The sequence below is a fragment of the Micromonospora sp. NPDC047738 genome, assembly GCF_040642675.1.
GTDB lineage: Bacteria > Actinomycetota > Actinomycetes > Mycobacteriales > Micromonosporaceae > Micromonospora.
On sequence record NZ_JBEYSO010000006.1, the window covers coordinates 224260 to 330295 of the forward strand.

At 70.0% G+C, this 106036-nt stretch carries 74 protein-coding genes and 2 pseudogenes (1 of these 76 cut by a window edge); 47 read left to right on the plus strand and 29 right to left on the minus strand.

All coding sequences use genetic code 11. The features are described from left to right. The 6 genes from ABZ783_RS13070 to ABZ783_RS13095 form a co-directional block, all read left to right on the plus strand. A protein-coding gene (locus ABZ783_RS13070) for an FAD-binding oxidoreductase (protein ID WP_357436973.1) crosses the window boundary here: on the plus strand, positions 1-1042 show its 3' portion. 161 nt of this gene lie to the left of the window's left edge; 1042 of the gene's 1203 nt are visible here — the last part of the coding sequence; its start codon lies off the left edge, out of view; the stop codon is at positions 1040-1042. Then, entirely contained in the window at positions 1039-1332 is a 294-nt protein-coding gene (locus ABZ783_RS13075) for a hypothetical protein (RefSeq protein WP_357436976.1), read from the plus strand. The genes ABZ783_RS13070 and ABZ783_RS13075 overlap by 4 nt, the downstream gene beginning before the upstream one ends. A 53-nt stretch (positions 1333-1385) precedes the next feature. Further along, a complete protein-coding gene (locus ABZ783_RS13080) occupies positions 1386-1703 on the plus strand; it encodes a trypco2 family protein (RefSeq protein ID WP_357436979.1) in 318 nt (105 codons plus the stop codon). 40 nt (positions 1704-1743) lie between these two features. Continuing rightward, positions 1744-5775, plus strand: coding sequence for a trypsin-like peptidase domain-containing protein (locus ABZ783_RS13085; RefSeq protein WP_357436981.1), 4032 nt, complete (start codon positions 1744-1746; stop codon positions 5773-5775). A gap of 208 nt (positions 5776-5983) precedes the next feature. Continuing rightward, positions 5984-10891, plus strand: a complete 4908-nt coding sequence (locus ABZ783_RS13090) for a phosphodiester glycosidase family protein (protein WP_357436983.1) — start codon at positions 5984-5986, stop codon at positions 10889-10891. Between the two features lie 277 nt (positions 10892-11168). Next, positions 11169-15569: a S8 family serine peptidase gene (locus ABZ783_RS13095; protein WP_357436985.1), complete on the plus strand. Its 4401-nt coding sequence runs from the start codon at positions 11169-11171 to the stop codon at positions 15567-15569. Positions 15570-15631: 62 nt separating this feature from the next. Here the strand turns inward: ABZ783_RS13095 and ABZ783_RS13100 are convergent, their stop codons facing one another. Continuing rightward, a complete protein-coding gene (locus ABZ783_RS13100) occupies positions 15632-16642 on the minus strand; it encodes a hypothetical protein (RefSeq protein WP_357436988.1) in 1011 nt (336 codons plus the stop codon). Between ABZ783_RS13100 and ABZ783_RS13105 the strand changes: the two genes are divergently transcribed. Continuing rightward, a complete protein-coding gene (locus ABZ783_RS13105; protein ID WP_357436991.1) occupies positions 16606-17028 on the plus strand; it encodes a Clp protease N-terminal domain-containing protein in 423 nt (140 codons plus the stop codon). The two genes, ABZ783_RS13100 and ABZ783_RS13105, sit on opposite strands and share 37 nt — an antisense overlap. Positions 17029-17090: 62 nt before the next feature. Here ABZ783_RS13105 and ABZ783_RS13110 read toward each other — a convergent pair whose 3' ends face one another. From ABZ783_RS13110 to ABZ783_RS13130, 5 genes are read right to left on the minus strand one after another with little or no spacing between them, the layout of a single operon-like run. Next, positions 17091-18263 carry an FAD-dependent monooxygenase gene (locus tag ABZ783_RS13110; RefSeq protein ID WP_357436994.1) on the minus strand — a complete coding sequence of 391 codons (1173 nt, stop codon included), beginning with the start codon at positions 18261-18263 and terminating at the stop codon, positions 17091-17093. A 14-nt stretch (positions 18264-18277) separates the two neighbouring features. After that, positions 18278-18865, minus strand: a complete 588-nt coding sequence (locus tag ABZ783_RS13115; RefSeq protein WP_357436997.1) for a maleylpyruvate isomerase family mycothiol-dependent enzyme — start codon at positions 18863-18865, stop codon at positions 18278-18280. Continuing rightward, positions 18862-19692 (minus strand): fumarylacetoacetate hydrolase family protein, encoded by an 831-nt coding sequence (locus ABZ783_RS13120; RefSeq protein WP_357437000.1) that lies wholly within the window; start codon positions 19690-19692, stop codon positions 18862-18864. The genes ABZ783_RS13115 and ABZ783_RS13120 overlap by 4 nt, the downstream gene beginning before the upstream one ends. Then, entirely contained in the window at positions 19689-20807 is a 1119-nt protein-coding gene (locus ABZ783_RS13125; protein WP_357437002.1) for a cupin domain-containing protein, read from the minus strand. The genes ABZ783_RS13120 and ABZ783_RS13125 overlap by 4 nt, the downstream gene beginning before the upstream one ends. Then, positions 20804-22123: an aromatic acid/H+ symport family MFS transporter gene (locus tag ABZ783_RS13130; protein WP_357437004.1), complete on the minus strand. Its 1320-nt coding sequence runs from the start codon at positions 22121-22123 to the stop codon at positions 20804-20806. Before ABZ783_RS13130 ends, ABZ783_RS13125 begins: the two co-directional genes overlap by 4 nt. A gap of 49 nt (positions 22124-22172) precedes the next feature. Here ABZ783_RS13130 and ABZ783_RS13135 point away from each other — a divergent pair, with 49 nt between their 5' ends. The 4 genes from ABZ783_RS13135 (at position 22173) to ABZ783_RS13150 (ending at position 24949) form a co-directional block, all read left to right on the plus strand. Next, on the plus strand, positions 22173-22916 hold the full coding sequence (locus ABZ783_RS13135) for an IclR family transcriptional regulator (RefSeq protein WP_357437006.1): 744 nt from the start codon (positions 22173-22175) through the stop codon (positions 22914-22916). 407 nt (positions 22917-23323) lie between these two features. Then, positions 23324-23986 carry a YceI family protein gene (locus ABZ783_RS13140; RefSeq protein WP_357437009.1) on the plus strand — a complete coding sequence of 221 codons (663 nt, stop codon included), beginning with the start codon at positions 23324-23326 and terminating at the stop codon, positions 23984-23986. 139 nt (positions 23987-24125) lie between these two features. Further along, entirely contained in the window at positions 24126-24281 is a 156-nt protein-coding gene (locus ABZ783_RS13145; protein ID WP_357437012.1) for a hypothetical protein, read from the plus strand. 164 nt (positions 24282-24445) lie between these two features. After that, entirely contained in the window at positions 24446-24949 is a 504-nt protein-coding gene (locus tag ABZ783_RS13150) for a hypothetical protein (RefSeq protein ID WP_357437015.1), read from the plus strand. Here the strand turns inward: ABZ783_RS13150 and ABZ783_RS13155 are convergent. Both ABZ783_RS13155 and ABZ783_RS13160 read right to left on the minus strand, forming a co-directional pair. Further along, the gene (locus ABZ783_RS13155; RefSeq protein ID WP_357437018.1) at positions 24859-25878 is read right to left on the minus strand and encodes a helix-turn-helix domain-containing protein; all 1020 of its coding nucleotides are present in this window, start codon (positions 25876-25878) and stop codon (positions 24859-24861) included. The genes ABZ783_RS13150 and ABZ783_RS13155 overlap by 91 nt on opposite strands. A gap of 692 nt (positions 25879-26570) precedes the next feature. Next, the gene (locus ABZ783_RS13160; RefSeq protein WP_357437020.1) at positions 26571-27506 is read right to left on the minus strand and encodes a replication-relaxation family protein; all 936 of its coding nucleotides are present in this window, start codon (positions 27504-27506) and stop codon (positions 26571-26573) included. A gap of 2401 nt (positions 27507-29907) precedes the next feature. On the opposite strand from ABZ783_RS13160, the gene pruA reads away from it, so the two are divergent. From pruA to ABZ783_RS13200, 8 genes are all read left to right on the plus strand, one after another. Further along, on the plus strand, positions 29908-31542 hold the full coding sequence (gene pruA, locus ABZ783_RS13165; RefSeq protein WP_357437022.1) for an L-glutamate gamma-semialdehyde dehydrogenase: 1635 nt from the start codon (positions 29908-29910) through the stop codon (positions 31540-31542). Between the two features lie 162 nt (positions 31543-31704). Continuing rightward, positions 31705-32574: an ABC transporter substrate-binding protein gene (locus ABZ783_RS13170; protein WP_357437024.1), complete on the plus strand. Its 870-nt coding sequence runs from the start codon at positions 31705-31707 to the stop codon at positions 32572-32574. A gap of 2 nt (positions 32575-32576) precedes the next feature. Then, positions 32577-33674 carry an amino acid ABC transporter permease gene (locus tag ABZ783_RS13175; protein ID WP_357437026.1) on the plus strand — a complete coding sequence of 366 codons (1098 nt, stop codon included), beginning with the start codon at positions 32577-32579 and terminating at the stop codon, positions 33672-33674. Between the two features lie 3 nt (positions 33675-33677). Continuing rightward, entirely contained in the window at positions 33678-34427 is a 750-nt protein-coding gene (locus ABZ783_RS13180) for an amino acid ABC transporter ATP-binding protein (protein WP_357437029.1), read from the plus strand. Positions 34428-34466: 39 nt separating this feature from the next. Beyond that, complete coding sequence (locus ABZ783_RS13185; protein WP_357437032.1) at positions 34467-35246, plus strand: acetoacetate decarboxylase family protein; 780 nt, start codon at positions 34467-34469, stop codon at positions 35244-35246. Positions 35247-35315: 69 nt separating this feature from the next. Continuing rightward, positions 35316-36005, plus strand: a complete 690-nt coding sequence (locus tag ABZ783_RS13190; protein ID WP_357437035.1) for a GntR family transcriptional regulator — start codon at positions 35316-35318, stop codon at positions 36003-36005. 44 nt (positions 36006-36049) lie between these two features. Next, entirely contained in the window at positions 36050-36835 is a 786-nt protein-coding gene (locus tag ABZ783_RS13195; protein ID WP_357437037.1) for a glucose 1-dehydrogenase, read from the plus strand. 284 nt (positions 36836-37119) lie between these two features. Then, positions 37120-37503, plus strand: a complete 384-nt coding sequence (locus tag ABZ783_RS13200; protein WP_357437040.1) for a GIY-YIG nuclease family protein — start codon at positions 37120-37122, stop codon at positions 37501-37503. A 185-nt stretch (positions 37504-37688) separates the two neighbouring features. Here the strand turns inward: ABZ783_RS13200 and ABZ783_RS13205 are convergent, their stop codons facing one another. Continuing rightward, entirely contained in the window at positions 37689-40178 is a 2490-nt protein-coding gene (locus ABZ783_RS13205) for a S8 family serine peptidase (RefSeq protein ID WP_357437043.1), read from the minus strand. Positions 40179-40532: 354 nt separating this feature from the next. Further along, on the minus strand, positions 40533-41207 hold the full coding sequence (locus ABZ783_RS13210) for a hypothetical protein (protein ID WP_357437046.1): 675 nt from the start codon (positions 41205-41207) through the stop codon (positions 40533-40535). A 173-nt stretch (positions 41208-41380) separates the two neighbouring features. Here ABZ783_RS13210 and ABZ783_RS13215 point away from each other — a divergent pair, with 173 nt between their 5' ends. From ABZ783_RS13215 to ABZ783_RS13235, 5 genes are all read left to right on the plus strand, one after another. Further along, entirely contained in the window at positions 41381-42592 is a 1212-nt protein-coding gene (locus ABZ783_RS13215) for a HupE/UreJ family protein (RefSeq protein ID WP_357437049.1), read from the plus strand. A 126-nt stretch (positions 42593-42718) separates the two neighbouring features. Further along, positions 42719-44293, plus strand: coding sequence for a metallophosphoesterase family protein (locus tag ABZ783_RS13220; protein WP_357437052.1), 1575 nt, complete (start codon positions 42719-42721; stop codon positions 44291-44293). Between the two features lie 97 nt (positions 44294-44390). Continuing rightward, entirely contained in the window at positions 44391-45449 is a 1059-nt protein-coding gene (locus ABZ783_RS13225; RefSeq protein WP_357437055.1) for a DUF916 domain-containing protein, read from the plus strand. A 133-nt stretch (positions 45450-45582) separates the two neighbouring features. After that, positions 45583-45852 (plus strand): hypothetical protein, encoded by a 270-nt coding sequence (locus ABZ783_RS13230; RefSeq protein ID WP_357437057.1) that lies wholly within the window; start codon positions 45583-45585, stop codon positions 45850-45852. 11 nt (positions 45853-45863) lie between these two features. Then, entirely contained in the window at positions 45864-46028 is a 165-nt protein-coding gene (locus tag ABZ783_RS13235) for a hypothetical protein (protein ID WP_357437058.1), read from the plus strand. A gap of 62 nt (positions 46029-46090) precedes the next feature. On the opposite strand, the gene ABZ783_RS13240 is transcribed toward ABZ783_RS13235, so the two are convergent. Beyond that, on the minus strand, positions 46091-48154 hold the full coding sequence (locus ABZ783_RS13240) for a S8 family peptidase (RefSeq protein WP_357437061.1): 2064 nt from the start codon (positions 48152-48154) through the stop codon (positions 46091-46093). A gap of 449 nt (positions 48155-48603) precedes the next feature. On the opposite strand from ABZ783_RS13240, the gene ABZ783_RS13245 reads away from it, so the two are divergent. Genes ABZ783_RS13245 through ABZ783_RS13255 form a run of 3 tightly spaced genes read left to right on the plus strand, consistent with a single transcriptional unit; the run spans position 48604 to position 60317 of the window. Beyond that, the gene (locus tag ABZ783_RS13245; RefSeq protein WP_357437064.1) at positions 48604-58326 is read left to right on the plus strand and encodes an RHS repeat-associated core domain-containing protein; all 9723 of its coding nucleotides are present in this window, start codon (positions 48604-48606) and stop codon (positions 58324-58326) included. Between the two features lie 56 nt (positions 58327-58382). Further along, positions 58383-58826, plus strand: coding sequence for a hypothetical protein (locus ABZ783_RS13250; RefSeq protein ID WP_357437067.1), 444 nt, complete (start codon positions 58383-58385; stop codon positions 58824-58826). A gap of 3 nt (positions 58827-58829) precedes the next feature. Continuing rightward, positions 58830-60317: a hypothetical protein gene (locus tag ABZ783_RS13255; protein WP_357437069.1), complete on the plus strand. Its 1488-nt coding sequence runs from the start codon at positions 58830-58832 to the stop codon at positions 60315-60317. Positions 60318-60715: 398 nt separating this feature from the next. Here the strand turns inward: ABZ783_RS13255 and ABZ783_RS13260 are convergent, their stop codons facing one another. Then, positions 60716-62107 (minus strand): erythromycin esterase family protein, encoded by a 1392-nt coding sequence (locus ABZ783_RS13260; RefSeq protein ID WP_357437071.1) that lies wholly within the window; start codon positions 62105-62107, stop codon positions 60716-60718. 133 nt (positions 62108-62240) lie between these two features. Beyond that, complete coding sequence (locus ABZ783_RS13265; protein WP_357437073.1) at positions 62241-62744, minus strand: hypothetical protein; 504 nt, start codon at positions 62742-62744, stop codon at positions 62241-62243. Positions 62745-63083: 339 nt separating this feature from the next. On the opposite strand from ABZ783_RS13265, the gene ABZ783_RS13270 reads away from it, so the two are divergent. Beyond that, entirely contained in the window at positions 63084-64151 is a 1068-nt protein-coding gene (locus ABZ783_RS13270) for a nucleoside hydrolase (RefSeq protein ID WP_357437076.1), read from the plus strand. A gap of 193 nt (positions 64152-64344) precedes the next feature. Here ABZ783_RS13270 and ABZ783_RS13275 read toward each other — a convergent pair whose 3' ends face one another. The 5 genes from ABZ783_RS13275 to ABZ783_RS13295 are packed head-to-tail and all read right to left on the minus strand — an operon-like array spanning position 64345 to position 71156. Next, a complete protein-coding gene (locus ABZ783_RS13275) occupies positions 64345-64965 on the minus strand; it encodes a response regulator transcription factor (protein ID WP_357437078.1) in 621 nt (206 codons plus the stop codon). Further along, positions 64962-66176: a sensor histidine kinase gene (locus ABZ783_RS13280; protein WP_357437081.1), complete on the minus strand. Its 1215-nt coding sequence runs from the start codon at positions 66174-66176 to the stop codon at positions 64962-64964. Before ABZ783_RS13280 ends, ABZ783_RS13275 begins: the two co-directional genes overlap by 4 nt. Then, complete coding sequence (locus ABZ783_RS13285; protein ID WP_357437084.1) at positions 66167-68068, minus strand: BTAD domain-containing putative transcriptional regulator; 1902 nt, start codon at positions 68066-68068, stop codon at positions 66167-66169. The genes ABZ783_RS13280 and ABZ783_RS13285 overlap by 10 nt, the downstream gene beginning before the upstream one ends. Next, positions 68065-69456, minus strand: coding sequence for an AfsR/SARP family transcriptional regulator (locus ABZ783_RS13290; protein ID WP_357437086.1), 1392 nt, complete (start codon positions 69454-69456; stop codon positions 68065-68067). The genes ABZ783_RS13285 and ABZ783_RS13290 overlap by 4 nt, the downstream gene beginning before the upstream one ends. Continuing rightward, complete coding sequence (locus ABZ783_RS13295; protein WP_357437088.1) at positions 69456-71156, minus strand: DJ-1/PfpI family protein; 1701 nt, start codon at positions 71154-71156, stop codon at positions 69456-69458. Before ABZ783_RS13295 ends, ABZ783_RS13290 begins: the two co-directional genes overlap by 1 nt. 125 nt (positions 71157-71281) lie before the next feature. Here ABZ783_RS13295 and ABZ783_RS13300 point away from each other — a divergent pair, with 125 nt between their 5' ends. Continuing rightward, positions 71282-71554 (plus strand): GAF domain-containing protein, encoded by a 273-nt coding sequence (locus ABZ783_RS13300; protein ID WP_338013313.1) that lies wholly within the window; start codon positions 71282-71284, stop codon positions 71552-71554. On the opposite strand, the gene ABZ783_RS13305 is transcribed toward ABZ783_RS13300, so the two are convergent. Together ABZ783_RS13305 and ABZ783_RS13310 are read right to left on the minus strand one after the other, a co-directional pair. Beyond that, positions 71555-72754 (minus strand): acyl-CoA dehydrogenase family protein, encoded by a 1200-nt coding sequence (locus tag ABZ783_RS13305; protein ID WP_357437091.1) that lies wholly within the window; start codon positions 72752-72754, stop codon positions 71555-71557. 107 nt (positions 72755-72861) lie between these two features. Continuing rightward, positions 72862-73113 carry a hypothetical protein gene (locus ABZ783_RS13310; RefSeq protein WP_357437093.1) on the minus strand — a complete coding sequence of 84 codons (252 nt, stop codon included), beginning with the start codon at positions 73111-73113 and terminating at the stop codon, positions 72862-72864. A 594-nt stretch (positions 73114-73707) separates the two neighbouring features. On the opposite strand from ABZ783_RS13310, the gene ABZ783_RS13315 reads away from it, so the two are divergent. From ABZ783_RS13315 to ABZ783_RS13330, 4 genes and pseudogenes are all read left to right on the plus strand, one after another. Then, positions 73708-74343, plus strand: coding sequence for an RNA polymerase sigma factor (locus ABZ783_RS13315; protein WP_357437175.1), 636 nt, complete (start codon positions 73708-73710; stop codon positions 74341-74343). 44 nt (positions 74344-74387) lie between these two features. Then, a complete protein-coding gene (locus ABZ783_RS13320) occupies positions 74388-75389 on the plus strand; it encodes a CU044_5270 family protein (RefSeq protein WP_357437095.1) in 1002 nt (333 codons plus the stop codon). A gap of 327 nt (positions 75390-75716) precedes the next feature. After that, positions 75717-76062: pseudogene (locus ABZ783_RS13325) on the plus strand (ISL3 family transposase); the annotation flags it as partial. A 379-nt stretch (positions 76063-76441) separates the two neighbouring features. Continuing rightward, on the plus strand, positions 76442-76996 hold the full coding sequence (locus tag ABZ783_RS13330) for a hypothetical protein (protein ID WP_357437097.1): 555 nt from the start codon (positions 76442-76444) through the stop codon (positions 76994-76996). A 48-nt stretch (positions 76997-77044) separates the two neighbouring features. Here ABZ783_RS13330 and ABZ783_RS13335 read toward each other — a convergent pair. After that, positions 77045-77252, minus strand: a pseudogene (locus ABZ783_RS13335) (transposase); the annotation flags it as partial. A 70-nt stretch (positions 77253-77322) separates the two neighbouring features. On the opposite strand from ABZ783_RS13335, the gene ABZ783_RS13340 reads away from it, so the two are divergent. Beyond that, the gene (locus ABZ783_RS13340; protein ID WP_357437099.1) at positions 77323-78135 is read left to right on the plus strand and encodes a hypothetical protein; all 813 of its coding nucleotides are present in this window, start codon (positions 77323-77325) and stop codon (positions 78133-78135) included. Here the strand turns inward: ABZ783_RS13340 and ABZ783_RS13345 are convergent. Further along, on the minus strand, positions 78039-78860 hold the full coding sequence (locus tag ABZ783_RS13345) for a hypothetical protein (RefSeq protein WP_357437102.1): 822 nt from the start codon (positions 78858-78860) through the stop codon (positions 78039-78041). The genes ABZ783_RS13340 and ABZ783_RS13345 overlap by 97 nt on opposite strands. 705 nt (positions 78861-79565) lie before the next feature. Between ABZ783_RS13345 and ABZ783_RS13350 the strand changes: the two genes are divergently transcribed. The 7 genes from ABZ783_RS13350 (at position 79566) to ABZ783_RS13380 (ending at position 86935) form a co-directional block, all read left to right on the plus strand. Further along, positions 79566-79868: a MerR family transcriptional regulator gene (locus ABZ783_RS13350; RefSeq protein WP_357437105.1), complete on the plus strand. Its 303-nt coding sequence runs from the start codon at positions 79566-79568 to the stop codon at positions 79866-79868. Positions 79869-80306: 438 nt separating this feature from the next. After that, positions 80307-80495: a hypothetical protein gene (locus ABZ783_RS13355; RefSeq protein WP_357437107.1), complete on the plus strand. Its 189-nt coding sequence runs from the start codon at positions 80307-80309 to the stop codon at positions 80493-80495. Between the two features lie 4 nt (positions 80496-80499). Continuing rightward, a complete protein-coding gene (locus tag ABZ783_RS13360; RefSeq protein ID WP_357437110.1) occupies positions 80500-83226 on the plus strand; it encodes a tetratricopeptide repeat protein in 2727 nt (908 codons plus the stop codon). A 127-nt stretch (positions 83227-83353) separates the two neighbouring features. Next, positions 83354-84049 (plus strand): hypothetical protein, encoded by a 696-nt coding sequence (locus ABZ783_RS13365; RefSeq protein WP_357437112.1) that lies wholly within the window; start codon positions 83354-83356, stop codon positions 84047-84049. A 29-nt stretch (positions 84050-84078) separates the two neighbouring features. Further along, on the plus strand, positions 84079-84714 hold the full coding sequence (locus ABZ783_RS13370) for a DUF2306 domain-containing protein (protein ID WP_357437178.1): 636 nt from the start codon (positions 84079-84081) through the stop codon (positions 84712-84714). After that, positions 84711-85511 carry a GNAT family protein gene (locus tag ABZ783_RS13375; protein ID WP_357437114.1) on the plus strand — a complete coding sequence of 267 codons (801 nt, stop codon included), beginning with the start codon at positions 84711-84713 and terminating at the stop codon, positions 85509-85511. The genes ABZ783_RS13370 and ABZ783_RS13375 overlap by 4 nt, the downstream gene beginning before the upstream one ends. 131 nt (positions 85512-85642) lie before the next feature. After that, a complete protein-coding gene (locus tag ABZ783_RS13380) occupies positions 85643-86935 on the plus strand; it encodes a phosphodiester glycosidase family protein (protein ID WP_357437117.1) in 1293 nt (430 codons plus the stop codon). Positions 86936-87037: 102 nt separating this feature from the next. On the opposite strand, the gene ABZ783_RS13385 is transcribed toward ABZ783_RS13380, so the two are convergent. From ABZ783_RS13385 to ABZ783_RS13405, 5 genes are all read right to left on the minus strand, one after another. Next, complete coding sequence (locus tag ABZ783_RS13385; protein ID WP_357437120.1) at positions 87038-88753, minus strand: amidohydrolase; 1716 nt, start codon at positions 88751-88753, stop codon at positions 87038-87040. A gap of 244 nt (positions 88754-88997) precedes the next feature. After that, a complete protein-coding gene (locus ABZ783_RS13390) occupies positions 88998-89813 on the minus strand; it encodes a GNAT family N-acetyltransferase (protein ID WP_357437123.1) in 816 nt (271 codons plus the stop codon). Positions 89814-89880: 67 nt separating this feature from the next. Next, positions 89881-92355, minus strand: coding sequence for an FtsX-like permease family protein (locus tag ABZ783_RS13395; protein WP_357437126.1), 2475 nt, complete (start codon positions 92353-92355; stop codon positions 89881-89883). Continuing rightward, positions 92352-93074 carry an ABC transporter ATP-binding protein gene (locus ABZ783_RS13400; protein ID WP_357437129.1) on the minus strand — a complete coding sequence of 241 codons (723 nt, stop codon included), beginning with the start codon at positions 93072-93074 and terminating at the stop codon, positions 92352-92354. The genes ABZ783_RS13395 and ABZ783_RS13400 overlap by 4 nt, the downstream gene beginning before the upstream one ends. Continuing rightward, a complete protein-coding gene (locus ABZ783_RS13405; protein ID WP_357437132.1) occupies positions 93071-93697 on the minus strand; it encodes a PadR family transcriptional regulator in 627 nt (208 codons plus the stop codon). The genes ABZ783_RS13400 and ABZ783_RS13405 overlap by 4 nt, the downstream gene beginning before the upstream one ends. Positions 93698-94052: 355 nt before the next feature. Between ABZ783_RS13405 and ABZ783_RS13410 the strand changes: the two genes are divergently transcribed. The 3 genes from ABZ783_RS13410 (at position 94053) to ABZ783_RS13420 (ending at position 99852) form a co-directional block, all read left to right on the plus strand. After that, positions 94053-94703, plus strand: coding sequence for a hypothetical protein (locus ABZ783_RS13410; protein ID WP_357437134.1), 651 nt, complete (start codon positions 94053-94055; stop codon positions 94701-94703). A 3-nt stretch (positions 94704-94706) separates the two neighbouring features. Beyond that, on the plus strand, positions 94707-95594 hold the full coding sequence (locus ABZ783_RS13415; RefSeq protein WP_357437137.1) for a cobalt transporter: 888 nt from the start codon (positions 94707-94709) through the stop codon (positions 95592-95594). Positions 95595-95664: 70 nt separating this feature from the next. Beyond that, on the plus strand, positions 95665-99852 hold the full coding sequence (locus tag ABZ783_RS13420) for a LamG-like jellyroll fold domain-containing protein (protein WP_357437140.1): 4188 nt from the start codon (positions 95665-95667) through the stop codon (positions 99850-99852). A 177-nt stretch (positions 99853-100029) separates the two neighbouring features. On the opposite strand, the gene ABZ783_RS13425 is transcribed toward ABZ783_RS13420, so the two are convergent. Next, entirely contained in the window at positions 100030-100395 is a 366-nt protein-coding gene (locus ABZ783_RS13425; protein WP_357437142.1) for a VOC family protein, read from the minus strand. Between the two features lie 264 nt (positions 100396-100659). On the opposite strand from ABZ783_RS13425, the gene ABZ783_RS13430 reads away from it, so the two are divergent. From ABZ783_RS13430 to ABZ783_RS13440, 3 genes are all read left to right on the plus strand, one after another. Continuing rightward, positions 100660-101154, plus strand: a complete 495-nt coding sequence (locus ABZ783_RS13430) for a hypothetical protein (protein ID WP_357437145.1) — start codon at positions 100660-100662, stop codon at positions 101152-101154. Positions 101155-101308: 154 nt separating this feature from the next. Then, complete coding sequence (locus tag ABZ783_RS13435; protein ID WP_357437147.1) at positions 101309-103675, plus strand: acylase; 2367 nt, start codon at positions 101309-101311, stop codon at positions 103673-103675. A gap of 104 nt (positions 103676-103779) precedes the next feature. Then, positions 103780-105102 carry an AAA domain-containing protein gene (locus ABZ783_RS13440; RefSeq protein ID WP_357437149.1) on the plus strand — a complete coding sequence of 441 codons (1323 nt, stop codon included), beginning with the start codon at positions 103780-103782 and terminating at the stop codon, positions 105100-105102. Between the two features lie 70 nt (positions 105103-105172). Here ABZ783_RS13440 and ABZ783_RS13445 read toward each other — a convergent pair whose 3' ends face one another. Next, positions 105173-105970 carry an endonuclease/exonuclease/phosphatase family protein gene (locus ABZ783_RS13445; protein WP_357437151.1) on the minus strand — a complete coding sequence of 266 codons (798 nt, stop codon included), beginning with the start codon at positions 105968-105970 and terminating at the stop codon, positions 105173-105175. Positions 105971-106036 lie beyond the last annotated feature (66 nt).

A 106036-nucleotide genomic window follows, 5' to 3' on the forward strand; every position in this document is an offset into this window, starting at 1 on the left:
GATCCCGCGTCTGGGCTGGTCGGAGGCGCAGCACCGGCGCGCGGTCGACTACCTGCTCGGGGTCCTGGAAAGGCACAACGAGCGGAGCGTCGCGAGCTTCTGGGAGGCGGTGGAGGACCGCTGCCCGGGCCTGCTGCCCGAACGGGAGGCCCCGCTGCTCCATGCCGCGCTGCACCAGCTCGTGAGCAGAGCTGACGACCGCCCCAACAGGTTGGCGCTGCTGGCGGTGCTCGGCCGCGCGTACCGTCGCTATGGCCTGCGCCCGGCGCACGCCGCCGTCATCGACCACGCGCTACACACCAAGGTGCCCTGGCAAAAGATCGAGCGGGCCGCCGGGCGGATGGGCGATGGCCCGGCCTGGTGGCCGGCCGAGGTCATCGGCCATGACCGGGCCTGCGATGGGGTCGCCATCCTGACGGTACGACCGTGGCGGCGGCTGTCGTTCCGGCCCGGCCAGGCGGTGTCGGTGTGCTCGCCGCGCCGGCCTGGCCGGTGGCGCTGGCTCTGCCCGGCGAACGCGCCGCGCCCGGACGGCACCGTCGAGCTGCACGTCCGTGCGGTCCCCGGCGGCGCCGTCTCCACCAGCCTGGTCCACGAGGTACGCCCCGGCGAGCTGCTCCACCTCGGCCCGCCCGTCGACACCGGGCTGAGCCTGGTCGACGGTGACCTGCTGCTGGTGGCCGGCGGCACCGGGCTGGCGCCGCTGCGTGCCCTGGTCGAGCAGGTCGCCGCCGTCCCGGGCGGTCGGCGGGTGGCTCTGGTCGTCGGGGCCCGCTCGGTGGAGAGCCTGTACGACGCGGTCACCCTCGACAAGCTGCGCCACGACTGGCTGACCATCGTGCCGGCGTTCTCCCACGATGATCTGGCCGAGCCGGGGGAGCGGGGCGACGCGCTCACCGTCGCCCTCGACCACCTGCGCCCCGACCAAGCGGTGTACGTGTGCGGGCCGCCGGCGATGCTGGCCGGGTCGCGGCTGCGGCTGCTCGCCGCCGGGGTGCCCGCCGAGCGGATCCACCTGCCGGAACGGATCCCGTGGCGATGACCGTCTATCGCAGCCGCCACGCGTTGGACGGGCCGCTCACCCCGGACCGGATCGTTGCCGTGCCGATCCCGCTGACCCGCCGGGGCCGGCGAGGCTACCGGGTCGACGAGGTCGACGCGCTGTTGCACCGACTCGCCTACGAGCTGAGAGTACGGTCCCGGGAGCGGGACGAGGCCCGCGCCGAGAATCGGCGCATCAAGGACGCCCTGCGGAGGTGGCAGTCGGCCGAGGCGACGCGGAGGCTCGAGGCGCCCTCCCCGTCCACAGCGCGGGCTGGACCAAGAGAATAAAAATACGACAGGATCGATGGTCCATAGTTGATACACCCGTGGGGAGTGTTCTAGTGGATCAGGGCGAAGAGATCGGCCTGGCAGCCGCGCTCGGTGCGATCAGGAGCGAGCTGTCCCGGGCGATGGCGGCGGCCAGGGCCGAGGACGGGCCGGTGCGACTGGAGGTCACCTCGCTCGAACTCGAACTGCAGACCACCCTGACCCGGTCCGGTGACCTCGACGGCGCGATCCGGGTCCATGTGATCTCGGCCGGAGCGAAGCGTTCGCACTCGCAGAGTGAAGTGCAGACGCTCAAGATCCAGCTCGACGCTCGGACCGCCGAGGGCCGCCCGGTGCAGACCAGCGACCAGCTGCGCCGGCTGCCCCGGTAAGAGCGTGGATCCCTCGCCCAGCGGGCTGAACCCGCGCCGGGTGGCACGGGTTCTGGGCCGCACCCCCGACACGGAGGATATCGAGCTAGCCACCGGCTACCGCATCTCCCATCACCTCGTGCTCACTGCCGCCCACGCCACCAACCGGCCCCAACTGAGCGTGGACCTCGCCGGTGACGGCCGCTACCGGGACGTCGTCCGCGTCTGGCACGACAGCGCCCTCGACCTCGCCCTCCTGCGCTTCACCAAGCCGCCACCCGATCCGGTGCCTCCGGTGCGGTTGGGCCGGGTAAACCGAAACGCCGTGACGGTCGTGAGCGGCGACGCCCTCGGCTACCCCAAGCATCTCGACATCAACGCGGGATCGGACGACTATCTGCGGGGCCGAGCCCACGAGCCGTGCGAGATCCGGACCGCGGAGACAGGCGAGCCGGGCACCCTGCGGGTCCGGTTGGCCAGCACCCCCACCCCGTCGCCGGACCCCGAGGACAGCCCCTGGAAGGGGATGTCCGGCGCCGCCTTGATCACCAGAGCGTCCGGACTGCTGGTCGGCGTGTTCGCGAGCCACCTGGCCGCGTCCGGCGTCAGCACGCACGAGGTCATCGAGCTGGCGGCGGTCAACGACCCGAGCTGGGAGCGCCTGCTCGCCGAGGAGGGCATCCGCCCCCAGCCCTGGCCGGTCCCACCCGACAACTGGAACCAGCTCCGCCGGGACCTGGAGCCGCACTGGATCCACGCGGACTCCCTGGCGGCCAAAGGTGAAGGGCCGGCCGGTCCGGTCACCTTTGTCGACCCGGGCGACCACCCGAGCAAGCCGGACCGGATCCTGGCCACCCTCGCCGCGTGTGCCGACGGACGCCAGCCCGCCAGCGGCGTACTGATCCACGGGCGGCCGGGCACCGGCAAGAGCCGCCTCTGCCTCGAGGTCGCGGCCCTCGCCGACCAGCGGGACTGGTTCGTGGTCCATCTGCTGCGCGGCAAACCGGTGGACCTGGCCTGGGAGAGTGTCCGGGGGATGACGCGACGGGTGCTGATCGTCGTGGACGACATCCGGTCCAGCACGGAGACGGCCGACGACAACCTGTATGAGATCCAGCAGGACGCACTGTCCAGGGGCCTCCAGCTGGCGGTGCTGACCACCGCGCCGACCCGGGAGACGGAGAGCTGGCCGCCCCAGCTCTGGGACAGCTTCGAGCGGGTCCCGATCCGCGACGACGACCAGTACCACCGGCTGATCCTCGACGAGGTGGTCCTTGCGCTCGCCCCCCACGCCGTCGAGCGAGCCGGGCTGTCGCATGTCACGCGGATCAGCGCCGGCGTGCCGGCGGTCGCCGCCCTGCTCGCCCGGTGGTACGACGCGCAGGCCAAAGCCGGCCGGGACATTCGTGCCGCGGTCCCGGTGGGCGCGGCCGGCATCAGTGGCTGGCTACGGCGGGTGCTGGACAGCGAGGAGTTGTCGATGCGCCGCTCGGGTCCGTCCCGCCCGCTGGGCGACCCCGACGGCCGGCTCTTCGCTGTCGCCTACGCGGCCGCCACCACCCCCCGGCCGCTGCCCGAGATGCTGACCTACCTCCAAGTCGAAGACGAGATCCGTACCGCGGACGGGTTCGTGTGGTCACCCCAGGAACTGATCGACACCCTGTGCCGGGCCGGAATCCTGACCCAGGGCCCGGACGGACTGCGGGTGACCCACCACCTCCTCGCCGACGAGATCCTGCATCAGGTGCTCTTCGAGCCCAACTCGTCGGCGCTGCGCCGCAAATGGCTGCCCAAGCTCCTGGACAGCGGGTTCGGTGGGCACCGGGCGCTGGCCAACCTCGTCCGTGCCGTGGACCGGCTGCGCGAGGCCGTCGACCGCGAAGCGGCGGAGGCACTCGCCGCCGGGGTGGACCGGTGGTGTGAGCAGACGGCCACGGGTCTCGGGCGGTACCTCGCCGACGAACCCGACGGCGACACGTTGCGGCTGCTGCTGCGACGCGCCACCTGGGTGCCGGCGGTGCGCCGGTTGGCGGACCGGATCGCCAGGCCCTGGCTCGAGCGGAACGACGACCAGCCGGGGGCCAGGGAGACGTACGTGGCAGCGGCGCTCGACCTGGCACCGGACGTGGTGTATCCGCCGCTGCTCGCCTGGCTCAGCCGACACGGCACGCTCCTCTCCGCCGGCGCCGTCTTCCATCGGATCAAGGTGCCCAGTGACGTCGATCCGGCCGTGCGCCTGCGCATGGCCGAGTACGGCGTCGACTGGCTCGCCCAGCACGCCGACGAACGCGAAGCCTCCCGGGTTCTGCAGCCCCTGCTCGAACTCGGCCGAGGAATCGGCCTGCCACCCGGCCACCCGGCCGCCCGCCCGCTGGCCGCGGCAGCGCTGCGCTGGCTACGACGTCATCCGGCCGACCCCTGGACTGGTTACGTGGCCAGTCGGCTGGTGCTGCGTCCCGAGCTCACCGGGGAGGCTCTCGCCCGCACGGCCCGGTACCTGCTGGACACGGTCGCCCAGCGCGCCCCGCACGAGGCGAGCTTCTCCTACGGGCCCGTGCTCCAGCGCCACCGCAGGCGCCGGGACCTGCCGCCATCCCTGTTCAGGGACGCCGTGAAGGATTCCCTGGAGTGGCTGGCGCACCCCGCCGGCCACGGCCTGCAGCCTGGGGCATCGTATGTCCTGAAGCGGCTGATCGCTCCCGACCTGCCCGGCCGTAACGACCTGCCCCGTGCGGTCCACCTGGCGCTGCGGTGGCTGGAGCACAACGACGACTCGCCGGAGGCGGGGCAGCTACTGGAACGCCTGCTCACCTTCGCGCGGGAGGAGACCCGCGCCGACATCCGCCTCACCGCCGAGGAACGCGACGCGCTCGCGCGGCGCACCACCGCCTGGTTGGCCGCCCCTGCCGCGTTGACGTACAAGCGCACGAGCGTGCTGGGCGCGCTGCTGCACTCCGGGCTGCTCACCGAGCCCGACCAGTTCGAGCGATACGCCAAGCAGGCGCTGGTGCTCTGCGACCGGCATCTCGACGACAGCGTCGCCCGCGATCTGCTGGTGCCGCTGCTGAACCACGAGGCGCTTGCCCCCGACACCCGGATGCTCGTCATGGGGCTGCTGGCCGAGTTGATCCGGCGCCACCCCATCGGCGAACACACGAGCTATCCGCTCACCTCTGTCTTGCGGCGGGCGGACCTCGCCGTCGAGGAGTACCGGTGGGCGCTCGACGCCACCCTCGGATGGCTGGAGGCGCACCCGAGGCAAGCCAGCGCCCATCGTCTCCTCGGCTCCGCTCTGGGGAATCGCTGGGCGGCCCCGGAAGACCGGCAGACGCTCGCCGAGCGCGCAGTGGGGGCGCTCTCCGGCGAACTGTTGGCGACGGAGCGGGAGCACCGGGTGGTCAAGCATCTGCTGGCACACCGCGTCGAGGTGCAAGCTGCCTGGAACCGGTTCGTCGCCAGGTCGTGCGTCGTCCTCGGGGATTCCGGAATGCCGGCGGGGGCGAAACGGGCGCTGCGCCTGATGCTCAAGGGCTGCGGGCCGATCAGCGAAACCATCGCCGAGGAGCTGCAATTGACGTGCGTCGCCTGGTGCGCTGCGAACAGCCGTACGCGGGACGCCACCGAACTGCTCGGCACCGTGCTCGGCAGCCGCATCCTGCCGGACTCCGTGCGACGGGAGGCATCACGGGTGGCGGTCGAATGGATCAGACGCGACAGTTTGGACGACCCGGGCCTCGGCAAGCTGCTCGCCGAACTCTTCCGTCAGGGCGAACTGCCGGATCCGGCGGTCGAGGACGCGGCGGTGAGCCTTGCCCTCGACATACTGGGTCGGGAAAGACCCAACACCTACTATCTCCCGCTGTTGCGCCAGGTCGCGGAGCGGCTGGCGGTGGAGGGAACAGGCACGCGTTTCGTCCCGGAGTACACCGAGCGGACGCTGCGATACCTGGACGCGTGGCTGAACGGGAACCCGGACGCCCATCCCCGTACCCGCGAGGCCGTGACTGCCCGCCGGCTCCGGTTGTCGCAGACGCCGCCGGTACCGCGCCAGCGCCAACGCGGCACCGAGCACCACCGACCGTCGGGGCGCTGAGGGCCTCCCCGGCGGCAGGGCAGCGACATCGAATCGCCTCCCGCGGCAGTCGTCGTCGGTCCTATTTCGCGCATGGTTGGACTTGATCTCCAGGACTGTTCATCCGATGCTCGCATTTCAGGCGTGGCATGTCGTGGAGGAACCGGCCGAAGGGTGAAAGAGGGCGATGAAGCTGTCGCGGAAGAGAAGTCAAGCGATCCTGACGGCTGTGGCGGCGTCTGCCCTGCTGTTGGGCAATGCGCAGTCGGCGTCCGCGATGGGAGGCTTCAGCCCCACCTCGCCGATCACTGCGACCCCGATCAACCAGAACACCCAGCAGATCGCGCCCGGCGTGGTGCAGAGCGACTACATCTTCAACGACCGGGACGGTCAGCGGATGGAGTCCCACGTCCTGGACATCGACATGCCGAAACGCCCTGAGCTGACCATCGAGGCGGGCCTGCCCAACGACGGGAAGGGCACTCTTTGGTACGGCATGCAGCCGATGAGCAAGCAGGCCGCGGCGGCCACGCGTCCCGGCCACCAGGTCATCGCCGCGATCAACGCCGACTACTACAACATGTCTGACGGCTACCCACTGGGTGTGGTCGTAAAGGACGGCACCGTCCTCAAGGGCGACATGGCCGCCAACTGGTTCTTCTTCGGCATGAAGAAGGACGGCAGCTACCTGATGGGTGACCGCGCCCTGTTCAACCAGGTCAAGAACGACCTGCAACAGGCACTGTCCGGTGACGCGCAGGTCATCAAGAACGGTGCCCGCGACGAGAACCAGATCGCCACCAAGGGCGCCCCCAACAACCTCGACCCGCGTATCGGCATCGGCGTCAGGCGCGACGGCACCATCTTCTTCGCCGAGATCGACGGCCGCCAGACCGGTTTCAGCCGCGGCCTGACCATGTCGGACTTCGCCGACTACATGCTGTCCCTGGGCGCCTACAACGCGATCCACCTCGACAGCGGCGGCAGCGCGACCTTCACCACCAGGACGCCGGGCACCGACACCGTCCAGGTGGTCAACCGCCCCTCCGACGGCGAGGAACGCCCGGTCGCCAACGGGTTCCTACTGGTCTCCTCCGCGCCGATGACCCACGAGTTCGCGACTGCCGCTGTCGCCCCCAACGGGATGACCGTCACGCCGAACTCGACCGTGCAGTTCTCGGCCAAGGGACAGGACGCCACCGGTGCCTCGGCGCCCGTGCCGGCATCCGGGCTGACCTGGAGCCTGGCGGATCCCACGTTCGGCACAATCGACGCCAACGGGCTGTTCACCTCGACCGGCAAGCAGGGCCAGACGCAGGCAATCCTGTCCCACAACGGAAAGCAGGTCGGCTCGGCCTGGGTCGAGGTCGCAGCGCCGGACACGCTCGCCTTCGAGCAGACAGAGATCAGCCTCGACTACGGCGCGGTCAAGCCGTTCGGGCTGACCGCCCGCTACCAGGGCCGTGACGTGCGGCTCAAGCCCGGCGACATCACCTGGGGCGGTATCCCTGACGGGATGGGCACGATGGATGACGCGAACGTCTTCCACGCCGCGTCGTCGGGCAGCTTCGACACCCAGGTCACCGCGACCCTCACCGGGAGCGACGTGCAGGCGTCGGTCCACGTGCTGTTGGGCCAGCTACCCGTCGTCCTGTACGACTTCGAGGACGGCATCGGCGACTGGAAGGCCGGCACGGCAGGACGCGGCGAGATCAGCCAGCTGCACTGGAACACCTACCCAGATGACCTGACCCGGTTCGGCGACCATGCGCTACAGGTGAACTTTGACTTCACCAAGGGCCAGCTGAATGCCACCCTCGGCGCCTACGCCGGGCCCGAGTCCAGCAAGCCCATCCCGGGACGCCCGAAGGCGATCGGCGCCTGGGTGTACGGAACACCCGAGGCCCAGAGTTACTGGCTGCGCTGCTACATCTACGACGCCAAGGGCCAGTTCCAGCCGATCAACTTCACCACCCAGACCGAGGGCATCGACTGGCTGGGCTGGAAGTACGTCGAGGCGGAGATCCCCGACGGCCTGGTCGGCCCGTTCACCACCTTCCCCAACCAGATGTTCCGCATCATGTCGCTGAAGTCGGGGATGCCGGGCGGCAACCCGCTGCGAAAGGGGTTCGTGGCGATCGACAACGTGCGGGTCACCTACGGCGCGTCCGTTGACGACATGTTCCCGCCGACCGTGCACGCCCTCAACATCGACGGCAAGACCTTCACAAACTCGCAGGTGGAGATCTCGACGTCCTTCGCCGAGAACACCACCGACAAGTACGCCACCGGGATCAACTACGACCGGGTGCGGATGTGGGTCGATGGCACCGAGTACACCAACGCCGAGGGTGTCTACGCACTCAACAAGGGCCTCAACACCGTCGCCTTGTCGCACCTGAGCTTCGCCGACGGTATCCACCGGGTCGACGCCAGCGTCCAGGACAACTTCGGCAACGAAACCCTCAAGACCGGGTACTTCACGGTGAAGACCGGTTCGGGCACCTCGGTCAGGCTGTCCTCCCCGGACGCCGTCGCGAACCTCGGCGGGACCTACCGGCTCCACCTCACCACCACCGACGCCGCCGATGTCACCGGCGTCGACACGAAGATCCGGATCGGCAAGGACTTCCCGGTGACGGGGGTCGACTTCGCCGCGTCGGCGTCGGGCAGCACCTGGGCCTACGACGCTGGCACCGGTGTCCTCACCTTGCATGTGGTGAACTCGAACGCCGCGGCTGGGCCCGCGACGCTGGCGACCATCAACGTGTCGGTGACCGGCGCCGTGGCACCCGGAACCAAGCTGGGCTGGGAAGTCACGGGCTCGACAATCAGGTATGCCAGCGACCGGCCGGCGAAGTTCGCCCCCACCTTCTCGGAGCGGCCAGCGTCCGTCGATGTCGTGGCAGCGCTGAAGCTGGCAGCAAACAGCACCCTGGTCGGACGGCCGGGGAAGGTGACCGTGACCGATGCCGCCGGCAAGCCGGTCGCCGGTGCCACGGTGACGATGCTGGTGGCTGGCAAGGCGACCAAGCTGGGCACCACGGGTGCTGACGGCGTGCTGACCTCGGCGCAGCTGACCGACACGGTGAAGAAGTACGACCTGTTCGCCCAGACCGAGCAGGGCAGGTCATTTGCGATCACCACGCAGTCGTTCACGCCCCTGAAGCAGCAGACGCCGAGCAACATCATGGCCGGCGCGAGCGCCGACCCGGCGACCACCAAGACCATCACCTGGATGTCGAACCCGCTGACCTCCACCGACGCCGCAGTGCTGCAGGTCGCCACGAAGGCCGCCTACCAGGCTGGCGGCGAGGCCGCGTTCACCAGCTTCAACGGCACCGCCAAGGAGCTGACCTACGCCGGCTACGAGGACATCGCCCAGAACGGCGTCGTGCGCTCCAACTCGGCCACGGCCACCAAGCTGACCCCCGGAACCCACTACGTGTACCGGGTCGGCGACGGCGCCAGCTGGTCGGGCGTGCGCGAGTTCACCACGTCCAGCGACGCAACCGACTTCACCTTCAACGTGTTCGGCGACACCCAGTCGCCAGACCGCGCCGGCCTGGCCGAGTTCGACAAGATCCTGACCTCGATCGAGGGGCAGGCGAAGCTGCCGGACTTCACGATGCACGTGGGTGACTTCACCGATGACGCCGGCAAGTTCGCCCAGATGGACGCCATCGCAGGCATGCTCAGCGACCACGAGAAGATCGGGTCCACCGACATGATCCGGGTACTGGGCAACCACGAGTACATGGGCGACGACGGGTCCAAGGCTGTACGCATCTTCGGGCAGCCCAACAACGGGTCGACGGCAAACCCGGACGGCACCTACTCGATGGACTACCGCAACATGCACGTCGCGGTGATCGGATGGACCGACGACGCGGCAACGCTGAAGGCCGAGCTGGACTGGCTGAAGCAGGACATGACCGCCTCCGACAAGCTGTGGAAGGTCGTGATCACCCACCAGCCGCCGTACGCGACCAACCCGGACGACTCCGACCTGTTCCGCAAGGACCTGCCGAAGGCCGCCGACGAGCTGGGAATCGACCTGGTCTTCTCCGGGCACGACCACGCCTACGGCCGGACCGACCCGCTGAAGGCGGGCGTGAAGACCGACGGCGGCACCGTGTACGTGGTGACCGGAACGACCGGGCCCAAGCACTACTCGGCCGAAAATGACGGCACCTTCGCAGTGATGGACGACGGCCAGTTCGCCATGTACATCACCGTCGAGGTCACAGGCGGCAAGCTGTCGCTGACCGCGAAGCGGGCCGATGAGTCGATCATCGACCAGTACAGCCTCGTCAAGGACATCGACGCGCCCGTGATCACCGTGTCCGGCGTCGCTGACCACGGGGTCTACAACCACGCGGTAAGCCCAGTGGTGAAGGTGACCGATGCCCACGCCGACACCACCACGGTGACCCTGAACGGACGCCCCTACGACGGTCGCCCAATTGAGGCGGACGGGCACTACGACTTCAAGGTCGTCGCGGTTGACAAGGCGGGAAACCGATCGGAGTCGTCGGTGACGTTCGTCGTGGATCGGACGGCACCGGTCACCACGGTGAACGGCATCACCGACGGTCAGGTAGTGAAGCTGAACCAGGCCGTGCCGGTGACGTGGAGCGCCAGTGACGCGACCTCCGGGGTCGCCGAGTCCCGAGGGGACGTGGCCAGTGGCGAACAGCTCGACACCACGACGCCAGGACTGCACACCGTTCGCTTCAGCGCCACCGACCGTGCCGGAAACACGGCAACAGTGACGATCAGCTACCGGGTCGAGTACGTGCTCGGCGACATCGAGGGCCCGCTGAGCGACACAAGCGCCCCGTTCAACGCCGGCCGGGTGATCCCGGTGAAGTTCGTCCTGACCGATGCCGCCGGCAAGCCCGTGTTGGACGCCGCCCCGCGCGTCTTCATCGCACCCGTCACCGATGGGCAGGTGGGTCCGGAGACGCCGGCAACCTCAGCGTCCGGCAACGATGCCAACCACATGCGTCTGGCCGAGACCAGTGGCCTGTACGCGTACAACTGGAGCACGAAGGGGCTTGCCGCGGGAGACTACCGGGTCCGGATCGACCTGGGCGATAGGGCCGTGCACACGGTGACGGTGCGGCTGCAGTAGGACAGCTGGCCACCGCTGCCCCGATCGTCGGTAGCTAACCGCCACTCAGGGGTTGGCATGCCGCCGGGCTCGGACCGCGCGTCACCGCGCGTCCGAGCCCGGCGGCAATGGCGGGTCTGCGCCGAGTGTGGCGGTATTCAGCCATGGCCGGCATCCGCCCCACTCGGTCCGTTGATCCTGCCCCGGCCCAACTGCGAGATTGGCCAGGCGGCTCAGGTGTTCTCGTGTCTGCGGGCTTGGCCGCGCGGTGATGTTTCACCCCTTGGTTAGGAGCACGATGAAACGACGAACAGGTGTGGTTGCCGCGGCGTCGGCCGTGGTGATCGCCGCGGCGCTGATTGCGCCTGCGGCCGCGGCCGCCGCCCCGAGCAGCCCGACTGGCTCCGAGAGTGCTGGCGCGAGCAAGCTCGAACCCGCTGATCCCGACGGGCCACAGGGTCCGGGTCGGTCGCCTCTTGCTGGGCTCGACGACCGGGCCGGGCGCGACAACCCGGATTCGATCTACAGGGCGGGGAAGACCGACGGGTTCCAGCCGCTGACCGACGATTCGCTGTCGGATACTGCGGCCGAGAAGCTCGGCAACGCCGACACCAGGCTGCTGCAGCAGGCGCAGGCGTCGAAGAAGAAGTCTGTCACGGTGTTGATGCTGGCCCGGAAGGGCGCGACCGAGGACGTCGTCGCCGCGGTGAAGAAGGCCGGCGGGACCGTCGGGTCGGTGACCGGAAAGGTCGGCTACGTCCGGGCGACCGTCCCGACCGGCCGCGTGACCACCTTGGCCGGCCTTCGGTCGGTCGCGGCGATCGACCTGGACCGGACGTACAAGATCCCGGGCCCGGATCTGGGCGCCGCGGGTGCGAGGACGGCGGCAACGAAGGCCGCGGGGCCGACCGCGCCCGGCGCGAACACGCCCGCCGACAACCCGTACCTGCCGATCAACGAGACCGGCGCCGAGGCCTTCGTCAAGGACAACCCGGCCTGGGACGGACGCGGCACGGTCGTCGGCGTGCTGGACACCGGCGTCGACGTCGAGCATCCCGCGCTACAGACGACCAGCGACGGCAAGCCCAAGATTGTCGATTGGGTAACCGAGACCGATCCGGTCACCGACCGCGACGGCAGCTGGGTGCGGATGTCCACCACCAAGACGGGTCCGAAGTTCAGCTACCTGGGCAAGACCTGGACGATCCCGGAGGGCACGTTCCAATTCGGCGTGTTCTACGAGGGCGCGACGGCCGGGAGCGACTTCGAGGGCGACCTCAACCGGGACGGCGACACCCTGGACTTCCACGGGGTTCTGTACGACCCGACCACCCACAGGATCTGGGTCGACGGCAACAACAACCAGGACCTCACCGACGAGGCACCGATGGCCCCGTTCGCGGTCGATCGCCAGGTCGGCCACTTCGGCAGTGACGACGCCGCAACACTGCAGAACGAGCGCATCCCGTTCGTCGTCGAGTACCGCGACAACGTCGATCTCTCCCCGCTCGGCGGCAGCAACGTCGGCAAGACCGCGAACTACGTGTCAATCGGGTTGCCGGTCGCCTCGCACGCCACCCATGTGGCGGGGATCATCGCCGGCACGTCGATGTTCGGCGGCCAGATGCACGGCGCCGCACCGGGCGCGCAGATCGTGTCCGCCCGCGCCTGCACGTGGGGCGGTGGCTGCACCCAGGCGGCACTGACCGAGGGCATGATCGACCTGGTCACCAATCGGCATGTCGACGTCGTCAACCTGTCCATCGGTGGGCTTCCCGCGTTGAACGACGGCTCCGACGTGATCGCCGCGCTCTACGACGAGCTGATCGACAGCTACGGCGTGCAGATCATCATCGCCGCCGGCAACGACGGCCTCGGCACCAACACCGTCAGCTCGCCGTCCGTGGCGGGCAAGGCCATCTCGGTCGCCGCGTCCGTCAGCTCCGGCACCTGGTGGGCCGACTACGGGTCGAAGGTCGCCACCAAGCAGGGCATCTTCGGCTTCTCCTCCCGCGGCCCCGCTGAGAACGGCGCGTTGGCGCCGCAGGTGTCCGCGCCCGGCGCCGCCATCTCCTCGATCCCGATGTGGCTGTCCGGTGAAGCCGTCCCCGAGGCCGGGTATTCGCTGCCGGCCGGGTACGGCATGGCCAACGGCACCTCCATGGCGGCCCCGCAGGTCGCCGGAGCGGCGGCACTGCTGCTATCGGCCGCCAAGGCCCGTTCGCTGACGGTCAGCTCGGCGGCGCTGAAGACCGCCCTGACCGGCACCGCCGACCCGATCCCCGACGTCCCGACCGCCGCGCAGGGCGCCGGCATCATCGACACCGTCGCGGCCTGGAAGCAGCTCAGCGCTGGCATCAGCACCAATGAGCTCACTGTGTCGGCTCCCGTTTGTAGTTCGCTGTCCGGCCTGCTCGCGACTCCGAACACCGGCGTCGGCATCTACAACCGTTGTCTGCCAACCGAAGGCGGCCAGGTGACCGGTGCGCAGAAGACCTACAAGGTCAGCGTCACCCGGACCAGCGGTGCCGCCGGCAGCGTCGTGCACCGGATCGGTTGGATCGGCAACGACGGCACGTTCAGCGCCCGCGCGGCAATGCCCCTGCAGCTCGGAAAGGCAGCCGATATCACGGTCACCGCGACCGCGACGACCTCCGGCGTGCATAGCGCGATCCTGACCATTGATGACCCGGCGACGGGCGGCATCGACCAGTTCGTCGCCGTCACCGTGCTGGCGACCAAGCCGCTGGCCAAACCCGACTACGCGGTCACCAGTTCCGGCACGCTCGGCCGAACCGGAACCACCTCGCTGCTGGTGCCCGTCCCCGAGGGCGTCGAAGCATTGCAGCTGACCCTGGGCGGGCTCGCCGACGGCAGCCAGGTCCGCGCATTGCCGATCGACCCCGACGGCATGCCCGCGGACTCCAACGCCAGTTACCACTGCTACAGCAACTACACCGACCCGGCGAACTGCAACGCCACCGCACGACCGGTGTACCGACCCAAACCCGGCGTCTGGGAGTTCGTGATCGAGTCTCGCAGGACGTCTCCGGTCGAACAGAACCCGTACACAGCAACGGTTTCGCTGCAGGGCATGTCGTTCGATCCGGGGACCGTCACAGTCGACAAGGTGACGATGAACTCGCCGACGAATGTCGGCTCGACGGGGACGAACACCTTTGGCCCCGCGATCGCCCACGTCGCAACTGGCGAGATCGGCGATGTCCGCAACTTGTTCTCGACGGTCTCGCAAGGCGAAATCACGTCCAACATGCTCTATGTTCCGCGTCAGACGACCCGGCTCGACGTGACGCTGACGCCCAGAGGCGCTGCCGATCTGGACTTCTATGTGTATTTCAACGGCAGGCCGGTAGGCCAGAGCACCACGACCGGGGACTCGCCCGAGCACATCGTCATCGATGATCCACAACCGGGTACGTACTTCATCGTGGTCGCGGGAGTCACCGTGCCCGCAGACAAAGTCACGTTCGACTACCACCAAGAGATGTACTCGAAGGGCCTCGGCACGATCACGCCGAAATCCGACGCGAAGTACACGGTTGCCACGGGCCAGTCGATGCCGGTCGACGGGGCAGTGATCGTCAGCGCTCGGCAGTTGACCAAGGATCCCATGGTCGGCCGGGTCCGAGTGGCCAACGAGTACGGCACGATCATCGGGGCGGCGGACGTCACGATCGCCACTGTCGATGTCCCCAAACTCGATCTGGTCGCGTGGGCCCCGCCATTCGTCGGCGCGGCTCTCAATGAAAGCGGCGTAGTCGCGGGAGATCGCCAGTACAACGCCAGGATGACGCCGACCATCTGGACGGCCGCCGACGGGTTCACCAACCTGGATCTCGCCGGGGGCAGGTACGGAGCAGCTCTGGACCTGAATGACGGCCAGATCGCCGTCGGTGTCGCGACAGACAGTGCATTGCATTATCTTCCCGCCCAATGGGCCAAGGACGGATCGCTCACCGTGCTCGGCGTCCCGGACTGGCGGCCCTATTCCAGCGGCTACGCGACCGCCGTGAACAACAAGGCGGTGGTCACCGGATTCTCCGAAGCAATCGTCAAAGAGGCTGACGGCAAGAACCACAGCTACAGCGACGGGTTCGTGCGGACGCCGGATGGGACGTTCAGCAAGCTGGCCCACCTGTCCTCGGATCCGACGGGAACCCAGCCGCGCGCCATCAACGATGCCGGAATGATCGTCGGTGCCTCGCGCACCGGTGACCATGCGTCGCACGCGGTCGCCTGGGATGCGACGTCAGGTGCTATTCAGGATCTCGGCACGCTTCCGGGACAGTATTCGGCCCAGGCGAACGATGTGAACGCCTCCGGGACCATCGTGGGGACCAGCGGCGACGACGCGTTCGCGTGGACCAAGGCCGGCGGAATGCGGCGCCTTGCCGACTACGGATACAACGCGACGGGCGAGAAAGTCACCGACGACGGGTGGATCCTCGGAACTGTCGAACTCTTCCCGGACGTCGCGGTGTCGGCGATGTGGGACCCGCAGGGACGGCTCTGGGATCTGTCCGGCATGGTGCCGCTCTCTGCCGGTGACCGATTCACGCCGACCTACAGCTTCGACATCAACGATCACCACCAGCTGATGGTCTACGGCGAGGGCGGCCCGAACGCCGCCTGGTCCAGCTCGGTGATGCTGAGCATCCCGGCAGGTCTGCGCAACTAGACCCCGGCGGCACCTCGTCCCGTCGAGCCACCGCAGTCGGTGGCTCGACGGGACGAAGGCGTTCAAAGCCAGCCCCGGTCCCGCGCGTGCCAGCCAAGCAACACCCGGGAATCGGCGCCGGCCAGATCCATCAACCGGCGGACCCTGCGCTGCATGGTCCGCAGGCCGATCCCCAGTCGGGCAGCGACCGCAGCATCGGTGTACCCGGCCAGCAACAGCATCAGGACCTCCCGGTCCGCCGGGTCGGCGAGATCCTTCGGCGATGCCAAGTTCGGATCGACCCTACGGCCGAGGGCCTCCCGCAGTTGCATGGCCGACCGCCACAGGCTCTCGAAGCTGAACACCAGACAGTCCAGCAGCCCCCCGGCGCGCACCACCGCGACCTCCGAGTGCGCGTGCCCACCCTCGTCGAGCTGCACGATCGCAATCGAATCGTCGACGATCAGCAGCTTCGCCGGTAACGACTGCACCATGCGGATCTCCTGTCCCCGATCCAGGGAGGCGAACAGGTCCTTCTCCGCGGCGGGCTCATCCAGCACGGTCCGCTCGATGATGATCCGCTCCCGCAGACCACGGCCCGCGACCTCGCGCTCGGTGTCAGTTTCGGAGATCCCGAAAACCGCGAACGGTGGTTTCGCGAACATCCGCATCTGCTCCTTGGCGGACAGCAACAGGCCATTGAGCCAGCTGCCGATCTCGCTGCGACCCCGAACGATCTCGATGCCGTTCGACAGCTGCACCTCGCGCGCCCTCCGGTACTCCTCCGCGAGTTCGTCGACTGCCGTTCGGGCGGCCCTGACCTGCTGCTCGCGCTGCGCGACCATCCCCTCGAGCGCCAGCGACGGCGGCACCGCCGAGACTCCTCCGCCGTCGGCCAGGTCGACCAGGCCCACCTGCCGCAACGCACCGATCGCCGTTTCGATGTCCTCGACCGAGATCCCCAGCAGGCCGGCGAGATCCGGCCCGAGCGCCGGTCCGCCGGAGACCAACGCCCGATAGACCCGCTCGGCCGTCGCGTCGACATCGACCCCGATGAGTGAGCCTAGCGGGGAGGGGCGACTGGGGTCGGCCATGGCGCGAACTATACGTCCGTTACCGAACCGCTGCGTCTCCCAGGACCATTCGCTGTGTTCCCATCTTGCGGCGTCGAGCACAAACCGGAGGATCGCGGAGTCACTGGGCCGATATCGGCGCCTACGGCGTCGGGCCGTGCCGAGGGCTTCCCAACCTCCCTCGCCCGTTCGCCGGGCCAGCCCACGGTCGCAGCGAGCTGAGCGCGCTACGCGGCGCCAGCCTCGCCGCCTTTCGGCGCGGCGACCCGTACGCCGGCACGACCCATCTGGTCGTCGAGTTGCTGGCCGATCCCGCCGGCCCGGCAGCTCGGCTGCTGCGTCTGATCGACGTCGACCCGGAGAAGGTACGTGCCGACGCCCAGCGTCGCCTGCCCGCGTTCGCCTGACCGGCGTCACAACCGCGAGGCTTGTGCTGCCCTGGCCGTGCTTCCATCCATAGGAGGCGGCTTCACCCGCCGTAGAGCCAGTCGATGTGCTTGTAGTCGTTCGGCGCCCGGTCGCGGAACAGTTCGTTGCGCAGCAGCCGGGCCACCCCGTCGACGTGCCAGATGTCCCCCCACACCCGGGCCGTGGTCTGCACCCGGGCCGTGCGCTCCGTGCGTACCGTCTGGTACGCGCGCAGGGCCCCGTCCCAGTCCAGGCCGCCCGCCGCCTCGGTCTTGGCGGCCTCGGTGGCGAGTGTGTGCGCGTCCTCGATGGCCTGGCAGGCGCCCTGGGCCAGGTACTGCAGCATCGGGTGGGCGGCGTCGCCGGTCAGCGCCAGCCGCCCGTCCACCCACGTCGGGATAGGGGAACGGTCGTACATCGGCCACTTCCGGGTGCGCCACAGCGATCGCAGCCCCCGGCGCACATCCGGGCACATGCCCGAGAACGCCGACTCCAGCTCGTCCGGGTTGCCCCAGTCCTCCTCGCCTCGGTCGTAGGCGGCGGACTTGAACACCGCGACCGTGTTGAACATGTCGCCGCCGCGCAGCGCGTACTGGACCAGGTGGCAGCCCGGGCCCAGGTACACGACGACGTCTTGCAGAGCGTCCTGGTCCAGCTCGACGTCGATCTCGGAGAGGGGGAACGCCCCTCGGTAGGCGACGTAGCCGGATGCGATGGGCTGGTCGTCGCTGAGCTTGCCGCGCAGCGTGGAGCGGAGGCCGTCGGCCGCCAGCGCGAGGTCGGTGGTGAACTCGCCGGCCCCGCTGACCACGACCGCGGCGTCCGCGGAGGTGATCACGTCGTCGACCCGGGTGTTGGGCAGCAGTTCGACGCCCACCCGTCGGCAGGCCTGCATGAGGATGTCCAGCAGGTCACTGCGGTGGATCACCACGTACGGGGCGCCGTAGCGCTCGATGAAGTCCGCGCCCAGGTCGAGGTGGGTGAGCTCCGCGCCGTCGACGGCGTCCCGGAAGACCAGCCGCCGCGGCACGACGCCCCGCTCGAGTACGGCGTCGAGCAGCCCCCATTGGCGCAGGATGCGGGTGGCGTTCGGGGCCATCTGCAGCCCGGCCCCGACCTCGGCGAACTCCGCCGCGCGTTCCAGCACGCGGACGGTGTGGCCGGCGGTGGCGAGGGCGTACGCGTTGGCCAGGCCGCCGATTCCGCCGCCGACGATGGTGATGGTTGAGCTCATGGTCGTCCTCCTCGTCACAGCCAGGGGCCGAGGGTCGGTGCCTGGGTCGTTCGGCCGGTCAGCCACGCGGCGAGCGGTGTGGCCTCGCCGCCGGCGGCGCGCTTGCGGACGGCGTCGACGGCGAGGGCGGCGGTGAAGCCGGCCGGCAGGTCGTCGAAGCCGATCCCGGCGTTCAGGTCGACGGCGTGGATGGCGACCTCGCGGGCGCGCATCCACGGGATCTCGCTGGCCGGCACGGTGCGGCCTTGGGCGGTCACCACCTCGTGGGTGAGGGCCTGCGCGGAGAGCGCGTCGAACTCCTCGGCCAGGGCCCGCGCCGACCGCCGTACCAGGGTGCGGAGCTCGCCGGCGGGCAGCCGGGTGCCGGCCTCGATCTCCTCGGTGCGCTGCTGCGGGCTCGCATACATCCGGCGTTCCTCGCCGGTGGCCGCCCAGTGCACCAGCCTTCGCAGCGCTTCGGCGTTGTAGTGCACGTGGGCGATCACATGGCGGCGGCTCCAGCCGGGCAGGTCGGTCGCCTTGTCGAGCTCGTGGTCGCTGAGCAGGTCGAGGGCGGTGAGGAACAGCTTGGTTCCCTGTTCCATCCAGTCGCGGGTCGTCATGATGCCCGGGCCACGTTGGTCAGCCGGCCGATGCCCTGGATCTCGGTGACGAGGATGGTGCCGTCGGCGAGGTAGCGCGGGGGCTTGCGGGCGTGGCCGACGCCGCCGGGGGTGCCGGTGGCGATGACGTCGCCGGGCCGGAGCGTCATGATCGTCGAGGCGTACCGGACCAGCGCGACCGGGTCGAACACCAGGTCGGAGGTGTCTGCCTTCTGCACCGTCTCGCCGTCGACGGCGGCGGTCAGGGTCAGCGCCGGCCGGACGCCGCCGGGCAGTTCGTCGGGCGTGACCAGGACCGGTCCGAGCGGCGTGGTGGCCTCGAACGTCTTGCCCTGCAGCCACTCCTTGGTGCGGAACTGCCAGTCCCGCATGGTCACGTCGTTGCAGACGGTGAACCCGGCGATCGCGTCGGCCGCCGCCTGCTCGTCGGCGCGGCGTACGGTCCGGCCGATCACCACGGCGAGCTCGGCCTCCCAGTCGACGGCGGTGGACTCGGGTGCGAGGTCGATGTCGTCGTTGGCGCCGATGAGCGCCTCGGCGAACTTGGCGAACAGCGTCGGGTACTCGGGCAGCTCTCGGCCCATCTCCAGGATGTGGTTGCGGTAGTTGAGGCCGACGCACAGCACCTTGCCGGGGCGGGGCACGACCGGCGCGAACTCGACCCCGCCGGCCGGGTACGTCGCACCGCTGCTCGTCGCCGCCAGCGCCGGCCAGTCCGGCTGGGCCAGCAGCGCTCCGACGTCGATGAAGCCGAGGTCGACGTACCCCTCCTCGGTCACGCGGGCTGCGCGGGTGCCCTCGGCGGTGCGGATGGTGGCGAGCTTCACTGGATGGTCCCTTCCCGGTTGTCGATCTGGACGCGGTCCTGGTGGAGCCGCTCGAAGACAGGCGTGTCGCTGAACCGGAAAAGGTCCAGTCCGCCGTCGGTGGTGATGGTCAGCGGCTGCCAGGACGGCACCACGAACAGGTCACCGCGCTCGACCGTCCAGGAGGTCGCCCCGACGGTCACCTCACCGGTGCCCTGGAAGACCTGGTAGACCGAGGAGCCGACCTCGCGGCGGGTCGCGGTCCCGGTGTCGGGGGCGAGGCGGTGGAACTCGGTACGGATGGTCGGCATGATGTCGCCGCCGGTCGTCGGGTTGGTGTAGCGGACCGCGGCGTGCCCGGGCTCGACGGTGGCCGAGGAGCCCTCGGCCTCCAGCGCGAGCTGCTCGCTCAGCGCCCGGTCGGTGTACTCCCACCGGTAGGCCAGCAGCGGGGTGGCTGGGGTCGGCTGCAGCTGGGTGAGCGGACGCAGTCCCGGGTGCGCCCACAGCCGTTCCGAGTACGAGCGCTCCGGCGCGTCCCGGGTTTCGACCTCGTCCGGGCCGAACTCGAAGAAGGTCGAGTCCGCGTAGTACTGCAACGGGATGTCCAGCCCGTCGATCCAGGCCATGGGCCGGTCGGTGCGGTTGTGGTGGCCGTGCCAGTGCCACCCCGCCTGCGGGAGGAAGTCACCGCGCCGCATCGCGACCGGGTCACCGTTGACCACGGTCCACACGCCTTCGCCCTCGACCACGAACCGGAACGCGTTCTGGGTGTGCCGGTGCACCGGCGCGTCCTCACCGGGGTTGAGGTACTGGATTGCCGCCCACAGGGTCGGGGTGGCGAACGGCCGCCCGCCGAGGCCCGGGTTGGCCAGGGCGATGGCCCGCCGCTCGCCACCCCGGCCGACCGGGACCAGCTCACCGGCCTGCGCCGCCAGGGGGAGCAGGCTGTTCCAGCGCCAGCAGTACGGCTGCGCGTGGGAGTGCGGGTGGGCGGGCATCAGGTCGCCGATCTCGGTCCAGAGCGGGACGAGGAGTTCCTTCTCGAACCCGCGGTACAGCTCCGCCAGTTCGGGGGTGCGGACCGGCTGGCCTGGGTCGTCGGTGGCGGTGATGGTGATCGGCGATTCGCTCATGCCGTCGCTCCTTCCGGCTCAAGGTCGGTTGCGGGGGTGTGCGCGTGGTGCATCCGGCGCGGGAAGGCGAACAGCAGTACGCCCGCGACGGCGGCGGCCAGCGCGAAGGCCAGGAAGTTCGAGTCGACGCCCAGCCCGGCCGCGAGCAGCCAGCCGCCGACCTGGGGTGCCGCCACGGCGCCGATCCGGCCGAAGCCGAGCGAGAAGCCGAGGGCCGAGCCGCGCAGCCGGGCCGGGTAGTGGTTGGCGACCGCGGCGATGATCAGGCACTGCGTGCCGTGCGTGCCGACGCCCGCGAGCACTAGCGCCAGGTACCCGACGCCGGACGACGGGTGGCTGAGCAGCACGCCGAGGCCGATGGCGGCCACGGCCGCCGCGAACGCCGCGGCCTTTACCGGGCCGATCCGGGCCCCGGCGTACGCGGTGACGAGCGAGCCGAGCACCGCGCCGAGGTTGAGGGCGAGCAGGAAGGTCAGCGCGCCGCCGAGGTCGAAGCCGCTCTCCCGCATGAGCTGGGGCAGCCAGGTGGCCAGGCCGTACCAGGCGAACAGGGTCGCCACCGTGGCCAGCGAGAACAGCACGGTGCTGACGCTGAACGGTGGGCGCAGCAGTGAGCGCAGCGGCTGCCGCGTCTGCGCGGCGGGCCCCTCGTGCTGGGGCTCGATCCCGAACTGGGCCTCGAGCGCCGCCGCCTCGTCAGTGCGGCCGCGGGTGCGCAGCCAGATCGGCGACTCCGGCAGGAACCGGACGGCGAGGGCCACGACGACCAGCCCGCCCAGCAGTGCGATCACGAACATCGCCCGCCAGCCGAACGACGGCAGGACCTGCATACCGACCAGCGACGCCGCCACCCCGCCGATCGGAATGCCGGACATCATCAGGGTCGACACCATCGACCGGTTACGAACCCGCACGTACTCCGCGGTGAGCGCGTTGGCGCTGGGCACGAGCCCGCCCAGACCGAGCCCGGCGACGAGCCGGAGCAGACCGAAGACCTCCGGGTTGGGGGCCACGGCGCACAGCGCGGTGAAGACAGAGAACCAGGCGGTGCACGCGATGATCGTCGTGCGGCGGCCGAGTCGGTCAGCCAGGGCCCCGGCGAAGACCGCACCGACGAGCATCCCGGCGAAGGCGAGGCTGCCGAGCAGGCCCGCCCCCGCCTTGGTGAGATGCCAGCCCGGCTCCTGCAACAGGCGGGGGAGAACCGTGCCGTAGACGATGAGGTCGTATCCGTCGAAGACGACGATGACCCAGCAGAGGGCGGTCACGAGCGCCGCCGACCTGCGGGTTTGGGGGACGGTGGTGGTGGGGGTCATACCCACCGATCGTCGGCCTCTTCTGTGAGGCGGGATACAGTTTTCTGCTGTGAAGAATAAGCCGGTCTACGCCATCGACTCGGTCGATCACGCGCTGCACCTGGCCCAGGTCCTGCAGCAGGAAGGGACGCTCCGGGTCACCGACGCCGCGGAACGGCTCGGCGTCTCCGTGTCGACCGCCCACCGGCTGCTCGCGATGCTGGTCTACCGAGACTTCGCCGCCCAGCGGCCGGACCGCACCTACACCGCCGGGCCCGTGCTCCGCCCCGCGCAGCGATCTGAGGCCCCGGTCGCGCTGCTACGTCGGGTCTCCACGCCTCACCTGAACGCCCTCGTCGACCGGGTGCAGGAATCGGCGAACCTCATGATCCTGGCCGGAATGGAGGTGCGCTTCATCGCCACCGTCGAGTGCGCGCGGATCCTCCGGGTCGGCGAGCGGGCCGGTCGGGTTCTCCCCGCGCACCTGGCCTCCGGCGGCAAGGCGATCCTCGCCGCGCTCCCGCCGAACCACGTCCGGGCGCTGTACGAGGACGTGGACGGGATCGACCTACCCAAGCTGCGCCGCGAGCTGACCTTGGTCCGCAAGCGCGGTTTCGCGATCAACGATCAACTGACCGAGGCCGGGTTGACGGCACTCGGCGTGGCGGTGCGGGGCCCCTCCGGAGCGCCCGAGGCGGCGATCTCCCTCGCCATCCCCACCGCGCGGTTCGACCGTCACCAGCTACCGACCTGGGTCGCTGCCATGACGGCCGCCGCGACGCGGATCGAAAGCGACCTCACCGGGCGATCCTGAGCCGCTCCGGCGACCTCGCAGTGTGCGACGAGCCGGGCACGCCAAGCAATCCTCATACCGGCAGTCGCGCTGCTCGCCCTCTCCTCGGCGGTGAGAATCTTCACGCTCGCGGCCTGCGCCAATGGCGCTTCTACGTCGCCGCGATTCGATCTCCATCGACGATTGGGCTGGGCCCACCGGCGGCGAAAAGCCTTTCGCTAGAAGGGAATTGACGGGAAGGCGGCGTTGCTGACGACTGGGACGCATCCCCGTTGGCCAGTCACGGTCGTCATTGGCTGGGTTCAGGAGGCGGGCACCGCTGCGTCCTATGCTGGTCAAGGGGTACACGTCTGACTATTCCGGCGGACTCCGCGAACCGCAGCAGAACGCTGGTAGCACCCAAGAGCAATTCGGGGGATGACACAACCATGACCGGTCCTGCCACACGGTCCTGGGATGGCATCACCATCCCGGCCGCCGGCACCTATCTCCTCGATCAGGCGCACAAGCGGATCGGCTTCCTGGCCCGGCACATGATGGTAAGTCCCGTACGCGGTGAGTTCGGCGCGGCGACCGCCCGGATCGACGTGACCGAGGACCCGTTGGCATCCTCGGTGACCGCAACCATCCAGACGGCGACCGTCAACACGGGCAACCCCGACCGGGACGCACACCTGAGCAGCCCTGACTTCCTCGACGTGGAGAGGTACCCCACGCTGGAGTACCGCAGCACAGGGATCAAGTGGCACGGAAACAACGACCCGATCTTCTACTGGGCTCGCCTGCGGAGTAATCGACTGGGCCGCCGGAGCGAAGCCAGCCACATCCCACCGGAGCCCACAACCGGACGGTTCGTGCTCACCGGAGAGCTGACCGTCAAGGGGATCACCCGGCCGGTCGACCTCCAAGTGGAGTTCGGCGGCGCTCGCCGCGACCCTTACGGGCAGGACATCTTCGGGTTCAGCGCGACAGCGGAGATCGACCGCGAGGATTACGGGCTGGTGTGGAACGTACTTCTCGACAGCGGGGGCGTCCTCGTTGGCAAGAACGTGCGGATCGAAATCGCCGGCGAGGCGATCCGCCAGCCCTGACCGACTCCGGGCCGACCCACCGTGCAGCGGTCGGCGTAGCGGTGCGGCAGACAGTCCAGCCATCGGCCTATAGCAGCTTGACTGCCCCGCGTCCCTTGGCGGTCCATTGTGGCGCTTCGATGATATTGCGCACGTATTGATGAGAGCAGGTTCCCGCAGCAGCGACGCCTACACGATCCGATTCACCGGATACACCTCGGGCGGACACTGCGGCGTGCTCGCCTTCGACACCGAGGTGCACTTCCCGGGCGCCGGCAAGCCGACCCCGGAGCAGCGGGTGACCGTACCCGGCTGACGCGGAGGTACCACTACCCGCGAGCTGTGAGGTGCTGGGATCAACACGGGGGCCAGCTCTGGGCTGCCAGACCGGCGCGGTGTGCACGACGGCGGCCGCACGGGCGTAGGGTCGGTGCCGTGGTAAGGGCGGGGCGCCGATACCGCTATGTCGGCCCGGCGGACGTGCGGGCGTCGGTCGCCGACGCGCCCGAGGGCTGGCCCGTCCAATCACCGGCCGATCTCCACACATATTTGGCAGCCGCAGATCCCCGCGACCGTGACGAGCCGTTCACGTACGTCATCGACACTGGCGGTACGTTGCGCCTCGCACCGAGACGCAGCGAGCACGTCGCCTGCGCCGACGGTGGGGAGGTCCTCGGCGCGGGGGAGATCGCCTTCGCCGACGAGCGCGACGGCTGGGTCGTGACCGAGGTGAGCAACCAGTCCACCGGCTACTGCCCCAATCCCACCTCATGGGCGGCAGTGGCGGACGCCCTCGATCGGGCGGGTATCGGCCGTCCCGAAGCCTTCACCGTCGCCGTCGTTTTCCGGCGCTGCCTCGACTGCGGCGAGCACAACCTCGTCCACGACGACGACTACATCTGCGTGCTGTGTGGTGCGGAGCTGCCGGAGGATGTGGAACCTCGGCTGACTGCCCAGCCCTCAATCGACCAGCGTTCGCCTTGACGACCGAGCCCCTGAAGCGCCTCGACATGGAGGAACAGTGGCTCCTTCGCCGAGTGGGCGGCGCCAGGGCGCAGTGCGCCGATCTTCGTCGCACCTCGGCGGGCGAGGCCGCCGCCAGCGGCTTGATCAGGGTGCCTGCGATGTAGGGCCGGCGAGGCAGCGGGCCGATTCACCACCTTGGTGGGCGGGCCTGCTGGGCGTCGATGGCCATACGGTGCGGCGCTCGGAGCAGAGGCCGGTCGCAGGTTGTCAACCGTGGCGCGCTGGTCAGGGGACGGGCCATCGGGCCCACGGCCGAGACGCTCCGCGCGACAGGGCCCGCAGTTGTGCGCTGGCGATCCGCGGTGCTGGGGACACTGCCGAGCCCGGTGGTCGGCCGGTGCGGCGATGCCGCCTCGCGGGCGCGCGCGTGTTTGGTTATGGATGGTTAAGGACGGTTCGTCGGACGTGTGCGTCCGGTCGTTCGGACGTGTACGTCCGGCCGTTTGGACGTGTGCGTCCGGCCGGTGGATAACCGAGGGGACGTGGACGTCCTCCCGGTTATCCACAGGTTCGTGCCGGTTATCCACAGGTTCGTGGACGTCGGTGGGGCGGCCGGGGTGCGGTTCGGCGTACGGGTCGAGGCTTGCGGGAAGCGGGCGGCGGCGGTGCGTCGCGAGGTCCCAGACGACGGGCCGGCGGTCCGCGGGCAGGAACGCTGTGTGGCGTTGGTCGCCGCGGCGGATGAGGCCGAGGCGTTCCAGCTCGTCCAGGTCGCGGCGTACGGATCGCACGGTCTTGCGGGCGTAGTGGGCGAGGCGTTCCTGGGAGGGGAAGGCGGCGCGACCGGCGGCGTCGGCGTGATTGGCCAGGCCGATGAGGACGGCGAGGCACTGTGGTGGGACATCCGGGGCGTGGTTGAGCGCCCAGGAGACAGCTTCAATGCTCATAGCGGGGCGGAATCTCCGATGTTCGTCGGTGGTCGCACCATCCGCCGATGGCAGGCGGAGGCAGGACGGACACGATCGACGCTCACCTCTGCTCAAAGGTCAAGTCATCGGCGCCGGGAGGGCGCGGCAGCGCTTGGGTTTTCCCGTCCTCCGAGCGCACCGCCGCGCCGTCTGGTCCGCGAGGTCTGCTCCTCTGGCCGGCCTAGGTGGGCCGGCCAGAGGAGCAGCGGGTGCGCTGGGTGGTAGTAGTCGCCGTCGGCGATTGACTCATCGCCGGGGCGGTCGGGGCGTAAATGGGGTGCGGGGCTCGTGGCCTGACCTCGCCGAAGATAAGGGCGTCGGGCGGCCACTGCTCGGGGGTGTGTGGGAGGTCGGCCAGGGCGAGGCGGTGGGTTGCGCCGATCGGTTGCCACACCGGGTCGACCGGGTGGCCCTATTCGAGGTTGCTGGCGAGGACGGTGAGGTGCCGCAGGTTGAGGCGGTCGAGATGCCAGCGCAGTTGCTGTTCCCGTCGCGGGTCGGCGGCGTGGAACAGCAATTCGTCAGACCGGTGTGTTCGGCCAGCGGTGAGTAGCGATGAATGCGGTCGGCGAGGGCATAGCCGGCACCGTGCTTGCCGCCGAGGGGCGCGGATCGGAGCGCGGTGGGCGCCCGGGTCTGTGCATGCTGGGACGAGCGGGCGAGCAGCTGGCCTAGCCTTTCGGTGGCTCGGACCGGCGGTATGGGGCGAAGGGACGGCCGAACGCGTCGGGCTGATGGTCGGGATGTTGCAGGTATGGCAGCGCAACGGCGAGGTCGGCCAGGGTAAGGAGGCCGTGGTGGCCGTGGAGCCACCACAGCGGCCCCGCAGGGCCGACGCCGGCACGGGTGGCGTGGTCGCGGCTCGCGGTGGCCACGGGCGCCCACTGGGTCTGCTCGGCAAGACGCTGGTGCAGGTGGTGGGCTCGGTCGGCGGAGTGCAGCCAGAAGAGCACCGGCCAACGGGGGCCTCCGTAGCGGACCATCCGGTGGTAGCCGTCGAGTTTGCGGACGAGTTCGGTCAGTGGTTCGCTGCCGGTGTCGTACTCGAGGAAGAACGGCACCTGCAGGTCCGCGGCGTGCCAGATGCCGTGGCCGTCCGGGCGGATCGGGGCAGGGCCAGTCTGTAGCTCGATGCTGGAGCCGGGGCTGGCGAAGACACCGACGTCCCCGCACCGCGATTCCGACCACCACCGTCGCAGGTCGTGGTCGGGGTGGGTGCGGGCGTAGCCGGCGAGGTCGGTAAAGAACTGGTTGACGCCTATCCGGTGTTGCAGCACGCGAGCGACGGTCCAACGGCGGCGTCGGGCCTTGGTCTGGCTCGGCCGTGGTGGTGGCTGGTCGCGGTGTACGGCGATGATCTCGGCGCCGAGCTGATCGAGGACGTAGTGGTACGGGTAGGAGCCGCCGTCGGTCTTGAGGGGGCGGAACCGGTCGACGACGCCGACGTCGCCCAGCCGGCGCAGCCGGCGTTGGGCGAAGTCCAGCGACGGGAACAGGGCGTGGGCGATCTGCGGCGTGGTCAGCACGCCGTGGTCGGCCAGCCAGCCGAGCAGGACGTGGTCGCGGGCGGTCAGCGTGGATTGGGCACGAAGCACCTGGTCGGACATGGTCTGTGTCTCCTGCTGGGGGGTGAGGGAGAGACCGGAAGGTCTCTCTGAGCTGGGACGAATTCGGTCACCGGCGGCGTGTGCTGCGGTGACAGGAGTGCTCGGGGTCCGTTCTGGGGTCAGCTTCAAGGGCGACCCAGCAACGGGGGCCGACACCGACGCCAACACGGACCCCGGCACGTGTCACCAGACCGCTCGACCTACCACCGGCCGGGAAAGCCGGCGCGCGTCGCTGGCCCCGGGACAGACAGACGCCCCAGGCGCAACGGCCGTGTACGGGTTCCGGCGTCCGCCGACCCGCTGCGGGCACCGCATCTCCCGGCTACCGTGCGGCGGGTGAGCCCAGCCGTGTTGCTGGCATACGCACGACTGCTGCGGCTTGGAGGGTGGCCCGCCTCCGCCCGGGCGACGCGCCCGACCGCTGCGGCCACACGCCCCTGAACCGACACGGCGGGCGACCATCGCTTCCGGCACCCCCAGCGTGCTCCCCTCTACAAACCGTCGTTTGTGTGCTCTGGCGAACGCCCGTCGAACTCACAAGCACTCACACCGACCCGCCGCACCGTGCGGGTCAACGCCCAGTGGGATCTCCCATCGGCGGCCTGAGCAGGGCTGTGAGGACGATGGGACGCAGTACCAGGCCAGCCAACGAGGCATCTCGCAAGGGACTGGCGCCCCTCACTCACATCGAACCCCGCGGCGCTCACACCCACCCACAGCGGCTCACAGGGACTCACAGCAGCTCACGCGCCCACAGCCTGATATGCGGCAGCGAGGGGGATACGGCAGCGGCTCCCGGACAAGCGACGGACGACAGCTACTGCGACGACATCGGCACGCTCGCTGGACCCAGCTCCGCCCGCCGTAGCATCGCGTCGGCACCCGTGGCTTTCGTCAGGCAGCATCCCGCGGCGTAGCGGCAGAAACCCCCGCTGCAGCAACGGCCCGGGACGCGCCATGTCACGGCGAAACGCCAACGAAGTCTGTCAATGACATCGAGTGATGGCAGGGCGGCGCCGGCCACGGCCACGACGTCACCGCCCGGACAAGGCCACCTGCCGCGTGTCCGGACACACCCATGACCACAACCGATGCCCAGCGAAGACCGCCAAATGACATAGAGGTGCGTGGACATGGTCAAGGCGGCCACGCCGCCAGTGTCCACGACATGGCTCGCCGATGTCCGCGACAGCCGTCGACATAGTCTGGCCGATGTCCGAGGCACTGGCCATGTCATCGACGCCGATGATTGACATGGCGTGCCCCGGCAGAGCCGCTGAGCAGGGCTGTGACAGCCACGCCGACACGTGTCACGTGCACCAGAGGCCGTACCGGCGGCCACGTGGACACGCCCCCGGCGCTGGCAGCGGCCACCGCTAGCGTGACACCGGCCTCGGTCATGCGGCACGCACGTCAACGCCCGGCGGCCACGGCCATCTCCGCTCCGCCGTCGACGTGTCCCAGGATGCCGCCATGGCGTCCATCCATCGACGGGAGACTCACGCGCGGGCCGCCACTGGTCACGAATCGAGTGGCAGACAGGGTATCCGCCGGCGCGGTGGCATGTCCGCGGCGACGGCACCTCCGGCACGAAGCGTGGCATCGCACCGCCATCCCACCGACACTTGTCACTGTCGCTGCGGCCGTCGGCACCGCTGTGCTGACTCGGCTGTCCAGTGCCGGCCGCCGGCGCCTACTCCGGCGACCAGACCCGACCCAGCAGCTCCGTGAGTCGCTGTGAGCAGCTGTGACTGGCTGTGAGCGGGGCAGGCGTTCGCCAGAGCACACAAACGCGGGTTTAAGAGTGCCGGCCCCGATTCCACGTTGTAACGAGAGTTGACGAGGCGGCAGTCCCAAAGACCGGTGCGAGATCAGGCCGTTGGCGGCGGACACCCCGCCTCGATGGCGGCGTCGATCATGTCGGCTCGCCCTGCTCGGTCGCGCTGTCGGTGGCGTCCCGGCCCAGCAGCGCGGAGAGTCTTCCCCTGGACCTCGATCACCTTGCGGGCCTTGTCCAGCTCGGCGCGTAGCCGCTCGTTCTCCGCCCGTAGCCGGGCGGCCTCACGCAGGTCGGTCTTCGGCCGACCAGCGGGCTTGGCCCTAGCCTCACGCGCCCGCGGCACGCTGGTGCTTCCACGCTGCCGTCAGCCACGTGTACAGGCGTTCGCGCCGCAGCAACCCGCCAGCCAAGATCCCGGGTCGTTGGCGTCTCGGGGTCCGGTCATTGGCGCTTTCACCAGGCGATTTAGAGGGCTGGCGCCTCTGAAATTTTAGTGTAATGTCAGCTCCCACCCGAGGTGGTCCTGATCCAGGTACGCCTCGTAGCGCGTCACCAATCGCGCCTTCCGGGCGGGCCGGCCCAGCCGGCACCGCGGTCTCTGTCGATGCGAAGGACAACAGTGTGGATGCCGTCACGAGTGCGCCGTCTCCGGTCAACGAGCCGACCCTGAGCTATGCCCCCGGTAGCCCCGAACGGGACGCGCTGGAGCGGGAGCTGGAGCGGCAGGAGAGCCGAGAGGTGGACCTGACCGCCACGATCGGCGGCCGCAAGCGAATGGGCGGGGGAGCGGACGTCGCGGTGGTGCAGCCGCACGACCATCGCCACGTACTCGGGGTGCTGCGCAACTCCACGCGCGACGATGCCGAGGCCGCGATCATGGCGGCGCGGGAAGCGGCACCCGGCTGGCGGGACATGTCTCTCGACGATCGCGCGGCGATCCTGCTCAAGGCGGCCGACCTGCTGGCCGGGCCATGGCGTCAACGCCTCAACGCCGCCACGATGCTAGGCCAGTCGAAGACCGCCGTCCAAGCTGAAATCGACTCCGCGTGTGAGCTGGTCGACTTCTGGCGGTTCAACGCCCACTATGCCAAGCAGATCGTGGCCGAGCAGCCGGTGGCGAACGCCCGTGGGGTGTGGAACCGCACCGATCACCGCCCCCTGGAAGGGTTCGTCTACGCGATCACCCCGTTCAACTTCACCGCGATCGCGGGTAACCTGCCGACCGCCCCGGCGTTGATGGGCAACACGGTGATCTGGAAACCGGCTCCAACCCAGCAGTACGCCGCCCACCTGATCATGGAGCTGCTGGAGGAGGCCGGGCTGCCACCCGGGGTGATCAATATGCTGCCCGGCGACGGAGTCGACGTCTCTGCGTCCGTACTCACCAGTCCCGACCTGGCCGGCATCCACTTCACCGGCTCCACCGCGACGTTCCAACACCTGTGGTCGACGGTGGGAGCGAATCTCAGGAACTACCGCTCGTACCCACGGGTCGTCGGCGAGACCGGCGGGAAGGGGTTCGTCGTCGCACACGGGTCGGCCGACCCCGACGTGTTGCGGGTGGCACTGCTGCGGGGGGCGTTCGAGTACCAGGGGCAGAAGTGCTCCGCCGCCTCCCGCGCGTACGTGGCCCGGTCGGTCTGGGACAAGGTGCGCGAGGAGTTCCTCGCCGACGTGGAAGCGATCACGATGGGCGACGTCACCGATTTCTCCCATTTCATGGGCGCGGTGATCGACGCTCGGGCGTTCGCCCGGCACCGCGACGCGATCAACCGGGCCACCCGGACGAACCACCTCACGGTGCTCGCTGGCGGTCAGGTCGACGACTCGGTCGGCTATTTCGTTCGTCCGACCGTTGTGGAGAGCAGCGATCCGACCGACGAGATGTTCCGCACCGAGTACTTCGGGCCGATCCTTGCCGTGCACGTCTTCGACGACGGGAACTTCGAAGACGCTGTCGGCCAGTTGGAGTCCTTCGCGCCGTACGGCCTGACCGGAGCGGTCGTCGCCCGTGACCGGACGGCGATCGCCTGGGCGAGCCAGCGGCTGCGGTTCGCTGCGGGGAACTTCTACGTCAACGACAAACCGACCGGTGCGGTCGTCGGGCAGCAGCCGTTCGGTGGGTCCCGCGCCTCCGGCACCAACGACAAGGCGGGCGCCGCGTCCAACCTCTCCCGCTGGGTCTCGCCCCGGTCGATCAAGGAAACCTTCGACCCGCCCCGCGATCACCGCTACCCCCACATGCGGCCTCGCTGATCCTAGGCCCGCCACGAGCGCCTGTGACCAGCCAAAATTCGACCCTCGGCCCTCTGTACGGGCCTGCTCTCCAGGTGTAGCCTCACTCACACTTCACTAACATTTCACTGACATATTCACTGTTTCTGATTGAGCCAATGACCATCGACACGGAGGTGTCAGATGACCAGGTCCCTCCGATCCCTCGGCGTCGCCGCAGCCATCAGCGGGATGCTCGCCCTCGCCGCGTGTGGCACGGGCACCTCGTCCGGCAACGCGGGGTCATCCCCGTTCGGCGACTGCGAGGTGACGAAGAACCCCACCGTCCACGCGATGAAGACCATGACCGAGGGAACTCTCACCGTCGCCGCCTCCCTGCCCTACCCGGCGGGCTACCGGGGCAACACCCTCGAGTCGGTGGACGGCGGCTACATGTACTGCCTCGACGCCGAGATCGCCAACCGCGCCGGACTGCGCAAGATCAAGCTCGTGAATGCCTCGTTCGAGGCCCTCGTCACCGCCAAGACCTCGAACTTCGACTTCGCGGTCTGGGACATCTACGACACCCCTGAGCGACGTAAGGCGGTTGACTTCTCCACGCCCTACAACACCTACCGCACCGGCGTCCTCGTCAAGACCGGCTCGAACCTGACCAAGGAGAGCATCAAGACCGCCACCGTCGGCGTGCTGGCCGGTTCTGTCCAGCTCAAGTACGTCAACGAGACCCTCAAGCCCAAGGAGGTGCGGGTCTTCTCCTCGAACGACGACCTCTTCAACGCGGTCCTGGCCGGGCAGATCGACGCCGCACTCAACGACACCGCCACCGTCATGCCCCGGGCGGCCAGCTCCGGCGGGAAGCTCGAAGTCATCGGACAGTACCCGGCCGGCGGCGACGTCGCGGCGCTGTTCCCCAAGGGCTCGCAGAACGTCACCGTGGTCAACGAGATCCTCGCCGACATGGAGAAGGACGGCACCCTCGCCGCCATCATGAACAAGTGGCTGAACCCGATCCTCGGCGGCGACCCTAACAAGCTGGCCGACTGGAGTGCCTGACCATGAAGGTGCAGGCACCCGAAGGACGTGAGGCCCCGCCGACACCGTCCGACATCAGCTTCACTCCGACCCGCCCACTGCCGACGACCGCCTACCTCACCGCAGCAGCCATCCTCGCCCTACTGGCCGCGACGCTCTGCTACCAACTCGCCGCCATCCTCGTCACCGGATCCGCCACCCGGCTCCTGCTCGGTGCCGTGCTTCCGATCGCCGCGCTCGGCTGGCCCCTGTCGCTGGCCTACCGACGTAGCCGCCAGTCCCAGCAGGACTGGGCCGCCCGCCGGTACGTCGAGGCCCGCACGGGGGCAGCCAGCTCCCGCAACGCCGCCATCACCTCGCTCGGACTCAGCGGCTGCGTGGCCATCGTGGCCGTACTCGCCCTGATGGTCTTCACCAACGACGGGGCGGTGCAGAAGACCTTCTTCAACGGCGAGTACATGACGCGCAGCTTCTTCGACATCCTGCGCGCACTCTGGATCAACGTGCAGATCGCGCTCGGCGCCCAGGTCCTCGCCATGGTCTTCGGGCTCGTGCTCGCCATCGGCAGGCAGCTCCCCGGCCGGGGCTTCCGCCCGGTCAGGGCCCTGTCCATCGCCTACATCGACGTGTTCCGCGGCATTCCGTCCGTCGTCCTGATCTACCTCGTCTGCTACGGGCTCCCGCTCACCGAGGTGCCGTTCCTCAGCGGCGGCTTCCTGATCGTCTACGCGATCGTGGCGCTGGCCATGACCTACAGCGCCTACAACGCGGAGCTGTACCGGGCCGGGATCGAGTCGATCAACCCGGGTCAGAGCTCAGCCGCCCTGTCCATGGGGCTCACCCAGACAGACGTCATGCGATTCGTCATCCTGCCGCAGATGGCCCGCAACATCGCCGCACCGATGCTCAGCACCTTCATCGGCCTGCAGAAGGACACCGCGCTGGTGATCGTCGTCGGCATCATCGACGCGTTCAGCCAGGCCAAGATCTACTCGGCGAACGACTTCAACCTCTCCGCGGTGACCGCCGTCTGCATCGTCTTCGTCCTCATCACCATCCCGCAGACCCGGTTCGTCGACTACCTGCTCGCCCGCAGCGGCGCCAGGAAGACAGGGGTGTGAGCCATGTCGACAGCGTTCATCGAGTTCGACACGGTGACCAAGCGGTACGGCGACCTCACCGTGCTGGACAAGGTCGACCTCACCGTCGACCGACACGAAGTGGTGACCCTGATCGGCGCCTCCGGCTCCGGAAAGTCGACACTGCTGCGCTGCGTCAACGGGCTGGAGAACATCCAGGGCGGGCAGATCCTCCTCAACGGCGACGTCGTATCCGGCGAGGGCGTCGACCTCGTCGCCCTTCGCCGTCGCGTCGGGATCGTCTTCCAGAGCTACAACCTGTTCCCGCACATGACCGTGCTGCGCAACTGCACCCTCACCCCGGTCCGCGCCGGCGTGGCGACCAGGGCCGAGGCCGAAAGCAACGCCCGGGTCATGCTCGAACGCGTCGGCCTCAAGGACAAGGCCGACGCCTACCCCGACCAACTCTCCGGCGGGCAGCAGCAACGCGTCGCCATCGCCCGGGCAATGCTCATGCGTCCGCAGGCCCTGCTGCTGGACGAGATCACCTCGGCCCTCGATCCCGAGCTCGTGATCGAGGTCCTGAACCTGGTCCGGGAACTCGCCTCCGACGGCATCACCATGATGATGACGACCCACGAGATGCCCTTCGCCCGCGAGATCTCGTCGAAGGTCTGCTTCCTGCACCAGGGCACGATCCTCGAGCAGGGCCCGCCCGAGCAGATCTTCGACTCACCCTCCACCCCCGAGCTCCGCTCCTTCCTCCGGAAGATCCACGAAGCCGGCCGGGACTAGCGCCACCCCTCCCTGAGAACGGATCAAGGACATCACCTGATGAGCAAGACGTACGACACCAAGCAGTTCTTCACCTACCTCGGATACCCGAGCGGCGACCAGCCCTACTGGTGCAAGGATCTGCGTAGCCTCTCCGTCTACTGCCGCGGCGACCGGGCCAACCTCGAGGCCCTTCTCGAGCCCACTCCGTTCGAACTCGCCGACGACCGATTCGTCGTGCAGATCGCGGACTTCGGCAACGCCACCCCGGGGGCCTTCTACGACTCGGGCGTCGTCATCCCGGTCCGATACCGCAACCACCGCGGGGTGAACTACTTCTTCGAGTACGAGGACCAGCCCTGGAGCGTCGCCTTCGGCCGGGAGGTCTGGGGCTACCCCAAGCAGTACGCCGAGATCACCCTGACCGACACCGCCGAATCCGTCTCCGGCACCGTCCACCGCTCCGGCAAGCTGATCTTCGGCATCTCGATGACTCCCCAGGAGGGCTACGACAACGCGGCCTGGGCAGACATGTCCACGTACCCGCACCTTCAGGTCCACGCCCTGCCCGAGGCCAACGGACCAGGCTTCCGCGTCTTCGAGATCATCTCCCGGGACACATCCAGCGACTTCGTCCTGAACCGCAAGAGCTTCGGCCCCGCGAACGTCGAACTCACCGACACGCTCTCGGTCAATGGCGTCGAACTGAAGGTGGTGGAGGTTCTCGGCGGCGAATTCTCCGTCGGGGACTACGCCTGCACCGTGGCGAACGGGATCTCGACGGTGATCGACGACCTCCTCGGCAGTCCGCCCGGTGTCGAGGAAGCCGAGCGGCCGTAGCCGTCCGGTAGCTTGCCAGAAAACGGGGCCGCTGCGCACGCGCGGCGGAGAATGTGGGGGAGGAGCAGCATGTTGTCGGAGTATGCCGGAAAGGGCGCGCTCGTCGGCGTCGACCAGACGGGTAACGCCCTGCTGAGCGAATCGGCCTACGCCCGACTGTGCTCCCGACTCGTCCGCGCCGAGATCATGCCCGGAGACAAACTCGTCGAGAGTGCACTGCGGGCTGATCTCGGCCTCGGCCTTTCCCCGGTACGGGAGGCGATCCGCCGGCTGGAGTTCGAAAAGCTGGTCGTCATCTACCCGCGCAGCGGCACCTACGCCACCGAGATCGCTCTCAAGGACTCCCGCTCGGTCATGGAACTGAGACTCGAGCTGGAATCCCTCGCCACGATGCTGGCCTGCAGCCGCGGCTCGAAAGCCGAGAAGGAACAACTCGTCGCGCTCGCCGAGGAACAGGCGCAGACCACCGACCTGCAACGGTGCATCGACCTGGATGCCGCAGTCCACGAGAGCATCTACCGGATGAGCCGCAACGAATACCTTGTCGCGACCGCCCGGGTGTACTTCAACCTGGCCCTACGGCAGTGGTACTTCTGCTCGAAGGTGGTCACCACCCCCGACTGGACCGGGGTGGACCACCGCTCCATGGCGGCAGCTGTGGCCGCCGAGGACGTCGCGACCGCGACCGAGCAGATGCGTGAGCACGTCCGCCACGACTCCCAGCAGGTCTTCGAGATCCTCACCAACTACGGCCTGTAGCCGCCTCGCCAGCCGTTCACGGGCTGCCAGAAAGGACCTTGTCAGTGACCTCGGCCCCCCTGAGCTCTCTATTCACCCTGGACGGCGCACGAGCTCTGGTCACCGGCGCCCACGGCGGTCTCGGCCGCGCGCAGGCCCTTGCGCTCGGGCAGGCCGGCGCCGAGATCATCGCGACGGACCTGACCACCGACCGCGCGGAGCAGGCGTGCGCCTACCTCGAACAGCATGGCCTCCACGCGGCTCCGCTGTCGCTGGACGTCACCTCGGTCGACAGCATCGAGGCCGCGTTCGACGACCTTGAGCGGCGGCGCAGCGTCCCGGACGTGGTCGTGAACAATGCCGGCGTATCGCTGCGCAACACCGCGCTGGACGCGACCCCGGATCAGTTCGATCTGACCCTGGCAGTGAACCTACGCGGCACGTACTTCGTGGCCCAGCGTGCCGCGCGGGCCATGCGTCCACGCGGCGGGGGCCGGATCATCAACCTCTCCTCCATCGGAGGCCTCGTCGTCGACGGTGAACGGTCTTCGGTGTACGACGCGTCGAAGGCGGCCGTTGTGCAGTTGACGAAGAACCTCGCCTACGAGTGGGGCAGGTACGGGATCCGCGTGAACTCCATCGCGCCGGGCTACATGCGAACCGAGATGACCGCCGACCTCCTGCCCACGAAGGCTGTCGAGGATGAGCTGGTGACCAGGCACATACCCCTTGGACGAGTCGGCGAACCGGCGGACCTCGCGGGCGCCGTCGTTTTCCTCGCCTCGGACGCCTCCTCGTATGTCACGGGCCACACGCTCACCGTGGACGGTGGCTGGGTCGTCGCCATGTAGATGGCAGCCTCGGCCGAACCCGCCTCACCCCTCATCCGGGTCGTGGTCAATGCCGCAATCACGGACGCCAGCGCCGACCTGCCCGCCGCGCTGCGCGACTCCTCGGCCACGTCACCGCCCTCGACTTCGGCGAGACCACCCGCAGCGAGGAGGACGCCCAGCACCTCCGCCGCCGAGTCTGGTGCGACGGTCGGCTCGATGGCGGCCGGCGTTGCCGACGACGCGACGGGCACCCCGGATCGTGCGGGACTGCGGGGCAGGGCTGACACCGGTGGCGTCCGAGGATGCTCGACGCCGAAGATCTTCTGGCCGACTTCACGCCTTCTCAGCCGTACACGATGGAAGCCGCAGCTGGCGCTCCCGGCACGCCCGGCGTGCTCGTGGTCCTCGACGGCGGCACGGTCGTCTACGTCGGCTACACCGGGAATCTGCGCAATCGCCTGCGGCAGCACCTGACCGGCAACCGGGACTCGTCGGTGCTGCACGAGCAGGTTGGCCAGCTCCTCGACAATCCCGGTGACGAGGCGTCCGCCGCGGACATCGCTGACTGGCTTGGCCGGTGCGAGGTCCGTTGGCAGGAGACCGACAACCCGGAGGGAACGAAGGAAGCCCTGGTCCTGGCCCTCAGCCCCCGCTTTAACCGTCAGGTGCCAAAGCCGCGCCGGTAGGAAGGCGGCGGCTCCTGTCGGTGCCGGACTCGATCCGGCGTTCTGGTGACAGTTGACGAGGCAGCAGGGGCACGGGGCGGGCCGGACGAATTGGCGGGCCGCGACGCCGATCTCGGCGTCGCGGCCCGCCTTTCCTCACGGTCCCTTCACCACGGCTCGACCATGGTCAAGCCGCAGATCACGGCCTACTTCCCGTTGTTCGGCACCGGCTGCATGACGGTCAGCGTCATGCTGTTGTTCTTGTAGGACACCCGGAACAGGTAACCGCCCACGTTCAGGGCCCGGTTCTCGGGCAGCGCGTGGAAGGCGCCCTCGATCGAGCTACCGCTCATGATCGTGAACACGGTGCCCGGGGTCAGCTTGCCCCGCACGTCCAGGTCCAGCTCGCCGTCCAGCACCAGCTTGCCCGCCGCCCGGACGCTCGTGTAGTCCCGGTCGCCGGAGATCGTGACGGCGACGCGACCCTGCCTGCCGACGGTCACGTTCCCGCCGACGTTCAGGACGTTGCCCGCGGAGTTGCCGGTGAGCTGCGCGGCCTCGTCGGACGCGAGCCCGGGCCGCAGCATGCCGCTGGTGACGGTCACGCTGTCACCCACGCTGCCACTGCCGCCGAGCGTGCCGCCCTTGACGTCGATCGAGCTTGCGTGCGAGCCGGTGATCGAAAGCTTACCGCCTTCAACCGTCGTGCCGCCCTCGTAGGTGGCGTTGCCCGTCATGATCAGCGTCCCGGGGCCTTGCTTGGTCAGAGAAGCCGTGTAGAGGTTGTTGTCGATGTTGTTCTGAATGTAGGCCGCGCGCTCGTCCATCCATTCCTTGCGCCACTTGACGGCGTCCTCATAGGTGATCTTGTCGTACAACTCGGGATGGCCGTTAGTGATAGCTTGGATGTGAGGATCACCCAAAATGCCCTGAAGCATGAAGGCCTGTTCGTCAAGCGTGCCGTCCGGGTTCAGCACGTTGGGGCTGAATTCACCGGCGTAGGCAATGCCGTGCTTCTTGTAGCCCGCCAGCCACTCCAGATCTTCCCTTTCCCTTTCCTTGATCGCGATCTGGCTGATGTCGTTCGACCAGACGTCCAAGGGCGCTTTATCCATGTTGTAGGTCATGGGGCTCAGGAGCTGGCCGGGGCCGTACATGCCCTTGGCCAGATCGGGAATCCCCCAGCCCCAGCGTTCGTCCGGAAGACCGTCGGGAGCGGTCCAGGCGATGGATGCCCCGGAGGGGGAGGTTTGCCCGGTGCCGAGGAATCTCACGCCGTCGGACATCTTGTTGTTCGCCGTGGTGAACATCAGCTCACGCACCTGCTTGGCGTCCATGTTCGGATAGCGGGAGAGCAGAACCCCCATCACCGCTGTCGCAACGGGCGTTGCCGGTGACGTGCCGCTTGAGTTTGAATAGTTAGTGTCACCAGCGCTGCTCGTGGTCCGAACGTTGCTTGAGGGGGTAGACACGTTCCACCATTTGGCGAGCCCCGCCTCGTTATACCCGAAGTGCTTTGTGTATTCGGGATTGGTCGCAGTGGGCGGTTGCACCCCGCCGACGGCTATCCACTGCTTTTCCGCCAAGGGATTGAAGAGGGGATACGCCGGGCGAAAATACGGGTTGCTCCAGTCGTTGTTGCCGGCCGACCTTGCGTTGACGGTACCGCTATCCTTGATGGCGTCCCAGATGGCGTCCATAAAGGAACGTCCGGGGTGGTTCGGATTGTATTGAATGCCGCCTTCCGAATAGCTTTTCTTGAAGAAGAAATACTGGTACTCCAGATCCTTCAGGTGCTCGTTGGGGATAATGGTCGCCATTGCCGTGGCGCTGGCGCTGTCTTTGCCATTCAGTTGGTAAGCGTTGGCGCGGTTGCCGTTGACTCCAAGGTCGTTTCCTAAGCCGTCATAGCGGGCTCTGTCAAGGGTTTGGACATATGAGCCCCAGCTGCTGTTGATGACCTGGGCGCCTGCGTCGACCAGGGCCTTATTGGCTGTATACCAGTACACGTAATCGTGGAAGGGGCCGTGGGACTGGCTATCGGAACCGCCGGTCTTGGCAACATACATCTTCGACCCGAAGGCGATGCCGTGCTGGTCGATACCATCGCGCATGCCGGAGGTAACCCCAAGCATACCGGTCCCGTGCGAGTAGTCACTTGGTCTCGCCTGATCACCGGCCACAGTGAACCACTCGCCGGCAGTAAAAGGGTTCGTCGGGGTCGCGCCACGATACCCGTAACCGGACGTGCCGTAGACTCCCTCCCCTGTCACCGGATCGATCAGCTCGGTCTGAAATGCTTCGTGTGTAGGCCTGTAGCCCGAATCCATCATGCCCAGCGTGACGCCCTGCCCGCAGTACCCCAGGGCGTAGGCGGTGGACGCGTTTACCGCGGTGAGCTGCCATGGGGAATTGACCGCTGTGCCAGGAGTAGAAGGATTATGGCCGGTATAATAACCATATTCCGGCGTTTCCCAACTGGCTTTAGCGGCATCTAGTTCCCCTGGACTCTTGGCGACAAAGCCGGGGTCTTCCGGGTACGACCACTGCGCGCAGTCTTCCGGGTACGACCGCTGCGCGCTGGCCGGGCGTTCGTCGGCCCCCGGCCGGGCCAGGGCGCCGGTCGCCGGCAGGCCGGTGGCTACCACCGCCAAGGCCAGCACCGAGCCGCGCCAGGCAAACTTCCCTCTTCGCATCTGCGTGCTCCTTCTCCCACACCACCCGTCGACCAGCGGCTCGAGGTCCCTCGTCGGCATAGACACGGGCCAGTCGCCACAACGGTCGAACCGAACCTACGGACCGACGTGCGGCAGGTCATCGGCCACCTGTGGAAGATGGCCGCCGTCGGCTCCTACGCCTGTCGCACGGTCGCCGCCGGCGCTGGACCGCGAGCCGACCCGATTCTCGTTTGCGACGACCGGATCGTCGATTCAGCAGCGATCGGTCATTGACAGAGCACAGAACGTGCGTTCAGGCAGCTCGTCTCGTTGCCCTCGTAGGCGGTAAGCCATGCGCGGTACGGGTTGTAGCCGGGATCCCCTCGCCAGCGTCTAGTCCAGCCAGATGACGATGCCGGTCAGGCGGTTGAGTACGGCCGCGACGCCGGCCCGGACGGCGCGGCCGGCGCGCTCGGGGGTGAAGGTGGCGGGGTCGTACGTTGAGGACATGCCGAGTCCTTCGCCGCGGAACGACGCACCCGTCCAGTCGGCGGCGGTGACATTCGCGGTGGGTTCGGCCAGTTCGGCGCCGACCACGAGGAACTGTTGGTCGAGGTGGTGGGGTGTGACGAGGGCCATCGGGTCGACGAGGTCGTTGCCGGCGCTGATGATGAGGTCGGGTGCCAGGTCGATTGCTTTGCTGATCTGCGGAATGAACTGATCGGGCTCAGTGGCGGTGATGGTTTTGAGGCTGGCCTGCTCGTCCTCGGCCCACTGCGTCACGGCGTTCACCAGCGTCCTGGTCTGCGGGTCGTCGCCTGCGGTGAGCAGCACCACCCGGTAGCCCTTCGACGGACGGACCCCGTCCCAGGAGCCGGGCCGTGGCGTGATCGTCGCCTCCGGGGCGGGCGGTGCGGCCGGGTCGAAGAACCCCGGGCCGAGAGTGCCGACGGCGGTGGGCTTCGGGTGCGGCCGGGACCAGTCGTCGCCGGAGCTGCATCCGGTGATCAGTACGGCGGTCGCTACTGCCGCGGCCAGCGTGCCGGCGGGCAGAAGGCGGGAGCGCATGGAGACCGTCCTCGAGGTGGCGGTAGGTGCGCCCTACTTCCTACCCGACGGCCGGGCGTTTGCGAATGCGCAGGCCAGCTCGGTCGGGTGGGTTTCGTCGCTGGTTTGCGCGCAGGCTGCCGTTCGTTCATCTGAGCCGAGCAGATTTCGGTCGCCAACCGAAGAGGAGTCACATGCCCCACGCCGCTCGATGGCGCGCTGGTGTCGTCGTTGCGGCCCTAGCCGTCGGCGTCCTGCTCAGTGCCGCGCCCGCCCTTGCCCACGGCTTCAGCTCGACCGCGTACGTCGACCTCACCTCGCCCGAGACCGGGCACGTCCGCGCCGAGCTCGGGCTGGAGTACGACCTGCTCGTCGTCTCCGCTGCCGACTACGAGAAGGATGATCAGCTCTTCCGGGCGGGCACCGCGGCGTTCGAGGACGGCGATGCGGCGGAGCAGGCCGCCGCGCTCGACGCCCACGCCGACACGGTGGTCGCGTACGTGACCGAGCGTTTCGGCGTCACGACCGAGGGCACGGCGTGCACCCCGGTCCGCGACGGCGACTTCACCGTCGAGAAACGCGAGGCTGTCCCGTACGCGCTGCTGGTTCTCGACTACCGGTGCCCGGAGTCAGCGGGAGCGCACGAGGTCCGCAGCGGGCTGTTCCCGGACTCCGAGGGCTATGTGCGCGACACCAAGACGATCGTCACCTACGACCTCGACCTGAAGTCGGGAAGCACCGCCCTCGACGCCGAGCATCGGTCGTTCTCCACGCAACAGTCCTGGTCCGAGCGGTTCTGGGAGTTCTTCCGGCTCGGAGCCGAGCACCTGCTCACCGGGCTCGACCACATCCTGTTCCTGCTGGCGCTCATCGTGGGGTCCCGCCGCCTGCGCGAGATCGTGCTGGCGGCGACGACCTTCACGCTGGCCCACTCGGTGACCTTCATCCTGGCCGCCCTCGGCCTCGTTCAGCTGCCCGCGTCGTTCGTCGAGCCCGTCATCGCCCTCTCGATCGCGGCCGTCGCCGGTTGGCATCTGTGGCGGATCTGGCGGCGCCGGTCGCACGCCGCGGATCTCGAGTCGGCCGGTCGCAGTCACCTCAGTCTGGACCGTGCGGGCTGGGGACGGCTCGCGGTGGTGTTCGGTTTCGGCCTCGTGCACGGACTCGGCTTCGCCGCGGCACTCGGGATCGACCAGGCCTTCTCGTGGACGCTGCTGTGGTCGCTGCTCGTCTTCAACGTGGGCATCGAGGTCGTCCAGCTGACGATCATCGTGGTCGTCTTCCCGCTGCTCGCCCTGCTGCGCCGCCACAGCCCGGCCGCAGGGGTGTGGACGACCGGGGCGATCGCGGCGGGGGTGTCCGTAATGGGCCTGGTGTGGTTCGTACAGCGGGTCGTCGGAATCTGATTGCCCGGGACAACTTCCGCCAGGCGCAACAGTCCGCCTGCCCGAGGTTCACCTGGCAGACACCGGTTTCCGCGAGCTTGACCAAGGCTTTTCAACACTCCCTCGAATCAGAACGGATGGAATCTGATGAGGCTCGATTGGACACAAGGCCGCGGGGTTGCGCGCCGCCGGGTGGCCGGGGGCGCCAGCGCGGCGGTCCTCGGCGTCGCCGCGGTGCTCGGCAGCGGCCTGGCGTCGGCGGCCCACGCTGCCGATGTCGCGGCGCCCACCGGCATCGTCCTCGGCGTAGGCGCCAGCGAATCGCAGCGCGTCGTGTCGTGGTACTCCTCGACCGGCACCCCACAGATCGTCGAGGTCGCGCCGGCTTCCCAGCTCGTCAACGGCGAGTTCCCCGCGAACTCCGTCACCTTCTCGGCCAGCGTCGCCGCGAACAGCGTCAACGGCGGCTACAACGGCCACGCCACGATCGACAGCCTGCAGGAGAACACCACGTACTCCTACCGGGTCGGCGCGGCGGGCGGCTGGTCCCCGACGTACTCCTTCAAGACCCAGGCCTTCAAGGGCGACTTCGACTTCCTGTTCTTCGGCGACCCGCAGATCGGTTCGTCCGGCAACGTGGCCAAGGACGGTGAGGGGTGGCAGGACACGCTGAAGGTCGCCGCCGCTGCCAACCCGAACGCCGAGCTGCTGGTCTCCGGTGGTGACCAGGTCGAGACCGCCAACACCGAGACGCAGTGGAACGCCTTCCTCGCGCCCGACGAGCTGCGTCAGTACCCGTGGGCCGCCACCATCGGCAACCACGACGTCGGCGGCAAGGCCTACGAGCAGCACTTCTGGACCCCGAACACCGACCGTTCCACGCCGTTCTACAACGGCAGCGCGACGACCCGGTCCGGCGGTGACTACTGGTACACCTACAAGGGCGTCCTGTTCATCGACCTCAACAGCAACGCGTACGCCAACGGCTCGGACGAGGCGCACATCGGCTACATCACCGACGTGATCAAGGCGCACGGCGCCGACGCCAAGTACACGGTGCTCGTGTACCACCACGCGATCTACTCGCCGGCCGCCCACGCGAACGACAGCGACAACAAGAAGCGCCGTCAGGACTTCCCGACCGCCTTCTCGAAGCTCGGCGTCGACCTGGTCCTGCAGGGCCACGACCACAGCTACTCCCGCAGCTACGCACTCAAGAACGGTCAGAAGTCGCACCCGGATGAGCAGCCCGGCGCCGAGCAGGTGGCCCAGGGCCCCGGGGGTGTCATCTACGTGACGGCGAACTCCGCGTCAGGTTCGAAGTACTACGACCTCACCGCTCCCGTCCCGGGCTCGGACTTCGGCCCCGACCCGCTGAACCCCGACAACCACTACGCCAACTCGGTAGAGAACCAGGAGCACGTCCGCACCTACGTGAAGGTCCAGGTGCGCGACAACAAGCTCATCGTCGAGAACATCCGCAGCAGCACCTGCGACGGGCCCAACGCCGCCGTGGAACTGGGCAAGGTGAAGTGGTGCGGCCCGAACAACGGCACCAGCCCCGCTCAGCCGGTCGGATCCACCGCCGACAAGGTGGTCATCCACCCGTACCGCGGCAAGGGCTGGGACAAGCGGGCCGACGTGGCCCGGACGACCCCGTCCGCGTGGGTTGAGCAGACGACCGAGGGTGGCGCCGGGACCACGCTCACCGCGCTGAGCTGATCCGGTCCGCTCCACCCGGTGGGGTGGGCACCGTCGGGTGCCCACCCCACCGCACGTGTTCCATCCCGCCGCTCCCAGACCGTCCGAGGATCATCAGATGCACCTGCCCAAACCGCGTACGACCGCAGCAGTCCTCGCCCAGGCCACTGTCGTGGTGCTGCTCGCCGCGTTCGGCTTCCTCGCAGTGGGGGCCGGACCTGCCGCCGCGGCGGACGGCGACGTCTCCTGGGCGGTCAGGACGGCCTCCAACAACTTCGGGTCCGGCCGGCAGAACTACACCTACACCCTCAACCCCGGCGGGCAGCTCAAGGACGCTCTCGTCGTCGTCAACCACGGCGCCACGCCGCTCAACCTGGCCGTGTACGCCGCCGACGGGTTCACCACCAAGGAGGGCCAGCTCGACCTGGTCACCCAGGACGCCAAGTCGACAGGGATCGGTGCATGGGTCCACACGGATCGCCCCGACGTGACGGTCGGGCCCGGCCAGTCGGTTGAGGTGCCGTTCCAGCTCACCCTTCCGGACAACGCCGCGCCCGGCGACTACCTGGGCGGCGTCGTCACCTCGCTGACGCAAGCCAGCAAAGCGGATGGGACGAATGTGGCCCGCCGTGTGGGCATTCGGATCCGCCTGCGGGTGGGTGGAGCGCTCAAGCCGAGCCTGTCGGTGGAGGATCTGCAGGTGCGCTACTCGGGCACGCCCAATCCGTTCGGGAAGGGTGACGCCGCCGTCACGTACACGATCCGCAACACGGGCAACGCCATCGTCACCGCTCGGCAGGCAGTGTCCATCTCCGGCCCCTTCGGGGGCCTGAACGTCCGCGCGGGGCAGATCGAGGACTCGCCCCCGCTGCTCCCAGGTGACACCTGGAAGGTCTCCGTGCCGCTACCAGGAGTGGCACCCGCGGTGAAGCTGACGGGGACCGTCACCCTCGTCCCACTGCTCACCGACGCGTCGGGCTCGATCGCTCCGCTCGCCACCGTCGAGGCCACGACGCACGCCTGGGCCCTCCCCTGGCTACTGCTGCTCCTTCTCGCAGTCCTCTCCGGGCTCCTCGTCGTCACGGCTCTGGTTTCTCGCCGCTGGCGGGCCAAGCTCCGCGAGAACGTCCCAATCCACAAGCCCGCCGAACATTCGGTGTCTCCACTTGATGTCTGACACTCCAACGAACTGTTGGTGGGGGGCAGGCAAGCATCGGTCTACGGATCAGAAGGTTAGGGGTTCGAGTCCCTTCGGGCGCGGCGTCGACTGGGTCACCGCCAACGCCCGCGGGACGCGGGCGCTGGTCAACATGGGTGTCGGCAGCAGCCCCAGCACCCCACTCGACAACGCCGTGACGAACTCGATCAACTCGGGTATCCCGTACGTCGTTCCGTCGGGTTCGTCGGCCGCCAGCGCCTGCACCTACTCACCCGGCCGGGTGCCGGCCGCCGTCACCGTGGCTGGCACCACGATCACCGACGCTAAGATGAGCTCGGCGAACTACGGCAGCTGCCTGGACATCTTCGCGCCGGGCGAGAACATCACCACCACGGCGATCGCCTCCGACACCAGCTGTTGAGCAGCAGTTCGATGGCCTCCGCGCACGTCGCCGGCTGCATCGCCGTGGTGGCCGAGGCGAACCCCCTGTGGACCGTCGGCCAGGCGGCCAACCATGTCCTCGCCACCGCGACCACCGGCCTCGTGACCAGCCCGGGAGCCGGGTCGCCGAACCGACTGCTCTACTGCGCCCCCTGACCGGCCGCGTCGAGGGTGCCCACCGGCCCGGGGAGCGACGGCTCCCCGGGCCGGGCCCGGCGTCAGTTCCAGGGGTTGGCGGGCTGGTCGTTGATACTGGTCCAGAAACGACCGGCCGGCAGGTTGCCGGAGGCCCAGAGGGACCAGCCGCCACCGTCGTGGAACTCCGCCATCCGCCACCCGCTGCCGAACTGCGCCGCGCAGATCGCGTCGGCCGCCGCGAGGCTGGTCAGCTGGGCGCCCGGGATGGCCGGGGTGACCGCGACGGCGCCGCCGGCCCACCTGCCGAAGCCCGTGGTGGGGATGCCGGCGGGCGCCGGCCGGCCGTCGATGCGGATGCACAGCACCGGCAGGGACGCGGTGGCGGGCGTGTCCCCGGTGTACGCGTTGGTGGTGGCGTCCCGACCCACCTGCACGACGCCGTCGCTGCGTTGGGTCAGCCGCGCCCAGGTCATCCCGGCGTGGGTGGCCGGCGGCGCGCCGACGAACAGCAGCCGGTTGGCCGAGCCGGGGCCCGGGTTGCTCACCTTGTTGGGCGTCGCGTTGGCGTACAGTGCGCTGGCCACCGCCCCGGGTGACGCGCTCGGGTTCCGCTGCAGGTAGAGGGCGGCGGCGCCGGCCACCAGCGGCGCGGAGAACGAGGTGCCGCTGACGGTGTTGTACTGGTTGTCGGCGTCCAGCCAGGCCGTGCGTACGCCGTATCCAGGGGCGAACATGTCGACCTTGCCGTAGTTGCCGAAGCTGGCCCTGGTGTCGCTGCCGTCGGTGGCGCTGACCGAGATGACGCCGCCGGCCCGGGCCGGGCTGGACCGGTCGGCGTTGTGGTTCTCGTTGCCGGCGGCGGCGACCACGGTCACCCCGCGGCTGATGGCGAACTTGGCGGCCCGGTCCGTCGGGCTGGACAGCCGCAGCCAGCGCCGCCAGAAGCCCGGCGGGACGCCGTAGCTGACGTTGGCGACCGAGGGGCCGGAGTGGTGGACGGCGACCCAGTTGAGGCCCGCGACGATCGTCGAGTTGAAGACCGAGACGAGCGGGTTGTACGCGTTGCCGCGGCAGCCCGCGATCCGTACCGAGATCAGGGTCGCGCCGGGGGCGACGCCGACGGTTGCGCCTCCGGCGGCGCTGCCGACCGCGGTGCCGTGTCCGTTGCAGTCGTCACGCTGGCCGAGGAACCGGATGAAGTCCACGGCCTGGCTGGCCCGGCCGCCGAACTCCTGGTGGCTGGGCCGGAATCCGGTGTCCAAAATGTAGATCTTGACGCCGGCTCCCGTCACGCCGCCCCCCGTGTACGGGGCGTAGTCGAGTGGCAGGTTGCGCTGGTCCACGCGGTCGACCGCCCAGGAATACTCGCTCGGCTGCCCGTAGGTGTCCTGCTCGACCGACTCGACCCGAGAGTCGAGGCTCATCGCCTGGGCCTGAGCGTCGCTGGCGGTGAAGCTGAACATGCCCGATTCCATCGTGTCGATGATCGTGCCGCCGTAGCCGGCCACCAGACTGGCCGCGATGCCGGCCACGTCCTCGGGGGCGGTGGACTCGGGAAGCATCGCGATGAACTGTCCCGGTACGGGTGCCTCGGAGGTGAGGAACTTCGGCTGCGGAACGCTGGTCGGCAGGTCGCCCGCGGAGTTCCACGGGTTGGCCGGCTGGTCGTTGATCGCGGTCCAGAACCGGGTGCCGGCCGGGATCGCGCCGCTGGCCCAGAAGGTCCAGCCGCCGCCGTCGTGGAACTCCGCCAGCCGCCAGCCCGCGCCGAACGTCTCCGCGCAGATCGTGTCGCCCTGGGCCTGCGAGGTCAGCACCAGCCCGGGGATCTGCGGGGTGACCTGCACCGCGCCGGCGGCCCAGCCGCTGTAGGCATCGGTCACCACGTCCGGCGGCTTGGGTCGGCCGTCGACGAGCAGGCAGAGGATGGCCCGGGGCTGGTCGACGGCGGTGTCGCCGGCGTACGGGTTGGTCTGCGCGTCCGAGCCGACGTGGACCGAGCCACCCTGCTGGCCGAGGACCGTCCAGGTCATCCCGGTCCGCACCGACGAGGCGGCCGAGGCTGGGCCGGGGACCGCGAGGCCGGCCAGCACCATGAGGGCAGCCGCGCTGCCGGCACGCCATTTCCAGAGACGTCTCGTCACCTGTCACGTCCTTTCCGGGACATGGATAGGAGGGGGATCCACGGTCACCGAGGCCGGGGGTCAGGAATATAACAATGGATCTGGTCGATATCCATTGTGGGTTTTGACTCCTTGCACTCTGGTCGTTGAAGCGGAAACCTCGGCAAATCGAGCGATGTGGCGGCAAAGGCGGACCATGAATTCATCCACCGATTCGGATTCAATTAGTCAACTTCGCGCCCGGTTCGGCGGATCCCTTCTGACCTGCCCTTTTTCGGCCAGGTTCGGGCAACACAACTGACTGTCCGATAGTCGACACGATCACCGGCGGTCCGCCTGTTTCGGCCGGTAGCAGGTCCTGTCACGGTCGGTCACCAGGGCCGCCCGCGCCCCGTTCTCGCAGGCATCTATTCCTGCCGATGGCGCTCGCCTACCTTCCACGGCAGAGGTTGCGTCTTGGGGGAGGCACCATGTCAGGACCACTCGGCCGCCGCAGCATCCGATCGAGGGTCTGGGCCGGGGCCCGGCTGCGGTTCACCGCGACCGTCGGTGCGCTGACCCTGCTGCTGGCCTTCGGCGTCCGGGCGGACCTGCCGGACATCGTCCCGGCCTCGGTCTCCTGCGACTCGGTCGGCTACGCCTACGACGCCGCCGGCCAGTTGGCCGGCGTGCAGGACCAGGCCGGCCGCACCGCCCACTACCGGTACGACCCCACCGGCAACATCACCTCCGTCAGCAACGACGGCAGCCCGGCCCTCGCCCTGGTTTCCGTCGTGCCGCCCCGGGCGGCGGTCGGCGCCGAGGTGACCCTGCAGGGCGGCTGCTTCTCCGACGTGGCGAGCGAGAACACCGTCGAGTTCAACGGCGTCCCGGCCACGGTCACCTCGGCCAGCGGCCGGCGCCTGGTCGCCCGGGTCCCCGCCGGGGCGACCACCGGCCTGATCACCGTCTCCGTCGGCGGGGCCACCGCGACCAGCCCGCAGTCCTTCGTGGTCGCTGGCCCGGACGAGTCCGCGCCCACCGTCACCGGCGTCGCCCCGACCGTGGTGGTGCCCGGCGGCACGGTCACCGTCACCGGCACCGGCTTCGCCGCCGACGCCGCCGACAACGCCGTCACCCTGAACCGCACCCGGGCCTTCACCTCGGCCGTCGGCGCGGGCAGCCTGACCGTCCAGGTGCCCGCCGGCGCCGGTTCCGGCCGGATCGGGGTACGCACCCGCCACGGCAGCGGTGACGGGGCCGCCGACGTCTTCGTCGCGCCCGCCCCGTACACGGTCGCCGACGTGGTGCACACCTCCCGGGTCGCGCTCGGCGGCACCAGCGCGGTGTCGATCCCCAGCGCCGGCGACATCGCGCTGGTCGTGTTCGACCTGACCGAGGGGCAGCAGGCCAGCGTCCAGCTCGCAAACGGCACCTTCGGCTCCTGCGGCATATCCACCGCGAAGGTCCTCGACCCGTTCGGGCGTACCGCGGCCTCGTCCGGCTGCGTCGGCGCCGCCGGCTTCATCGACACGGTGACAGCCCGCACCGCCGGCACCTACACGCTGCTGCTGGCCGCGTCGAGCTCGGCCACCGGCTCGATCGCCGCGACCGTGCGGGAGGTGCCGGCCGACGCCACGGCGCCCACCACCCCGGGCGGAGACGCGGTCACCGTCGCCACCACCGTGCCCGGCCAGAACGCCGCCGTCACCTTTCCCGGCAGCACCGGCCAGCGGGTCTCAGTCAAGCTGAGCGGCGGCACGTACGGCACCTACAACGCCGCGGTCACGCTGCGCAAGCCGGGCGGCGGCACCGTCGTCTCCAACGGCTCCTGCGGCAGCGCCTGCTTCCTCGACACCACGGTGCTGCCCACCGACGGCACCTACACCCTCGTCGTGGACCCGCAGTCCACCTCGACCGGGACCATCACCGTCCAGGTGTACGACGTGCCCGCCGACGCCACGGCGACCGCGAGCCCCGGCGGAGCGCCGGTCAGCGTCGCCACGACGGTGCCGGGCCAGAACAGCGTCGTCTCGTTTCCCGGCACGGCCGGCCAGCGGGTCCTCGTCCACCTGACCGGCGGCACCTACGGCACCTACAACGCCTCGGCGATCGTGCGCAGGCCGGACGGGTCGAACCTGACCGGCAGCGCCTACTGCGGCAGCTCCTGCATCTTCGACACTACCGTGCTGCCGGTCGACGGCACGTACACCATCCTGGTCAACCCCGACGCGGCCTACACCGGCGCGGTCACCGCGCAGGTGTACGACGTGCCGGCGGACGCGACCGTGGACGCCACGCCCGGCGGCGGGCCGGTGACCGTGGCCACCACGGTCGGGCAGAACGGGCTGATCTCGTTCCCCGGCACCGCCGGGCAGCGGGTCTCGGTGCAGTTCAGCGCGGGCACCTACGGGACGTACAACGCGTCGGCGGTGATCCGTAAGCCGGACGGATCCAACCTGCTCGGCAGCGGCTACTGCGGCGCGTCGTGTTTCTTCGACACGGTGACGCTGCCCGTCGACGGCACGTACACGATCGTGCTCAACCCGGACGGCGTCTACCGGGGCCAGGTCACCGCGCAGATCCACGTGGTGCCGCCGGATGCCACGGCCACCGCCAGCCCGGGCGGCGCCGCCGTCACCGTGACCACCACCGTGCCCGGCCAGAACGCCGCGATCTCCTTCGCCGGCACCGCCGGGCAGCGGGTCTCGGTGCAGTTCAGCGCCGGCACCTACGGGACGTACAACGCGTCGGCGGTGATCCGTAAGCCGGACGGGTCCAACCTGACCGGCAGCGCCTACTGCGGCGCGTCCTGCTTCTTCGACACCATCGTGCTGCCGGTCGACGGCACGTACACCGTCTACCTCAACCCCGACACCACCTACGTCGGCGAGGCCACCGCGCAGATCCACGACGTCCCCGCCGACGCCTCGGCGACCACCAGCCCGGGCGGCGCCGCGGTCACCGTGACCACCACGGTGCCGGGCCAGAACGCCGTCGTCTCGTTCCCGGGCACCGCCGGACAGAGCGTCTCGGTCACCCTGGCCAACGGCACCTTCGGCACCTACAACGCCGCCGTCACGCTGCGCGCCCCGGACGGCACCACCGTCGTCAGTGAGAGCTACTGCGGCACGAGCTGCTCGTTCAACGCCGTCACCCTCCCGAGCACCGGCACCTACACGGTGTTCGTCAACCCGACCGGCACCACGCTCGGCGCGATCACCGCCCGGGTGTACGACCTGCCCAACGACGCCGTCGCCAACACCACCGCGGGCGGTGCGGCCGTGACGGTGACGACCACCGTCCCCGGCCAGAACGCGGTGGTGTCGTTCCCGGGCGTGTCGGGTCAGCGGGTCGCGGTGCAGCTCTCCGGCGGCACGTTCGGGTCGTCGGAGGCGACGGTGACGCTGCGCCGGCCGGACGGCACGTCGATCCTGTCGAACACGTCCTGCGGGACGTCGTGCTTCCTCGACACCACCACCCTGCCGGCGAACGGCACGTACACGGTGCTGGTCGACCCGAGGGGCACGGTCGTCGGCAGCATCACGGTCAAGGTGCACGATGTGCCGGCCGACGCCGCGACCACCGCCACCCCGGGTGGCGCGGCCGTGACGGTGACGACCACGGTCCCCGGCCAGAACGGGGTGGTGTCGTTCCCGGGCGTGTCGGGTCAGCGGGTCGCGGTGCAGCTCTCCGGCGGCACGTTCGGGTCGTCGGAGGCGACGGTGACGCTGCGCCGGCCGGACGGCACGTCGATCCTGTCGAACACGTCCTGCGGGACGTCGTGCTTCCTCGACACCACCGCCCTCCCGGCGGACGGCACCTACACCGTCCTGGTCGACGGCCGGACGACCGCCATCGGCGCACTCACCGTCCGGGTGTACGACGTGCCGGCCGATCGCACCGCCGCGACGACCCCCGGCGGGGCCGCGGTCACCGTGACCACCACCGTCCCGGGCCAGAACGCCGTGGTGTCGTTCCCGGCGACCGCCGGGCAGGTCGTCACCATCAACCTCTCCGCCGGCGCCTTCGGCGGCGGCAACGCGGCGGTGTCCCTGCGCGCCCCCAACGGCAGCACCGTCGCCAGCACCTCGTCCTGCGCCACGAGCTGCTCGTTCAGCTCCCTGACGCTCGCCGCCGCCGGCACCTACACCGTGCTGGTCGACCCGGCCGCGGCGGCCGTCGGCAGCCTGACCGTCCAGGTGTTCGACGTGCCACCGGACGCCACCGTGAGCACCACCCCGGGCGGCGACCCGGTCACCGTCACCACCACCGTGCCGGGGCAGAACGGCGTGGTGTCGTTCCCCGGCACCGCCGGCCAGCGGATCCTGGTCCAGGGCAACGGCGGCACCTACGGCACCTACAACGCCACCGGGATCGTGCGCAAGCCGGACGGGTCGAACCTGACCGGCAGCGCGTACTGCGGCACCTCGTGCCTGTTCGACACCGTGGTGCTGCCGGTCACCGGCACCTACAGTCTGCTGCTCGACCCGTCCGGCACCTACACCGGCGCGCTCACCGTCCGGGTCTACGACGTGCCGGCCGACGCCACCGCCAGCACCACCCCGGGCGGTGCCGCCGTCACCCTCACCACCACTGTCGGCCAGAACGCGGTGCTGTCGTTCGCCGGCACGGCCGGCCAGCGGATCGTGGTGCAGGGGACCGGTGGCACGTACGGGACATACAACGCGTCGGCGATCGTGCGCAAGCCGGACGGGTCGAACCTGACCGGCAGCGCCTACTGCGGCGCATCCTGCTTCTTCGACGTCACCACGCTGCCGGTCACCGGGACGTACACCATCCTGCTGAACCCCGACGCGGCCTACACCGGCGCGGTCACGCTGCGGGTCTACGACGTGCCCGCCGACGCCGCGGCGACCGCGACCATCGGCGGTCCGGCCGTCCCGGTCACCACCACGGCACCCGGCCAGAACGCGGTGCTGTCGTTCGCCGGCACGGCCGGCCAGCGGATCGTGGTGCAGGGGACCGGTGGCACGTACGGGACGTACAACGCGTCGGCGATTGTGCGCAAGCCGGACGGGTCGAACCTGACCGGCAGCGCCTACTGCGGCGCATCCTGCTTCTTCGACGTCACCACCCTGCCGGTGACCGGCACGTACACCATCCTGCTTAACCCGGACGGCATGTACACCGGCACCGTCACCCTCCGGCTGTACGACGTGCCGGCCGACGCCACCGCGACCGCCGTCGTCGGCGGCAGCCCGGTCACCCTCACCACCACCGGCCCCGGCCAGAACGCGGTGCTGTCCTTCGCCGGCAGCGCCGGCCAGCGGATCTCGGTCCAGGGCAGCGGTGGCACGTACGGGACGTACAACGCGTCGGCGATTGTGCGCAAGCCGGACGGGTCGAACCTGACCGGCAGCGCCTACTGCGGCGCGACCTGCTTCTTCGACGTCACCACCCTGCCGGTGACCGGGACGTACACCATCCTGCTGAACCCGGACAGCATGTACACCGGCTCCGTCACCCTCCAGGTGTACGAGGTGCCGGCCGACGCGACCGCCGCCGCCACCCCGGGCGGCCCGGCGGTCACCCTGACCACCACCGTGCCCGGCCAGAACGCGGCGCTCACCTTCCCCGGCACCGCCGGTCAGGTGGTCACCGTGGTCATGACCGCCGGCACCTTCGGCCGTTACAACGCCTCGGCGATCATCCGCAAGCCGGACGGGTCGAACCTCGGCAGCAGCGCGTACTGCGGCGACACCTGCACCTTCACCTCGGTCACCCTGCCGGCCACCGGTACGTACACCGTCTTCGTCGACCCGTCGTCCACCACCATCGGGGCGCTGACCGGCGAGGTCCGGCTGCCCGCCGGGGCCGCCGCGAAGACCACGCCAGCCCCGCCGGCCGCCCGGACCGTCGCCGACGTGACCGAGACCTGGACGCCGGACCGGTTCAACCTCGCCGGCGAGGACTGGGCCAGCCACCGCACCGGCGCGTACGGCCACCTCCAGCCGGCGCTGCGTGCCCCGGTGGGGGCGACCGCGCTCGCTGGGCAGGCCCTGCTGCTCAACGGCAAGCCGCTGGCCGACGTCACCCTCTCGGTCGGCCGGCGCAGCACCCGCACCGACGCCACCGGCCGCTTCCTGCTCACCGGGCTCACCGCCGGGCACCACGTCCTGGTCATCGATGGCGCGACCGCGAGCAGCCCGGGCCGCGCCTTCGGCCGCTTCGAGACCGGCGTGGACCTGCGGGCCGGGGAGACGGTCGAGCTGTCCTACCCCATCTGGATGACCCGCCTCGACACCGCCCACAGCGTCCGCTTCCCGTCGCCCACCCGGAAACAGACCGTCCTCACCACCCCGGCGATCCCCGGCTTCGAGGTGCGGCTGCCCAAGGGCGCGGTGATCCGCGACCGGGCCGGCAAGCGGGTCACCGAGCTGTCCATCACCGCCCTGCCGGTGGACCAGCCGCCGTTCCCGCTCCCGGCCGGCGTGCGCACCCCGGTCTACTTCACCGTCCAGCCCGGCGGCTCGGTGATCCTGCCCGAGGGCGCGCAGATCATCTACCCGAACACCCAGGGCCTCGCGCCCGGCAGCCGGCTCGACTTCTGGGACTACGACCCGGGCCGGGTGCCGTGCACCAAGACGCCCGTCAAGTCGTACCCGAAGAAGCCGGGCAAGGCGGGCAAGGCACCCGCGGTCTGCGCGGTGACCGGCGCGGAGGCCGGCTGGTACATCTACGGCCACGGCACCGTCACCCCCGACGGCAAGCAGATCGTGCCCGACCCCGACGTGCGGGTCTGGGAGTTCACCGGCGCGATGTTCAACGGCAGCGGCAAGCGGCCCGCCGGGAGCGGCCCCGGCGAGGACGGCGACTCCGGCGGCGACCCCGTCGACCTGGCCAGCGGCCTCTTCGTCGACGAGCACACCGACCTCGTGGTCAACGACGTCCTGCCGATCGCGATCACCCGCACCTACCGGCAGAACGACACCCAGAACCGCGAGTTCGGCATCGGCGCCAACTTCACCTACGGCATCTTCATCTACTCGGAGCGGCAGTACAGCGAGGCCGACCTGGTCTTCCCGGACAGCGGCAAGGTCCACATGGACCGGATCAGCCCCGGGACGGGCTGGACCGATGCCGTGTTCAAGGCCGTCGACACCACCGGGCCGTTCCGGGACGCCGTGATGACCTGGAACGGCAACGGCTGGGACCTCGTCCGCACCGACGGGATGACCTACGTCTTCGGCGAGAACGCGCCGTTGCAGTCCATCCGGGACCGGCACGGCAACCAGATCACCCTCACCCGGTCCAGCGGCGGACAGTCCGGCGACATCACCCAGATCACCTCGCCCAACGGCCGCTGGATCAAGCTCGCCTACACCAGCGGCCGGGTCACCCGGGCCCAGGACAACGCGGGCCGGGTGGTGCAGTACGGCTACGACAGCTCCGGCCGGCTGACCACGGTCACCTCGCCGGGCGGGCGCACCACCACGTACACGTACGACACCGCCAACCGGATGACGACCGTCACCGACGCCCGGGGCGTCACCTACCTCACCAACACCTACGACACCGCCGGCCGGGTGGCGACCCAGACCCTGCCCGACGGCGTCACCTACCAGTTCGCGTACATCACCGACGCGGGCGGCAAGGTGGTGAAGACGGCGGTCACCGAGCCGGACGGCCAGGTCCGGGAGACCAGCTTCGACACGAACGGCCGGGTGGTCACCGAGACCACGGCGGCCGGCACCGCCCAGGCCCGGACCGCCACCACCGAGCGCGACCCGGTCACCCACCTGCCCACCGCGCTGGTCGACCCGTACGGGCGGCGGACAGCCCTCGGCTATGACGCGAACGGGCAGCTCACCTCGCTCACCGCGCTCGCCGGCACCGCCGCCGCCCAGGCCGCCACGGTCACCTCCGGCGGGCCCTACCGGCAACTCACCTCGGTCAGCGACGACCAGGGCCGCACCACCCGGATGACGTACGACGACCGCGGCAACCTCACCGCCGCCACCGACGCCGCCGGCCGCACCCGCCGCTACGCCTACAACGCCGCCGGCCAGGTCACCTCATTCACCGACCCGCTGGGCAACACCACCCACTACACCTACGAGAACGGTGACCTCGTCGCGGTGACCGACCCGCTGGGCCGCACCACGCGCAGCTTCGTCGACGCCGTCGGCCGCCCGGTCGCGGTCACCGACCCGACCGGCGTCCAGGAGTACGTCCGCTACGACCCCGACAACCAGATCGCCACCAGCACCGATGGCCTCGGCCGGGCCACCAGCTACGAGTACGACGGCAACGGCAACCTGACGACGGTCACCGACGCCCGGGGCAACCGCACCACCGTCGCGTACGACCAGTCCGACCGGCCCGTCACCGTCACCGACCCGCTTGGCAAGCAGGCCCGGCAGACGTACGACGTACTCGGCCGGGCGGTCTCCGCCACCGACCGGCGTGGCATCACCACCGTCACCGAGTACGACACGCTGGGCCGCACCACCTTCATCGGGTACGGCGCGTCCACCGGCGGCGGCTACGAGAGCACCAAACGGTTCGGCTACGACGGCCTGGACCGGCTCACCACCATCGACGACTCGGCCGGCGGGCTGCTCACCCTCGGCTGGAACGACCTCGACCAGGTGGTCAGCGTGACCGGCCCGGCCGGCACCGTCGGCTACTCCTACGACGCCGCCGGCCGCCGCTCCGGGATGACCGTGCCCGGGCAGCCGGCGATCTCCTACCAGTACGACCAGACCGGGCTGATCGAGCAGATCACCCAGGGCGGCACCACCGCCAGTTGGCACCGGGACGCCGCCGGCCGCACCGACCGGGTCGAGCAGGCCGGTGTGGTCACCCGGTACGCGTACGACGCGGCGTCGCAGCTCACCGGGATGTCGTACCAGACCACCGGCGGGGTGCCGATCGGCAACCTCGGCTACTCGTATGACGGCGCCGGCCGGGTGCTCGGCCTCACCGGCAGCCTCGCCACCGTCACCATCCCCAGCACCGGTCCACCCGCCAGCTACGACGCCGCGAACCGGCTGACCAGCCGCGGCGACCGGACGTTCAGCTACGACGACGAGGGCAACCTGACCGGCGACGGGGTGCTCGGCTACACCTGGAACGCCCGGGGCGAGCTGGCCGGCGTCACCGGCCCCGGCCTAGCCGTCTCGTACGGCTACGACGCGGCCGGGCGGCTGGCCGGCCGGACCGCCGGCGGGACCACCACCACCCACCTCTACGACGGCCCCAACCTGATCCGGGAGCTCACCGGCGCGACCGCCGTCGACCGGCTCACCGCCGGGCTCGACCAGACGCTGGTCCGCACCGACTCCGCCGGCGCCCGGGTGCCGGTCACCGACGCTCTCGGCAGCGTCCTGGGCCTGGCCGACGCCGCCGGCACGCTGACCACGCAGTACCAGTACGACCCGTTCGGCGCCGCCACCGCCAGCGGCGCGGCCAACGGCAACACGCAGCAGTTCACCGGCCGTGAGCGCGACCCCGACACCGGGCTGTCCTACCACCGGGCCCGCTGGTACAGCCCGGACACGGGCCGCTTCCTCAGCCAGGACCCGGCCGGCTTCGGCGGCGGCAGCACCAACCTCTACAGCTACGCCCTCAACGACCCGGTCAACCTCTCCGACCCCAACGGCGACTGTCCCATCTGCATTCCGATCCTGGTCGGGGCGCTGATCGGCGGTGCCTCCTCGGTCGGCATCGGCGCCGGCATCGCGGCGCTGACCGGTCGCAAGTACACGATGGGCGACGCCCTCAGGGACTTCGCGATCGGCGGCGCGCTGGGCGCCCTCAGCGGTGGCCTCGGGGCGGCCCTCAAGGCCGGCAGCTCGGTCTGGAAGCTCAACCAGTTCCAACGCGGCCTGGCCATCGAGGCGAAGCTCGGCGGCAACCTGCCACGCAGCTTCCCGACCATCGACCGGTTCGCCAACGGCACCGCGACCAGCATCAAGAGCGTCGACCTCTCCGCGAAGACATACCAGAGCGCCAGCCAGCTCACCAGCCGGCTCCAGGGCTATGTGGACAAGGCCGCCGGGTTCGCCAAGAACAACCCGGTCACCTGGGACGGCGTCACCATCCGGCCCGGTCAGGTCGCCGCCCGGGAACTGGAGATCGTCGTCCCCCGTGGGACGGCCACCGCCGCCCAACAGAACGTCCTCAACCAGATCGTCCAGTACGGCGCCGGCAAGGGGGTCACCGTCCGCGTCATCACCATGAGATAGGCCGGCGGGACGCCCCACGGGTATCCTGGGGCGTCCCCTCCCCACCGAGGACATCCATGACCAGACTCGCCGCACTCGACCTGCACAGAGGTCGGTACGTCGCGCACTCCTCCTCGCTCACCACCGACGGCATGTGGATCGCCAACGGCGTCTTCGACGTCCTCGACGAGTCGGTCGACGCCCGCGACCTGGGCGCCGCCGTACGCCGGATGCTCGCCGCCTCGCGCACCGGCCTCCCCAGCCCCGACCTGCGGGGCGGCCCGTCCCCGTTCGCGCCCGTCCTCGACGCGCTCGGCCTGCGGTCCTGGACCAGCTACGCCAAGGGCACCCGGCACGTGGACGTCGAGCAGGACGCCGACGCGGTGCTGGTGAGCCCGACCCGCAACGGCGGCGCCCGGGAGGGCTTCGTCGGGCTCGCCGAGCACGCGGTGCGGCTGACCGACCCGGGCGACGCGGAGCTAGGCGCGGCCCTGCGCGCCGCGCTCGACCGGTCCCGCTGACCCATGGCCGACGAGTCCCGGCTCCATCGCCGGACGGTGCTGGCCGGCGGCGCGCTGGCGATGGCCGCCGCCGCCCTCGCCGCCTGCTCCGCCGACGCCCGCACCCCGCACCGTCCCGCCGCGCCCGACCCGGCCGCGGGCCTGCCCGACATCCAGTTCGACGTCGCCCGGTTCAGCGCGCCCGAGCAGACCTCGCCCACCGGCGGGCCGTTCGTCATGCCGCCGGTGCACACCGTCTACCTCACCGCCACGCTGGCCCGCACCCCCGGGCGCGACGACCAGCGGGAGCTGGCCCGGGTGCTCGCCACCCTGGAGTCGCGGTACCCGTTCGGCGCGGCCGGCCTGATGACCTTCGTCTCCTACGGGCTGCCGTACTTCCGGCGGCTGCCGGGCGGCCTGACCGGCGATCTCGTCGGCGCGCACCTGCCCCGGCTGCTCGCGGACCCGTCCCGGTCCGTGCTGGAGGAGGCGACGCCCGCGCCGACCGATGTCCACCCGGACAACCCGGGGGTCACCAAGCAGCGCTTCACCGTCCCGGTGCGGATCGAGCAGCACGACCTGCTGTTCACGTTCCGCAGCGATCGGGCCACCGTCATCCAGGACGTGCTGGCCTGGTTCGACGGCAGCGGCACGCTGGCCGGACAGGCGACACCCTCGCCGGCCCTCGCCGGGCTGCTCACCGTGACCTCCAGCCGGCACATGTTCACCCAGGTCGGCCTGCCCCGCTCGGTCGCCGAGCAGAACCGGCTGCCCTACGCCCGGTTCATCCAGCCCGACTCCCCGATGTGGATGGGCTTCTCCGACCAGCAGTCCAACGCCTCCGGGCCGCCGGCGATCTGCACCTTCGCCGGCCACCCCGCGGCCCGGCTGACCACCGCCCGCGCGGGCGACTATCTGGACAACGGCAGCATCCAGCACCTGTCGCACGTCATCCTCGACATGCTCCAGTTCTACGACATGGCCGCGCCGGACACCCCGCCGAGCGAGAACGGCAACTTCACCAAGCGGGTGCAGTACATGTTCCACGCCCCGGCGGTGCATCCCGGCAACCCCGACCAGCTCAGCGACGGCGGCGGGCCGTCCTTCCTGCCCGCCGAGAACCGCGGCCCGGACTACGCCGAGCGGACCGCCCGGGGGATCGGCCTGCCCGCGGGCGAGCGCCGGATGGGGCACCTGTCCACCCTCCAGCGCAGCTCCCGCGCATCCGACGGCACCCCGATCCACGTCCGCATCGACGGCCCCGGCTTCGACCCCCTGGACGTGCCGGACGGCAGCAGCCAGCCGAAGCTGCACTTCAGCATCTTCGTGCCGACCGCGGAGTTCTTCACCCGGATGCGGCGCAACCAGGCGGCCGTGGACCTGGCCCGCAAGCACCGGGTGGCCGAGCAGGACAACGGCCTGGAACGCTTCCTGACCTGCACCCGCCGCCAGAACTTCCTGGTCCCGCCCCGGCGCCACCGAGCCTTCCCGCTGGTCGAGGTCGCCGACTGAGCCCGACCGGGCTGCTACCCGCGGATCACCACTTGTCCCACGGGATGGTCCAGTCGCGCTCGGCCTGCTGGCGGCGCAAGCGCCGGCATCGGCCGGCGCGCCGGCCGATTGCAGACTGCCCCAGTACCCGGAACGTTGCCTCCGGCGGGGATCTTCGACAGAGATGGGCTTGAGGCAGAGGAGCGGTATGTGCAGAGGTGTTGTCCTCAGCGATCTTCCGGCTCGTTCAAAGCAGCGCTCCGGCCAGTTCGGGCGGACCGGACAGCACTGCGCGGAGCTTGTTGATTTGCGGGAACTCACTTCTCCTGCCTCGACCCATAGGCTCGCTTTCGCGAGGCCGTGCGGGGGCCCTTGAGGTGCCGCCGCCGGTGACCGGCGGCGGCACCTTGCCGTGGTGGTCAGGCTGGTTGTGCGGGAGTCACCTCCTGGCGGTGGACGATCACGTCGAACCACTGGCGCAGGGTGCCACCGTCCATGAACGCATCCGGGCCGCCGTCAGGTAGGCCACGGGTCTTGATGGGGGCGTCCAGCCAGTTACGGACCGGCGGCGGGGCGGCCGTGTGCAGGTCCAGCGTGAACTGGCCGACGCCGACCCTGCCGAGGGGTTGCTCGAACCAGTCCGCCGCGGGTGGTGGCATGGGAGTCATGGTGCCGAAGGCATTCACGGTGCCGTGGTCGAAGGTGAAGCCAATTGACCGGTACTTTTGGCCGTACCAGCGGCGCAGGTACGAACCCGCGCTCGGGAAGCGCTTGTCCGTCTGGCCTGGTGCGCCCATGCGTAGCTGCGGGGCGTTGGCGGTGTGCGGGCTCGCCGCCCAGTAGGCGATCTTGTCACCGCTGAACTCGCGCCACCACCTCAGGTTCTCGGCCGCGCGAGCGTCCCGGTAAACGAGGGCATCATCGGCTGACAGGTTGTAGTGCTCGTAGAACGAGACGATCTGCCTGGCGTTGTGCAGCGCCAGCGCGTGAGCACGGTCCCCCGGCTGGTGCGGCAGGCGAGCGACCAGGTCGTACACCTCGTGGGCTTGACGGATGTACGGCTCCTTGTCCGGCTCCGCCTGGTACTTCTGGAAGTGCTCCAAAACAGTCGAGCCGGGAGCGGGACGGATCTTGCCCAGGTGGCTGCGCAGCTCCGGCAGCCGCTGGGCAGCGGCACGGGCGACATAGGCGTCGACCGCGTCGTATGCCTCGAGCCACGTCCAGTAGTACTCGACACCGACGAAATGCACCTTGTCGGAACGGCCGGCGTTGAAGTCACGCAGCCACCGCAGCACATCCGCGACCTCACGCGTCTGCCACTGGGGGCCCAGCCGGGCCATCACCGTGTCCAGATCACCTTGGCCGAAACGGATGTACTCGTTGACGACGGGCCCGGTCGTCCACTGTTCCTCCCAGGCAATCGACCGGAAACCCATCCGCTCGACCAGGAAACGCAAGGCCCGATGCTTGAGTCTGGTCTCCTCTGCCGTCCCGTGCATCGACTCGCCCAACCCGACGATCTCCGCATCGCCGACCGACCGCCCAACGGGCGCCAGGTCGTCGAGCGCAGCAGCGGGGTCGATGCTGCTCAGCGTCGCGGCATTGTGCCTGACCCAGCCGGTCACCGGCTGCTCGGGCACTGGCTGCGCCCGACCCCGAATCTGAGCGTGCGCAGCGAGCCCGACCGGGAGCACCACAACGGCGGCTACAGCTGCGGTTAGCAGCCGTAGCGGCCAATCCCCGAACCGTTTGCGCTGATTCATCAAGATCTCCCTTTCTTCGGCCAACGGAGCCACGATCGTTGTTGCCATCCACGTGCGGATCCCCAGGGGCGGCGCACGAGATGCGCTCCGGGCCAGGACCAGCTGCCCTTGACCTGGCGTCGGGCGACAGTCACGCCCACACCCGGGCACCACTGCCTGCCCGTCGTTGCAGGCTGAAGGATCACGCTGTGATTTCGGCGCCGTCGCCGTCCCGCAGGAGGGCTACGAGTTGTTTCGTGTGTCCGGGCAGTTCCACTTCTGCGAGGCCGGTGATGATGTCCCTCAGCGGCAGCGGCTGATTGACCAGGAGTGTGTCCCTGGAAAGGAGCCGGGCGGGCACCAGTGTGTCGAGTTCGGCCTCACTCAACGCCGGTCCGCCGAGTGCGCAGAGGGCGTCTCCTTGGAGGCGGATGCGCCCCCGGAGCCCTACGTTGCCGCCGGCGAGCGCGATGACGCGTTCGATGGTCCAGGTGTCGAGAGCTATGCGGTTGTCGTAGGTCGTGTTCGCTCCCCCAGCGACAGCGGAAGCAGCGGTGATGGTGGCGGCATTGATGAGGGTGACGTGCGCCAGAATCTGGTCCGCGTTCCACTCGCCGGCCGGCTTGCTCGGGTGGCCGGAGTCCGCCACTGCGGCCGCAGCATCCAGCAGCGCACGGTAGGCGTGCCGGAGCGGGGCAGTGCCCATTGCGTCCTTTTCCTTTCTTCAGTCGTGCGCCCAGTGAACGCTGCCGGCGCTTTGAGGCCCGCGATACACCGTGCCATCCGGCCGCTTCAGATTGCCTTCCAGCAGGGTCCCGGGCCTTCGGGTGATGCCGGCGCCATCGGTCCGCTCGGCGTTTCCTGATCAGGAAAACAAGCAGATGGTCGCAAGGACCCCCGCGCTGCGCGGCCTTCCCGCGAGGTCCGGGCCCCAGCAGCAGTAGCCCCACCGGAGGTACAGGCCAGGCCCGCTGAAGGCCATCTGAAGCAGCCGTACGGGACACTCCTTCCGGGTCCAACCAGCCGACTGATACGAGGAGCAACGATGAGGCTGACACGGCGATCGGCGCTGGGTGTCCTGGGGTCGGCGGTCCTCGGCGGAAGTCTGGGCCATGCGGCGGCGTCGGAGGCCGCACCCGCGTCGATTCCCGATGACCAGCCGGTTCCGGTGATCTACGACAGCGACATGGACTTCGATGACGCCTCGACATTGGCTTACCTCTGCGAGGAGCACAAGCTCGGACGGATCGATCTCCGCGCCGTCACCGTGGCCAACAACGGATTCGGCCATCCCGAGCGGACCCTCCGGCATGCGCGCAGCGTGCTGGAGCAGTGCGGTCTCCCGCAGGTACCGGTCGCCGAAGGAGCGACCGGTGCCGGTGTCCATCCCGCCCCTCCCGAGCTGGTGGCGACGATCGAGAACGTGTTGACCGGGGCGTTGGGCGATGCGTCACTGCCCCGGTACCGAGCGCCCATGTCGGCGCCCGACCTGATCTGCCGCACTGTGTTGGATTCCGCGCGGCCCGTCACCGTCGTGGCCACCGGCCCGCTGACCAATCTGGCCGCCGCGCTTTGCGTTCCGCGTGTCGCGGCGCGGATCGGCCGCATACAGATCATGGGCGGTGCCCTGGAGGTCCCGGGCAACCTGTACGGCTCGGCACTTCCCGGGTTCGACAACTCGCAGGAATTCAATATGTGGCTCGATCCCGTCTCGGCCCGCACCGTGCTCCGCAAGGCTCTTTCCAGCAGCGTGTATCTGGTCCCGCTGGACGCCACCGCGTCCGTACCCATCACGCGGACGTTTATCGCCCGGCTTGCCGCGAATCAGGACGCACCTGGTGCCCGCCTGGCGTACCGTATTGCCAGTCAGCCGGACCTGCTCGCGCTGATCGACCTGGGCATCATGTACTGGTGGGACGCCGCGGCGGCGGTTGCCCTGGTCCACGAGGAACTCGCGCCGTTCCGCGACGCGCGCGTGGACGTGGTCCAGGACGGCGTGCAGTCGGGCCGGACGATGGTCTCCCCGGCCGGCAGCCGGGTCCATGCGGCTTTCGACGTCAACACCGAGGCGTTCGAGCAGCGGTTCCTCGACTCGCTCAACGGCCGCCCCTGACCACGTCGCCCTCGTCCGCGACGGCCGACCCGAGTGTCGCCCGCAGCTGAACTGCAGGTCGAACGCTGCCCGTCGGCGTCGGCGCGCACCCGCGGACCGAGCGTCCTGACCAAGCCGTGCAACCCGCCGGTGAGCAGCAAACTCCCCCTCGCCGAACTGGAACGAATAGTGGCCATGATGGTCTTCTCGGTGCCTACTGGAGGAGGCCGCGGGCCATGGCGGTGGTCACGGCCGCCGTGCGGTCGGTGACGTCGAGCTTGGTGAAGACGCGGTACATGTGGGTCTTGACGGTGGCCTCCGAGATGAACAGGGCCGTGCCGATCTCCGCGTTGGTCAGGCCCCGCGCGACCAGCCGGAGCACGTCGATCTCGCGTGCCGACAGTGGCGGCTGGGCCGGGGAACGCACCTGCTGGACGAGTTTTGTGGCCACCGACGGGGCCAGCACGGTCTCGCCGTGGGCGGCGGCGCGCACCGCGCCGGCCAGGTCCGTCCGCGTTGCGTCCTTCAGCAGGTAGCCGGTGGCGCCGGCGGCGACCGCGCGCAGGATGTCGGCGTCGGACTCGTAGGTGGTCAGCACCATCACCCGCGGCGGCGCGGGCCCGGCCACGATCTCCGCCGTGGCGGCGACGCCGTCCATGCCCGGCATACGCAGGTCCATCAGGACGATGTCCGGCGCCAGGTCGGTGGCGAGCCGCACCGCCTCGGTACCGGAGGAGGCCTCACCCACCACGGTGAGGTCGGGTTCGGCCTCGAGCATTCCGCGCAGGCCTTCACGGACCACCGGGTGGTCGTCGACGAGCAGCACCCTGATCACTGCGGCACCTCCAGTGTGAGCGTCGTACCCTGGTCGGCGTCCCGGCCACTCTGCACGGTCAGCGTCCCGCCCACCTCGTCGGTCCGGGCGCGGATGCTGCGGAGCCCGAACCCGCCACTGGCGGAGGCGGGGTCGAAGCCGCGCCCGTCGTCCGCCACGACCAGCCGTATGGCGTCCGGTTTGTACCCGAGCGTTACGGAAACCTCGGACGCGAACGAGTGCCGGCGGACGTTCGCCAACGCCTCCTGAGCCGCGCGCAGCAGGACGACCTCGACCGCGGTCGGCAGCGGCCGTACCGTGCCGGACAGCCGGTAGGACGCGCGGATCAGCGTCTGCTCGCCCAGCCGGGCGACGAGGTCTCGGACCGCCTCGTCGAGCGGGCCGGCGTCCAAGGCGACCGGCGCGAGCGCGGCCACGAGCGCCCGGGATTCGGCGAGGCTCTCCCGAGCCGTGCGCACGGCGACGTCTATCCGGTGCCGGGCCCGGTCACCGTCCGGGTTGCTTTCCAGGTCGTCAAGATCGGAGCCGGCGGCCTGCAGCAGCGCGATGATGCTGGTGAAGCCCTGCGCGAGCGTGTCGTGGATTTCCCCGGCGAGGCGGGCCCGTTCGGCGGCGACACCGGCCTGGTGCGAGAGTCTGGCCACCTCGGCCCGGGACTGCTCCAGCTGCACGATGAGGTCCGCCCGTTCGCGGCTGCGGCGCACCACCTCCCGGATCCACAGGCCGAGCCCCAGCGACAGGATCGCGCCACCGACCGCCATCGGCAGCAGGTGGGTGTGCAGTTGCCCGGCGAAGCCCTCACGCTGGATCGCGACGATCGCCGGCAGGGCGTTGGCGAGTGTGGTGACGGCGGCGGCCGGCCACATCGGCAACATGCGGAAGACGAGCGGGCAGATCGCGAACAGCAGGAACGAGCTCGGCGCCGCTCCGGTGAGCGCCACGAGGAACAGCACCAGCACTGCCGCGAGGAAGCCACCGGCGCGGCTGTCTATGGTGCCCCGGCGCGCCAGGCCGCGCCCGTACGCCAGGTACAGCGTCGCGATCGCACCCAGCGTGATGGCGGCGAGCCAACGCCGGGCGGCGGACGCCTCGGACAACGCCACGGCTGCCAGTGTCAGGGCGAAGACCGCCGCGAAATAGGCGTCCCAGAGTCGGCCCGCACCCTCGCCCGCGCCCTGAAGGCTGGGCCGCGCGTCCACACTCACTCCCATACCGACCATCGTCGCCCGTCGTCGGGGGCGAGGGAAGCTCGCCCGTGCCGGGCGAGGCGGTCGAGGAGGCCGTACCGCGCCAGGACGCGCCGTCGGGCGCTGTCGAAGGCCCGTGCCAGCTCGACCGCGTACGCATGGACCAGCCGGTTCATGACAAAACTGCCCGGCTGCGGCTCGGCGATCAGGTGCTCCGCGACCAGCTCGTCAAGCAGCGGTCGCACCCCGGCCGGCCCTGCCTCGACCAAGCCCGCGGCTGCCGCCTCGCGGATTGCCGGGCTCGGATGGAGCCCGAGTCGACGAAACAGTTGCGCCGCCTGGGGTCCAAGGGCCTGGTAGGACCAGGACAGCACTGTGCGGACATCGGCCCGCACGTCGGTGCTGGAGAACCGGTCGAGGTCGGCGTCGGCTGCCTGCAACTGCCCGGGTAGATCCGCCAGCGGTGCGGTGGGACAGGCCACCCCGTGGGCAGCGACGATGGCCAGCGCCAACGGCAGGCCCCCACACACGTCGACGATGCCGTTGACCGCCTCGGGCTCGCCGTCCACCCGGTCGGCGCCGAGCCGGGCGGTGAGCAAAGCACGCGCCTCCTGCCGATCGAGGGGTTCCAAGCGGAGCGCTTGCCCTCGGGCGCGGACCACCACGTCGCTGAGCATGTGACGGCTTGTGATGAGCAAGAGGCTCGGCGATCCGCCGGGCAACAGCGCACACGCCTGGCCGGCGTCTCGGGCGTTGTCCAGCACGATCAGCGCACGCCGGTCGGCCATGACCGACCGGTACCGCTCGGTGAGGCCGTCCAAGTCGGTGGGCATCTGCGAGCTCTGCTCACCGAGCGACCGCAGGAGGATCGTCAACGCCTGCGTGGGTGTGAGGGCCGGCCGAGCGTCGTACCCGCGCAGGTCGATCCAGAGCTGGCCGTCCGGGAAGGCGTCCGCGGCGCGGCGGGCGAAGTGGGCCGCCAGTGCGGTCTTGCCGATGCCTCCCATGCCGGTCAGCGCCGCTACTGCCGGCTGCCGGTCACTCCTGTCGATCAGTGCCTCGAGCTGCCGCAGTTCTGGTGAGCGCCCGACGAACCCTGCGATCGCATTCGGCAGTTGCCGCGGCACGTCCGGCGGGCCGGCCAGGTCAGCGGTCGCGCTGTGGCCGGACAGCACGCTCGCGTAGAGCCGCTGCAACGCGCGCCCGGGGCCGACGCCGAGGTCCGCGGCCAGCTGTTGCCGAGCCTGGTGGTATGCCTGCAGCGCGTCCGCCCGCCTGCCACTGCTGTGCAACGCCGTGATGAGCTGGTGCCACAACGGCTCGGCAAGCGGGTACCGCGCCAGATGGCGCAAAGCGGACTCGGCCGTCTCGTCGAAGCGGCCCAGCTGGAGGCCGACGTCGTGGTACCGCTCGACGATGCGTAGGTGCTGCTCGTCGAGGACTGGGACATACCTGCCGTGCAGCAGGTCCGACGGCACGTCGCACAGCGGTTCACCGCGCCACAGGTCCAGCGCCCGGCTGAGCGCGGCGAGTTCGTTTTGCGGATCCGTGCGACGGGCTGCCGCGTCCGCCTCGTCCACCAGCCGCGTGATCGACCACGCGTCGACCGCGTTCGCGTCGATGTCGATGCGGTACCCGCCGGCGTCTCTCGCGATCACCGGAGCGAGCCCGGCCTCCATGAACAAGGCGCGCACCCGCAACACGTGCAATTGCAGCGCACGTCTCGCGTTCGCCGGCGGACGCGTGCCCCAGACGGCCTCGGCGAGATTGGCGACCGGCACGGCCTGCCCGGGCGCGAGCAGGAGCGCGGCGAGGAGGATCCGGTGCTTCGGCGAGCGGATGTGCAGCTGACCGTGCGTGGCGGAGCGCACGGCCAGCGGTCCCAGCAGACCGAAGCTCAGGTCGCCGCGGTTCATGGGCCCTCCCCGCCGTCGAGCTTGTTCAGAGGCAGGACGCGAGCGCCGTTCGCCGCGACCAGACCGGCCAACCGGTCACGGCTCGTGACAAGGACGGCGCTGCCGGGCCCGCCGGGAAGCAGCGGCCGGACATCCTCGGCGTTGCGAGCGTGGTCGACCACGACCAAGGCCCGTCGGCCGTCCATCAAGGTTCGGTACAGCCCAGCCCGGCTGTCTGGATCGGGTGGAATCACCTCGTCCGGTGCACCGAGCGCCCGAAGGAACCGGCCGAGTGCGTCGCCCGGCGATATCGGATTCTTCTGGTGGCCGCGCATGTCGACCCAGAGCTGGCCGTCCGGAAACCGGTCTGCCGAAAGTCGCGCCCAGCGCTGCACCAGCGCTGTCTTGCCGACGGCCGCCGCGCCGGTGACCACCACGACGGGCGCCGGTTGCGGCTCGCGTGGGCCGTGCCCGGCGACCATGGCATCCAGTTCGGCGAGCTCCGCCATCCGTCCGGTGAACCCGGATACGTCGGCCGGTAGCTGACGCGGGACCGCAGGCGGCAGAATCGCGCCGCTGGTGCGGGACCGGAGACCGTCGAGGATTGACGCGTGCAGGCGCTGCAGTTCCTCGCCGGGATCGATGCCCAGTTGCTCGACCATGTGCCGGCGTCCGGTGTGATACGCGGCGAGCGCGTCCGCGCGTCGACCGTCGCAGTGCAGCGCGGTCATGAGCTGCGCCCGCAGCCGCTCGCGCAACGGGTGCGCGGTCGTCGCCTCGAACAGTTCCTCCACCACCTCACGATGGCGTCCGAGGCGCAGTTCGGTGTCGAAGCACCGTTCGAGTACGCGTAGCCGTTGCTCACGCAGACCCGGCGTGTGCAGTCGGTGCAGCGTCTCGGAGGGGACGTCGGCCAGCGGTTCGCCGCGCCACAGGGACAGCGCTCGCCGCAGGGCCGCGGCCTCCGCGGCGAGGTCCGGCCGGTTCGCCGCCCGATCGGCGTCGTCGAGGCACCGTCGGAACCGGTTGAGGTCGAGGGACTCCGTTGGCAGCTCGATCCGGTAACCGTCGGCGCTGGTGGTGATCACGCCGGCGCAGCCGGCCGCGTCGAGGAGCGCGCGAAGCCGCACCACCGTGAGCTGGACCGCACGTCGCGGACTGTCCGGCTCGCGGCCGTCCCACAGGGCGTCAACGAGGTGCCGGACCGGAAGGACGCGGCCGCCTCCCAGTAGGAGCGCGGCGAGCAGCGTCCGGTGCTTGGGCGAGCGGACGGGCACGGGTCGGCCCTGGACCAGCATGACGAACGGGCCGAGCAACCCGAACGTGACGGCGTCCGCGGGGGAGCGGTGGACCTCCGGCGGCACCATGACATCGGGCGGCCCGATGCGCCGACCGCTCGAACTGCTCATTACACGGCTGCCGGAGCGCGGTGGTCGTCCTGCTGCACCGGTCGGCGTGTCCGGCGCCGGTGTACGGCCAGCCCACCGGCGAGTAGGGCCAGGCCGGCTAGCGCGAGGACGACCGGGCGGAGGGTGCGCTCCCAGGGCCAGCCGCGGCCGGTGAGGGTGATGTCTCCGGTCGGGTACTCCAGGAGTTTGGCTCGCCACGCCGCGGAGGGGACGTCGACGTTGGTGGCGATGTCGCGTAGTGGTCCGTCGAAGGCGAACCCGGGTGTCGCGTGCAGGTACGTCGGCTGGAGGTCGTGGGTCGTGGGCGCGTCGTGCCGGGCGGCGGCCGCCGCGCCGGGCACCAGCAGCCGGTCCAGCTGCGGTGCGTCCGCAAGCGTCGCGCGGGGCACGAACGTCAGCCCGTGCCGGGAGCGGACGGTCGTGGCCCCTGACGACACGGCGAGCGTGCGGGCGGCGTAGACGGCCTCGGTGTAGGTGGTGAACGGCGAGGCGAGTTCGAGTTCACCGACGCCCTCCGTGAGCAGGACCCCGGCCGTTGGCGCGTCCCAGCGGTAGGACTGGTTCAGTGCGGCGATCGCGTCGCCGGCACCGAAGCGCTGCACGGGAATCGGCAGCGGCGTTCCGGGTGAGTAGTGGCGCCAGCCCACGGCCTGTGCCGCAGCGGCGGCGACCTGCGTGTCGGTCAGGCGTTCGATCACGCGTAGCGTGCCGTCGATGCCGGAGAGCACGCCGGCGGTGCTGATCACCTGGCCGTCGTCGACGTAGCGGACGCCGCGCTGCCACCGCACGTCAGGGAAGTCCTTTTCCAGGCCGTCCAGGTAGTACCAGTGCGATGTGGCGGTGTGCCCGTCGAGCACCCCGGCGGCTGCGGCGACCTCGCCGCCCACGCACACGCTGAGGATCAGCGCGCCGTCGTCGGCCTGCCGCCGGAGGAAGTCGAGCACCGCCGGCTCGTCGGTGCGCGGCATGGCGGGTACCACGACCACGTCTGCGGCGCGGCCGCCGAGCCGGGTGGTCAGGGACTCGAACGTGACATCGGGTACCAGGTCCAGGCCGCCGGTCAGGGCGACCGGTGCCGGGGTCGGGGCGGCGGTGAGGACGTTGAAGCGTCCCGTGACGGCCAGCACCTCGAATGGTCCGAGCGTGTCCCCGGCGTGGGCCCCCTCGGCGCCGAGCACGACGACGGCGGTCGGCAGCGTCGGGTCGAAGGGCCGTGATGCCGGCGCCGGAGCGCCCGGCGAAGGCGCCGGCGGCGCGTACACGCTTCGTTTGTTCATTGTGGCGACCGTCGCACCGACCGACACCGGCAGGATCGCCAGCGCCAGCACCACCGCGCCGATCCGTACCACGGCGCGCGGCAGTCGGTGCCCGCCGTGCGTGTACTCCGACCGCCGCCGCAGCATGACCGCGACCATCGCGATCACCATCAGCACGTGGCCTCCGGTCATGACGACACCGGCAGAGACGGCGCCGAACCAGTACGGCACGAGCAGCACGATGAACGGCGCGTACATCGCGGTGGTCATCTCGCCGATGCCGGCCCAACCGTGGCCACGTACACGCATCCAGACCGCCATGCCGATGGCCATGCCGGTGGCCATCGCGAGCGTACGTACGTCGGTCCGCTCGATCGCGCCGGGCAATGTCAACGCCCACAGCGGCCGCAGCGCGAACATGCCGACCAGCATCGCCACGACCATCTCAACAAGATGTACGCCAAACCGGAAGACGGGTCGCATCGTTGTCTCCAAACCGTTGATTGCGGAGAAGGCTGCCTGCAGCTCGGCAGGCCGCCGGTCGATGTGTCGATCGTGCGCCGGCCGGGGTGCCGCGCGGGACGGCGACAAGACGGAATCCGGTGTCAGTCGATCGATGGACAGTCCCGCCGCCGACTACCCGAGATTCGCCGGCAATCCGGATCGGTATCCGCTCCTGCCCGGGGGCGCCACTGATCGACCACACCGGTGCGACGCTCGGCACCATCTGTGTGGTGGACACCGAACCGCGCCCCTGGGGGCGACCGGGACTGGAGACCGTCAAGGCCCTCGCCCAAGAGTTGGTGGAGCGGATCAACCAGCGTGACCGGCGTACGCAGTAGTCAGCGGGCACCCGCAGCCGCCGTCACGGCTGCGGCAAGCCGCTGCGACCACTGACCCTTCGAGTGCCCCAGCGCCATCTCGCCCAGCCGGAGCATCTGCACGTCGGATGTTCCGGCCGGAGCGAAGATGTGGTACGCGTCGCGCACGTACCGTTCCAGCGGCCGATCGGTAAACAGACCGCTGGCCGCCTGCATCTCCATCGCGTTACGCGCCGAGTCCAGCGCGTATTCGACGTTGACGAGTTTGGCGTTCATCAGCTCCGCGTCGCAGGGCTGCCCCTGATCGAGTAGGTGCACCGCGTGGTACGCGGCCAGCCGCGCGGTCATCAGCCGCGACTGCATCTGCCCGATCTTCAATTTGATCGACGGTATCTCGTGCAGCGGCTTGCCGTAGCGGTGCCGTTCCGCGGCGTACGCCACCGTCTCGTCCATGACGGCCTGGTGGATGCCCAGCGAGACGGCCGTCAGGTTGGGACGGCCGTAAAGAACGCTGGACGAGTAGGCCACCGCCAGCCCGTCTCCCTCCTCGCCGAGCATGTTGGCCGCAGGAACCCGGCAGTCGTCAAAGTTCAGCTCGCCGAAGCTAAAGCCGTGCAAACCCATGGCAGGCCGGTGCGGACCCAGCGAAAAGCCCGGACGGTCCGACTCCACCAGGAACGCCGACAACCCCTTGGAAGCCGGCCCTGTCCGCACCACGACGCCGTGCAGGTCGCCCACGTGGCTGTTGCCGACGAAAACCTTCCGGCCCGTGAGGATGTAGTCGTCGCCGTCACGCACCGCTCTGGCCGTCATGCCGAGGACATGTCCACCTGACTCCGGCTCGGTGACCGCGATGGTGGGCAGGCAGTCACCGCTCGATATGGCCGGCAGCCACGTCTTCTTCTGGGTATCACTCCCGAAGTGGACGATTTTGGCCACGCCGAGCTGCGAGGCCTGCACCATCGCGCCCATCGCGCCGCTGACCCGCGCCAACTCCTCGATGACGATGGTCTTCGCCATGTGCCCCAGGCCCATGCCACCGTATTCGGGGCTGATCGTGACACCGATCCAGCCCTGACGGGCGATCAGCCGAGAAAGCTCGTGCGCCACAGCACGGGAAGCTTCCATCTCCGGTACCCGGGGCCGCACCTCGGCCTCCGCGAACGCTCTGACTTCCTCCCGCAACCGTTCGTGGCGGGCGGTAGCGAAATAGCCATCCATCCCCAGGACCCCTTCATGAATTACCCGTTGACGTGATCAAGGCAGGTGCACAGCGGCACCGCTCGTAGGCCGCCCTGTGCGCCTTGGTGCGACTCAACGCGGGCTTCTCACACGGCGTAGAGCGCGTGGGTGTTGACAAGACGCCACGCGAAGCCGGGCGATCCGTCAGCGAGAGCGTTGATGCGATCGAGCGCATTGCCCGGCCAGCCCTGGCAGGATGCGAGCTCGAGGTAGCTGTCCACCGGCGGAACCGTATTCGCCGCCCACCCTCTGGGGACAGGTGCGGCGGTCATCAGGTCCGGGATTCTGGGAAACGTGTCCTGTCGGACCGCTTCATGCGCCCCGGCCAACTGCTGCATTGCGCTCCTTGATCCGCTTGACGCTGTGCGACACCAGCAGCGTGCCGGCCGTCCAGTCAAGGCGGCCCGCAAGCGGGCCGCGCCGGCCGCGCTCGGCCTGCTGGCGGCGCAAGCGCCGGCATCGGCCGGCGCGCCGGCCGATTGCGGACTGCCCCAGTACCCGGAACGTTGCCTCCGGCGGGGATCTTCGACAGAGATGGGCTTGAGGCAGAGGAGCGGTATGTGCAGAGGTGTTGTCCTCAGCGATCTTCCGGCCAGTTCAAAGCAGCGCTCCGGCCAGTTCGGGCGGACCGGACAGCACTGCGCGGAGCTTGTTGATTTGCGGGAACTCACTTCTCCTGCCTCGACCCATGGGCTCGCTTTCGCGAGGCCGTGCGGGGGGCCGAAGTTGCAGGTGCTACTGCTTCGGAGGACGGGTAGACGCGCAGCGGTGGCGGGTGTTGTTCGACGACCTGATGTTGACGGTCGGGCAGCGTTTCCGCAGGCCTGAGCCGCGTCGCCCCGGTGCGTGACTTCGTCCGAGGGCTGCTGGCGCCCTTCACTGCGCCTGACGGGAACCGGGACGTGGGCCGCGGACAGTTATCACGTGTGGAGATGAATGTGCGCCAACGGGTTCGCCAGGGGGATCCTGAGGCGTTCCGTGAACTGTTCGACGCGCACGCGCGCGCCGTCTACAACCATGCCTTCCGGCTGATCGGTGACTGGTCGGCGGCGGAGGACGTGGTGTCGCTGACGTTCCTGGAGGCGTGGCGGCTGCGCGAACGGGTCGACATCGATGATGCGGCCGGGTCGCTGCGGCCCTGGCTGCTGGGCATCGCCACCAACGTGGCGCGCAACGTGCGTCGGACCGCGCGGCGCCACGAGGGTGCGCTGGCGCGATTACCCGATGCCGAACCGGAACCGGACTTCGCCGAGGGCGTCACCGCCCGGCTGGCCGACCGCGAGCGGCTGGCCCGGGTGGTGGCGGCGCTGCGGTCGTTACGGCGCGCCGAGCGTGAGGTGCTGGCGTTGTGCGTTTGGTCGGGCCTGGACTATGCGCAGGCTGCGGCAGCACTGGACGTACCGGTGGGCACGGTCCGCTCCCGGCTCTCCCGGGCCCGCAGGAAGCTCACCGCACTCGTCGCCGGGGGTGTTGTGGAGCCTCAGCGGATACGGCGGGAACCGCCGGCCCGCCCCGGACAGGTAACAGTCGACCGCGACAACGCGGTCCGGTTCGTTCAGGAGATCTGATGGACATGACCCCGAACCAGCCCGCCGGCGATGACCGTGACGAGGTGGCCCGGCTGCTGCCGGAACTGGCGGAGGTTGATCTACCTGGCGGCCGCCAGCGCCAACTTCAGGAGTTTCTGATGAGCGAGATCCAGCGGGACCAACGCGAGTCCGGGGCGGCCCGCCGGGTGCAGCGGCGGCTCCTTTTCGCCACCGCGGGCTTGGCGGCCGCCGCTGTCGCCGCCGTGGCGGTCGGTACCGGGGCCCTGCACACCGGCACCGTGCCCGCTGGCAGCCTGCCCACTGACACCACACCGCAGCATACGGCGCAAAACCCACCGTCGAAGCACGCCCCGGCCCCCGCGTTCGAGCTGGCCGCCCAGTACGCAGCCGCGCAACCGTACACGCCGCCCCGCCCGGACCAGTGGGTCTACGTCAAGGACCACAAGAGCAACCCGAGCTCGATCGCCAAGGACAAGGGCCAGCGGCAGGACGAGATCACCGAGGTGTGGCGCAGCGTCGACGGCTTGAAGATGGCCGAATGGAACCCCGACACCGGCAAGTTCGACACGTGGACGCAGGACAACGGCTACCCCGAGGCGGTCGCGCTGCCCACCGACCCGGGCAAGCTGCTCGATGCCGTCCGCGGGCAACTGCAGCATGAGGCTGGCGGCGTACCAGCGCACATCAAACCGTCGGATGACATGGACAGCCTTCTGTTCGGCCGCCTCGCGATGATTCTGGAGAGCAACGTGCTCCCGCCGCGGGTTGCGGCGGCGCTGTGGCGGGGGATCGGCATGGTTCCTGGGGCTACCCAGGAACCGGGGACGGTCATGGTCAACGGGCGGCCGGTGGTGGCGGTCGGCCGGGTTCAGGAGGGTTGGCGCTTCGAGCAACTTTTGCTGGATGCCGGCACGCACGAGTTCGTCGGGTACCGCTCCGTGGCGGCCAAGGATCACACGTTCACGTCGCCCACCGGGCCCATTCGGATCAAGCGGGGTGAGGTCCAGTTCACCATCACCCGGGTGGCGGCGAAGTTTGTCGACAAGGCCGGCCAGACCGGCTGAAGCCCAGCGCCCGGCGCACCTGGGGGGTGACGGCATGGCGCGGATAGACCTGGCCGCCGAGCAGATCGACTGGTCACGCGGGTAAGACCCTATCGGCAAACGACCTTAGGAGATGTCCACCGCCCACCGGGTTGGGCCATTAGCGGGCCATTACGCCTGGCCGGACTAGCTAGGACGGCGGGCCGCGATCGCGGCCCGCCGTCCCCGTGCCGCCCACGGCCTCCGGGTGGGGAGTGTGGATCTGACGGCTTTGTCTCACATTCGGTGGTGACCGAAGGTAGTCGATGTCGTCGAGGTCATGTGGGCAAGATCGATGATCTTAGGAAGATGGTGTTCTCGGGGCTGCTGCCGGTGGCGATCGACGACGTTGCGGACGAGGGCGAACGGATCCTGGTGCGGACTCGGACTCCCGAGGGGTCGGTGGCCTGTCCGGGCTGCGCGGCGGTAACGGGCTGGGTGCACGGATGTCATCAGCGGACTGTCGCGGACGTGCCGGTCGATGCTCGGCCGGTGGTGGTCCGGGTACGTCGGCTGGTGTGCGACCCAAGGCTGCCGTCAGACTTTCCGGGAACACCTGCCCGGGCTCCTGAACCGCTACCAGCGCCGCACACCCCGGCTGATCTCCCAGGTCGGGGCAGTGGTGCGTCAGTTGGCCGGCCGCGCCGGCGCCCGGGCCCCATCGGGGAGTGTCACGCAGGTCCCGAGACCGGACAAGTCATCCAGGAGCCGGCTCCACAGCCGTTCAGGGTCAGGTCAACCGCTCACCTGGGAGAGGGAGGGGCGGCCGCCGGTGGCCGGCGCCGACCCGGGGGGGCCGGGTCCGTGCCGGGCGAGGTTGGGTCAACTGCGCCACTGTGGCGGTGTCCGCCGGGGTCGCGGTCCGTGACACGAGATGCGACTCAGTCTGTCCCGGCAGCGTCCGTACGTGCGTCAAGGTCAGCTTGACGTAGCGGCCGGGTGGCAGCTCGCTCTTCCCAGCGGCGGGTCGACGGCGAACGCGATGGCAGGAGGTTCCCTACCGATTCTTGCCACCCGCTCGGACAATGATCGGCATGGCAGAGATGAGCCCGCGCAAGGTTAGACGGCTGGGCTGGCTGTTCATGCTGGGACTCCCGTTGTATGGGTTTGCCCTCGACTTCGTCCTCCTCCTTCTCACGTATGTGGTGCTGGCCTCGATCGCTCCGAGCGTGCTGGGTGAGGTGGCTGCCAGCCCTGCGAGGTTCGCTGCGTGGATCGTGCTGGTGAGGCTGCCGATGATGCTCGCCTATGCGCTGGCCGTTGGGTGGCGCGGCTGGATGGCCTTGGTGATCAGGGGCGAGTTTCCCGATCCTCCGGTACGGAAGGGTTGGCGGCGCGCCCTGGTCAAGGTGCGCGACTGGGGAGCAGATGCCGCTTGGTCAGTGATGGCCGCGCTGATCGTCTTCGACCATGTGGCCGATCCGGGCGATGCACGGGTCTGGCAGCTCGTTGTCGTGACTGCTGTCGGACCGTTCCTGCTGCCGGAGTCAGTGAAGGGATTGTTCTGGTTGCTGCGCTGGTGGTGGCGACGGAGGCGCACATACCACGCACGGCACGGGAGGCCCGATGAGGAGCCCATCAATATCTGACACCCGGGCCGTGCGACCAACTGGGTGAACGACCGAGGCGACCAACGCCGCCCGCGCCGTGCCGTAGAGCCCGGGTGTCGGCGATGGTGGCTGCGTCCGGTTCACCCCAGGTGGTGGGATCGCCGAAGACGAACTCGTCGCCGTGCCTGCGGGGTCGGCCGATCGTCCCGGGTTGCCGGGCTGCCACTGCTCGGCGTAGTACCCGGTCTGAGCGCATCCGAGCGAGGACCTGCACGGGCAGGTCACGCAGGAGGAACTACCAGGCCGTCCTGCAACCAGGCGCCACCATCGCCGGACCCCTCGCAGACACGCTGCGCCGCGGTGAAGTGGACCAGACCGTCCTCGACTGGCTGCAGACCAACTTCTACAAGACCGAACTCGAATTCGGCCGCTGCCTACGCCTGCCCCAAGAAGGCCCGTGCGACATCTACCTGACCTGCCCCAAGTTCGTCACCACCCCGCAGTACATCTTCCGCCTGCAGGAACGCCTGCGCACCGAGGAACAACTCATCGCCGACGCCAACGAACGCGGCTGGGCCCGCGAGGTCGAACGACAGCGCTGCACCGCCGACCGCATCCGCGGCCTCCTCGACGAAATCGCCCCCCACTGCACCAGCCAACTCATGAACGGCGACAGGCAGCTGCACACGAACAGTGACGATCCCCGCAGAGACTCCATGCGTTGTCAGCGGCAGATCCGCGTGCCAGATCATGCAGTGATCCACGCGTCGCGCCGGCCGTTCGTGACATGGGCGGTCTCGCCGTCCCCGTCGCGCAGCATCGCGGCGTTGGCCCCCTCCAGCGCCACCAGTCCCGACGCCTGTCCGGTCCATCAAATCGACCTGTGTCGGCGCGATCCGTCGGCGCGCCCAGATCCCCGCCCAAAGAGTCATCTACCTCTGCCGGCGGAGGCGTCGTCGGGAAGCGCCGGGGTTGCGGCGAGGGTGTGCCCGCAGCCGAACGTGGGCACACCCTCGCACGCCTCTCCTCACGGGTTTGGCCGGTGGAACTGCTGGGTCTCGTCGCTGACCTTGCCGGACCGCTACGTGCGGCTCTGCCGGCCCTGGGTGCCTGACACCGACGATGGCGGCATCACCTGGGTGGTCGCCGCGCCCCGGTCGGCCATCTGCCGTTCGTAGTCGGCCCGGCCGGCGGTCTGCGCCTGCCGCTGCTCGCGGATGGCCCGGGACTCCTCCGCCATGCGGTTGAGCCAACCGTCCCAGCGGGCCTGCATCGGCTTCACCAGGCCCCCGCCGACCCCGATGATCAGGATGCCGGCCACGGTGGCGAGGAACGCGATCAGCACCGGAGTGGTGACCGTGGTGGCGATGCCGACCTGGTTCAGTGCCGCGATGATGCCGAGCGCCAGGATGAAGACCGCTGTCAGATTGGCCAGCACCCGCCCGTACGAGAGCCCACCGAGCGCGCCGGTCACCAGGTCCCGGACGGCGTTGGCGATGGCGGCGGCGACGATCACGATGATGATCGCCACGAAGGCTCGCGGCAGCCACGAGATGACGCCTCGGATCAGCCCACTGATCGGGTTTGGTCCCCAGACCCCGAACGCGAGCTGCAGGGTGAACAGCAGGACCGCGTAGTAGGCCAGCTTGGCCAGGATGTCGCTGGCGTCGTACTTGCTGCGTTCGAGCGCGCGTTTCACGCCGCCGCGTTCGACCGCGCGGTCGAAGCCCACCCGTTCCAATACCTTGTCCACGATCTTCAGGACGGCTCGGGCGATGAGCCAGCCGATCACGAGGATCACGATGAACGCGACCGCTTTCGGCACGAAGAGCAGCACGGATCGCCACAGGTCGGTCAGGGCGCCACTGATGTTGACCTGTCCGGCCGCGAGGGTTTTCTGCATGATGTCCCTCCTGTCGCATGAACTGCGAACGCCCGCATACCCGGTCGGTCCGCCGGCACGCCCGCGCCGAGTCGGCGGAATCTATGCGCGAGTTAGTAGACATGCTCGCCGTCGCCGGTTATATTTTCTCGGGTTGAGAGCAAAGGAACGACAGCGACGCGGACGGAACCGCCGGACGAGGCGAGGGGGCAGGGCCAGCAAGCGACACGGCCCTGCTCAGCACGAGAAGTACCAGGCAGTTGAACGACAGCACCTTGTAGTTGAAGTGGAAGTTCAGTACGGCGGTATCCCGGGGGCAGACATGCTCCCGGGTACCGAAGTGGTGGGGCCGACGTCAGGTTTCAGGGGTTCCGCTGCTAGCAGTAACCGTTCCACCGCACGTGTCTGGGGCCATGGAGTCGCGTGGGGTTTCGACACCGGCGGACAGCAAGTAGTAGTAGAGGAAGTCAGAGGAGAGGGAGGGCTGTACACACCGTTGGATCGCCCGCTGCCGGCCGCATCGACTGGGATCGGCGCGGACACCGTTGTTTCCATCGAACGAGAGGTGGTCTCCGGTCACGCTTATGCGATCCCCGCACCCGAAGCCGACTCGCGCGGCTGGTGCGGATATGACTCACCGACGTTCCTGTCGGTGAATGGTGTTTCTGACCCGTAACCCTTGGGCCCCGGCGCTACGGCGCCGGGGCCCTCGTGATGGAGGTGTGCATGGCACAACCGGATGACAGGCTCGACGACGAGGATTACCCGGCCTACACGATGGGCCGCGCGGCGGAGATCGTCGGCTGCTCGCCGGACTTTCTACGCCGGCTCGGCGAGGCGAAACTAATCGACCCGTACCGGTCCGGCGGCGGTCACCGCCGCTACTCCCGATACCAACTGCGGCTGGCCGCCCGCGCCCGCGAGATGTGCGACCAGGGCACCGACATGGCCTCCGCCGTACGGATCATCATCCTCGAAGACCAACTCGAGGAAGCCCTGCGGCAAAACCAATCTCAGCAGCCCCGCTGACCACACCCGATCCGGCGACAGGCCGGGCGACGCAACCGCCACACGGTCCCGCCCGTCAGGGCAGGGGCCGTTTGTCGTCACCGCCCGCAGCCCCGGCCCGTGCCGCAGACGCCCGGACGGGCGCAACGACTCGTCCCCGCCGCCATCCTGCCCTAACCGGTCCGCCCGGCTGAGCGGCTCGACGTGGCTGCCCCAGTTGCCCTTTCTGCGGGCCAGCCCCCGGAGTTCGGCCCGTCGCCAGCCTAACGTCAGGTGTGGGTGAGGTAGTAGGACCTGAGGGGGATAGCACGTGCTGGGGCTTTCATCCGTAGTTGTCACCGGTGCACCGCATCTGACGTGGTGCGCTCCGCAGGGGAGATCACCGAGCGCCGCACCGCCCGCTTAACCGGCACCGACGTGTCCGCTTGACAGGCCACCCCCGGGCCCTACCTGACACGCATGCTCGCAACAGGCCGCTACCCCACCGTCGCCCGGCTCGTCATCGACGGCGCCCACCTCAACGCCGAGGAAACCTTCCACCACAACCTGATCACCATCCTGGACGGCATCACCAGCCATCCCCGCACGTCACCTACTGCTCGCAGGCCAGTACCGGCTGACCACCGCCTCACAGCGGGCCTACGATGATCGAATGCCTGTGCTGGGCACCAAGCTGCACCTGCCCTCGCCGCGTCGTCGGCTGGTGCAGCGCGCCCGCCTCACCGACCAACTGCGCACGGACGGAGGCGAAGGGCCGCGGCTGGTCCTCGTCGCGGCACCGGCTGGGTTCGGCAAGACCACACTTCTGGTGCAGTGGCTGGCGGCGGTCGAGAAGTCGCAGCGCAGAGTTGCGTGGTTGGCTCTCGACACAGGCGACGCCGACCTCCGACAGTTTCTGACCCACCTCGTGGCCGCGATTCAGACCGCCGAGCCCGAGGCTGGTGTCGACGCGCTCGCCCTGCTGGAGGCCGGCGGCGCCACGCCAACCGACACCGTCCTGGTCAGCCTGATCAACGATCTCGACGTCCTCGCCGGTCCCACGGTGGTGGCGCTCGACGACTACCACGTCATCGACGCGGCCGCCGTCCATGAGGCGGTGACCTTCCTCCTGGACAACCTGCCTCCGCAGGTCACACTGGCGGTGACCACTCGGGCCGACCCGCCGCTCCCGCTGTCCCGTCTGCGTGCGCGGGGCGAGCTCGTGGAGGTGCGGGCCGCTGACCTCAGGTTCACCACCGACGAGGCGGAGGTGTTCCTCAACGAGGTGATGGGGCTGCAGCTCGAGCCCGCGCTGGTGGCCGCGCTCGAGGCGCGCACCGAGGGGTGGGCGGCGGGGCTGCAGCTGGCCGCGCTGTCGGCCCGGACCCATGCCGCCGCCGACGGGCCTGGAGATGTCGCTGGGTTCGTCGAGGCCTTCTCCGGGAGCCATCGGTTCGTCCTCGACTACCTCGTTGAGGAGGTTCTGGACCGGCAGCCGGACGAGGTGCGCGCGTTCCTGCTCGACACCTCCGTGCTCGACCAGCTGACCGGCGGCCTTTGCGACGCCCTGACCGGTCGCTCCGACGGTCAGCCGATGCTGGAGACCCTTGAGCGCGAGCACCTGTTCGTCGTACCGCTCGATGACGAGCGCCGGTGGTACCGCTACCACCAGCTCTTCGCCGACGCATTGCGTGCCCGCCTGGCGGCCCGGCAGGCCGACCGGGTCGGTGAGCTGCACGCCGCGGCCAGCCGATGGCTCGCCGAGAACGGGCTGCTGGCCGACGCCGTACGGCACGCGATCGCGAGCGGCGACCACGAGCACACCGCCGACCTCGTCGAGCTCGCCGAGGCCGACATGCGCCGACGACGCCAGGACCGCACCCTTCGCGACTGGCTGGTTGCGCTGCCCGGCGACGTCGTCCGTCGCCGACCGCTGCTGGCCACCTTCGTGGGGTGGAGCCGGCTCTCCGAGGGCGACTTCGACGGGGTGGAGGCGTGGCTCGACGCCGCTGAGGCTGCTCTCGACACGATGCCGCCATCGACCATTCCTACCGCGGGCTCACTGGCCGAGGCGGCCCGGGACCGGGAGGGCGAACTCCGCTCCCTCCCAGCCATGATCGCGGTCTACCGCGCCGCGGTCGCCCAGGCCAGGGGCGATGTCGACGGTACCGTCTCGCACGCCCGCCGGGCACTCGCGCTGGCCGGGCCGGAGGACCACTTCCCGCGCGGAGCCGCCGCCGGCTTCGTCGGCCTGGCGGCTTGGGCGGCCGGCGACCTCGGCGCCGCGGTGGACACGTTCACCGCGGCGGTCGCCAGCCTGCACGCGGCCGGCATGGTCGCAGACGAGCTGGGCGCGACCGTCGTGCTGGCAGAAATGTGGCTGGCGCGCGGACGTCCGGTCGAGGCGCGCCGGCTCTACGAACGGGCGCTGGCCGCGGCCGAGAGCCACCCCGGCCCGGTGCTCCCCACCACCGGCGACCTGCACGTCGGCCTCGCCAACGTCCTCCGCGAGCAGGGCGACCTCGACGCGGCCACGGAGCACCTCGAGCTCGCCCGCGAGCTCGGCGACCGGGCGTCGCTGCTGGAGAACCGGCACCGCTGGTACACCGCGACGGCCGCACTGCTGCAGGCGCAAGGCGACCTCGACGGCGCGGTCGCGATGCTCAACCAGGCGGAGCCGCTCTTCCTGCCCGGCTACTTCCCGGACGTGCGGCCGATCGCCGCGACCCGAGCACGGGTGCGGATCGCCCAGGGCCGCCTCGATGAGGCGCGAGCGTGGGCCCGCGAGCGCGGCGTCGTGCCGACGGATCCGCTGGCCTACCTGGCCGAGTACGACCAACTCACCCTCGCCCGGCTGCTCATCGCCGAGGGTGACGCGCACGCCGCGCTCGACCTGCTCGACCGCGTGCTGGACGCCGCGCGGACGGCGGGCCGCGACGGCAGCCTGGTCGAGGCGGGCCTGGTGCGGGCGCTCGCCCACCAGGCGAACGGCGACGTGGACTCGGCGGCGCGCGACCTCGCTGCCGCCCTCGCTGACGGGGTGCCGGCCGGCTACTGCCGGCTCTTCCTCGACGAGGGATACCCGATGGCGCAGCTGCTCGGGAAGGTCGCCCGCGCCGCGCCGCACGACGTACGGACGCACGCCGAGCACCTGCTGGCCGCCGCACAAAGACCGTCGGCACCCGCACCCGCCGGACCCACCTCCGAGGAAGGACTCAGCGGGCGTGAGCTCGAGGTCCTGCGCCTGCTGGCGACCGACCTCAGCGGGCCGGAGATCGCGCGACAGCTCTTCGTATCGGTGAACACGCTGCGCACGCACACCAAGCACATCTTCACCAAGCTCGACGTGAACACCCGCCGCGCCGCGGTACGCCGAGCCGCGGACCTCGGCCTGCTCTGAGCGTCACCGCGGAGCCGAATCACCACCCCGGTCACATCACATGGCGATGTGACCTCACCACGTCGGTTCCTAACGTCCCGGATATCGCCGGACACGCCGCCCGGCACCGCGCACCAAGGAATCCGACATGAACATCACCACCCACCGCATCACCGCAGCCGCCGGTCTGTGCGCGGCCGCCGCCGGCGCCATCTACGCAGGCGTCCAGGTCAACCACCCACCGGCCGACGTTGCGCACATCGTGACGACCGAGATGGCGGTCCGTGAGACCGCCAAGGCCGTGATGGCCGTCCTGTCGCTGGCCGGCTTCGCCGGCATGTTCCTCCGCAACCACCGCCGGTTCGGGGTTCTCGGGGTGGCCGGCTACGTGCTGCTGACCGTCGGATACCTCGCGATGTTCGCCAACCAGGTCATCGTCGCCTGCGTCCTGCCGACCGTGGCCAAGACGAGCCCGGGCTACGTCCAGGACTATGTTGACGCCGCCATGGGTGGCAGCTCGAGCGGCGATATCGGCGGCATGACCGTCCTGTTCGGCATCACCGGCATCTGCTACTCGCTCGGCGGCCTGCTTTTCGGCATCGCGCTGTTCCGAGCGGGCATCTTGCCCCGCTGGGCCGCCCTGCTGCTGGCCTATGGCACCGTCTCCGCGCTGGCGCTGTCCGTGCTCCCGGAGTCCTTCGACCGCCCGTTCGCGGTGCCCACCGGCGTCGCACTGATCGGCCTCGGCATCTCACTGTGGCGCGACGGGCGCCGGCGGGTCGACGCCGCCGAGGCGGTCGACGCCCGGCCCACGGTCCACGCCGACGTCGCCGCGGTCCGGTGAGCACCCGGAAACGGAGCTGGCCGGTGCCGATGGCGCTGGTCGCCCTAAGCGCGATCCCGCTGACGGCCGGGGCGCTGCGGCTGATCCAGTTGGCCGGCGGCCCGGCCGTCATCCCCGCTGACCACCGGTTCACCGGCCTCCCGCTCCCGCTCGTGGTGCACATCGTCGGCGCGACGATGTACTTGCTCGTCGGGATCCTGCAGCTCATGCCACGGTTCCGCCGCCGGCACCTGGCCTGGCACCGCCGTGCCGGCCGGGTGCTGGCCGTGGCCGGCCTGCTGGTGGCGGCCTCGGCTCTCTGGATGACGCTGTTCTACGAGGCGCAGCCCGGCACCGGCGGCCTGCTCTACGTGCTCCGCCTGGTCTTCGGGTCCGCGATGGCCGCCTGCCTTGTGCTCGGCTCGACCGCCGTACGTCGCCGGGACATCGCGGCCCACCGGGCGTGGATGATCCGGGCGTACGCGATCGGCCTGGCCGCCGGCACCCAGGCCTTCACCGAGGGCATCGGCGGCGCGATCTTCGGCCCCGGTGTGCTCGCCGCCGATCTCGCCAAGGGCGCCGGCTGGGTGATCAACCTGGCCGTTGCCGAGTGGGCCCTTCGAAGTCCCGCCCGTCGGCGCCCCGCACTCCCCACAGGTCCTCAGCAAACTGGAGCGCCCTCATGAACACCGCCCCCACGACGTACACGATCCGCGTCGACGGCCACCTCGACGACCACTGGTCCGCCTGGCTCGGCGAGCTCGACCTGACCCGCGACGACGACGGCACCACCACCGTCACGGTCTCGGTCGCCGACCAAGCGCAGCTCCACGGTGTACTCGCCGGACTGCGCGACATCGGCGTCGTCCTCACTGAGCTCCGCGCCACCGGTACGCCGGCCCCCATCTGCGCGTCGGTGCTCGAGCGCCCGTTGCAGACCGAGCGCCTCACCCTCCGTCCCGCCACCGCCGACGACGCCGACCCGACCTGGGCGTTCCGTCAGCTCGAGTCGGTCAACGAGTGGCTCACTGGCTGCCCCGCGGACCTCGAGGGCTACCGCGAGCTGTTCTCGAAGCCTGCCCGCCTCGCGACCACTGTCATCGTCACCCTCGGCCACGACCCCGAGGCCCCGACCATCGGCGACTTCATGCTCCGCCGCGAGGACGCCTGGGCCCAGCTCGATGTCGCCGACCAGGCGCGCGACACGCAGGCAGAGCTCGGCTGGGTCCTCGATCCCGCCTTCACCGGCCACGGCTACGCCACCGAAGCCGTACGTGAGCTCCTCCGCTACTGCTTCGAGGATCTCGGCGTGCGCCGGGTCACCGCGAACTGCTTCCTCGGCAACGGCACCTCCTGGCGCCTCATGGAGCGCGTCGGCATGCGCCGCGAAGTGCACGCAGTCCGCGAGTCACTGCACCGGTCCGGCCGATGGCTGGACACGGTCGGCTACGCCATCCTCGAACAGGAGTGGTCGCCGGCGTGAGCCAGTAGCCGATCGGCTTGTCGGTGCCGCTCACGTCGACTCCTTCGGGTCAGTTGTTCCTCAACCACAATTCGGCTCGGTGTCAAGTGGAGTCGGGATCGTGGTTCCTCGGCGCCGCCAAGATCACGGCCATGACTGTTTCCACTGCTGACCTGTCCCGCTTCCGCCGGTCCGGGGCGATCGCGGCAGCGACCCTCGCCGCGGTGGCGCTCGGTGTCGTCCCGCAGGCCCGGGCCGAGGCCGCCACCGACGCCCTTCCGCTCGGGGACGCCGACCTGACGGAGGTACGCACCAGTCGTGCCCTGACCGAGGGCCTCACCCTCACCCGCATCGAGCGGGGCAGCGCGCCGGCACCCGCCGACCAGATCAACACCACCAGGCGGGGCCCGTGGGTGATCAACGTGCTCACCATCGACCCGAGCAAGGCCCGCGGGCACCTGAAGGCGACGTACGGCCCGGACCTCGCCAAGGTCGAGAAGACCACCGACCTGGTCCGCGCCTCCGGCGCCCTGGCCGGGGTCAACGCCTCCTTCTTCACCTTCACCGCCAGCCAGCTCTACCCGGGCGACCCGGTCGGGCTGGGGCTGTTCGGCGGGAAGCTGCTCAGCGAGCCCATCGCAGACCCGGCCGAGGTCAACTTCGTCGTCGACGCCAACAGCAACCGCGCCCTGACCGGGAAGCTGAGCTGGTCGGGCAGCGTACGGAACCGGCAGACCGACGCCACCCTGCCGCTGGAGTTCATCAACCACCCGCCGGTCGTGCCCGCCGGCTGCGCCGCCCTCGCCGACCAGACGCAGTGCACCCTGCCCGGCGACGTCGTCGAGTTCACCCCCGAGTTCGCCGCGGCCACCCCGTCCGGCGCCGGCGTGGAGGTCGTCCTCGACCGGCTCGGCTGCGTCGTGCATACCGCGACCACCCGAGGCACCACCCTCGCGGCCGGCCAGACCTCGCTGCAGGCCACCGGGCGGGACACCGCCGCCCTGCTCAACGTGACCGCGCAGGGGTGCGTGAGCACCACCTCAACCCTGACCGACCAGAACGGCGAGCACCTGCCCGCGCGACCCGGCCTGTTCGGGGTCACCGGGCGGTACCCGCTGACGGCAGATGGCCAGATCGTCGTACCGGCCGGCTCCGGCAGCTTCTTCGACCGCAACCCGCGCACCATCGCCGGCACCACCCGGGACGGGAAGATCGTGCTCGCCACCATCGACGGCCGCCAGACCACCAGCGTCGGCACCACCATGGACGAGACCGCCGCCGTCGCCCAGGCGCTCGGCATGTCCGACGCGGTCAACCTCGACGGCGGCGGCTCCACCGCCATGTCGGTCGAGGGCGCCCTGGTCAACCGGCCCAGCGGGTCGACCGAGCGGGCCGTCGGCGACGCGCTGATCTACGTGGACGGCCCGTACCGCAGCGGGAACTAACCGCCACCACCAACGAGGGCCGCAGCAGCGGCCACGCGAGGGGCCGGCCGAGGTGACGCCCGGCCAGGCGATCGACCGCCTGGCCGGGCGCACCGGTACGGATCAGTCGAGCGGGGGCAGGTTCGACGGTGGCAGCGCGGGCCCGAGGTCCGGGGCCGTCTCGGTCGAGACGATCCGCCGGGGCGGCCACTTGACGCCGGGCGGCGGCCACGACTGCCCGGTCCGCTCCAGGAACCATTTTGGCGGCTCGTACAGCGGCAACTCGTAGTCGCCGGGCAGCAGGCTCTTCCACTTGATCTTGGCGGTACGCCGGTCGAACTCGTCCTTCATCTCACCCAGCACCGTCGGTTGGGTCAGCAGGTCGATGGTGGTTGCCGCCAGGTACTTGGCGGCGATCAGGGTGGTGAGGTGGCCGGCGTGGGAGGCCGCAGTGGCGGTGTGGTGCCACGAGTGGTTCTTCGTACCGCCGGGCTGATGCGCGGTCCCCATTCCGATCGTCGGCACCTGCCAGCTGATGTCGGCGACGTCGGTCGAACCTCCGCCCATGAAGACCGTGGCCGGCGGCCGCAGCTCGCTGATCGTTTCGGAGAAGCCGGTCTCCGCCGTGCCGTTGGACCGCTGCAACGCCTTGCCGAACGCCTGGTCCTGGGCGGAGAACTTCGGCGCACCGATCTGCGTCATGTTGGCGTACATCAGCTCGGCGCCACGCTTGTTGCCGAGCTGGTTCCAGACCCCACCCATGATGCGGTACTGCATCCGGGTGCCGGTGGCCATCGCCGCCGCCTCACCACACTTGATGATCTTGTCCATCAGGATCTTCGCGCGTTCCGGGCTGCCCTCGCGGGCGTAGTACCAGATGCTCGACAGCGTGGGGAAGACGTTCGGCGCTTGACCGGTCTGCCGGATCGCGTAGTGCATCCGGGAGGTGTGCGCCTGGTCGCTCTCCCGCAGATATTCCGTCAGCATCGCCATCGCCGTCACCGCGTCCTGGCTGGATCGGGTCGCGAGCGGTGACCCGCCGTGGCCGTCGGTGCCGAGGAAATGGAAGGCGATGCTGTACATCGCGTTGCTCGACGACCAGCTCGTGCTGTTGCCGCTGCTGGGGTGCCAGTCTACGAAGGCGTCGAGGCCCTTGTAGACCCCGGCTCGCACCGCCACCGACTTGCCGACCAGTTGCTCCTCCGCGGTCGAGCCGAAGAACTTGATCGTGCCGTCGAGGTTGCGAGCCCGCATCGCCGTGGCGGTCGCGACAGCCGCACCCGCCGCGGCTGCGCCGAGCGCGCAGTGGCCGCACCCGTGTCCGAAGCCGTACGTGGGGGCGTACGGGTCGTGGTGGTAGACCAGGGGCGAATGCTGTGGGTTGCCCTTTTCCTGCGACAGCCCGGGAAGCGCGTCGTACTCCCCGCTGAATCCGATCACCGGCTTGCCGGTGCCATGGCTGAAGGTGGCGACGAACGCGGTGGGCATGCCGCCCGCGCCCCACTTGATGGTGAAGCCGTTGGCCTGCAGGAAGTCCGCCTCGGCCCAGGACGAGTTCCACTCGGCCAGGGAGGGCTCGGCGTACTCCCAGATCCGGTCGTTCAACCCCACGATGCGGTGTTCGTTGCGGTCGATCCAGGAGATGGCCGAGTCCTTGGCCTGCGAGTCGATGGCGAGTGTGGTCGGTGGCTCGTAGTTGACCGGGTCGGCGGGCATTGTCTTCGGGTCGAGCGCGAGGTCTGACGCGGCGGCCAGTGCCGGGTCTGACGTCAGGACGGGGGCGACGGCCAGCCCGGCGCCGGCCGCGCCGAGAAGTCCCAGCAGGTCGCGACGGTTCATGCCGGAGGGCTCAAGATGATCGGTGTCACACACCAGGCACTCTCCTTCATCCGGTGGGCGAGCTGACTCGGACGACGGAGCACCGGCGTCCGGGCCATCAGCGCAATCATCCATGCGAATGCAGAGATTAAACAATGGGTGACTGATCAGTAACTCATCGTTTTTTGATGCTCGTGGCCTGCTCACGCTGGGCCCGGCCACCCGCTGGGGGCCGGGGCCACGGCACGCGAGTGGATATCTGGTCTCAGGGTGTGATGGCGTACTCGGTGAAGCGGCCGCAGGGTTGGAACCCAAGCCGGCGGTAGACCGGTTCGCCCTCTGAGGATGCTTGCAGGACCACCGTGCGGTAGCCCGCGTCGTACGCGGTGCGCAAGGTCGCCTGGGTGATGGCGCTGCCGTAACCGCGCCGGCGGTCGGTCGCCAGGGTAGCGATGTTGTAGATCCCAGCGACTCCCGAGTGGAGGAAGACCTCGGCCGAGCAGACGGGGCGATCGTCGACGTAGCCGACCAGGTAGCGAGCGGGGCAGTCGGGGGCGAGGGCCCAGTCGGCGGCATCAGCAAAGAAGCGGCGCACCGTGGCGGCCGGTGGGTTCCAGTTCGCAGCCAGGACGGTCGAGTAATCGGCGAGTTGCTCGGGGGTCCTCACCCGGTGGATGGCCAGATCCCCAGCAGGTTGCTGGGGCGGGCCCCCACGTAGGTCCTGCCACATGCCGGTCTCGGTCTCGGATGCCTGGAGACCGGCGCTTTCCAGGAGCGACGCGAGATCCGCTGGCGTGGAAGCCGGGCCCACCCACCACGAGAAGGGACGCCCGGTGGTGGCCAGTGCCTGAAGGGTCTGCGCGATCCGGGTCGCGGCGGTGTCCGGCGTGAGACGCGCCGCTGCGACGATGTTGAAGGTGTCGTCGTCCAGGCCGCTGTCGGCGATCAGGAGATCGTTGGTTTCAATGACGGTCGAGCCCGCCACATGCCGGTGCAAGTGACAGGCATGTTCGGCGAGGTTCTGCTCCATTGCGAGCATCAGGTCTGCGCGGCCGCCGAGGAGTTGTTTCCCTTCACTCACAGCGGTTCATCACATCATGTGTGTTCGCCGTTTGCGCGCGAGTTTGGTGGCGCAACGCGGGCCCTGCTCAGTCCAGCCTGCGGCGGCTCAACGAGGACGGTTCGCGGCCGGCGAGTAGCCAGCCGGCGACGGCGGCGAGCACCGGCAGAACGACGGTCGTCGCGGCCAGGTGGGCGAGGGGTACGTCGGTCAGCGCGTCGAGGTCGCGGTGCAGGACGCTGACCAGCGCGAGGTACGCGCCGGCCAGGCCGAGGACGGCACCGAGCAGGGCGAGCGCACCAGAGGTCGTGGCGGTCAGCGTGCGCCGTACGCGTCGTGGGGCGCCGGTCGCGGTCAGGGTGCGAAGGTCGCCGGCCGCTTCGCCGCGGATGAGGCCGACGGTCATGGCGAGGATGCCGAGGGCGAGCAGCGCGCCGGCGGCGACCGCTCCAGTCCGCAGCGCGGTGAGGGAGGCCTGCTCGTGGCGGGACTCGATGGTGAGGCCGGCGCTCGCGGCGAGGTTCTGCGCGGTGGCCAGCTCCTGCCCGGTGAGGGGGTGGTCCGCCTCGACGAGCCAGCCGACCCGCGCGGGCTGCCAGCCGTGGCGGGACATCATGCCCGCGGTGACCAGCGAGTTCGGCATCGAGGAGTACCGGGTGTCCGGAAGCGCCTGGGTCTTCGGGTAGACGCGCCGTTCGGGGATGTTCACCAGTTCGAGCGCGCCGGCGCGGACGCTGAGCACCTCGGTGTCGGCGGCGACCGCTGCGGTGTCGAGCCGGTAGAGCCGGAGCAGTTCCGGCGTGGCCACGTAGAGGGGGTACGACGTCATCGTCTGACCGTCGGCGACCGGCGTACCGATCTCGACGGCCGGATGGCCGGGCTGGCCGCCGTTCTCGCCCGGGTCGGTGTAAGAGGCGACCACCGCCATGTCGAGCGGAGTGACCGTGGGGGTGCCGAGGTTGCCGGCGATCGCGTCGAGCTGCGCCTGCAGGCTGGCCAGTTGCTCCGGGGTCCGTACCGGGATCACCGGGGTGGGTCGGCCGATGCGGACCAGGAGCTGGCTGTCGGCCAGGTTGCCCAGCCCGGCGGAGTGCCTGGCCTGGTACTCGGCGGCGGCGGACCCGGCGACGACCGCCACCGAGATCCCCAGCGCGAGACTGATCGCGGCGAGCGCCGCGCCGGCCCGGGCCTGGTAGCGGACCAGGTCGGTCAACGCCAGGCGGACGGCCACCGGCATCCCGCCGCGCGCCGCGGCCAGCAACCGGATCGCGGTCGGGCCGACGAAGAGCACCCCGACCGCCGTGGCGAGGGTGCCGGCGGAGATCAGCACCGGGTTGGTGCCGCCGGACAGCACCAGGCAGGTGACACCGGCGGCGAGCAGGACCACGGCGGCCACCGCGGTGCGCCGGGCCGGTCGGGGGCGCGGCGGCCGCGCCGACAGGGCGCTCATGATCGGGGTACGCGCGATGGCCCGCGCCGGCCACCACGCGGCGGCGGTGGCGGTCGCCACGGCCAGCACCATCTCCGCGCCGAGCGTCGCCCAGGGCAGGTCGAACCGGTCGATGCGGTGCCCGGCGGCCGTCTCCACCCGCCCGGCGACGAGCAGCCAGGCGGCGACGCCGATGGCGGTGCCGAGCACCGCGGCGACCGCTCCGACGACGGTTCCGTTGGCCAGCATCACCAGCCGCAGGTGCCGTCGGGTGGCACCCATCGCGGCGAGCATGCCGAGCTGGCGCAGCCGGCGCTGCGCCACCACGATGAACCCGGCCGCGGCGACCAGCGACACCAGCAGCAGGCCGATGGTGGCCAGCGCCAGCGTGACGGCGGCGATAACCGCACGGGTCATGGCGGGCCGCGACTCGCGTACCAGCGGACCGTCGATGGTGTTGCGGAACGCCTCCAGGGAGGCCTGGTCCCCGGCGACGAGGACGGTGACGGTCTGCGGCGGGTCGGCGTGCGCCACGTCGACGAGGGCGAACTCGTCGGCCAGGTCCTTGGGGTTCTCCACCACCCCGACGACCAGCCGATCGTGGCCGTCGAGGCTGACCCGGCGGCCGAGCCCGGTCCGCAGGGTACGCGCCACCCCGTCGGTGACCGCCACCTCGTCCGCGCCGGCCGGGTACCGCCCCTGCCGCAGCGCCAGCATCGGTGCGCCGTACGCGCCGTCAGGGTTCTGCGCGCGGACGTCGACCGGGTCGAACAGGCCCGGCACCGCCACGTACTGGTGGCCGATCGCGTCGATCGTGCCGAACCACGCCCGTGCGGCGGCGAGCCGGGAGTCGAGCACGGCCGAGTCGCCGCCGTCGAGGCGCAGGAGGTGGTCGGCGCGCCCGAACGTCGCGTCGCTCGACGAGGCCATGTTGTAGGTCGCCGAGACGGCGAAGGTGGCCCCGATGACGGCGACGGTGAGCAGTGCGAGGGTGAGCATCTGCTGGCGCCACTCGCGCCGGAACAGCCGTACCGCCCACCGGATCACGGCCCGGCGGGCTGGCAGGCCGCCGCCCGGGGCGCGGCGGGGCGCCGGCCGGTCAGTTCTCGGCGGGGTGGCGGTGCTCGCCGTCACGGGGTCACGTCCCCGGCGAGCAGGGCGTCCGGACCGGGCGACGCAGTCTGGTCGACGACCCGGCCGTCGCGGAGGAACACCACCCGGTCGGCCCAGGAGGCGAGCTGCGCGTCGTGGGTCACCATGACCCCCGCGATCCCGCGTTTGCAGGCCGCGCGCAGCATCCGCATGACCGCTTCGCCGTTGGCCGAGTCCAGCGCACCGGTGGGCTCGTCGGCGAGCAGCAGCCGCCGGTCCCCGACCACGGCGCGGGCGATCGCGACCCGCTGACGTTCGCCGCCGGACAGGTCGTCGGGGAAGGCGGCGGCCCGCTCGGCCAGCCCCAACTCCTCCAGTACGCGCATGCCGGCGGCCCGTGCGGCACGCGCGCCCACGCCGTCGAGTTCGAGCGGCAGCGCCACGTTCTCGACGGCGGACAGCCCGGCGAGCAGATTCAGGTCCTGGAAGACGAAGCCGATGGCGCGGCGACGCATCCTGGCCTGAGCGTCGGCGGACATGGTCGACATGTCGTCACCGCAGACCAGCACCTCACCGTCGGTCGGCTCCTCGAGGCTGCCGGCGATCGTCAGCAGGGTGCTCTTGCCGGAGCCGCTCGGACCCATGACGGCCACCAGTTCGCCGCCGTCCACGGTGAGGTCCACCTGCCGCAGCGCGTGTACGGCGGCGTTGCCCAGGCCGTACACCTTGGACACCTGGCGCATGCTCAGCACGGCACTCATCGGCGGGCCCCCTCGCGTGTCGGGGTGGATTCGGCCGGTTGCCGGTCGGCGGGGCCGGCCGGTGGGGTCGGGGCGCTCGGCGCTGCCTCGGCGGCCGAGGTGGGCGTGGCGGGTAGGCGGCGCAGCCGGGCGTCGGCCGCGTCGAGCCAGCGGACCACCGCCTCGAGCCGGAACAGTTCCGCGTCGACGACGAGGCCGAGCGCGATGTCGTCGGGGTCCGCCTCGGCCTTGAGGTGGGTGTACCGCTGCATTTCCTCGACGAGGCGCCGGCGGTGGACCTGCAGGATCTCCCGTACGTCGACGTCGGGCAGGCGCACCGCCACCTGCACCTTGATGACGAGCTCGTCGCGCGGGGGAGGCGTGGCGCCGGGCGGGGTCCGCAACCACCGGTCCAGTTCGCGTTCGCCGTCGGCGGTGATCCGGTACCGTCGCTGCGCACCGTCGCGTTCGGTCTCGTCCGATTCCACGTGTCCTTCGCGCTCGAGGCGTTGCAGCGTGGTGTAGACCTGCCCGACGTTGAGCGGCCAGACCTCACCGGTGCGTGCCTCGAACTCCTGCCGCAGTTGCAGGCCGTACTTGGATCCTTCCGCCAGCAACGCCAGCAGTGCATGTCGGATGCTCATGGTCCACCACCCAGCCGTCGATATACTGGGTATAATACTCAGTATCATCGTTCGGTCCAGTCACTTCCGCAGATGAGTTGGTACGGCGACGGCGACGCGGCTGCGTGCCATTTCCGGCGTCACCAGCGCCGGTCGGGCATGGACAGAGCCGCCCGGCACCCACGATGACCAGGGTCATTTCCTGGTCCGGCAACCTGCCCGTAAGAGTTCGCTCGGTTTTTGTGATCTTGCTGGTCACCTGCGGCCGGAACAGTCATTGCGTTTGCGACCACCGAGCGGATGAGAGCCTGTTGTGCCTGCCCTGCGCCGTGCCCTACGCCACGCCTGGCGTTGCTCCTGGGCCGTACTCGCACTGGTGCTGATCGGAGGGCTGGCTCCAAACCCGGCCTCGGCGCATCCCTTCGGCGCCCCACAGCAGATCAAGGTCGCGGGCGAGGGCGACCACAATGTGCGGGTCCGGTGGCTCGTCGGCGGCACCGACGACCTGACCCAGCTCGGCATCGCCCTCGGCGTCCTCCCGCAGGACCGGGTGTTGCTGGACGGTGCGGTGATCTACGAGCCCGCCGACGCGGTGGCGTTGGCTGAGGCTCCCACGTTCGCCAAGTACTTGACCGAGCGGATCACCGTGAAGCAGGAAGGGCGGGCCTGCAAGGGCGAGGTCACCGTGGCCGACGATCTGGCGGCCGGCGGCGCCGAGGTGCTGTTCACCTGCCCCGAACCGGTGAGCACGGTGACCGTGACGTCCCGGATGCTCACCGACCTGCACGAGGCCTACCGGACGCTCGCCAGAGGTCCTCGTGGGCAGAAGGCGGTGTACGACGCCGCGCACGAGTCGGCGGACTGGACCATCAGTGACGGCTCAAGTTCCCGTCCCGCGGCAACTCGGACCGTCGCCGCGACCTCCTCAAGCAGCAGCGCCCTGCAACTCTCCGTCGTCGGGGGCGTCCTGCTGGCCCTCGTCGCAGCCGGAGCGTTCTGGCACCACCGGCGCGGACGAAAGGCCTGAATCATGCACTCGATCACCAGCCTCGGCACTGCGGCGGCACCCCTCGGCTCCGGCCCCACAGCCCTCCTCGCCGTCGATCTCTTCGGCGCCGCCGGGTTCGGCGATCGACTGATCGAGACGGTGCAGTCGCCGGGGTTCATGCCGGTGGCGCTGGTGATCGCCTTCGTGGCGGGGGCTGCGCACGGACTCGCACCCGGCCACGGCAAGAGTCTCGCGGCGGCGTACCTGATCGGCTCCCGCGGCCGGGTCCGCGACGCCGCCTGGCTGGGCTTCTCGGTCGCCGCGATGCACACCGTCTCGGTGCTGGCCATCGCGGTCGCCTGGACCTTCTTCTCCCTCTCCGACCTGGTCAGCCTCGAGCGCCTGACCACCGGGCTGCAGCTGGCGGCTGGCCTGACCGTCGTCGCCGTCGGGCTCTGGCTGCTACGCCGCCACCTGCGTCGGCGCGGTCATGCTCACAGCCACAGCCACAGCCACAGCCACAGCCACAGCCACGGACATGACCACGGCCACGGACACGACCACGGCCACAGCCATGACCACGGGCATGGCCATGCCAGCCCGTCCCGCCCGGGGCTCCTCCTCCTCGGCATGTCCGGCGGCTTGACGCCGTCGCCGGCGGCCTTCCTCGTGCTGGTGACCGGCATCTTCGCCGGGCGGGCCGGGTTCGCTCTCGTCCTCGTGGTCTGTTTCGGCCTCGGGCTCGCCGCGGTGCTCTTCACCGTCGGCCTCATGGCTCTCACCGGCCGCTCCCTCGTGACGCGCGCCGCCGGGTCCCACGCCCTCCTGCAGTTGGCCACGCGGGTGGCCCCGGTGCTGGCCGCCTGCGGGATCACCCTCATCGGCGTCGGCATCTCCGCCTCCGCCGTCGCCGGCCTACCCGGCACCTGACCTTCCTTCCGGATTTCCGACCACCCACCACCAAACACCAAGAGAAAACCCCCCAGAAAAAGGAGATGTCGTGACAACACGACTCCATCCGTTCGCCCGGAGGTGGCGCCGCCTGGGCGCGGCCGCCCTCGGGCTCGCGATGGCCGGCGGCGCGCTGATGATGCCCGCCCAGGCCGCGCCGACCTCGGCCGCCACGGTCCCGGCTGCCGACGTGCTCGACGTCGCCTTCACCGGCGGCGCCACCACCGACCGGGCCCAGGGCCTCGCCCCCACCACCTGGGGCGCTCCCAGCTACATCACCGACGCGGCCTTCGGCCACGACCTGCTCAAGGTGGACGGCGTCGACGACGCGGTCTCCTTCGACTTCACCGACCAGTGGAGCAAGTTCTCCAGCGGCTTCGCCATCGAGTGCGTCTTCCGGGTCGACACCACCATGCCGGTGAGCGGCGAGAAGGACCTCTGCTCCGACAAGGAAGCCGGCGGCTTCTCGGTCTACGTCAACGCCGGCAACCTCGGCACGATGGCCCACATCGGCGGCGGCTACAAGTCGGTGCTGACGCCGATCAGCGGCAACCGCTGGTACCACGCCCTCTCGGTCTGGGACGGCCAGACCCTGAGCCTCTACCTCAACGGCCAGCTGGCCGGCTTCGCCGCGGCCACCGGTGCGCTCACCCCGCCGGCGTCCACCTCGCGTCGGTTCGTGATCGGCGCCGACGCCGCCCCGTCCGGCATCGGGCAGGTCGCCCCGCCGGCCTCCTTCGCGGCCAGCAAGGTCTGGAGCCGGGGGCTGACCGCCGCCCAGGCGGCCGAACTGGCGTCGGCCTTCGACCTCAAGGCACCCGTCCCGACCGCCGACGTCCTCGACGTGGACTTCGACGACGGCACGCCGAAGGACGACGCCCAGAACCTCGCCGTCACCACCGTCGGCGAGCCGGTGATCGCCCAGGACACCGCGGTGAAGACGCCGGTCGCGACCTTCGACGGTGCCAACGACGCCTACGCCTACGCGATGGGCGACACGCAGTGGGAGAAGATCCGCAACCAGGTCTCGATCGAGTGCACCTTCAAGGACAACGGCACCCTGCCCAACTCCGGTGAGCACTCCGTCTGCTCCGAGAAGGAGACCGGCGGCTACTCGATCGTCGTCTACGGCGACAAGCTGACCTTCGCCGTGTACGCCAGCGGCGCCTACCGCAACGCCCAGGTCCAGATCTCCTCCGGCCGCTGGTACCACGCGGTCGGCACCTGGGACGGTGCCACCGCCCGCCTGTACGTCGACGGCGAGCTGGCCGCGTCCGTCGCCGCCCCGGCACCGCTCGGCCTGCCCGGCGGCGCCGCCCGCAACTCCTTCTACGTCGGCGCCGACGCGGTCAACCAGTTCTGGGCCCCGGCGACGGTGCGCAACGCCCGGATCTACTCCCGCGTCCTCACCCTCGACGAGGTGAAGGCGCTCAACATCGCCGCCCTCGGTGACGTCCGGAACGCGGGCGTCGCGATCACCTCGACGCTCCCCGGGGAGGGCGACCACCTGAGCCGCCCGACCGAGCTCCAGGTGAGCGTGACCAACCAGGGCAACGCGACCGGCTGGCGCTACCTGCTCGACGGCCAGCCCGTGCAGGTCGGCCAGGAGATCGGCGCCGGCATGAAGTCCGGCAACCACACCCTGGCGATCTCGGCGACCGACGTGTTCGGCAAGCCCGTCAGCAAGACGGTCACGTTCACCTCCGACGCCATCCCGACCACGGGCGGCACCGACGTCGGCCAGGGCAGCGGTCGGGTGACGCTCTCGGCGATCGCCAACAACCCCGACGGCGGCGAGGTGACCACCACCTTCAAGCAGGCCACCCCGAGCGTGCCGGTCGGCGGCTTCCAGGGCGTCGTCCCGGTGATGCCGTCCGCGCTGGACTTCTCCTACACCGGCGGCGGCCAGATCGGAGCGAGCCCGCGTCCCGACGGCAAGATGGCGAACAGCCCGTCCACGGGCAACATCCCGTTCCAGCGGTACGACGTCCAGGTGCCGGCGTCGACCGAGCGCCGCCAGATCCTGTGGAACGGCACGGTCGACCCCGCCCGCGCCGTCTCCCTGCACGCGTGGAACGGCACCGCCCAGACGTGGACCGAACTCGCCACCGCCCGCGGCCAGGCCGAGGGTGAGACCACGCTGAAGGCCGCCGTCCGGCCGGAACTGGTCGACAACGGCGTGGTCCACGTCCTGGTCACCGGCCAGGACCCGTTCGCCGACGACCTGGCGTCGCGCGACGCCACCGCCGGCGCCCCGGCCAACCGGGACCACTTCGAGGACCCGTCGTCCTACGACTTCTCGCTGGCCCACTTCACCGACACGCAGTACCTCGCCGAGGGTGCCGTCGGTGGCACGTACGACGACTTCGACGGCATTGACGAGCCCAGCGACAAGATGACCATGGCGGAGCAGGCGCTCTGGGCGAAGTCCTACCGGGACACCACCCAGTGGCTGGCCGACAACGCCGCCCGCCGGAAGATCGCCTACACCGCGCACACCGGTGACATCATCGAGAACGACTACACCAACCCGCTGGCCACCGACGCCAGCGGCAAACTGCTCCGCCCCGGTCTGGACGAGCAGGTGACCAAGGAGTTCCAGTTCACCGCCGAGGCCCAGCGCACCCTGGACGCGGCCGGACTGGTCAACCAGGTCGTCGCGGGCAACCACGACAACCAGGGCGGCGCCGAGACCGGCCCGACCTCACGGTTCAACCAGTACTACGGCCCCGAGCGCTACTACGAGGGCTCCAAGCAGTGGCCGGCCGAGTACAAGGCGTCGTATCACGCCTGGGACGAGACCACCGACGCCTCCGGTGCCGTGGTCACCCGCGGTAAGGACAACCAGAACAACTACGTCCTCTTCTCCGCGGGCGGTCTGGACTTCGTCGCGGTGGGTCTCTCCTACGGCGTCACCCAGGCCGAGGCCGACTGGGCCAGCTCGATTTTCCAGCGCTACCACGACCGCAACGGCATCCTGCTGACCCACGCCTACATCGCCCCGTCGGGCGCGCCGGACGGCCGGGGCGCCAACTTCTCCACCGACGGTTCGCGGGCCTTCTCCAGCATCGTGGCCGCCAACCCGAACGTCTTCCTGGTCCTCGCCGGCCACGAGCACGGCGTCGGCACGAACCTCAAGACCGGGGTCGGCGTCACCGTCGAGCACAACGTGGTCGAACTGCTCGCGGACTACCAGTTCTACAAGATGACCGCGGGTGAACTGTGGCCGGAGAAGGTCGACGCCAACGGCAACCTCGACCTCAACGGCGATGGCATCGTCGACCACAAGAAGGGCGACCTGCTGCAGTTCGGCGCCAGCTTCCTGCGGCTGCTGCAGATCGACGTCGACCGGGCCCAGATGAGCATCGACACCTACTCGCCGATGCTCAACAACTACGGCGCCACCGAGTACGACGACCGCAAGCGCTACAACGGCGCCGAGGACAACATGGTCCTGCCGATCGACCTGTCGTCGCGGAAGACCAGCTTCAGCACCGACGGCCTCGTCCTGGTCACCCCGACCGATACCGTCATCGGTGAGGCCACGGCCAAGTCGGGCTGGCCGGCCACCGTCCAGTGGAGCGGCCTGACCGAGGGCGAGCTCTACGCCTGGACCACCACCAGCCACACCGGCAGCGGTGCCCAGGTCGGCTCGGTCGACCAGTTCGGCGGCATCTTCACCGCCACCGCGGCCGGCACCGACGTCACCGCGCCGGTGCTGACCGTCCCCGCCTCGACCTCGGTCAAGCAGGGGCAGGCCTTCGATCCGCTGGCCGGGGTCACCGCGGTGGACAACACCGACGGCGACGTCACCAACCGGATCCAGGTCATCGGCACCGTCGACACCACCACCCCGGGCAGCTACGCGCTGTCCTACCTGGTCTCCGACACCAACGGAAACCAGGCGGTCGCCAACCGGGTGGTCACCGTCACCGCGGCCCCGACCGTGGAGCGAACCCCCACCTCGGTCCGGGCCAACGACGTGACCGCCACCTGGGGCCGGACCCTGAAACTGACCGCGACCGTAACGCCGTCCACGGCGACCGGCCCGGTGCAGTTCATGATCGGTGAGGACGTGCTCTGCGAGGCGCCGGTCAAGAAGGGCGTCGCCTCCTGCACCGTCCGCATGCTGCCCAACCCCGGCACCCACCAGGTGCGGGCGGTCTACGGCGGCGACAAGACCCACGCGGCGTCGTACGACGACTTCACCCTGACGGTGGTCGAGCACAAGCGCTGATCGACGGATTCAAAGAACGCACACCCTGAGCGGGGCCGGTCCATCGGGCCGGCCCCGCTTCTCGTCCCCGACGCCTAGGAGGCCCTGGCACCCACCTGCAGTTCTTCAACCAACCCCGCCGATGCCGAGACGGCGGGACAGGAGGTGCGGCCGGATCGGAACGTGCGGACCGCGCCCTCAACGGGCCGTCCAGGTCTGCACCTCGACCAGGTTGCCCTCCGGGTCGCGCAGGTACGCCGAGCGCACACCCCACCCGGGGCGGTCGGCCGCCTCGGCGACCACCACCTCGACCGGGAGGGCGGCGATGGTGGCGTCCACGTCGGGCACCGGGACCACCACCAGCACTCCGCCGTCGCCCCGACCCACCGGCAGCACCGCCTCCGCCGCCCGGCGGCCGAGGATCGCCAGGACGGTTTCACCGCCCTGGTCGAAGCTGGCGTACTCGAAGTCCGGGACAACCGTTTCCGGCTCTCCGAGCAGGTCGGTGTAGAAGCGCAGGGTGGCCGGGAAATCGTCGGCGACGATGCGGGCGTGCACACTCACGCCGCTGAACCTAACCCGAGGGCGGGTCACCCAAACGTAGCCCGGCCGCCGAAAGCTTCGAGACCGGCGTGGAGACCGACATGGCGACTGTCGCCTACTTCGAGCCCTGGAAGCAGCCGTAACTCCGCACTGAAACGCGGCCGTTCCGCCCGGGACGGCCGCGTTTCAACGGTGACGGTACGCACCTGCCTCACCCGCCGGTTGACAGTCGATGTGTACGGGCGAGCGGCGCTGAGGATGACGCCATCTGCTAGAAAAAGGATCATGGATGCGGCGCTGGCTGGCCTGGTAGGCACAACGGTGGGTGCGCTGGCTGGCGTTGCTGGTGCATGGCTTGCTCAGCGCGGGCAGACCCGCCTGCAGCAGGAGCAGCGTACCTATGAGGAACGCGTGCGCTGGCTGGACGACAAGAGGTTGCTGTACCGCGATCTGCTCATCGCCCTGTACGGCTGGCATGACGCCCTCGTCTCCGTCTGGGACAACGACAGCGACGGCACGCTGCCGGAGGCCCGGGACGCCGCCTACAAGTGCAGCGTCGAGGCCACCCTCATCGCTCCGGAGCCCGTGCGATCAGCAGTCGAGGAGCTTCGGGGCAGGTTCTTCGCGGCTCAACCGGTGATTCTCGAACGCACGCGGCCAGCCGGAGCGAAACCGCCCTTGGCGGCCGTGCGGGAGGGCCTTTCGCTGCTGACGGAGGCAATGCGCGCGGACCTGTCCAGCCCACAGCGGACGCACGTGACCGTAGGCCAGCAGCGCTGAGCGGGAACCTTCCCCTGCGGGCAACCCCGGGCCCACCTGGTGGTCATCCCCGATGTTCGAGCCGGCCGGCGTCGTTAGCGTCGGTCGGGAATGGACAGTCGACACCCGGGGAGGACGTCCGAATGACCCGACCACGCTCTCAACGAGCCGCCCGATGAGGCAGCTCACCGCCGCCGCGACCGCCGCCGTCCTGGTCGCCGCCGGCCTCACCGCCACCACCAACCCGGCCGCCGCCAACAGCAACGGCTACTCGGCTCTCATCCAGCGCGCCTCGTACGGCGTACCGCACATCACCGCCCGCGACTTCGCCAACCTCGGCTACGGCGTCGGCTACGTCCAGGCCGAGGACAACCTTTGCACCATCGCCGAAACCGTGGTCACCGTCCGCGCCCAACGCGCCCGCTGGTTCGGTACGTCCGGCGAGGCGGCGGTCAACGTCACCAGCGACCTGTTCCAGCAGAAGGTCATCGACGACCGGGTCGTCGAGCGGCTGCTCACCGGCCCCCGCGACGGCGTGCACTCACCCTCCGATGAGGTACGCGACCAGATCCGCGGCTTCGTCGCCGGCTACAACGCGTACCTGCGCCGCACCGGCGCGGCGAACCTCACCGACCCGGCCTGTGCCGGCAAGCCGTGGGTGCAGCCGATCACCGAGCTGGACCTGTGGCGGGCCCATTGGACCAGCATGGCCCGCGCCGGCTCCGCCGGGCTCGCCGACGGCATCGTCGCCGCCGCCCCACCAGGCAAGGGCGCGCCGGCACGCCCCGGTGAGATCAGCGGCCAGCTGCCCGCCCCCGAGGCGGCGGCCCTCGTCGCCGCCCGCGACGGCGCGCCGGCCGGGGTGGGCAGCAACGCGTACGCACTCGGACGCGACGCCACCGCCAGCGGGACGGGCATGCTGCTGGCCAACCCGCACTTCCCGTGGGACGGCCCCGACCGGTTCTACCGGATGCACCTCAAGGTTCCCGGCTCGTACGACGTCGAGGGCGCGGCCCTGGTAGGCGACCCGCTCATCGAGATCGGCCACAACGGCCGGGTCGCCTGGAGCCACACCGTCTCCACCGCCCGCCGCTTCACCTGGCACAAGCTGACCCTCGTCCCCGGCGACCCGACCAGCTACCGCTACGACGGCAAGCCCCGAAAGATGACCGCCCGCACGGTCACCGTCCAGACCCCCGACGGGCCGGTCAGCCGCACCCTCTACGACACCCACTTCGGCCCCGTCGTCGTGGTGCCCGGCGTCTTCGACTGGACCGCCGACACCGCGTACGCGATCAGCGACCCCAACGCGGCCAACAACCGTGCCCTCGACGGCTGGCTGGCCATGGGACGGGCCCGGTCGGTGGCCGACCTACGGGCGGCGCTGGACCGCCACCAGTCCCTGCCCTGGGTCAACGTCATCGCCGCCGACAGCGACGGCAAGGCCCTCTACGCCGACCACTCCGTCGTCCCCCGGGTCACCGACCACCTCGCCGCCACCTGCATCCCCGCCGCCTGGCGCGACCTGTACGCCGGCAGCGGCCAGGCCGTCCTCGACGGCTCCCGCTCCGCCTGTGAGCTGGGCCGGGACCCCGACGCCGCCGTGCCGGGCATCTTCGGCCCGGCGCACCTGCCCACGCTGGTCCGCAACGACTACGTGACCAACTCCAACGACAGCTACTGGCTCGCCAACCCGCAGCAGCCCCTGGAGGGCTTCCCGCGCATCATCGGCGACGAGCGGACCGAACGCAGCCTGCGTACCCGGCTCGGCGTCCACCAGGTGCGGCAGCGCCTCGCCGGCACCGACGGGCTCCCCGGCACCCGGTTCACCACCGGCAACCTGTGGGCGGTCACCCTCGGCAATCGCGCCTACGGCGGCGAACTGGTCCGCGACGACCTGGTGAGATCGTGTACGGCCAACCCGGTCGCCACCGCCTCCGACGGCACCCGGGTCGACCTGAGCGCCGGCTGCGCCGCCCTGCGCGGCTGGGACCTTCGGGTCGACCTGGACAGCCGCGGCTCGCACGTGTTCACCGAATTCGCCCGCGCCGGCGGCCTGCGCTTCGCCGACCGGTTCGACCCCGCCAACCCGCTCACCACCCCGGGCCGGCTCGCCGTCGACGACCCTCGGATCCGCACCGCCCTCGCGGACGCCGTTCAGCTGCTCGACGGCATCCCGCTCGACGCGCGCCTCGGCGACATCCAGACCGAGCCGCGCGGCACCGAACGGATCCCGATCCACGGCGGGTGGCCCGAGGCCGGCGTCTTCAATATGACGATCAACCTGGTGCAGCCCGGCGTCGGCTACCCGAAGGTGCTGCACGGCACGTCGTTCCTGATGGCCGTCGAGCTGGGCCGCAACGGGCCGTCGGGCCGGCAGATCCTCACCTACTCCCAGTCGGCCAACCCGATCTCCCCCTGGTACGCCGACCAGACCCGGCTCTACTCGGGCAAGGGCTTCGACACCATCAAGTTCACCGAACGGCAGCTCAACGCCGACCCCAACCTGGTCACGTACCGGGTGGGGGAGCGCCGCGACTGAATCGGCGGGCGAGTGCGGGCCGGTGGCGTGTGCCAGCGGCCCGCGCTCGGCTCGTATGGTGACGGGACCGCTGCCCACCAGGGCGGCAGTCGGGAGGGTGATCGATGCTCGCGGGATTGTCGGTGCCGCCTGCGGTCGAGGCGGAACGCGTGATCACCGCCGTGCTCGCCGACCTGCGCTCCGGCGACCACCGTGGCGTGGTGGTCGACTCCCCGCCCGGCGCCGGCAAGTCCACCCTCGTGGTCCGCGCCGCCGTCGAACTAGCCACCGCCGGCGAGCCGCTGATCATCATCGCGCAGACCAACGAGCAGGTCGACGACCTCATCGACCGCCTCGCCCGCAAGGCACCCGAACTGCGCATCGGCCGGCTCTCCGCCACCGACTACAAACCCACGGACCGGGTCGAGGGCCACGAGACGGTCCGGGTCGCCGCCAAGGTCGCCGACCTCGCCGCCTCGGCCGTCATCATCGGTACGGCCGCCAAGTGGGCCACCGTCGCCGAGGGCTGCTGGCCGTGGGCGATCGTCGACGAGGCATACCAGATGCGGTCCGACGCGCTGCTGCGCGTGGCCGGCCGGTTCGAGCGGGCGCTGTTCGTGGGCGATCCCGGGCAGCTCGACCCGTTCTCCACCGTCGAGACCGCCCGCTGGACCGGCCTGCCCTGGGATCCGATGCAGTCGGCGGTGGCCACCCTGCTGCGGCACAACCCGGACCTGCCCGTACACCGGCTGCCGGTGTCCTGGCGGCTGCCCGCCACCGCCGCGCCGGTGGTGGCGGCGGCGTTCTACCCGTTCACCGGGTTCCGGTCCGGTACCGGGCCCGCCGACCGCGCCCTCTCGCTCACCGAGGCCGGACCCGGTGACGCCTACGACGCGACGGTGGACGTGGCGGCGGCCACCGGCTGGGGGCTGTACGAGCTGCCGGCCCGGCAGACGCTGCGTACCGATGGGGAGGCCGCCGCGGCCTGCGCGGTCCTCGCGCTGCGGGTGCTGGCGCGGGATGCGGTCGCGATCTCCGAGCAGGCGCCCGACGGCGCGCCGGTGACCGCGGACCGGATCGCCATCGGCGCTGCCCACCGCGACCAGGTGGCGGCCATCCGGGCGCGGCTCGGTGAGGCCGGCGCGGGCATCACCGTCGACACCGCCAACCGGCTGCAGGGCCGGGAGTACGACGTGACGGTCGTGCTGCACCCGCTGTCCGGGCGGCGGGACGCGACCGCGTTCCATCTGGAGTCGGGGCGGCTGTGTGTGCTGGCCTCCCGGCACCGGCACGCATGCCTCGTGGTGGCGCGGGCCGGGATCGCCGAACTGCTCGACGCGCACCCGTCGACCGAGCGGGTGCACCTGGACGTGCCGGTGAAGTTCCCGGACGGCTGGGAAGCCAACCAGACGATGCTGACCCACCTCGCCGCGCACCACGCCCGCTGACCGGGGACCGTGGCGGGGGCGGTGCTCCGGTCCCGGGGCCGGAGCACCGCCGCGTCGGCTGCCGCCCGGATCAGTTGCCGCGCTGGTGCAGCAGGAGGTCGGCGACCACCGGCCGGTGGTCCGATGCCGTCGTCGCTACGGTGTCCGTGCCCACCACGGTGATGTCCGGCGAGACACTGATGACGTCGATCCGCTTCCCCGGGTTGATCGCCGGGTACGTCCTGGCGCCCGTCGGGGCGGTGTCCCGCAGGTCCTGCCACAGGGCGGCCAGCTCGGGCGCCCCCGGCTCCGCGTTGAGGTCGCCGACCAGCACCTTCGGCCCGGAATCAGCGGCCAGGATGTTCAGCGTGTCCGCGACCTGCATGCGCCGCACGGTCGGGTCTCCCCGGTAGTCGAGGTGCGTGGAGTAGACGTGTACGTGGGCACCCCGGACGTTGATCGTCACCTCGGCGAAGCCCGGCGCCGGGGCCGGCACCGGGTTGGGCACCTGGGTGGAGAGCCGGGTGATCTCGTGGTTCTCCGCCTCTAGGATCGGGTAGCGGCTGAGCACCGCGACCCCGTACTGCCGGCGGGGCGCACCGGCGGTCAGCGGGTCGAAGTCGTAGATCGGCGCGAAGAAGGCCCGCATGCCCAGCCGATCGGCGAGCTCCTGGGCCTCGTCGACGAAGTCGCTGCGGTCACCCCAGTGGACGTCCACCTCCTGGAGGCCGACCACGTCGGCGTCCAGAGACCGGATCGCCTCGGCGGTCCGGACGAGATCGAAGACGTTGTCCTCGCCGGCCCCGGCGTGGATGTTGTAGGTGGCCACGCGCAGCGCGACGGCCGGCGCGGCCGAGCCCGCGGGCCGCGCGGCGACGCGCCCATACAAACCAGGACCCCCGCACAAAACGGCGGCAAGGCCCGGGCGCTTAAAAGGAAAAGCCAAAAAACTAAA

Bases quoted from the DNA above. Each gene is read 5' to 3' on its own strand.
- ABZ783_RS13075 (WP_357436976.1), top strand. From the start codon at position 1,039: ATGACCGTCTATCGCAGCCGCCACGCGTTGGACGGGCCGCTCACCCCG.
- ABZ783_RS13095 (WP_357436985.1), top strand. From the start codon at position 11,169: ATGAAACGACGAACAGGTGTGGTTGCCGCGGCGTCGGCCGTGGTGATC.
- ABZ783_RS13100 (WP_357436988.1), bottom strand. From the start codon at position 16,642: ATGGCCGACCCCAGTCGCCCCTCCCCGCTAGGCTCACTCATCGGGGTC.
- ABZ783_RS13110 (WP_357436994.1), bottom strand. From the start codon at position 18,263: ATGAGCTCAACCATCACCATCGTCGGCGGCGGAATCGGCGGCCTGGCC.
- ABZ783_RS13115 (WP_357436997.1), bottom strand. From the start codon at position 18,865: ATGACGACCCGCGACTGGATGGAACAGGGAACCAAGCTGTTCCTCACC.
- ABZ783_RS13125 (WP_357437002.1), bottom strand. From the start codon at position 20,807: ATGAGCGAATCGCCGATCACCATCACCGCCACCGACGACCCAGGCCAG.
- ABZ783_RS13130 (WP_357437004.1), bottom strand. From the start codon at position 22,123: ATGACCCCCACCACCACCGTCCCCCAAACCCGCAGGTCGGCGGCGCTC.
- ABZ783_RS13140 (WP_357437009.1), top strand. From the start codon at position 23,324: ATGACCGGTCCTGCCACACGGTCCTGGGATGGCATCACCATCCCGGCC.
- ABZ783_RS13145 (WP_357437012.1), top strand. From the start codon at position 24,126: ATGAGAGCAGGTTCCCGCAGCAGCGACGCCTACACGATCCGATTCACC.
- ABZ783_RS13155 (WP_357437018.1), bottom strand. From the start codon at position 25,878: ATGAGCATTGAAGCTGTCTCCTGGGCGCTCAACCACGCCCCGGATGTC.
- ABZ783_RS13160 (WP_357437020.1), bottom strand. From the start codon at position 27,506: ATGTCCGACCAGGTGCTTCGTGCCCAATCCACGCTGACCGCCCGCGAC.
- ABZ783_RS13170 (WP_357437024.1), top strand. From the start codon at position 31,705: ATGACCAGGTCCCTCCGATCCCTCGGCGTCGCCGCAGCCATCAGCGGG.
- ABZ783_RS13175 (WP_357437026.1), top strand. From the start codon at position 32,577: ATGAAGGTGCAGGCACCCGAAGGACGTGAGGCCCCGCCGACACCGTCC.
- ABZ783_RS13180 (WP_357437029.1), top strand. From the start codon at position 33,678: ATGTCGACAGCGTTCATCGAGTTCGACACGGTGACCAAGCGGTACGGC.
- ABZ783_RS13185 (WP_357437032.1), top strand. From the start codon at position 34,467: ATGAGCAAGACGTACGACACCAAGCAGTTCTTCACCTACCTCGGATAC.
- ABZ783_RS13190 (WP_357437035.1), top strand. From the start codon at position 35,316: ATGTTGTCGGAGTATGCCGGAAAGGGCGCGCTCGTCGGCGTCGACCAG.
- ABZ783_RS13200 (WP_357437040.1), top strand. From the start codon at position 37,120: ATGCTCGACGCCGAAGATCTTCTGGCCGACTTCACGCCTTCTCAGCCG.
- ABZ783_RS13205 (WP_357437043.1), bottom strand. From the start codon at position 40,178: ATGCGAAGAGGGAAGTTTGCCTGGCGCGGCTCGGTGCTGGCCTTGGCG.
- ABZ783_RS13210 (WP_357437046.1), bottom strand. From the start codon at position 41,207: ATGCGCTCCCGCCTTCTGCCCGCCGGCACGCTGGCCGCGGCAGTAGCG.
- ABZ783_RS13215 (WP_357437049.1), top strand. From the start codon at position 41,381: ATGCCCCACGCCGCTCGATGGCGCGCTGGTGTCGTCGTTGCGGCCCTA.
- ABZ783_RS13220 (WP_357437052.1), top strand. From the start codon at position 42,719: ATGAGGCTCGATTGGACACAAGGCCGCGGGGTTGCGCGCCGCCGGGTG.
- ABZ783_RS13225 (WP_357437055.1), top strand. From the start codon at position 44,391: ATGCACCTGCCCAAACCGCGTACGACCGCAGCAGTCCTCGCCCAGGCC.
- ABZ783_RS13230 (WP_357437057.1), top strand. From the start codon at position 45,583: ATGGGTGTCGGCAGCAGCCCCAGCACCCCACTCGACAACGCCGTGACG.
- ABZ783_RS13235 (WP_357437058.1), top strand. From the start codon at position 45,864: ATGGCCTCCGCGCACGTCGCCGGCTGCATCGCCGTGGTGGCCGAGGCG.
- ABZ783_RS13245 (WP_357437064.1), top strand. From the start codon at position 48,604: ATGTCAGGACCACTCGGCCGCCGCAGCATCCGATCGAGGGTCTGGGCC.
- ABZ783_RS13250 (WP_357437067.1), top strand. From the start codon at position 58,383: ATGACCAGACTCGCCGCACTCGACCTGCACAGAGGTCGGTACGTCGCG.
- ABZ783_RS13255 (WP_357437069.1), top strand. From the start codon at position 58,830: ATGGCCGACGAGTCCCGGCTCCATCGCCGGACGGTGCTGGCCGGCGGC.
- ABZ783_RS13260 (WP_357437071.1), bottom strand. From the start codon at position 62,107: ATGGCAACAACGATCGTGGCTCCGTTGGCCGAAGAAAGGGAGATCTTG.
- ABZ783_RS13265 (WP_357437073.1), bottom strand. From the start codon at position 62,744: ATGGGCACTGCCCCGCTCCGGCACGCCTACCGTGCGCTGCTGGATGCT.
- ABZ783_RS13270 (WP_357437076.1), top strand. From the start codon at position 63,084: ATGAGGCTGACACGGCGATCGGCGCTGGGTGTCCTGGGGTCGGCGGTC.
- ABZ783_RS13280 (WP_357437081.1), bottom strand. From the start codon at position 66,176: ATGGGAGTGAGTGTGGACGCGCGGCCCAGCCTTCAGGGCGCGGGCGAG.
- ABZ783_RS13285 (WP_357437084.1), bottom strand. From the start codon at position 68,068: ATGAACCGCGGCGACCTGAGCTTCGGTCTGCTGGGACCGCTGGCCGTG.
- ABZ783_RS13290 (WP_357437086.1), bottom strand. From the start codon at position 69,456: ATGAGCAGTTCGAGCGGTCGGCGCATCGGGCCGCCCGATGTCATGGTG.
- ABZ783_RS13295 (WP_357437088.1), bottom strand. From the start codon at position 71,156: ATGGTCGTGGCGATGCTGGTCGGCATGTTCGCGCTGCGGCCGCTGTGG.
- ABZ783_RS13305 (WP_357437091.1), bottom strand. From the start codon at position 72,754: ATGGATGGCTATTTCGCTACCGCCCGCCACGAACGGTTGCGGGAGGAA.
- ABZ783_RS13310 (WP_357437093.1), bottom strand. From the start codon at position 73,113: ATGCAGCAGTTGGCCGGGGCGCATGAAGCGGTCCGACAGGACACGTTT.
- ABZ783_RS13315 (WP_357437175.1), top strand. From the start codon at position 73,708: ATGAATGTGCGCCAACGGGTTCGCCAGGGGGATCCTGAGGCGTTCCGT.
- ABZ783_RS13330 (WP_357437097.1), top strand. From the start codon at position 76,442: ATGGCAGAGATGAGCCCGCGCAAGGTTAGACGGCTGGGCTGGCTGTTC.
- ABZ783_RS13345 (WP_357437102.1), bottom strand. From the start codon at position 78,860: ATGCAGAAAACCCTCGCGGCCGGACAGGTCAACATCAGTGGCGCCCTG.
- ABZ783_RS13350 (WP_357437105.1), top strand. From the start codon at position 79,566: ATGGCACAACCGGATGACAGGCTCGACGACGAGGATTACCCGGCCTAC.
- ABZ783_RS13355 (WP_357437107.1), top strand. From the start codon at position 80,307: ATGCTCGCAACAGGCCGCTACCCCACCGTCGCCCGGCTCGTCATCGAC.
- ABZ783_RS13360 (WP_357437110.1), top strand. From the start codon at position 80,500: ATGCCTGTGCTGGGCACCAAGCTGCACCTGCCCTCGCCGCGTCGTCGG.
- ABZ783_RS13365 (WP_357437112.1), top strand. From the start codon at position 83,354: ATGAACATCACCACCCACCGCATCACCGCAGCCGCCGGTCTGTGCGCG.
- ABZ783_RS13370 (WP_357437178.1), top strand. From the start codon at position 84,079: ATGGCGCTGGTCGCCCTAAGCGCGATCCCGCTGACGGCCGGGGCGCTG.
- ABZ783_RS13375 (WP_357437114.1), top strand. From the start codon at position 84,711: ATGAACACCGCCCCCACGACGTACACGATCCGCGTCGACGGCCACCTC.
- ABZ783_RS13380 (WP_357437117.1), top strand. From the start codon at position 85,643: ATGACTGTTTCCACTGCTGACCTGTCCCGCTTCCGCCGGTCCGGGGCG.
- ABZ783_RS13385 (WP_357437120.1), bottom strand. From the start codon at position 88,753: ATGAACCGTCGCGACCTGCTGGGACTTCTCGGCGCGGCCGGCGCCGGG.
- ABZ783_RS13400 (WP_357437129.1), bottom strand. From the start codon at position 93,074: ATGAGTGCCGTGCTGAGCATGCGCCAGGTGTCCAAGGTGTACGGCCTG.
- ABZ783_RS13405 (WP_357437132.1), bottom strand. From the start codon at position 93,697: ATGAGCATCCGACATGCACTGCTGGCGTTGCTGGCGGAAGGATCCAAG.
- ABZ783_RS13415 (WP_357437137.1), top strand. From the start codon at position 94,707: ATGCACTCGATCACCAGCCTCGGCACTGCGGCGGCACCCCTCGGCTCC.
- ABZ783_RS13430 (WP_357437145.1), top strand. From the start codon at position 100,660: ATGGATGCGGCGCTGGCTGGCCTGGTAGGCACAACGGTGGGTGCGCTG.
- ABZ783_RS13435 (WP_357437147.1), top strand. From the start codon at position 101,309: ATGAGGCAGCTCACCGCCGCCGCGACCGCCGCCGTCCTGGTCGCCGCC.
- ABZ783_RS13440 (WP_357437149.1), top strand. From the start codon at position 103,780: ATGCTCGCGGGATTGTCGGTGCCGCCTGCGGTCGAGGCGGAACGCGTG.